Below are 111,610 nucleotides of genomic sequence, written 5' to 3'. Positions count from 1 at the left end.
CGAGCTGGTAGCCCAGGGCAACACGGTCGTGGTGATCGAGCACAATCTCGAGGTCATCAAGACCGCCGACTGGGTGATCGACCTCGGCCCCGAAGGCGGCGACGGCGGCGGCGAGATCGTCGCCTGGGGCCCGCCCGAGGACATCGTCAAGGCGCCGAGGAGTTACACCGGCAAGTTTCTGGCGCCGGTGCTGAAGAAGGCGAACAGCAAGCCGCGGAAGAGCTCAGCGAGCGAGGCGGCGGAGTAGCAGGAGTGCCTCTGTACACATATGTCGCGAGCTACAGAGGGTCGACGTGTGCCGTGCAGGGCAGCTACAGCAACTACAAGGGCTTTGCACCACAGGCGCTTGCGCAGATTCCGGATGGTGCGCTTCCAGGGCTAACCCCAGCCAAACGAAAAGACCTGGCCAAAGCTTGGGGCGAATGGGAGCAGGTGCCGGAATTATCGCGGGTGTGGCGGATCAGCTTTAAGGTGGGCGACCACGAGATGATCGTGTACGCGGTCGAAACTAGATCCTAGCCCGGCTCACGTCCTATGTTCCGCCCAACGAGAATTGTTAGCAAGTAGCCCGGATGAGTTCGTAGGGTGGATTAGCGAAGCGTAATCCACCGATCCCTTTGCGAAATTGCGGCGGGTTACGCCTAGGGCTAACCCGCCCTACGCGCTATCTCAATTCCCACGGCAGGTAGCTATCTGCCAGACGTTTGCCCAGGAATCCCGGACCGTCGCTCGTCTGTCGCCATAAGGCGTATCCGCAGGCGTCTCGATCGATTCAGCGCCCGCCGCAATCGCCCGCCGATAAGTCTCGTCCGCGTTCTCAACGTAGACATAGAGAAAGGCCGGCATTGCCTCGCGGACGCCTCCGCCGTCGCTGATCAGGATGATCGAGTCTCCGATGCGAATTTCCGTTGGTGCTCCGGACCGAACTTCGCCCTCCGCACCGAAGACGTCTGTCAAGAACTCGGCCAAGCCGGCGAGATCGTGCGAGACAATTCGCGGTATAACGGAAGGCCACCCGACGGGCTTGAATTGAGTCATGGGTCTGCTTTTGCCTAGGCCACGACGATGCGTCGTGGATCAGAGCGGTAGCCCGGATGAGCGAAGCGATATCCGGGGGCCTTCTCGTAGTCGTCGACCTCTGTCCCGCATGTCGCTTCGCTCATGCGGGCTACAACAACCGCCACTCACCAGCGCGCTACACCGCCCAATAATTCGGGTGCGTGTAGGCGTGCGAGCGGTCGCCCCAGTCGAATTCGTCGCCGTCGAACTCGGACGGGCCGGTGCGCAGATCGTCCAGCGTCACCTCGGCCTCGAAGGCCTGGCGCGCGGGATCGAATTTCAAGGCAGTCCACCGGACCGGATAATGGTGGTGACTGCTGAGCACGCCGCCGGTCTTGATCACGGCGTAAGCCACCGTTCCGCTCACCTTGTCGAGCATCAGCCGCTCGATCGATCCGAGTTTTGAGCCATCGCGCCCGAACACGCAGACATGCTCGACGCGGTCGCTGGGTACCAAGGTGTGATGCATGGCATCCTCCCTGTGTTTCCTCGTATTTGCCCGACAATATATGCCTGCCGCGCTGGTGAGCCAATGGGTCGCAGCTCGGCGACAGGCCGTGAGGCGGATTGGCCCTATGCGTCCTTCCGAGTCAACGAGTTGCACGAACGCCGGTGACATGCTCCTCGCAACGACGACGAAGGGAGCCCCCGACAAAGGCTATCGTCGCGACCGCGGGCATCTGCACTATTTCGGAATATTAGAAACGTATCACCGATTTGCCCGACGCGTCAAGTCGCTTTTCCGGGTGCCGGCGGCCACCTGCTCCTTTGCATGGGGTTGTTTTCGATATTTTGGGACGCGTAGCTTTGCTCCGTCGCTTCAGTGCACGCACCTTCCGCCTACTCCGTGCGCCTGAGGAACGCCCCGAACGCCCGTGGGCCGTCGCCGACCTTGACCTCGCCGATCACCTTCAGCTCGGCGGCATCGATCACGCTGAGCGTATTGCTCTCCCAGTTCGCGACCACGATGCGCTTGCCGTCGGCCGTTGCCTCGATGCCTTCGGGGTAATCGCCGACCGTGATCCGCTTCACCGGCTGCAAGGTTGCGAGGTCGAACACGCTGACCTTGCCGTCATACTGGTCGGTGACGAAGCCGCGGCCCTGCGCCAGCGCCACCGCATAGGGACGCAGGCCGACATGGGCGCGACCGATCTCGCGCGCGGTCGCGATGTCGATCACGGAGACGTCGTTGGAGCCGACATTGGCAGTGTAGGCGCGCTTGCCTTCGGCATCGATGGTGACGCCGAACGGACGGGTCCCGACCTTCACGATCCCTCTCCGCTCGTGCGCGGAAATGTCTGTTATCGACACGCTGTCGTCGTCGCGATCGGCCGAGAGCAGCAGCCGCCCGTCCGGCGTCACGGCAAGCCCGGACGGCGATGCGCCGACCGCAAGACTTGCGACGACCCGCTGCTCCCTGACATCGATCACCCGCACCGCGGCAGCGTACCAGTCGGCGACATAGACCGTCGCGCCGTCGGGGGCCACCGCGATGCCGAGCGGGCCGCCGCCGACCTCGATCCGGCCGACCACCTTGCGCGCCGACGCGTCGACCACCGTGACCGCCTTGGCATCCGGGCTGGTCACAAAGGCGAAGCGGCCGTCATTGCTGACGGCAACGCCCGCGGGCTTGCCGCCGATCGCGATGGTCGCGACCGGATTCGAGGTCGCGAGATCGACCACCGTCAGATCGTCGCTGAGCTGGTTGGTGACAAACGCCTCCTCGGCGCGCGCGCCATTGAAGCCGGCGAGCAGCGCCAGCAGCGCGATCGCGCGCATGCTCAGGGATCCCGCACAAACGACTCGATCAACGTCATTGCGAGCGAAGCGAAGCAATCCACAGCTCCGCAGAACGGAAGCATGGATTGCTTCGTCGCTGACGCTCCTCGCAATGACGGACCGGTATAGGTTCACGCCCTCTCAGCTTCCGCTCTCGATCTTCTTCTTCAGCGCCGCCAGCCCGCCCCTGTAGAGCTCGCTCACCGCCTTCACCGCGGCCTCGTCGTTCAGCTCCGGCGGCGGATCGTTGTTCGGAAAGCCGCGATAGAACGCGCCGGCCCATTCCAGCTTCGCTTTGCCGCCCGGCGCCGGCGACACCGACAGCGTCGAGGAGTAGTTGGTGACCGGCAGCACCTTCACGTCGACCGCCGTGATCCGGTACGAATAGCTCATCATCTCGGGCTCGTATTTGTAGAGCTCCTCGTCGATGGTAATGCCGGGCGCCAGTGTCAGCCGCCGCGTGGCGCCGATCTCGTTGCCCTTCTCGCCATCGGTCTTGGCGACACCGGCAAGCCAGCTCATGTCCTGGAAATTGCCGATCACCGCCCACACCTTGGCCTGCGGCGCATCGATCTCGATGGATTCGCGCACCTTCTGGCGGGTCGGCCCATGGGCCCAGGCGGCCCCCAATACGGCCAATGCCGCCACCACGACGCCAACCTTCGCGATCGTCGATCTCATCCTTGGTCTCTCCCGATGTCCGTCGGTCATGCGCCGCCTGGCGCATGCCGCAGTTTATGGTTCGAGGTTCTAGACTAGATCGGGGGCCGGCTTCTTGCACCAGAGCGAAGTCGCCGCCGACGGGCTTCCTCGGGAGGCAAGTCAGCCGGGATCGGCGTCAATCCGCGATCGCCGCCTCGACGAACCCCTTCGGGTCGTCGCAGAACTCCCGCATCAGCCGGTAGTGATCGGTCTCCCGCAGCCTGACCGGCTCGAGCCCGTATTTGCTCAGCCGCAGCAGCGTCGCGTCGGGATAGGCCATCAGAACCGGCGCATGCGTCGCCATGATCACCTGGCAGTGGCCGGTGCCGTTCATCCGGTGCAGCAGCTTGAGGAATTCGATCTGCCGTGACGGCGACAGCGCGGATTCCGGCTCGTCGAAAATGAAGATGCCCTGCCGCTGGCAGCGCTCCTCGAAGAAGCGCAGGAAACCCTCACCGTGGGAATGCGACAGGAAGTCCGGCGGCAGCCCGCCGGCGTCCTGCGCTGCCTCGTCCAGATACCTTGCCACCGAGAAGAAGCTCTCGGCGCGGAAGAACCAGCCGTTGGTGATCTTGGGCAGCCAGCTCGCGCGCAGCGCTGACGCCAGCGAGCCGCCCATTTTCTCCAGCGCACGACCATGGTCGACCGGCCGATAGCCCTTGCCGCCGCCGGCATCGTCATAGCCGGCCATCACGGCGATGCCCTCGAGCAGCGTCGACTTGCCGGTGCCGTTCTCGCCGACGATGATGGTGATCGCCTTGTCGAAGCTGAGTTCGAATTCGTCGCGCAGCAGCGGCAGCACGAACGGATATGCGTTGCGATCAGGAATGCGCCCGGGATCGAGCCAGAGGCGCCTCAGATACGGCGCCGGCATGTTGATCGGGCGATGTCGTCGTCTGGCCATTCGTCCTGCTTCCGGCACGCCGCGGCGGCGCCAACCACGATCCCGGATCGAGGCGAACCCGTCAAGAACGCAACGAGAACAAGCGGACTAGGCTGGCGCGCACGTCTGCGCACAATGCTAGGTTCAACTTCCGCGCATACGACGCGGAATCAGCAAGCTTGTTGGGATTCCCGAAATGACAACCTCGCCTCCAGAAGGGTTCAAGCTCCTGCCGAGCCGCCCAGGGTTCATCGACCATAATGGCCCCTACTACTGGCGCGAGACCGGTGACGCCGCGCCTGAATGGGGCTTTCAGAGCGACGACCGGCACGGCAATCCCTACGGCTATATTCATGGCGGGGCGATCCTCGGCTTTCTCGATACCGCCCTTGGCAGCGCCGTGTTCATGGCAACGAAACGCAAATGCGCGACCGTTTCGCTGGACACCCGCTTCGTCGGCGGCGCCGCGCCTGGTCCATGGATCATCGGCCGCACGACCGTGAAAAAGGTGACGCGGACCTTCGCCTTCGTCGATGCTGAAGCCTTCGCCGGCGACAGGCTGCTGGTGACGGCCGCAGCGGTCTTCCGCGTCTTCGATGAATGAGCGGATGCCAAGCCGCAGCTACATGCTGTTCCGCAAGGCGATCCTCACCGAGCAGCAAGTGGTCTGCAGCTATGATGATCGGTCGCGCGAGCTCTGCCCGCATATCATCGGCCACAACAAGAGCGGTGAAGAGGTCGTGCTGGCGTGGCAGTTCGCCGGCGAGAGTTCGGGCAAGCTGCCGCAATGGCGCTGCCTGCGGCTTGCCCAGGTCAGCGCGATCAGCTTGCGCAAGGGCCACTGGCACGAGGGCGCCTCGCACCGCACCGAGCAGACCTGTGTCAGCGCGATCGACCTCGACATCAACATCCATGTCCGCAAGCGCAGATGAACCCGGCGCGTCGCGGTCGCATCAGATAAACTTTCCGGGCTTGGCCATGAACTGATCAATAGCGGTCTTCAGTTTGCCCTCCAGCTCGCTTTGACCGCTCCAGAACAGCGTCGGCACGTCGAACACGTCGAACGGCAGCTTGGTTCCCGCGTAAGCCGTCTGGATGACGGCCTTGCCGCTGGCGCGCGCGAAGCCCAACTCGTAGAAGACATTCGGACGTGCTCCGCTGACCTCGGCGATGACAAAGGCCCGCACGCCGAATGCCGGCAAAGATCGCCGGAACGATACGTTCATTGCTGTCGAGATGGTTGTCGACCTTGACCGCCGAGAAGCCCTTCTCGCGGCAGACCCGGCCGAATGTCGCGTAGGCGTCCGTCAGGTGCGGAACGTTCTCGAACGACATCACGACGAACACTTCGGTCGACAGGATCGCGCGTTCGGCCAGCGTCACCACCTCGGCCGCGTACTGCTCGACTACCTCGTCGTTCTCGTCGGTCATGAAGCGGTTCAAGGCCTGGTAATCCTCGCGCGAAAGGTTCGAGACCCCTCGTCGCTCGAACGACGCCAGTTCGTCGACATGGATGTCCGTCGCCGCGCCGCCGAATGTCGCGACCGCCAGGATCGGCTTGTTCGCGAACCGGCCCCAGCTTGCGGCGTGCTGCGTCCCGTCCCAGCCGCCGATGATGATCATCGCGTCACATTCATGCACCGGCTCGGGAAACGCGAATCCGCGCGGGACCTGGGACCAGTCGCCGAGCTGCGACCGCGTGATCTCGCCGATTCTGTGGATCGGCGTCGTAGTGCGGGTGACCCAGGAATGGATCACCTTGTTCGGATCCAGCCTCCTGGATTGCGCAGCGGCTGAGGCGGCTTGCGCAACGACGAGATCGAGCTGCGTACGGCAACCACCGAGCAGCGCATGGCCTCTCAGGACCGTCTGTCGACCAAGCGCTTCGGCGAAGCGCCTGCGCATCGGCCCTGTCTCATCCTTCTCGTACAGACCGCCCGCCACCAGCAATTTGGCCATGGTCTCTTCCCCAATATGTCTCGCTCAAAAATAAACCCGACCTCGCTCCTGTCGGCGCAATGACGCAACAATAAAGGCGTTTCTCGATCAACTCAATTCTAACGTGCAGAGATTTTCAGAAACAGCTTGAGTACGGGCTCCGGTTCCCGCGAAGCCCAACATGCCGCGAGACTACGGATGTATGTCTCACAGGCGGCGCCACACACTCGCCGTCGTCCCGGCGAAGGCCGGGACCCATAACCACGAATGACTATTGTTGTTCAACGCCGGAACGACGAATCCCTTTCACAACAACTGCTGCGGAGTATAGGTCCCGGCCTTCGCCGGGACGACAGCGGAGGATGCGGCGCGATATCGACTCTGGCGAACGCCGGGACGACGCTCAGAGAGACTGCGAGCCCGCCCCTACGGCCGCTCCGCCTCCTCCAGTACTTCCAGCACCAGCTCCATCGTCATGAGCACCGGATTGTCGCCGCGCACCAGGCGTCCCTCGGCGACGCCGCCGAGATAGTCGACCAGCGCGACGTCGAGACTGGCGCGCACCCGACGATTGGCGTCAGGCGCGATCTGCCCCGCGGTCACCGCGAGCTCGGTCGCGAACGGCACCACGCTGTGGCCATCGCTGAAGACCGCGCCGATGGTCGAGCCGACGCCGCCATGCAGCCGCGCGCGCAGGATGCCGTGCTGGCGACAGAAGTCTTCCAGCGCACAGGCGAAATCCTGGTTCGGCCGCAACCGCAACGCGAAGGCATGACTCGTGGTCTTCGCCCCGCGCGGCGCGCTGGCGACCGGACCGAACAGCTTGAAATTGGTCTCGCTGTCGGGCTCGGCCAGGAACGTCGCGCCGTCGATGCCGAACGCGCTGACCTCGAACGGCTCGGCGACGATGGTCTCGTCCGGCAGCATGTGTCCGCCGTTGAAGCGGCCGTCGGCCTCGGTCCACAACCCGTGGCAGTGGAAGAACGGTGCGCCGTCGCGTTCGCCAAAGGTCAGCGCCGCGAGCTTGAGCCGTGTCACGCCGTCGGGACGGAACGTGTCGCTGTAGAACGCGGCGTTGACGCCGTCTTTCGACAGCGCCGGCATCACATAGGCGAACGGGCCGAGCGCGCCCCCCTTGGCGCTCAGCACGCCGCCGGAAAAACCCTCCGCCGCAAAGCCGCGGCGTACGGCCTCGAGCAAGGGAATGCCGGCCTCCAGCACGAATGCAAAGGCGCGGCCGCGCGCGCCGACCCATTGGATGCGCTCCGCGACCGGAGCGCCAGGCTGGGCGATGCTGCGCATCGCCCTAAGCGCCCGTCGATTTGGCGATCACCTCGAGCAACCCGCGCGCCTCGAGCTCGTCGCGGATCAGCCGCTTCGGCACCTTGCCGTAGCCGGACTTCGGCAGCGCCTCCCAGAAGAAGAAGCGCTTTGGCATCTTGTAGCGCGGCACCTTCGGCGCGAGATAGGCGGCAAGCTCCGCCTCCCCCACCGCCTCGGTGCCCTCACGCGCGACGCAGACGGCGACGCCGACCTCGCCCCAGAAGGGATCGGGCACGCCGAGCACGGCGACCTCGCCGACCGCGGGATGGGTCAGCAGCTTCTCCTCGATCTCGCGCGGATAGATGTTGGAGCCGCCGGAGATGTACATGTCGGAGGCGCGGCCGGTGATATAGACAAAGCCCTCCTCGTCGATGTGGCCGAGATCGCCGGTACGAAACCAGCCGTCGCGGAACGCCTTCGCATTGGCCTCGGGGTTGTCGTAATAGCCGGCGAACACGCCGGGGCCGATCACGCAGATCTCGCCGGTCTCGAGCGGCTTCAGCTCGCTTCCGTCGTCGCCCTGGATCGAGACCTGCATGCCGGTGCGCTCGAAGCCGCAGGTGCCGATCCGGGCGTGCGGTCCGTCCTCGAGATCGTGCAGGCCGGGCGGCAGCACGGTGATGTTGCCGGTAACCTCGCCGAGGCCGAAATACTGCACCAGCACACAGCCGAGCTTGCTCAGCGCCGCCTTCTGGTCCTCGCGATACATCGGCGCGCCGGCATAGATGATGTAGCGCAGCGAGGAATGGTCGTGCTGGTCGGCGGCCGGATGCTCGACCATCATCTTCAGGATGGTCGGCACCGTGAACATGTTGCTGACGCGGTATTTGGCGATCAGGCGGAACGCCTCCGCGATGTCGAACTTCTCCGACGGCAGCAGGATGGTCGGCACGCCGCGCGCGGTCTGCACCAGCTGGTGCACGCCGGCGCCATGCGACAGCGGCGCCACAACCAGCGAGGCGTCCTGTTCGGTGGTGCCCGGCATCAGATCGGCGAGATGGTTGGTGATCACGAAAGCCATCTGGCCGTGCGTCAACACCGCGGCCTTGGAGCGGCCGGTGGTGCCGGAGGTGAAGAAGAACCAGCAGGGATCGTCGTATTCGACCGGCGTGTTCTCGACCGCGGCGCCGGCGTGTTTGGCGATGACGTCACCGAGCGTCGCTTCGCCGAACGTGCCCTCCTCGCCGATGCGCCAGACGAATTCGAGCGCGGGATTGGCGGCCGCCTTGGCGTGCTCGGGGAAATCGGCATGGCAGAGAAACGCCTTGGCGCCGGAAGCTCGGGCGAGATAGGCGACCTCGTCGGGCATCAGGCGGAAATTGGTCGGCACCCAGACCGCGCCGAGCCGGAAGGCCGCGAACATCGACCAGAACATCTCGTCGCAGTTCTTGGAATGCACCAGGATGCGGTCGCCCTTGCCGATCCCGCGCGCGGCGAGCGCCGCCGCCAGCGCCGAGACGTTCTGGTCGATATGGCGCCAGAACCAGGCCTTCTCGTTCCAGATGAAGCCGGGACGATCGCCGTGGCGGCGTGCGTTCTGGGTCAGGATATAGGCGAGGTTCATCACCCGGCGCGACACCCGCGCGATCCCGCCGCGCGGCGCGGTCGCCTCGGTCCCGCTCATTGCCGCCCCGCCGATACGCACAACAGACAGGGCATGGTCAGAACGGTCATCGGGTGTTTCCTCGGTCAGAACCGGGCGTCTTCAAGCGCCGCAAGGGATTGGTGCCACCCGGTTTATCGCCAAGCGGCGCGCCTCGGCAAGGCCCGCCGGGCGCGGCGCGATGATAGCGCGCCGACGGCTGCCGCCCCTGACGCCTGCCGGGACCGCTATTGCGGATGCTTGGCCAGATCCTGCTCGGTCAGGTTCCAATCCTGCCAGAGCTGCAGCGCGCCGATCATGGCGACCAGCCCGCCGAGCAGGATGTGCCAAAGCTGCAGCGCCTGGTCTTCCGAATAGCCGAAGATGTTCGGCGACGCGACCAGCCAGAGGCCGAGCACGATGCTCGCCACCTCCTCCCAGCGATGCAGCGCGACATATTCGAGCTGGGCCAGGCCCAGCACCAGCATGCCGACCACGAAGCTGTTGAGCACCAGGTGGCTGCGCTCGACATCGACGTCGTCGCTGACCTGTATCGGAAACCAGGGCGAGACCATGATCAGCACGCCGAGCAGCATGCCGAGCCAGTCCTCCCAGGGGCGGTGTGTGCCGAAGAAACGATTGTCCGACATGACGAACCTCCTTGCGACAAGGGGCATACGTCAGCGGCCGGCCTCACCACTCGGTACCAGACGACCATTGGGCCGCATCCGGGGGCGTATGTCTGGGAACAAGCCTAATCGAATTGCATCGGCCCGCAAGGCCCGATCGGCGTATGTGCGATGCGGCAGGATCGAGGGCGCCGGCGCCCGGCACCGCGCGTCAGCGCCCCCCGCCGAGCCGCGCCAACGCCTCCTTGGCGGACTTCAGATCGGGCTGCAGTTCGAGTGCCTTGCGGAAATCGGCCGCCGCGCCCTTCTTGTCGCCGAGCCGCAGCTTGGCCTGGCCGCGGTTGTTCCAGGAATAGACGTCGGCGGGATCGTATTGCAGCGCCTTGTCATAATCGGCGAGCCCGCCCTTGTTGTCGCCCTGAAAGAGCCGGATCATGCCGCGGTTGCGCCAGCCACGCGCGTCGGTCGGCGCAATCTTCGCCGCCTCGCCGTAGTCGGCGGCAGCGCGATCGAGCTGCTCGGTGTCGCGATAGACGTTGCCGCGGTTGATGTAGGCGAGCGCGTTGGGCTCGAGCTTGATCTCGGTGGTGTAGTCGGCGATCGCATGCGCCGCGTCGCGCTTGCGGTAATAGACGAAGCCGCGATTGCCATAGGCCGCGGCGAGCTGCGGGTTGTATTTGATGGCGAGGCTGAGATCGGCCAGCGCGCGGTCGAGATCGCCCTTGTTGAGCCAGGCATCGCCGCGATTGTTGTAAGCCAGCGCGAAGGCCGGATCGATGCGGATCGCCTCGTCGTAATCGGCGATCGCATGATCGAGATCGCGCTTGAAGGCGTAAACCCGGCCGCGATTGGTGTAGGCGCAGGCATAGGCGGGATCGAGCTTGATCGCCTCGTTGAGGTCGGCGAGCGCGGCGTCGAGCTCGCGCTTCTCGGTCAGCCCGTGGCCGCGGTTGCAATAGGCGCCGGCCAGCCGCTTGCCGGTTTCGGTCTTGCCGTCGATCACCGTGGTACAGGCGGACACGCGGTCGCCGGGCGCCGTCGTCAGGCCGACGCAGGCCTGCCAGCTCGGATCGTCGCCGGCGGCGGCTCGCGGAGGATTTGGCAGCGTCAACGCGGCGCCGAGCAATGCGGCGGTCAGGCAGGCCAAAATGCGCATCTCGTCAATCCACAAATGTCAATTTGCGGGTTGGTCGCGGCTTTGCACCGGCGGGTTCACGGGCTTAGATCAAGGCCTGTGAATCAACCGGGATTTTGCGATGGCTGCCGTCCGCGACAACAAGGCCGAGAGGCGTTTCGAGCTCGACACCGAGGGCGGTCTGGCCTTTGCGAATTACCGGCAGACGCCCTCGGCCGTCATCATCACCCATACCGAGACACCGCGCGCCCTGCGCGGCCGCGGCATCGCATCGGAGCTGGTCAAGGGCGCGCTGGAGCTGATCCGCGCCGACGGCCACAAGGTGATCGCCGGCTGCAGCTTCGTGGTGGACTACCTCGACAAGCATCCGGAATACGCGGATCTTGCCGGCTAGCGCCGCGTTCGTCAGACGATCTTGATCGACATGTCCGGCAGGCCCTCGAGCTTGCAGAGCAGCACGTCGCCCTTGACGACCGGGCCGACATTCTCCGGCGTTCCGGAATAGATGATGTCGCCGGCCTTGAGCTCGAATGCCTCGGAGAGCTTTGCGATCTGCTCGGCGACGCTCCAGATCATGTTCTTCAGATCCGAGCTCTGCCGCACCGTGCCGTTGACCGCGAGCGAGATCGCGCCCTGCGTGAAATGGCCGGTCTTATCAGCCGGATGGATCGGCCCGAGTACCGCGGCATGGTCAAAGCTCTTGCCGATCTCCCGCGGCTTCTTCTCCGCGGCCATGCCGTTCTGCAGATCGCGCCGCGTCATGTCGAGGCCGAGGGCGTAGCCATAGACGTGATCGAGCGCCTTGTCGGCGGGGATGTTGGCGCCGCCGGACTTCAGCGCGGCGACCAGCTCGACCTCGTGGTGATAGTTCTTGGTCAGCGACGGATAGGGATGATCGGCGACCGTGCCGATCGCGACATTCTGGATCGCATCCGTCGGTTTCTGGAAGAAGAACGGCGGCTCGCGCGTCGGATCGGAGCCGCGCTCGATCGCGTGCGCGGCGTAGTTGCGGCCGATGCAGTAGATGCGGCGGACCTGGAACACCTCGGTGGCGCCGACGATCGGGATCGTCACGGCCGGGACCGCAAACATCGCCTTCGGCGCGGCCTCGGCGTGGGCCGGCACAGATTGCGCAGCGGCGCCGACCAGTGCGAGGGCGCCGGTCGCAAGCATCGTCCGGCGATCGAGATCAGTCATGGGAGTTTTCATGGGCGTTCTCCTTCTTGTCCGCCGATCTATAGATGCTCGCCGGTCCATAAAAAAGGGCCCGCGCTGGCGCGGGCCCTGGTGTGCGGGATGATGATCCCGTCAGTGCTTGATATCCGGGGGCAGCTTGCCGCCGTTGGCCGCGAGCTTCGTCATCACCTGCTTGTGCAGCCAGATGTTCATGCTGGCGGAATCGCTGGTGTCGCCGGTGTAACCGAGCTCCTTGGCGAGCTCCTTGCGCGCCGACAGGCTGGAGTCGATGTCGAGCGCCTTCATCAGGTCGACGATCGAGGTCCGCCACTCGAGCTTCTCGCCCTTCGCGGCAACCGCCTTGTCGAGGATGGGGGCGACGTCAACGGACTGCGCGGGCGCCGCGCCGGCAGGCACCGCGGCAGGAGACGGCGACGCGCTACCGGATCCACCGGCGGGAGCTGCGCTTGTGGCCGTTCCCCCGGCGGGCGCGGCGCTGGCGCTACTGCCGAAGATCGCGCCCATGATTTTTCCGAAAATGCTCATCGTTCGCTCCCAAGAGAGTTGAGATGTGAAGGCCACACGGCAATGCACCGGCTGACCGAGGTCGCAGTTCAAGTGTATCGCTCCCTCAATACCTTGCCAATGCGACATTCACCTAAGCGTGAGTGCTTTTGCCGCGGTTTGGGAGTACCCTCGATTCACAGTTCGCGACACGGCCAGTTCCCTGCTCTGTCTTTCGCGTCTGGCTTGCTCGTGATCGCTTCGAGAGGCGGTACGTTTGTGCCCGCGTGCCGGGCGCAGAATGCGCCCGCCCAGAGGGAGACAACGACCATGGCCAGTCCATACCAAGGCAATGTCACATCGATGACGCAGAGCGGACAAGGCCCCGCATCTGCGCCAGTTATCCGCACCATCGGCCTGTCCGATTTGCATCAAGCGCTGCGTCTCGGCTGGGAAGACTTCAAGGCAGTACCAAGCCACGCCATCATCCTGTGTCTGATCTATCCCGTGCTCGGCATCGTGCTTGCTCGCACCGTGCACGGTTATTCCGTGTTGCCCCTGCTGTTTCCGTTGGCCGCGGGCTTTGCCCTGCTCGGCCCGTTCGCCGCGATCGGCCTCTACGAGATGAGCCGTCGGCGCGAGGACGGCGGTGAGGCATCCGCATGGGACGCCATGCAGGTATTCCGCTCGCCGTCATTCGGCGCGATGCTCGGGGTCGGAACGTTGCTGTTCGCACTGTTCGTGACCTGGATCGCGACCGCGCAGGCGATCTACACCGCGGTGTTCGGCTATCAGACCGCGGCTAACATCCCCGATTTTGCCGAGCGCGTGCTGACCACCCAACAAGGCTGGTGGCTGATCGTGGTCGGTTGCAGCGTCGGCTTTCTATTCGCGCTCGTCGCGCTGTGCATCAGCGTGGTCGCCTTCCCCATGATGCTCGACCGCCAGGCAACCGCCGGCGAAGCCATGGTGACGTCGATGCGCGCCGTCGCACAAAACCCGTTGCCGATGGCGGCCTGGGGTCTGATCGTCGCGGTGTTGCTGCTGCTCGGCACGATCCCGTTCTTCCTCGGGCTTGCCGTCGTGATCCCCCTGCTCGGTCACGCCACCTGGCATCTCTATCGCGAGGTCATCGTCAAGGACCCGAACGCTCGGCCGGTGATTCCCGAGCCCCGCGAGCGCAAGCCCGCCGCCGACTTCCCGGCCAACCTGTTCCCGTGGCGGCGCAACGATCGCGAATAAGCGCCGGTTAACCCGAACTCGTAAACGCCAAAGCAACCGCCGGCCGATTATATTCGGCCGGCGGTTTGTCGTTCCGGATCGTCAAATGGGTGTGAAGTTGGCGTGGCATTTGCAGCACTGCCTGAGATAAACGGCTCGATCACGAGCCATGTTTTGGCCGCTGTTGCCGCGAACATACCCGCCGGGTTTCGCGACCAATCGATGACATCGCAGACTCCGGAGTGAAATTGCCTATGACCTCGCGCTTTTCCTTTCACACGCTCGCCGTCGGGGCGTGGCTGTTGACCTCGACCGCGTCTGCGCTCGCCGCCCAATGCGGCACGGGCACGTTCGAGTCCTGGCTCGACGATTTCAAGAAAGAGGCTGTGACGAAGGGCATTTCGCAGAACGCGATCCAGGCCGGGTTGAGCGGCGTCACGCAGGACAAGGCTATCCTGGCACGCGACCATTCGCAGCAGGTGTTCAGCCAGACCTTCGAGCAGTTCTCGGGTCGCATGGTGCCGCCGCGGCTCAATCGCGGCTCCGACATGATGAAGCGCTACGGCTCGGTGCTGTCGCGAATCGAGGAGGCCTACGGCGTGCCCGGCGAGATCCTGGTCGCGATCTGGGGGCTGGAGACCGATTTCGGCGTCAACACCGGCAAGTTTCCGACCCTGCGCTCGCTGGCGACACTGGCCTATGATTGCCGCCGCTCCGACATGTTCAAGGCCGAGTTGATGGATGCGCTGCGCATCGTCGAGCGTGGTGATCTCGCACCGCAGGAGATGCGCGGCGCCTGGGCCGGCGAGCTCGGCCAGACCCAGTTCATGCCGTCGTCCTACATCAAGTTCGCGGTCGACTTCGACGGCAACGGCAAGCGCGACCTCTTGCACAACGTGCCTGACGTGCTGGCCTCGACGGCGAACTTCCTGAAGAGTTACGGCTGGAAGAAGGGCAAAGGTTGGGAGCCCGGCAGCGAGAATTTCGCGGTCATCCAGCAATGGAACAAGAGCGAGGTGTACGCCAAGACGATCGGCTACTTCGCCACCCAGCTCGCCAAGGCTCCGTAGCGCGGTGGAGTTGCGTAGCGGCGAGAAGCCCGCACGTCGGCTCTGCTTCGATCAGCGCTGCTCCCGCTCCGGGATGAATCAAAAAGGGCCGATTGCCCCAGGCAATCGGCCCTTATGCCATGATCAAATGCTTACTTCGCCATGCTCTCTTCGGCGGCCTTGCTGAGGTGCGCGCCACATGCGCCCCACTTGTTGTTCAGCATCGCGTCCTGGGCGAGCGAGACTTCCTTCTCCGCCGCGAATTTGACCTCATTGTCAGCCATAGCTTCGACGGCAGCTTCCGTCTTGCCGAAATTGGCACCGCTGCAGCCGACGCCCATATGATGGCGATGAGCGGCCTGGGCGGGAGCAGCGACAGCGTAAGCAACGGCAGCCATGCTGGCTGCGGCGATGAATGTTTTAATCATGGGATGATCCATCTCTTGTTCTTGGACAGATCCCTGCGTGATTGCGGAATCTGCAGCGCAATTATTCGCTGTTCCCGGCGCCATTCAGAATGAACTTCGCGCGATACGAATGTGATGAGCGCTGCACGCGGATCGCGCATGCGTTGCATAGTGTTTCGATTACATGTCGGTAAGGAAGCGGTGCCGCATTAGCTTTGCTGCCAACGTTCACTTCAATCGAAATGCACTTCCGATATTCCTCAGCACATTCCGCGCGACACGCCGGGGCGCGACGGAGATCCGCACGCCGCGCGGCGGACCGAGTTACCTCTCGCGTCAATGCGACCGATTGACGCTCCGCCCATTCATGGGCGCTCGCACCAACATATGAACTAATAATCATTCCAATGCGATCTTGTCGCATGCGAATCACGCATGGAACACATCGATGTGATCCGGTGAGCGAGGGCGCGGAAAAACTTGATTGGGCGGTCTTTAATTACCATATATCCAACCTGATCCGGCTTGCCGAAATTCTATCAACCAATTGATTTCAGTAATATTTTTGCGATACTCCGGGTGTCGGCGGAACTTTCATTTGCAGACCTGCTCGCCAAGCGCCAAACGGTTAACCAGAACTTACCGCCGCCATGCGTTTTGGGTCTAGCTGCATCGCACCATTGGAACTACCGCGCCGCACCATATCATCTATATTCACTCCAACGATGAGGCTTTGGAAAAGCTGAATCTGAATTACTAGGAGACTACCATGTTGCTCTCGCTCATCCGCATGATCCAGGCTTTCCGGGATTATCAGCGCAATGTCAGCGAACTGTCCCAGCTCAGCGATCGCGAACTGGCCGATATCGGCCTCGACCGCTCGGACATTCCGCGCGTTGCCGCCGGTACCTACAACGGCTAATCGGCCGCAAGCCATCAGATGACGGATAACGCCCGCTTCCACAGCGGGCGTTCTCGTTTCTGGTGCGGTTTCAGATGCATATGGAATGAAAACGCGCTAACGCTGCGCGATGACACCGCATCAATCCTCTTCCCAACCCGTGCACATCGTGGGCGCGGGGCTCGCCGGCTCGGAAGCCGCCTGGCAGGTTGCCAATTCCGGCGTCCGTGCCGTCCTGCATGAAATGCGCCCGCACCGAATGACCGAGGCGCATCGGACCGAAGGCTGCGCCGAACTGGTCTGCTCGAATTCCTTCCGCTCCGACGATGCCGCCAACAACGCGGTCGGGCTGCTGCACGCAGAGATGCGGCGGCTGGGCTCCCTCATCATGCGCTCGGCCGATGCCAATCAGGTGCCCGCCGGCGGCGCGCTGGCGGTCGACCGCGACGGCTTTTCCGCTGCCGTCACCAAAGCGCTGAACGAACATCCGCTGATCGAGATCAGCCGCGAGGAAGTCGCGGGCCTGCCGCCGGCCGACTGGAGCAACGTGATCGTCGCCACCGGTCCCCTCACCTCGGCGCCGCTCGCCGACGCCATCAGGCAGCTCACCGACGAGAACGCGCTGGCGTTCTTCGATGCGATCGCACCGATCGTGCACAAGGATTCCATCGACATGTCGGTGGCCTGGTTTCAGTCGCGCTACGACAAGGTCGGTCCCGGCGGCACCGGCGCCGATTACATCAACTGCCCGATGACCAAGGAACAATATGACGCCTTCGTCCTGGCGCTGCTCGACGGCGAGAAGGTCGACTTCAAGGATTGGGAGACCAACACGCCCTATTTCGACGGCTGCCTGCCGGTCGAGGTGATGGCCGAGCGCGGTCAGGAGACGCTGCGCCACGGGCCGATGAAGCCGGTGGGATTGACCAATCCGCACAATCCGACGGTCAAGGCATATGCGATCGTCCAGCTGCGGCAGGACAACAAGCTCGGCACGCTCTACAACATCGTCGGTTTCCAGACCAAGCTGAAGCATGGCGCGCAGCAGCGCGTGTTCCGCACCATCCCGGGCCTTGAGAACGCGGAGTTCGCACGCCTCGGCGGCCTGCATCGCAACACCTTCCTCAATTCACCGAAGCTGCTCGATAGCCAGCTGCGCCTGCGCGCGCAGCCGCGGCTGCGTTTCGCCGGCCAGATGACGGGCTGCGAGGGCTACGTCGAGTCGGCCAGCGTCGGGTTGATTGCGGGGCTCTGCGCTGCCGCCGACATGCGCGGCACCGCGCTGACGCCACCACCCGCCACCACTGCGCTCGGCGCGCTGCTCGGCCACATCACCGGTGGTCATATCGAGACGATCGACGCTGGTTCGCGCTCGTTCCAGCCGATGAACGTCAATTTCGGTCTGTTCCCGCCGTTGGCCAGCCCTCCGACCAAGAAGCCGGACGGCTCGCGGCTGCGCGGCAACGAGAAGACCGTCGCCAAGAAACAGGCGATCAGCGCGCGGGCACTCACCGATCTCGACCACTGGATCGCAGAGCACCTGCGCGTTGCGGCAGCGGCCTGACAGTCATGAGCTTGCCGAAAGACGACGACGCCACCCTGTCGGCGCGATGGAGCCAGGGCGTGCTGCTCAAGCGCGACGTGTTCTCGACGGTCGAGCGCGGCCGTTTCCGCGCCGACGACGGCGAGGTCGAGGGCGTGCTGCGCCGGCTCGATCAGGTGCCGTTCTGGTCGTTCGCCGTGGCGTTGCATTTGTTCTCGCGCGAACGCCGCGCGCTGACCCTGGCGCGCGATCTCGACGTCGGCCCCAAGCTGCTGTGGGCAGGCAGGCGCGCGCTGGTCCGTGGCTTCATCGACGGCGCGGCGCTGCATCTGGCGAAGCCGCATGGCGACGTCGCCTATTTCCGCTCCGCCAAGGCCGCGTTGCGCAAGCTGCATCGCGCCGGCATCTGCCATAACGACCTCGCCAAGGAGCAGAACTGGCTGGTCGGCCGCGACGGCCGCGCCTACCTCACCGACTTTCAGCTTGCTGCCTGCTTCAAGACCCGAAGCCGGCTGTTCCGCATCGCGGCCTATGAGGATCTGCGGCATCTGTTGAAGCACAAGCGCAGCTACGCGCCGGAGGCGTTGACGCCGATGGAGCGCAAGGTGCTCGCGAAGAAGTCCGCGGTCGCCAGCGTCTGGCTCAAGACCGGCAAGAAGGTGTATCAGGCAATCACCCGCGGCATCTTCAATTTCACCGACCGAGAGGGCGGCGGCCGGCGGCTGGTCAACGACGCCCCGGTGCTGGTCGATTTGATCCGCAGGAATCCCGACGTGCGCGACACCGCAATCGTCGCCTTTGCCGACCGGCGCGTCGGCGTCGGGCTCTACGCCTTCGTCGAGGCCGACCAGTCCGCGCTGGAAAAGACGCTGCGCAACGAGCTTGCCGCCGCCAATGGCGTCAAGCCGCCCGAACACATCCAGATCGTGCATGCATTGCCGCGCGATGCGGCCGGCAAGCCGCGCACCGAAATCCTGCAGCTCGTCGCCATGAACCAGATCGACCTGATCGAGCCGATGATGCGCAGCGACGCCGATCGCGAGTTCCTCAAGGACATCCTCGAGCAACGCAAGAATCTGCGCGACCGCTTCAATTTCGAAGTTGCCGAGATGGATCGGCCGATGCGCTGAAGCGCGCGCACTCTCGACAAACGCAGCTCGAAGCGCCAATCTTGTGAGGGCTAGCGCGCTCAAGGGACAAGCTTAATGCCACTCACCCGTGGCCGTATCGGGGGATATGATTCCGAACGCCTGGCGTTCGGATTCACCATGATGCACGGCGATCAGGAAATTGAATGTCAGATCAGCGACGCCGCAATGGACGAATTGGCCGGCACGCGCGGAACACCGAGCCTGGCCCGGCAGGCGCAGTTCATTACGCTGCGCGACGCGATCGAGATGATCGCATCCGACATCTTTGACAGCGGCCCGGTGGTCAAAGGCGCGACGATCCGGATCTTCACCAAGCACATCTCGAAAGAACAGAGCTAAAGCGCGATGAGATCGCGTTGAATGGTCATCGCGCTTTAGATTCTTGTTTTAGCATGATCTTTTCGGAAAACCGCTTCGCACTTTTCCGGATCATGCTCTAGCGACCGAACTCTTCGGTGCGGGCAGCTCGCCACAACGTCCAGAGCGTGCGCAGGCGTGAGACCGGCTTCGGCAGGAACGGATCGTAGTCGGCCCTCCTCACCCGGTTCAGCTCGCGCCTGATGTAAGCGAGCGGCAGGAAGATCGGCCTCACGCCGGATGGCACATCCGCAAGCAGCCCGAATGCGGTCTTGAGATGGCCCTGCGCCTCGTCCGCAAGCTGATCGATCGCAGCACGGATGTTCGGCGTCGGCTTGCCGGCAAACACCTCCTCCTTGCTGCTGCCGTGCTGCTGCAGCAGCGGCAGCGGCAGAAACAGCTGCTGCCGCGAGGCGTCGCGGCCCAGCGCCGCGATGACCTGCGCCATGCCTTGGGCGAGGCCGGCATGACGGGCTAGGTGATCGATCGCCTCCGATGGCCGCGCCACCACGCGCGTGGCTTGCGCGAACAGCGCCGATGCCGTGGCGTCGAGGTAGCCCTCGAGCGCGGCCAGCGACGGCATCGGGTCGTTGTAGAGATCGAACTGATGCTCCTCGACCAGGAGCGAGAACGGCGAGACCGGCAGGCGGTGATTGCGGATCGCATACAGCAGCTCTGCCGCGACCGGATTGCCCTCGACGCCGCCGTGTCCGGCTCCGGCCAGCATGTCGGTCCACCATTGCAGCCGCATCTCGCCGGGCAGCGGCTGGCTGACCTGCTCGTGCACCCGCGAGACCTCGATGTTGAAGGCATAGATCGCGAGCAGCGCCCGGCGCTCCGGACCCGGCATGAACAAGGTCGACGCGTAGCGCACGAAGTCATGGGTCCGCACCAGATCGGCGCAGAACGCCGCGCCGTCGGTCGGCGCCTCCGTCGTGCTCATGGCACCGCGATCAGCGCCGCCGCGACGCGACGCCGCTCGCCCAACATGATGTTGTAGGTGCGGATCGCGGGGCCCGTCTGCATCGGGTCGAGCACCACCCGCACCGCACGCAGGGCCTCGCGCAGGCCCTTCGGCGGCACCCAGACCTCGGTGCCGGTGCCGACGATCAGCGTGTCGATCGCATTGGCGGCCGCGAATACCTTTTGCAACGCGTATTCGTCGATCTCCTGCGGCCGGGTCACCGCCCAGGCCCAGATCGCGTCGGGCAGGCACAGCAGCGAGCCGCGGTGCGACATATCGGCAAACGCGAAGCCGCCCTTGCCGTAGGCCTCGATCGGCGCCGACCTCGGAAGATGGGGAGCGTCCGAGGAGTTGCTCATGACCGGCTACTTCTTGGCTGCCGCGTTCGGCTTCTTCTCCGATTCATCGGCGGCGGCGTCGCGCCTCGTGGTGCCGACGCCGAGATAGATCAGGATCGGTGCCGCGATGAAGATCGAGGTATAGGTGCCGACCAGCACCACGCCGAACATCATGACGGCGGTGAAGCTGTGAATCGCCTGGCCACCGAACAGCAGTAGCGCGAGCAGCGCCAGGGTCACCGTGACGTGGGTGATGATCGAGCGCGACAGCGTCGAGTTGATCGATTCATTCAGCAGCTGCGGCATCGGCATCTTCTTGTAGCGCCGCAGCATCTCGCGGATACGGTCGTAGATGACGACGGTGTCGTTGAGCGAGTAGCCGAGAATCGTCAGCAGCGCCGCGATGCTGGTGAGATCGAAGTCGACCTGGGTGATCGACATGAATCCGATCGTCAGCACGATGTCGTGGACGTTGGCGATCATGGCGCCGAGCGCAAACTGCCACTCGAACCGGAACCAGAGATAGATCAGGATGCCGACGATCGCGAGCATCAGGCCGAGCATGCCGTAGGCGAGCAATTCGCCGGAGACGCGCGGTCCCACCACTTCGACGCGGCGGTAGTCGACGGAATCGCCGAGCGCGCCGCGAACCTTCGTCACCGCGTCCTGTTGCGCCTGATCGCCGCCGGGTTGCTCGGCGACGCGGATCAGGACTTCGGCCGGACCTCCGAACTGCTGCAACTGCACCTCGCCGAGACCAAGACCGTTCAAGGTCGTGCGCATCGCGGCAATGTCGGCGGTGCCGGACTTGGCCCGTACCTCCAGCAGTGTACCGCCCTTGAAGTCGATGCCGAAATTCAGGCCGTGGGTGAAGAACAGCGTGATGGCAAGGATCGAGAGCAGCGCCGAGATCGGGAAGCTGATGCGGCGAAAGCGCGTGAAGTCGAAATGCGTGTCGTCGGGGCACGATGCGCAGCGCCGGCATCAGCCCGAGCGCCGCGACCACGGTCAGCACGGCGATCAAGATGCCAAGGCCAATGAGAACGGTATGAGTCACAATAGGCCTCTCAGATCGGCACGGTTTGCGGCCGCTTCCACCGCACCCATGCCGCGACGATAAGGCGCGTCAAGGTAAAGGCGGTGAACACCGTGGTGATGATGCCGATGCCGAGCGTCACGGCAAAGCCGCGCACCGGTCCGGTGCCGATGTAGAACAGCACGGCGGCAGCGATGAAGGTGGTGATGTTGGAGTCGAGGATGGTCGCAAGCGCCCGCTTGAAGCCGGCGTCGATCGCCGAGATCGCGTTGCGGCCGCCGCGCAATTCCTCGCGGATGCGCTCGTAGATCAGCACGTTGGAGTCGACCGCGATGCCGACCGTCAGCACGATGCCGGCGATGCCGGGCAAGGTCAGCGTGGCGTTGAGCAGCGACAGCAGCCCGAAGATCATGGCGACGTTGATGGCCACCGCGATGTTGGCGAACACCCCGAACAGCCGGTAGGTGATCAGCATGAACACGATGACCAGGATCGAGCCGACATAGGCCGCAAGCTCGCCCTTCTCGATCGAGTCCTGGCCGAGGCCGGGACCGACGGTGCGCTCCTCGACCACCGTCAGCGGCGCCGGCAGCGCGCCGGCGCGCATCAGGATCGCCAGATCGTTGGCCGACTGCACCGTGAAGCTGCCCGAGATCTGGCCCTGTCCGCCGGTGATCGGCTCGCGAATCACGGGTGCCGAGATCACCTTGTTGTCGAGCACGATCGCAAACGGCTGGCCGACATTATCGGCGGTCGCCTGAGCGAATTTGCGCGCGCCCGAGGTATTGAACTTGAAGCTGACGATCGCCTCGCCGGTACGCTGGTCAAAGCCGGGCTGGGCATCGGAGAGTTCACTTCCGGAAACCAGCACCTGCTTCTTCACGATGTACGGAACCGGTGGCGGCGATGCGCTCACGAGCCGCTCCGAGTCCGCCGGCACCGTGGCCTGATCGGGCGACGCCGTGGTGTCGACCATGCGGAATTCCATCTTCGCGGTCTTGCCGAGCAGCTCCTTCAGATGCGTCGGGTCCTGGAGGCCCGGCACCTGCACCAGGATCCGGTCGGTGCCCTGACGCTGGATCAAGGGCTCGACGGTGCCGAGCTCGTTGACGCGACGCTCGACGATCTGGATCGACTGCTCGATGGTCTTGCGCATCCGCTCGATCATCGCGGGCTGCGACACGGTCAGGCGGATCAGGCCGCCCCCGGCATCGGTCACGTCGACATCGCGCTGGCCGCTGGGGCCGAGCAAGCCGCTGATCGGCTGCGCGACCTCGCGAAGCTTGGCCAACGCCGCCGGAACGTCGGCCTCCTTCGCGATCCGGACCTCGACGCCATCGTTGCGGACTTGCACTCCCCCGTTGAACAGGATCCGGGCGTCACGCAGCGCCTTCCTTGTGTCGTCGCGAACCTGCTCGAGCTTTTCCTTCTTCACATAATTGGCGTCGACCTCGAGCAGCAGATACGAGCCGCCCTGCAAATCGAGGCCGAGGACGAGACGCCGCTGCGCCCAGGCCGGCCAGGTCTTGACCTGCGCCTCGGGGAAGAAATTGGGCACGGCGCACAGGCAGACCACCAGCGCTGTCAGGATAATCCCCAGCGCTCGCCACCGCGTGAAATACAACATCGAATTGACCTGTCAGATTCGGCAAAGGGCTCCGCGGCAATCAGCTCGCGGACGCCTCGTCCTTGGCATCGCCCTTCGCCGGCTCACCCTTGGTCCGCACGCCCGAAATCATCTGGCGCATCTGCCGCACGCGAACGCCGTCCGAAATCTCGAACTCGATCTGGTCGTCGTCGACCACCTTGGTCACCTTGCCGACGAGGCCGCCGGTGGTCACCACGGTGTCGCCGCGGCGGATGTTCTTCACGAGATCGGCATGATCGCGCACCTTCCGCTGCTGCGGGCGCAGAATCAGGAAGTACATGATGACGAAGATCAGCGCGAATGGCAGCAGCGACATCAACATGCTGTTGGTATCAGTGCCAGCTCCAGCCTGAGCAAACGCAGGAGTAATCAGCATTCGGACGATCCTCGGATAAGACGGGAAAGGACCGGCAGTGCCCTCGGGTTCGGGGCGGTATGGCGGTCCGGACAAATTCGCGCGGACTATAGCGGCCGCGGTCCCAATTGCAACGTTAACGGACCGTCATTTAGGGCGCTTGCGGGACCGCCGCCAGCCCGATAAGGCTGCGCCGTCAGGAACTGGACAAATGCCGAAAAAAGCCAAGAAAACTACCAGTAAAACAGCCCGCAAAACCGCCCCTCAAGCTGCCGCCAAGCGTGCCGCAAACGCCGCGACAAAACGCCCGGTAATGCCGCTCGACGGCGCCACTGCCGAGCGGATCGCGAACGCCCTGGAGACCATTGCGAGCCGCCTTGCGGCCGCCTCCCCGGCCCCCGATCCGGCCGAGTCGTTCGGTGCCGCGGACGCCTTTGTCTGGCATCCGGACGGACGCCTCGCCCCGGTGCCGCGCGTCAGCCGCGTCGAGATCGGCCTGCTCAAGGGCGTCGACCGGATGCGCGATATCCTGATGGAGAATACCGAGCGCTTCGCCAACGGACTGCCGGCCAACAATGCGCTGCTGTGGGGCGCCCGCGGCATGGGCAAGTCGTCGCTGGTCAAGGCGACGCACGCCAGCCTCAATGTCGATCGCAAGCCGGCCGACCGGCTGAAGCTGATCGAGATCCATCGCGAGGACATCGAGAGCCTGCCCGGCCTGATGGAGCTGCTGCGCAGCTCCTCCTTCCGCTTCATCGTGTTCTGCGACGACCTCTCCTTCGACGGCAACGACGCCTCGTACAAATCGCTCAAGGCGGTGCTGGAAGGCGGTATCGAGGGACGCCCCGAGAACGTCATCCTCTATGCGACCTCGAACCGGCGGCATCTCTTGGCGCGCGAGATGATCGAGAACGAGCGCTCGACCGCGATCAATCCGGGCGAAGCGGTCGAGGAGAAGGTGTCGCTGTCGGACCGCTTCGGTCTCTGGCTCGGCTTCCACCGCTGCAGCCAGGACGAGTACCTCGCGATGGTGAAGGGCTATTGCGACCATTTCGGCATCAAGATCGCCGAGGACGAACTCGAGCGCGAGGCGCTCGAATGGTCGACCACCCGCGGATCGCGCTCCGGCCGCGTCGCCTGGCAGTACACGCAGGAACTCGCCGGCCGGCTCGGCGTGCGGTTGAGCGGGGCATAGCGCGAGCCACACGTCCGGCAAGTCGCAGGCCTTCTGAATTCGGTGCGGCATGGGTACACTCGACGCATGCCGGCCGAACCCAGCACGACTGCGAGACGATGTGGCGAGTGCACCGCTTGCTGCGATGGCTGGCTGAAAATCCGGATACGTGGCCACGACGTCTATCCGGGGCAGCCGTGCCCGTTCAGCAGCGCGGGCAAATGCACGATCTACGACGAGCGTCCGGTCGATCCGTGCCGGAAATTCGTTTGCGGCTGGCTTACGCCGACAAGCCCGCTGCCCGACTGGATGCGTCCGGATAGATCCGATGTCATCTTTCTTCCGGCAAGCTTTGTCTGGCGCACAATTCCGGTCGACGTTGCGGTTGCCATCGGCGCTCGTCCGAAGGCCAAGGCGCGCGCGTGGCTGGAAGCCTTCAGCCGCGACGCGCGGCGTCCCTTGCTGCTGCAATCGGACGGGGATTGGCACGCGTTTGGACCGCCGCAATTCCTGAGCGACATGGTCGAGCGTCTCTCAGACGAGCGAGACCCCTGGCAACCGGTCTAGGCCTCGCGGCAGGCGCGAGTTCGCTTCGAATCAGGCAGAAACTGGCATCCATTATTCCAAAACACTCTCCGTTTCTGCACCGCAATATTTTATATCAGCATTACTGTCTTACTTTTGAGATTGAATTTCTGATCAGGCATTCAACCACATGCATGTAAGTCAAATCTTATTCTAAAATCCAAGATGCGACAAATTGATGCAGCGCAATAGTATCATAGTACCATTTAAGTCACATCGGGTGTTTATCCGCCTTAGCTCGTCCGCATCCATGTATCTGGTGTGTGGTATACATTAACGTTCCTCCACTTTGTGACCCTCAGCACACCGCTGAGGAGATCTGACAAAGGGGGGATTAGATGAAGAAGGGACTTCTCGCCGGAACCGCACTCGCGGCAATCGGCCTGGCGCTCACGCAACAGCCGGTGCAGGCAGCAACGCTCGACGACGTGATGGCGCGTTTGGATGCGCTCGAACGAAACAATGCGAAGCTCGCGAAGGAGAATGCACAGCTCCGGGATCGCGTGAACAACATCACAAGCCGCAGCGCCGCGCCCCCTGCGGCAACCACAACGCCAAAGGGCAACCCGGTGCAGCATGCCGGCGTCGCGCCATCCCCGAAGCCACCGGCTCCCGAACATGCCGTCGTCAGCATCGGAGGCGCGCCGCTCTACAGCAAGGCGCCGGGTGGCAACGCCTTCGTCGACAACACCACCGTCACCCTTTACGGCCACGTGGATCTATCCGGCGACGTCTTCAATGCCGGCGTGTTCGATCAGGGCACCAAGTTCGGTGTGGCAAGCAACCTCACCTTTTTCGGCGTCCACGCGCGTCACGATCTCGCACCGTATGGCTTCGCCGGGTGGGCCGCCGTCGCCCAGTTTGAATCTCTCGTCGAGGTCGCCGCGGTTCCGACCGAGCGTGCCGCGCTCGGAACGCGCGACAGCTTCATCGGGATGGCAACGCCGTGGGGCACGATCAAGGCTGGCAAATCGGATACGCCCTACAAGAAAGCCACTTCGAAGTTCGATCCGTTCTCGGCGACGCTCGGCGACTACAACTCGATCATGGGCAATACCGGCGGCGACCTGCGTGCGGAGTTCGATTGGCGTGCGGCCCATGCGCTCTGGTACGAATCGCCGGTCTGGAACGGCTTCCAGACCACGCTGATGATCTCGCCAGGGCAGAACACCGCAAAGGACAACAGCGATTTCGCGCTCGGCGACTTCAACTGCCCCGCCACGTCCGCGCGCGGCAGCGGCAGCGGCTTCCCGCTGACGGCGGCGCCCGAAGGCTGCACCGACGGCTCCTATGGCAATCTGTACAGCGCCTCGCTGACCTACAATCAGGGACCGTTCACGGCGGTCGCCGCCTACGAGATGCATGAGGGCACCAACCGCACCGGCGACGAAGCCGTCACGCCGTTGAGCAACGGCGGCGTGCTGATCGTTCCGCCGGGATCCGTCGGCATCGCCAACGAATGGGCCGCGAAGATCGGCGCCGGGTATCGCCTCGACGACGGCATCGGCAAGCTGCAGCTCTACGGCATCTACGAGGTGATGCGGCGCGAGAACACCGTGGCCGACTTCAACGAGCGGTCGCGCGACGGCTACTTCCTCAGCGCCACCCAGAGCGTCGGCGCCTGGGACGTCAGCGCGTCATGGGCTCATGCCAACGCCTCTCCCGGCTCGCCCGGCACCGGCGTGCTCAACAACTACACCGTCACTCCGGCACCGGGATCGGCCGACTTTGCGCTCAACACGCTGGACAGCAGCGCCGATCAATATGCAGCCGGCGTCAAGTACCACTTCAGCCCGTTTGCGACCTGGTATCTTGTCGGCAGTTACCTGCGCAACGGCCCCGGCGCGCATTACTGCCTCGGCGTGAGCGGTCATGGGTATGGCATATGCGGCCGCGACGCCAACAACAACGTGGTCGCCGGCAACAAGGCGAGCGCCGTGACGACAGGCATGACCTTCGACTTCTAGATCAAACAGAACGGGGGAGGCTTGCGCCTCCCCCGTTGTCTTTGTTGCGAGACTTGGAAGTCCCGGCGCGCAACCTACGCGCCGTTGAGGAACTGGAGCGGATCGACCGGAGACGATCCCTTGCGAATTTCGAAGTGGAGCTGCGGCGAGCCCGCCTCGCCCGACTGGCCCGACTTGGCGATCACCTGGCCGCGCTTGATGGTATCGCCGCGCTTCACCAAAATTTCGCTCGTGTGGGCATAGGCGGTGACGTAGCCGTTGGAATGGCGAACCAGCACGAGATTGCCATAGCCCTTCAGCTCATTGCCCGAATAGGCAACGACGCCGTCTTCGGCCGCCTTCACCGGCGTGCCTTCGGGCACCGCGACGTTGATGCCGTCATTGACCTTGCCGTTGGTCTTCGAGCCGTAGGCGGTGATGACCTTGCCGCGCACCGGCCAGCGGAACGTCGGCAATGCGCCGGTGGCTTCGCTCGACTTGGTGACAACGGGCGCTTCTGCGGCGGCCGCCGGCTGTTCGACGGTCGCGGTCGGCTGAACCAGCCGCGCGCTCTGCTGCGGCAGCGCCGTCGCGACGACCTTCGGGGCCGCCATGGCCGGTGCCGGGGCAACCGCAACCGGTGCGGCAGCAACGCCTTGCGCAACCGGCGCCGGGGCCGCCATCGCAGTCTTGGCGCCCGGCACCACCAGCTTCATGCCGAGGCTCAGCCGGGCCGACTGATCGAGATTGTTGGCGCGGGCAAGCTCAGCCACGGGAATGTGGTGCTGGCGCGCGATGCTGTGCAGCGTGTCGCCGCGATTGACGTAGTGGACGCCGGCAGGCGCAGCTGCCACGGCAACGGGCCGGGTGGCCGGCGCGGCCATCGCCGGTGCTGCGGCGGCGGCCATCGGGCGCGGAATGACCAGCTGCTGGCCGGGCGACAGCGCGCGCGGTCCCTTGTAGCCATTGGCGCGCAGGATCTCGGCGGTCGAGACGTTGTAGCGGCGCGCCAGCAATTCGAGCGTATCGCTGGTGCCGACGATGATGGTGGTGCCGCTGTGTCCGGCGTGCGCAGCAGCGACCGATTGCGGAACGGTGCCGGTGGCCTCGATCTGCGGGCGCGCAGGCGGCGGCGTGTAGGACGAAAGCCCGCGCCCTCCTCCGGAGACGCCCGCGTTGGCGACCGGGTAGGACTGCGGCGCAGCAACCGGCGGCGGCAACGGCTGTGACTGGTACTGTGAATATTGCGGTTGCGTTCGTGGCCGCGCGTATTGCGGCAGCTCGCGCGGCGGCTGTGCCTGCACGGTGCCGGTCGGCTGCGGATCAAACGCAAACGGATTTTGCGAGTAGGAGTTTTGCGAGAAGCGCGACGACATGTCGGCGCTGCAACCGGCAAAAGCCATGGACATCAGCGTCAGCACCGCAACCTGCGGTACGCGACGCGAGCGAAGCAACTCGACAACCCCAGACATGGTTACTCACTCGTACGCAACAAAAGACTGTTTTGAGTAAACACCTCGCGAGTAAATAACCGCTTAACCCTGCGAATAAGGCGTTGGCGCCAAGCGGCAAATCGCCAAACTTACAATTCGCGGGCGATTCCCGGCAGCGCCGGCACAAAGCGAACGTCGACCAATTCCTTGCGGTCGAAGCCGCTCTGCGTCCGCACCACGCGGACCAGGGTCTGGGTACCCTGATGCGGCCCGACCGGGGCGATCAGGATGCCGCCCGGGTCGAGCCGCTCCAGCAGCTTCTCCGGGATTTGCTCCATCGCCGCGGTGACGATGATGCGGTCGAAATCGCCGGCCCCGGCCGGAACGTCGAAGCCGTCGCCGAGCAGCACCTCGATGTTGTAATAGCCCAGCTTTTCGAGGCGCTTGCGGGCACCGTCAGCCAGCGTCCGGTAGCGCTCGATGGTCAGAACCTGCTTGCACAGCCGGGACAGCACGGCCGCCTGATAGCCCGAACCGGTGCCGATCTCGAGCACGCGGTGGTCCTTCTGCAGCTGCAGCTGTTCGGTCATGTAGGCGACGACGAAAGGCTGGCTGATGGTCTGCCCGCAGGCGATCCCAAGCGCACTATCGCGGTAGGCCTCGTTGCGATCGCGCGGATCGACGAACACCTCGCGCGGCACCTCCTCCATGGTGCGCAATACCGCCTGATCGCTCACCCCTCGCCGCCGCAGGGTGAGCTGAAACATCATCTTCTCGGTCGGATCGGGCTTCACGGCCATGTTCATCAGCGTCTCTAGGCGGCAGCGCGGAATCTTGCCCTGGCTTGATGCCATTGAAATCCGAAATACCGCGTTAAGGAAAAATTTCCCGTCACCATTTGTTCCCGGTCAGGAACCAGCAGTCCGATTTCGTGTTGGCGCCAACACGGCAGCTTCCCATATAATCGACAGCGATGCGCGGTTAACGCCCAGGCGCGCGGGGGCTCTGGTTGTACGGTTTGCACCCGGTCGGAGACTGGACGAATCCTGCGCAACAAGTCAGTCAGAACGATCCGGCGACGCAGCGTCGCGTGCTGGAAACCGAGTAATTCCCTAACGTTTTCATTGCGCCTTATAGTGTTATTTGCGAGCCTATCTCAGGGACGGGCAAGGATTCCATCATGACAGCGACACGGCCGGCGGGCTGTTCAGTTTTCCTCGTGGAGGACGAGGTCATGATCCGGATGATGGTCGCCGACATGCTGGAAGAGCTCGGCCATAGCGTCGCGGCCGAGGCCGGCGAGATCGGCGAAGCGGTCAAGCTCGCGCAATCGACCGAATTCGACCTCGCGATCCTGGACGTCAACGTCAACGGCAAGGTGATCACCCCGGTCGCCGAGCTGATCAACGCCCGCAACCGCCCCTTCATCTTCGCGACCGGTTATGGCTCGTCCGGCCTGCCCCCGGAGTATCGCGATCGTCCGGCGCTGCAAAAGCCCTTCCAGCTGGAAACGCTGGCGCAGGTGATCTCCAGCGCGATGCGGAGCGCGCCGGTTTAAATCTCACCCGCATTCGTAGCCCGGATGCAGCGAAGCGCAATCCGGGACCGCTCTCTATGCGCTAAAGATCTCCCCGGATTTCGCTGCGCTTCATCCGGGCTACAGATTCCCCTGCATCACTTCAACGTCGCGGTCAGCGCTTCCGAAAATGCTTCATCGGTGCGGTCGAGCCGCAGCGGCGTCACCGAGACGTAGCGCGCGGCAAGCGCGGCGAGATCGGTGCCTTCGGCCGGCGCATCCATCATCGCCGCGCGCTCGAATCCGATCCAGAAATACGGATTGCCGCGTCCGTCGTGACGGCGATCGATCTTCAGGAAACCCTGATTGCGCTTGCCCTGCCGCGTGATCCGGATGCCCTTGACGTCGTCGGGCATGCAGGACGGGAAGTTGACATTGATGACGGTGTTCCGGGGAACGCCTGCGCCGATCACCTTGCGGATGATGTCGGGTCCGAATTTCAGCGCGGTCTCCCACAGCGGCGCGTTGCGCGTCTCGATCGAGAACTCCTGCGACAACGCAAATGACGGAAAGCCCAGGATGGTGCCTTCCAGCGCGCCGGCGATGGTGCCGGAATAGACCACGTCCTCGGCGACGTTGCGGCCCTTGTTGACGCCGCTCAGCACGAGATCGGGCAGCTTGTCTCCGAGGATGTGTCGCGCACCCATGATGACGCAATCGGTCGGCGTGCCGCGCACCGCGAAGTGGCGTGGGCTGACTTCGCGCAGACGCAGCGGATCGTTGAGCGACAGCGAATGCGAGACGCCGGACTGGTCGAGCTCGGGGGCGACGATCCAGACGTCGTCGGACAATGAGCGTGCGATCTGCTCGACGACCTGCAGGCCGGGGGCGTGGATGCCGTCATCATTGGTGCAGAGAATTCGCATCCGTCAAAGTGCCTCTTGTTCCGATTCGACGCCGGTTTCTTGAGTTGCGGTGTCTTGAGTTGATTGCCGTCTTAACCGGCTAGGGCCGCGGAGGCAAACCCGGCGCGTGCCATCGCGCCGACGTGACGCGCCACGGATGCACGAATCTACCGCTGCCGGCGATCTTGCGGTCGAACACCGGCCAGGCCGGTCGGGCTGACCGCCGGACAACCGTAACAGCTGGCGCCAGCACTGGCGCTTCGAGCTTCTTAGTCGGCACAGCCTGTCCCACTTCGGACGTGAGGGCCTTGGGCTTGAGGGGCTCCGTCTTCGCAGGCTCAGCTTTGGCGGGTTCGACCTTGGCAGCTTCAGGTTTGGGAGCTTCGGCCTTGGGCGATTCAACCTTGGGCGGTTCACCCCTCCGGGATTCGGGCTTGCGCGGCTCGGGAGTGACCGGAGCCGCCTGGAGAAGCTCGGGCCTCGGAGCCTTCGGAAGCTCCGATTTGGGGAGCTCGGATCGGACGGGTTCAACCTTGCGAGGCTCAAGCTTCGGCGCATCAGGCTTGGGCGTCTCGAGTTTGGGCGGTTCGGGCTTGGGCGGCCGCGCGGGCAGCTCTTCGGCCGGCTTTACGACGGGCGCGGCCGCAACCGATTTCGATTTCAGCCTCGCCAGCAGCTCCTCGATCGAGGGCACCGATTCCGCGTCAAGCGGAGCCCGCGGCGCGGCCGACGGTGTGGCCCGGACCGGAGGCGGCGACGACGCGGCGGGCGCGGGCAGATCGGCCGGCGCCAAGTGGCCGAACTTGCCGCGCGCGATCTCCAGCGCCCTGTCGAAGTCCGGCCTGTCGATCCAGGCCTTCGATTGCACCTCGGTCACGCGCGCTTCCCACAAACGCGCCGCCTCGATGTCGTAGTAGCCCATCTGCTTCTGATTGATCAGCTGCAGACCGTGGCCGGTAACGGCCCATTGTCGACCAAGCCAGTGGATGTCACGGTGGAGCGGCATCGCACTGGCCCTCGCCCTACATGCCGTGCTCGATGACTTTGAGACCGCCCATATAGGGCTGCAGCACATCGGGCACCGCGATCGAGCCGTCCTGCTGCTGGTAGGTCTCCATCACAGCGATCAAGGCGCGCCCGACTGCCGTGCCGGAGCCATTCAGCGTATGCACGAAGCGCGGCTTGCCGTCGGGGCCGCGATAGCGCGCGTCCATGCGGCGCGCCTGGAAATCCCCGCACACCGAGCAGCTCGAAATCTCGCGATAGGCACCGCCATCGCCCTGCCCCGGCATCCACACCTCGATGTCGTAGGTCTTCTGCGCGGAGAAGCCCATGTCGCCGGCGCACAGCGTCATCACGCGATAGTGCAAATCGAGTTTCTGCAGCACCTGCTCGGCGCAGGACAGCATGCGCTCGAGCTCATCCTTGCTGGCTTCCGGCGTCGTGATCGACACCAGTTCGACCTTCGTGAACTGGTGCTGGCGGATCATGCCGCGCGTATCGCGTCCCGCAGCTCCGGCTTCGGCGCGGAAGCACGGCGTCAGCGCGGTGAGCCGCATCGGCAGCTCTTTTTCGTCGAGGATGGATTCGCGCGCGAGGTTGGTCAGCGAGACTTCCGCGGTTGGAATCAAACCGAGGCGCTCGCTGCGCAGATCGGCATTCGGCGCCGCGAGCAATTCGCCCTTGATCGCCCAGAACTGATCGTCCTCGAATTTCGGCAACTGGCCGGTGCCGAACATCACGGCGTCGCGCACCAGCAGCGGCGGATTGATCTCGGCATAGCCGTGCTCGCCGGTGTGCAAATCGAGCATGAATTGCCCGATCGCGCGCTCGAGCCGCGCCAGTCCCTTCTTCAGCACCACGAAGCGGGCGCCGGACAATTTCGCCGCCGCCTCGAAATCCATATAGCCGAGCGCGGTGCCGAGATCATCATGCAGCTTCGGCGCAAAGCCGTAGTCGCGTTTCTTGCCGAACACATGGTGCTGGACGTTGCCGTGCTCGTCGGTACCGTCCGGCACCTCGTCGAGCGGCAAGTTCGGAATGGACGACAGCTCTTTCGTCAGCTCGTCGTCAAACGATTTCGCGGCAGCCTCGAGCTCCGGCATCGTGGTCTTGAGCTCGGCGACCTCGGCCATCAGCTTGGCCGCGCGCGCCTCGTCCTTTGCTTTCTTGGCGTCGCCGATCTCCTTCGAGGCCGCATTGCGCCGCGCCTGGGCCTGCTCCGACGCCAGGATCGCCGCACGGCGCTTCTCGTCGATCGCCAGCAGCGACAGCGACAGAGCCCCAAGTCCGCGGCGTTTCAGGCCGGCGTCGAAGGCTGTCGGGTTGTCGCGGATCGCTCTGATGTCGTGCATGGCGGGGAGTCCTAACGTCGCGCTTCAAGATAACGTTGCATGTCAACGTTTGCGGCGTGCCTCAACTAGCACAAGTGTCATCGCCCGCGAAGGCGGGCGATCCAGTATTCCAGAGACGTCAGTGCGTCGCCGAGAAGTCGCGGCGTACCGGATACCCCGCTTTCGCGGGGTATGACGCCCGGATCTGTGACGAAATCACCCTACTCGGCCGGATTTGTCGCCGACGGCGCGCTCGAGGTAGTGGCCTTCTTCTCCACGATCCCGACCGCGATGATGGCGCCCTCGTAGAGCAAGAGCAGCGGGATCGCGAGCGAGGCCTGGCTCAGCACATCGGGCGGCGTCAGCACGGCGGCGATGATGAAGGCGATCACGATGAAGTAGCGCCGCTTCTCCTTCAGCATCTTCGAGGTGACGATGCCGATGCGGCCGAGCAGCGTCAGGATCACCGGCAGCTGGAATGCGATGCCGAAGGCGAAGATCAGCGACATCATCAGCGAGAGATATTCGCCGACCTTGGGCAGCAACTGGATCTGCGCCGTCTCCGTGCCCGCCGACTGCTGCATGCCGAGCGAAAAGCGGGTCAGCATCGGGAAGACCACGAAATAGACCATCATCGCGCCAAGCACGAAGAACACCGGCGTCGCGATCAGATAAGGCAGGAACGCGTTGCGCTCATGCTTGTAGAGCCCGGGCGCCACGAACTTGTAGATCTGCGTCGCGACGATCGGAAACGAGATGAAGCCGGCGCCGAACAGAGCGAGCTTGAGCTGCGTCAGAAAATATTCGAGCAGCGCGGTATAGATGAATTTGGAATTTTCCGGCCCTGCCACCCAGATGAAGGGCCAGACCAGGACGTTGAATATCTGCTTGGCGAAGAAGAAGCAGATGATGAAGGCCACGCCGAAGCCGAGCAGCGCCTTGATCAGCCGCGAGCGCAGCTCGATCAAATGATCCATCAAGGGGGCCTTGCTGGCCTCGATATCTTCGGCGCTCATGACGCCCTCGCGTCCTTGAGCACGTCAGGCTGTGGCGGCGTCTCGTCCTGCGCAGGCGCCGGCTCGGGCTTCACCTCGCTGGTGATCGCGAGCGGCTCGCCGGCGGCAGCGTGCGTCTCGGCCTCGACGAAGGTTTCCGGTGTCGGCGGTGCGGGTGTTGTCGGAGTGACCGGTGCGTCGCTTGACGTCACCGGCGCGTCGATCGCAGAGGCGACCTGCGCGTCGACCGGCTTGTCGATCTGCAGGGCGTCGCTGACGTCCTTGTGCAGCGAGGTCATGATGTTGCCGCTGGTGATGCCGGTTGCGGCTTCCCTGACCTCGTCAAAACTCTTCTTGAGATCGGCCATCTCGGCCTCGCGCATGGCTTCCTGGAACTGGCCCTGGAATTCGGAGGCCATTTTCCTGGCCTTGCCCATCCATTGCCCGACCATGCGCAGCACGCCCGGCAGCTCTTTCGGGCCGATGGCGATCAGCGCGACGACCGCGATGACGACCAGTTCACTCCACCCGATATCGAACATGAATTGTTCCGCCTAAGCGCGCCGCCATCGGCCCCATTGGTCCTAGCAGGATCTGGGGCTGCCGGCGCCTTTTCTCAATCGGCGTCCATAGCGCTTCCGAGCAACGGCGTCACCGTTTCGCGCAAAGAAAAACGTCGAAATATGCGTCAGTACAGGCGCGTTAGACGGCCTTGCTGCCGACATCCTGGCGCGCGGCCGACGGCGCCGCATTGTGATCGAGCGCCTTGGTGGACTCCGGCTTGTCCGCGACCTTGTCGTCGTCCTGCATGCCCTTCTTGAAGGCCTTGATGCCTTGGGCGACGTCACCCATCAGGTCCGAAATCTTGCCGCGTCCGAACAGCAGCAGGACCACTGCGATCACGACGATCCAGTGCCAAATGCTAAGCGAACCCATCCTGCAACCCTCCAGAAATGGCCGGCGGACCGGCCTGAACTTTGCCGGAAGTTAGGCCCGCGGGGTGTCAAAAACAAGGACCTCGGCCGCGGCAAATCGCTGTCGCGGCTACGTAATATTGCTAGGCTTAACCGGGAATATTCCGGGCTATTCGCCCTTCTCCTCGGCGCCGTCGTCATCGCCCGCGTGGTCGATGCGCTCGTCTGGCTCATCAGCGTCAGGTTCGGCCGCGTCCGGTTCGGCCGTGTCCACCTCGGCGGCAACTTCCGCTTCGAGGTCCGTTTCGGCCTCGGCTGTCGTTTCGACCTCGGCCGCCCCAACCTCGGCCGCCTCGACCTCGGCAACCGCTTCGCTGTCGGTCTTCGGTTCCTCGGCTTCCGGCTCGACGGCCGGCGCGAGCAGCAGTTCCAGCGTGTCGCCGGGCTCGAGCGGCTCCTCGTCCTCCCGCAGCGTCGCATCATCCGATGGCGAGGGAACGGAAAAGCCGGTCGGCAGCCGCGAGTCGAGCAGGCCGGTGCCCTTCAGTTCCTCGAGTCCCGGCAGGTCGCCGAGCGCTTCCAGACTGAACTGCGACAGGAAGGCGTCGGTGGTTCCGAAGGTCAACGGACGGCCCGGCGTCTTGCGGCGGCCGCGCGGCCGGATCCAGCCGGTCTCCAGCAGCACGTCGATCGTTCCCTTCGACGTGACCACGCCGCGAATCTCTTCGATCTCGGCACGGGTCACCGGCTGGTGATAGGCGACGATCGACAGCACCTCGATCGCTGCACGCGACAGCTTCCGGGTCTCAGTGCTCTCGCGCGTCATCAGCCACGACAGATCGCCGGCGGTGCGGAACGTCCACTTGTTGGCGACCCGAACCAGGTTGACGCCGCGCGGCGCATATTCCGCCTGCAACTGTGCGAGCGCCACCTTGATATCGACGCCGTCGGGCATCCGCTTTGCCAGCGTTGCCTGATCGATCGGCTCGGCCGATGCGAACAACAGGGCTTCCAGGAGCCGCAATTCCTCAGGACGCGCTACCGGATGATCCATAGGAGAAACCTCCTCCTCGGGCTCGTCTCTGCGCACTTCCGCCAAGCTTGCCATGGGCTTGCTCTCCTTCTTCCACTTACTCAACCGACAGGTCCGGCGCAGCCATTGCGGCCTGCGCTTGACGCTTTCGGAAATAGATCGGCGCGAACGCCTGCTTCTGGTTGATTTCCATCTCGCCCTCGCGAACCAGTTCGAGGGCAGCAGCGAAGCTCGATGCGAACACCGTGGCCTTCTGCTTGGGATCGGCGACGTAGTTCATCAGGTACTCGTCGAGGCAGCTCCAGTCCTCGGCGAGGCCGACCAGCCGCTCCAGCGAGGCGCGCGCTTCCGCCAGCGACCACACCGTCCGCTTCGCCAGATGCACCGAGGTCAGCACGCGTGATGCGCGCTGCGTGGCATAGGCCGACAGCAGGTCGTACAGCGTCGCGGTGAACTTCGGATGCTTGATCTCGGCGATCGATTCCGGATTGCCGCGCGGAAAGATATCGCGCTGGAACTGCGGCCGGTTCATCAGCCGGTTCGCCGCCTCGCGGATCGCTTCCAGACGGCGCAGCCGGTTGGCGAGCGCGGTCGCCATCTCCTCGGCGCTCGGCCCCTCCGCGCTCGGCGGCTCGGGCAGCAAGAGCCGCGATTTCAGGAAGGCAAGCCAGGCCGCCATCACCAGATAGTCGGCCGCGAGTTCGAGGCGGATTTTGCGCGCGGCCTCGATGAACGAAAGATATTGGTCGGCGAGCGCAAGGATCGAAATCTTCGACAGGTCGACCTTCTGCTGCCGCGCCAGCGTCAACAGCAGGTCGAGCGGGCCCTCATAGCCCTCGACGTCGACCACCAGCGCCGGTTCGCCCTCGGCGAGGTCGGCGGGCCGCCCGGTCTCAAACGATAGAATTTCAGCGGTCATGCCGTCCCTACCCGATTCAACAACGCATCCAGTTCAGCCCGTGCCGCCTGCCGGTCGAGCGGTTCAGGCTGCTTCCGCGCGGCGAGCGTCGCCTTGGCTCGCTCAAGCGCCTTGCCGGCCAGTTCCGGCGTCTCCCGCGCGACCTCGCGCATTTCGTCGATATTGCCGTTGCAGTGCAGAACCATGTCGCAACCGGCGTTGACGATGGCGCGGGTCCGCTCGGCAATTGATCCGGCCAGCGCATTCATCGACACGTCATCACTCATCAACAAACCTTGGAACCCGATCAGGCCGCGAATCACCTGTTCGATGATTGTCGCAGAAGTCGTCGCCGGATGGACGGGGTCCAGCGCGCTAAACACAACATGTGCGGTCATCGCCATCGGCAGGTCCGCCAACGGGCGAAACGCGGCAAAATCGGTCCGTTCCAGCTCGTCTCTGGCGGTATCGACCGTCGGAAGCCGGAAATGGCTGTCCGCGGTGGCGCGGCCATGGCCGGGAATGTGCTTGAGAACCGGCAGCACGCCGCCCTGTTCCAGCCCGTCCGTGACCGCTCGCGCGATCGCCGCGACCTTGTCCGGTTCGGTTCCATAGGCCCGATTGCCGATCACCGCATCTGCGCCTGCCACCGGAACGTCAGCCAGGGGCAGGCAATCGACGGCAATTCCGAGGTCGATCAGGTCGGCCGCAATCAGCCGTGAGCTGAGCCGGGCCGCGGTCAGGCCGAGCTTCGGGTCGATGTCGTAGAGCGCGCTGAAGCTCGCGCCGGGCGGATAGACCGGCCAATGCGGCGGTCCGAGCCGCTGCACCCGCCCGCCCTCCTGGTCGATCAGGACCGGAGCATCGGCCATGCTGGCGGCTGACCTGAGTTCCTCAACAAGAGCTGCCACTTGGGCAGGACTCTCAATGTTGCGCTTGAACAGGATGAAGCCCCATGGCCGCTCGGCGCGAATGAATTCGCGTTCAGCGTCATTGAGGATCAGCCCGGATACGCCCGTGATGAATGCGCGGTTCGTCATTCGGCCGATTAGGCCGTATGCAGCTCACGGGTCAAGGAAACGGCCCTTAATTTCTTTGGATGAGGCACTGCGGCCCACCGGCCGACATCAGGCTCCGGCACACTTGGTTCGCCTCTTCCGACGACGCGAACGGGCCGGCAAAGGCGCGGTAGTAGACACCCTTCTCACCGAGATCGACGCGTTTCACCACCAAAGGCTGCGAACCGAGCACGTTGCGATACTTGCCCTGCAGCGTCCGATAGGACGACTGTGCGTCCGCCTCGTTCTTCTGCGACGACACCTGGACCAGATATCCGCCGCCGCCAACGGAGGCGGTCGTGTTAGATGCAACCCGGGTCGGAGGCGCGGCCGTGGCAGCGTCAGCCTGCCCGGGAACCAGCGCCATTGGCGCGTTCACGCTGGCATTGGCTGCGGCCGGGTTACCGCGCGACACCGGGGGCTTCGCAGCGGCCGCAGGTTTGGCCGGCGCGGCGGCCGCGGCCTGCGCGCCATCGGGCGAATCGCCCTTGACGGCGAGCGTGCGAACCCTGCGCGGCTCGTTGTTCGGCAGCGTCCCGTTCGCGCTGATCGGCGCCGGCGCGGGCTGCGCCGTCTGCACGCTGGCGGCCGGCGGCGGATTCGCATTCGCATTCAGCGGCGGAAACACGACGCGCGGTCCGGCGGTCTTCGAATTGACGTCGACCGGGGTCTCTTCGCGCGACACGATCTTCTCGGTGCCGTCACCCGCTGCCATGCGATCCGGCGTCTTGGCCGGCGCATCGGCCTGGGCCGGGATCACCTTGGTCGGCGTGTTGTCGGCCTTGATGATCGGCGGCTCACCGCTGCGGGGCGAGCCGACATAGGTCCGGTAGGCGTACGCGCCACCGACGCCGAACACGCCAAGCGCCAGGACCGCAGCGATCGTTATCAGGCCGCTGCTCCGCCGGCGCGGTTCAGGCTCTTCTTCGTCGGCCTCATACGCATAGGGATCGTCCGGATAGGATGGATCGCGCTGCAGATCCTGTTCGCCGGCTTCCAGCTGGCCGTACAGCGCATCGTCATAGCGCGACGGATCGTGGCCCTGTTCGTCACTCTGATAGGGCGGCTCGTCGTCAAAGGCCTCTGGCTGTCGCGGCGGCTCGACGGGCCGATAGGTTGCGACCGGTTCGGGCGCAGGCGGCTGCGCCTGCTGGGCCGCATAGCGGTGCAACGGATGCACCGGCTTCGGCTGGTAGTCCTGTTCGGGCTCTTCGTACTCGGTGTGCTGCACGGGCGGCGGAGCGACGGTCTCCTGCCGCGCGCGCTGCATCCAGGGCGGCGGGCCCGCGGGCGTCGCATCCTCGTCCTCGGCCTGCGGATCATATTGTTGCGGCCGCACATTGGCGCGCGACTGCAGCGGACGCGGCGCCGGCTTGTTCGCGGCGCCGAATGGATCCGTCTGACCGATCAGCCGGGCCAGTTCGGCGAGCGGATCGCTTTCGGCCTTGGGTGCCGCGTCGGTGGAAAAATGTCGGTCCTGATATCGATCAGCCATCGTGATGATGCATCCCCTTCGGGACAGCGCCAAGATCGCCGGCACAGCCGGTCCGAACGAGTTGGCCCCTGCCAGATGCCCTCACAAATCCCCACTCGTGAGGGCCTAATGCCCCTGCCTACCGCATCTCGGTTGGAGCGTGGACGCCTAGAACAGCTAAGCCCGATGCCAGAACCGAGACGACGCCCTGAACCATTGCCAGTCGCGCCCTCGTGATCTCTGCATCATTATTGATAATGAAGCGTAAATAGGGCAAATCGCGCCCCTTGGTCCACAGCGCATGAAATTCACTGGCCAAATCATATAGATAAAAAGCGATTCGGTGCGGCTCGTGGGCCACCGCGGCAGCTTCGATCATCCGCGGATACAGCGCAAGCTGCTTAAGCAGGTCGAGCTCGGCCGGATCGGTCAGCCGCTCGACCGCGGCGTTCCGCAGATAGGCCAGCCGGGACTCGTCGGTCTCGGGCAGATCGGGAACCGCCTCCTCCCGCGCATTGCGGAAGATCGAATGGCCGCGGGCGTGACCGTACTGGACGTAGAAGACGGCATTGTCCTTTGACTGCTCGATCACCTTGGCGAGATCGAAATCGAGCACCGCGTCGTTCTTGCGGAACAGCATCATGAACCGGACCGCGTCCGAGCCGACCTCGTCGACCACCTCGCGCAGCGTGACGAATTCGCCGGAGCGTTTCGACATCTTCACCGGCTCGCCGTCGCGCAGCAGCTTGACGAGCTGCACGATCTTGACGTCGAGCGTGGCTTTGCCGGCGGTCACCGCCTTCACCGCCGCCTGCATCCGCTTGATGTAGCCACCGTGGTCGGCGCCGAACACGTCAATCAGGTTGGTGAAGCCACGTTCGAACTTGTTGCGGTGGTTGGCGATATCGGACGCGAAATAGGTGTACGAGCCGTCCGACTTGATCAGCGGACGATCGACATCGTCACCATAGGCAGTGGCGCGGAACAGCGACTGCTCACGATCCTCGTAGTCCTCGACCGGCTTGCCCTTCGGCGGCGGCAGGCGGCCCTCGTAGATGTCACCCTTGGCGCGCAGGAAATCGATCGTCTCGGCGACCTTGTTGTTGCCCGATGTAATCAGCGAGCGCTCGGAGAAGAACACGTCGTGGTGGATGTTGAGCGCGGCGAGATCGCCCTTGATCATCTCCATCATCATGGCGATCGCCTTGTCGCGCACGATCGGCAGCCACGCGGCTTCCGTCATGTCGAGCAGCTTCTCGCCGTATTCCTTGGCAAGCGCCGCGCCGACCGGTACGAGGTAGTCGCCGGGATAGAGCCCTTCCGGGATCGCGCCGATGTCCTGACCGAGCGCCTCACGGTAACGCAGGAACGCCGAGCGCGCGAGCACGTCGACCTGGGCGCCGGCGTCGTTGATGTAATATTCGCGGCAGACATCGAAGCCCGCGAATTGCAGCAGGCTGCACAGCGCATCGCCGAACACGGCGCCGCGGCAATGGCCGACATGCATCGGCCCGGTCGGGTTCGCCGAGACGTATTCGACATTGACCTTCTCGGCCTTGCCGATGTCGCTGCGCCCATAGGCTGAGCCGGCGGCCAGCACGGCGCGCAGCGCGTCCGCCCAGACCTGCGGCTTCAAGGTCAGGTTGATGAAGCCGGGCCCGGCGACGTCGACGGACTCGACCAGCGCATCGGCACGCAACCGCTCGGCGATCTTGTCGGCGAGCTCGCGCGGCTTGGCCTTGGCCTCCTTGGCGAGCACCATCGCGGCATTGGTCGCCATGTCGCCGTGGCTGGCATCGCGCGGCGGCTCGACCACGACGCGGGACAGATCGATGCCCGCGGGCCAGTTGTCCTCGGCAGCGACAGCGGCACAGATCGCGTGCACGCGCGCCAGCATGTCGGCAAAAAGGTGTGGTGTCGCAGGGGTGTCGGCCATGGCAGGGCGCTAACGCAAATCCGGGGTCGAGTCAAAAAGCCTTTGATGCTCGATCAGGGCGAAACGGTCGGTCATCCCGGCAATGAAATTGCCGATCCGCCTGTTCCGCGCGCTGCCGGTCTCCTGCACGTTCCCCTCGATCCATTCCGCCGGCAGGTCGCCCGGCGATTGCCGGTAGCGCTCATAGAGATTGCGGACCACCTGCTCCGCCTCCCGCATGACCAGCATCACCCGCGGGTGGCGATACATCCGCCGGAACAGGAACGCCTTGATCGCCGCCTCCTGCTCGGCCACTTCGGGCGGAAACGCGATCAGCGGCGCGTTGTGGTGGCGCACGTCCTGGGCCGATTGCGGCCGTGCGACCGCGAGGCGCCGGGTCGCCTCGTTGAAGACAGCGCTGATGAAATGTGAGATCAGCTCACGCACCAGTTCGGCGCCGCGCCGGACCTCGTCGAGCCCGGGGTAATGGCGGTCGATCTCGGCGATGATCTCTGATGTCAGCGGCATCTCCTTGAGGTCGTCGACCGCAAACAGGCCGGCGCGCAGACCGTCGTCGATATCGTGAGCATCATAGGCGATGTCGTCGGCGAAGGCCGCGATCTGCGCCTCGAGCGAGGCATAGCTCCAGAGCTCGAGATCGTAGGTCTGGTTGTAGTCGGCGATCCCGATCGGGATGCCGCTGTCGAGATAGCGGCCGCTAGGTGCGCCGCTGCGTTCGGTCAGCGGCCCGTTGTGCTTGACTATACCCTCGAGCGATTCCCAGGTCAGGTTCAGCCCGCCGAACTCGGGATAGCGATGCTCCAGCGAGGTGACGACCCGCAACGCCTGCGCATTGTGGTCGAAGCCGCCATCATCCTTGAGGCATTCGTCGAGCGCCCGCTCCCCGGCATGGCCGAACGGCGGATGGCCGAGATCGTGCGCCAGCGCCAGCGTCTCGGTCAGATCCTCGTCAACCCCAAGCTGACGCGCCAGCGCGCGGGCGATCTGGGCGACCTCCAGCGAATGGGTCAGCCTGGTGCGGTAATGATCGCCCTCATGGAAGACGAAGACCTGGGTCTTGTGCTTGAGGCGGCGGAACGCGGTCGAATGGATCACCCGGTCGCAGTCGCGCCGGAACGGGCTGCGGGTCCGGCTCGGCGGCTCCACGACAAGCCGGCCGCGGCTGCGGTCGGGATCGCAGGCATAAGGCGCACGGGGGGCAGCCATTCCGACCGACACGATATTTTAGTCCTTATCCATTTGATTCCATGGTCCGACGCACTTAACTATGACTGACGCGGCCGACCAAATGAATTGGGCATGACGCCGAGCATGATCCGATCAAACCATGCTCAAATAGGGTTTCGGAGACCGATATGACTGCTGCCATCACCGTCAGCGAACGGGCCGCCCGCCGGATCGGACAGATCCTCAGCAAGGAAGGCGACGGCGCCAAGCTGCGCATTTCGGTCGAGGGCGGCGGCTGCTCCGGTTTCCAGTACAAGTTCGACGTTGAGCGCACCCAAGCCGATGACGACCTCGTGATCGAGCGCGACAGCGCCGTGGTGCTGATCGACCCCGCCTCGGTCCCGTTCCTCGCGGGTTCGGAAGTCGACTTCGTCGATGACCTGATCGGCGCCTCGTTCCGCGTCGTCAATCCGAACGCCACCGCGTCCTGCGGCTGCGGCACCAGCTTCTCGATCTAACGCTTCCTTGCCCGACGCGGCTGCTCCACGCGAACCGGTGACCGGTTCGCCGGAAACGCTACGTTATTCGGCCGCGACCACCTGCGGGCGCTCGACGTCGTCGCCCGTCTCCACCTGCGGATCGAGCTTGCGGCGCAGCCTGCGGTCGATGCGGTCAAGGTAGATGTAGATCACGGGCGTGATGAACAGCGTCAGTAGCTGCGACACGCAGAGGCCGCCGACCACCGCGACGCCGAGCGGCTGACGCAGTTCGGCGCCGGCGCCGGCGCCGACCGCGATCGGCAGCGTGCCGAAGATCGCCGCGAACGTCGTCATCATGATCGGGCGGAAACGCAGCAGTGCCGCCTCGCGGATCGCGTGCTCGGCGCTGAGGCCGACGCGGCGGCGCTCGAGCGCGAAGTCGACCATCATGATCGCGTTCTTCTTGACGATGCCGACCAGCATCACGATGCCGATCATCGCAATCACCGACAGCTCCATCCCGAACAGCATCAGCGTCAGGATCGCGCCGATTCCGGCCGACGGCAGGCCCGAGATGATCGTGATCGGATGGATAAAGCTCTCATAGAGAATGCCGAGGATCACGAAGGCCGCGAACACGGCGGCGAGGATCAGCACACCCTGCCCGCGCAGCGAATCCTGGAACACCTGCGCGGTGCCGGAGAACCCGGTCGCAATCGTCGGCGGCAAGTTCGCGTTCTGCTCGAGCTCGGTGATCTTGTCGACCGCGTAGCCGAGCGAATTGCCCGGCGCGAGATTGAACGAGATCGTCACCGCCGGCTGCTGACCCTGGTGGTTGATCTGCAGCGGCCCGACCGTCGGCACCAGCCGCGCCACCGCATCCAGCGGGATGGTCTGGCCGTTCGCGGTCTTCATGTAGAGCTTCGAGAGATCGGACGGATCGACGCGGAACTGCGGCTGCACCTCCAGGATGATCTGGTAGTCGTTCGACGGCATGTAGATGGTGCCGACCTGCCGCGAACCATAAGCATTGTAGAGCTGGTTGCGGACCTGGTCGACGGTGATGCCGTAGACCGCCGCCTTCTCGCGGTCGATGTCGACCGTCATCTGCGGGTTCTTGATGTAGAGATCGGTGGTGACGTCGAGCAGGCCCGGAATCTTCTCGATCTTGTCGCGCATCTCCGGCGCCAGCCGGTACAGCGCCTCGGTATCGCCGCTCTGCATCACATATTGGTACTGGCTCTTGGAGATGCGCCCGCCGATGTTGAGGTTCTGGACGCTCTGGAAGAACGCCTGCATGCCCGGGATCTCGCGCGCCTTCTGGCGCAGCCGTCCGATCACCACGGTGGCGTTGTCGCGCGTCTTCTGCGGCTTCAGCGCGATGAACAAGCGGCCGTAATTGGTGGTCGGATTGGGACCGCCGGAGCCGACCGTGGAATTGATGTAATCGATCGCCGGATCGGTCCGCATCACCTCGACCAGCGCCTGCTGGCGCACCTTCATCGCCTCGAACGAGGTATCGGTCGCAGCTTCCGTCACGCCGATCAGGAAGCCGGTGTCCTCCTGCGGGAAGAAGCCCTTCGGCACGATCATGTAGAGGTAGATGGTGCCGCCGAGCGTCGCGAGCGTCACGACCAGCATCAGGGCTTTCTTGGCCAGCACCCAGTCCAGCGCCCATTCATAGGCGCGCAGCCAGGCCTCGAACATCGCCTCGAACGCGCGCAACACGATGTTCGGACGCTTGGTCGCGTCATGGGCGCGCAGCACGCGGGCGCACAGCATCGGCGTCAGGGTCAGCGACACGAAGCCGGACACGATGATCGCGACCGAGATCGTGACCGCGAATTCGCGGAACACGCGGCCGACGATGCCGCCCATCAGCAGCACCGGGATGAACACCGCGATCAGCGAGAAGGTGATCGAGATGATGGTAAAGCCGATCTCGCGGGCGCCCTTTAGCGCCGCCTCGAACGGCTTCATGCCGTGCTCGATATGGCGGACGATGTTCTCCAGCATCACGATGGCGTCGTCGACCACGAAGCCGACCGAAAGCGTCAGCGCCAGCAGCGTCATGTTGTTGATCGAGTAATCCAGCGCGTACATCGCCGCACAAGTTCCGAACAGCGAGATCGGCACCGCCAGCGCCGGAATGAAGGTCGCCGACGCCGAGCGCAGGAACAGGAAGATCACGAGGATCACCAGCGCGATCGCGATCAGCAGGGTCTCCTCGACGTCGCTGACCGCCTGCCGGATCGAGACCGAACGGTCCATCATGACCTGCATGGTCACCGAGGGCGGGATCGCGGCGCGCAGCGACGGCAATTTCGCCAGCACGGCATCGACGACGGCCACGGTGTTGGCGTCGGGCTGCTTCTGGATTGCGAGCACGATCGCCCGCTCGTCGTTCATCCAGGTCGCGATCTTGTCGTTCTCGACGCTGTCGTAGACCTTGGCGATTTCGTCGAGCCGGACCGGCGAGCCGTTGCGCCAGGCGACGTAGATCTGGCGGTAGTCGGCCGCCTTGTCCATCTGGCCGGAAGCCTGCAGCGCGACGTCCTGCTTGGGGCCGTTCAGCGTGCCGACCGGGGTCGAGGAATTGGCGCGCGACACTGCGGCGCGGATATCCTCCATTGAGACGCCGCGGGCGGCCGCGCCCTCCGGATCGGCCTGAACGCGGATCGCGAATTTCTGCGCGCCGTAGATCAGCACCTGGGCGACGCCCGGCAGCTGCGACAGCGCCTGCCCGATCGTGATGTCGCCATATTCGTTGACCGCCGACAGCGGCAGCGTCGCCGACCCCAGCGAGACGAACAGCACCGGGAAATCGGCCGGGTTCACCTTCCGGAAGCTCGGCGGGATCGTCATCTCGATCGGCAGCCGGCGCTGGGCGATCGTCAATGCCGTCTGCACGTCGAGCGCGGCGGCATCGATGTTGCGGTTGAGGTCGAACTGGATGGTGATGACGCTCGTACCCTGCGAGGAGTTCGAGTTCATCGAGGAGATGCCGGCAATAGTCGAGAGCTGGCGCTCGATGATGCCGGCAACCGAGGCGGCCATGGTGTCCGCGCTGGCGCCCGGCAACGTGGCCGTGACCGCGATGGTCGGGAAGTCCACCTTGGGCAGCGCCGAGACCGGCAGCAGGCGGAAGCCGAACACGCCGAATGCGATGATCGACGCCGTGATCAGCGTCGTCATGACCGGGCGGCGGATGCAGAGCTCGGAGAGCGTCATCGGTCAGGCTCCGGCCTTGCGCGCCCGCAGCTCGACCCGCGATCCCTCCGACAGCAGCAGCTGGCCATCGACGACGATGCTTTCATCGCCCACCAATCCGTCAGAGATCACCGAGCTGCCCTGGAAGGTGCGATCGACCTTGACCGGCCGGACCTTGGCGACGCCGTCCTTGACGACGAAGACGAAATTGCCGTTCTGGCTGCGCTGGACTGCGACCGTCGGCACCACGACCGCGTCCTCGCTGCGGATGATCAGCTTGGTCTGCACGATGGTGCCGGGCCACAGCGTCTCACTCGCATTGTTCATGATGCCGCGCACGGTGACCATGCCGGTGGTCGCATCGACGGTGTTCTCGACCATCGCAACCTTGCCGCCCTCGGAGCGCTGGTGGCCGGGAATGGTCGCGATCACCTTGGGATCGTCCTTCCCCATGGCGTCGCGCAGATCGACCAGCGCACGCTGGGGAATGGCGAAGGTGACATAGACAGGCGCCATCTGGTTGATGACCGCAAGCGGCTGGGTGTCGGCGGGGCGGACGAAGTTGCCGACCTTGACGTTGGCGGCACTGATCCGGCCGGCGAACGGCGCGCGGATCACGGTGTAGCTCTTCTGGACGCGGAGGTTTTCCAGCGCGAACTGGTCGGCCTTGATGGTGCCGATCAGGACGTCGGACTGGGTCTTGGCGTTGTCGAGGTTGACTTGCGTGGTCGCGCCCTTGCCGACCAGCTCGGTGTAGCGGCGGAGGTCGCGCTGCGCGCCCTCGAGCTGGGCCTGGTCGCGGGCCAGGACACCCTCGGCCTGCTCGATCTGGGCATCGATCTGCCGCGCGTCGAGCATGAACAGCAGGTCGCCCTCATTGACCTTGGCGCCGTCCTCGAAATGCACCGAGACGATGGTGGTCTCCAGCCGTGACTTCAGCGCCACGCTGGAGATCGGCGTGACCTGTCCGATCGCGTCGACATCCACCGGCACCGACCTGCGTTCGGCCTTGGCGAGATCCACCGAGACCACGCGCGGCCGCGGCGTCCCCTGCGCGGTGGCGGCACCGCCACCCATCCATGAAGCGCGGGTCATGTAAGCCGCCCCGGCCGCAATGCCGAGAACAGCGACAGTCAGAACCAAATTGCGTTTTTTCATACGTCTTGCACGTGCGCCGCCCGCTTCCCTTCAGGGCCGGGACGCTTCGCAACTCCCCCATCGGCAATTGTTACGCCTTGTTTCTGGAGAGGGTTAGCACAGGCGGATCGCCCATGGTATGCCACCTAAGTAAAATCCTGCGGCTTCAATCCCGGTCATTTGCATGCGCATCGCTACGTGGAACGTCAACTCGGTCCGGCAACGGATCGAACTTCTGGTCGCCTGGCTGAAGGAGTGTTCCCCCGACATCGTCTGCCTGCAGGAGATCAAATGCGTCGACGACGCGTTTCCGCGGCTGGAGGTCGAGGCGCTCGGGTATAATGTCGTCACCCACGGCCAGAAGACCTTCAACGGCGTCGCGCTGCTGTCCAAGCTGCCGTTCGACGAGACCAAATCGGGCCTCGCCGGCGACGACGAGGACGCCCACGCCCGTTTCCTCGAAGGCGTCGTTACGCTGAAGCAGGGCGTGGTGCGGGTCGCGTGCCTCTACCTGCCCAATGGCAACCCTGCCAACACCGACAAATATCCGTACAAGCTCAAATGGATGTCGCGGCTTCTTGAGTACACGCGGCAACGGCTTAAGGCCGAGGAGCCGCTGATCCTGGCCGGCGACTTCAATGTCATTCCGGCGGCCCGCGACGTCTACAACCCGGCTGCCTGGGTCGATGACGCGCTATTCCGGCCGCAGACCCGCGAGGCCTTCCAGTCGCTGCTCGGCCTCGGCCTCACCGATGCGCTGCGCGCGGTTAATGACGAGCCCGGCCAGTACACGTTCTGGGACTACCAGGCCGGCGCCTGGCAGAAGAACTGGGGCCTGCGCATCGACCATCTCCTGATGTCGCCGCAGGCCAGCGACCGGCTGATCGATGTCGGGATCGACAGTTATGTCCGCGCCTGGGAGAAGCCGTCCGACCATGTCCCGGTCTGGGCCGATCTCGATTTCGAGACCGCCTGAGCCCGCCGGCCGCGGGGAATATCAATCCCGGCGGCCTCTAATCGCGACGACCCTGCACCCAGTGCTCGAGCATCTGCAGCGCCATCGCGCGGTCGTCCTCGGACGCCTTGGCGATCGCCCGGTTGTAGCTTTCCTTGATCCAGGCCTCTTCCGGCGTCGCGCTGTCGCGCGCCAGGGTCAGCCACATCAGGCCACGGGCCCGCTGCGGCGGCAGCCGATCGCCGTTGAACAGCATCTGGCCAAGCAGCGCCTGCGCCTGATGCTGGCCCTTCTGGGCGGCAAGTCCTAGCCAGCGCGCGCCATAGCGGAAATCGTCCCGCGAGGCGTCCGGCGTCTTCAGATACAGCCGGGCAAGGTCGTACTGGGCGTCGGCATTGCCGAAATAGGACGCGGCATAGGAGAACATCTCCCGCGCCCGTTCGGTGTCAGCCTTCACCTTGGAATTGGGAATGCCGCTCAGATAGTAGCGGCCGAGCGCCACGAAGGCGTTGGCCACGATCGAGGCCTGCGGCGCCGACGGCGAATCCTCGGCATGCGCGTTGGCGATCCGGCTGAAATACTCAAAGGCGCGCATGTCGTCCTGGATGACGCCGTCGCCCTCGGCGTACATCTTGCCGAGCTTCCACTGCGCCACGGGATGACCGCCCTCGGCCTGGTACTGCAGCGTGCTGAAAGAGGAGGTCGGCGAGGTCGCCGCAGGGGCAACCGGCGTGGCGGCCCGCTTCAGTGCAGCGGCTGAGCCGGGCTGCGGAGCGACCACCGGAAGAACGGTATCCTGGGGGCTGACCGGGGCGCCGTCGAATCCGAATCCGGGGCCTGCCACCGGAATGGCCCCTAACGCAAACGCAAATATCGCACGCTTAAACGTCCGCATAACACTGTTTCTCGTACGCGCCACCCGGATGGGTGACTGCGCCATCCACCGCCGGCCCCACTTGCTCGGCGTACTTCCACAGCGCACCAGATGTATGGTTCGTCGCGCGAGGGGCCCATTTGGTCTTACGATTTGCGAGTTCGGCGTCGCTCAAATTTACGTTAAGGGTGCCGGCAACCGCATCGATCTCGATGATGTCGCCGTCTTGCAACAACCCGATCGGCCCGCCGACGGCCGCTTCAGGTCCAATATGTCCGATGCAGAAGCCACGGGTGGCGCCGGAGAACCGGCCATCGGTGATCAGGGCAATCTTGCCGCCCATCCCCTGCCCGGTCAGCGCCGCCGTGGTCGCCAGCATCTCCCGCATCCCAGGACCGCCCTTCGGTCCCTCGTAGCGGATCACAATCACTTCGCCTTCCTTGTAGGTGCGCTTCTGCACCGCCTCGAAGGCGTCTTCCTCGCGGTCGAAGCACCGGGCCGGACCGGTAAACTTCAGGTTGGACATTCCCGCGACCTTCACGATCGCACCCTCCGGAGCGAGATTACCCTTTAGCCCGACAACGCCACCTGTCACGGTGATCGGATTGTCGGCGGGCCGCACCACATCCTGGTGCGGATTCCATTTCACGCTTTTGAGGTTTTCGGCGATCGTTCGGCCAGTGACGGTCAGGCAATTCCCGTGCAGGTGGCCATTGTCGAGCAGCGTTTTCATCAGCAGCGGAATGCCACCAACCTCGAACATGTCTTTGGCAACATAACGGCCGCCCGGCTTCAAATCCGCGACGTAAGGAGTCTTTTTGAAGATTTCGGCAACGTCGAACAAATTGAACTTGATGCCGCACTCATGGGCGATCGCCGGTAGGTGCAGCGCAGCATTGGTCGAACCACCTGAGGCTGCAACCACGGCCGCAGCATTTTCAAGGGCTTCCCGGGTGACGATGTCGCGGGGCCGGATGTTTTTCTCGATCAGCTCCATCACCTTCTCGCCGGCGGCGGAGCAGAAGGCGTCGCGGATCTCATAAGGCGCCGGGGCCCCGGCCGAGTACGGCAGCGCAAGGCCGATCGCCTCGGAGACGGTCGCCATGGTGTTGGCGGTGAACTGAGCGCCGCAGGCACCGGCCGACGGGCATGCCACCCGCTCGATCTCGTCGAGGTCCTCGTCCGACATGGCGCCGACCGAGTGCTTGCCGACCGCCTCGAACATGTCCTGCACGGTCACCGGCTGCCCGCGGAAGTTGCCGGGCAAAATCGAGCCGCCATAGATGAAGATCGACGGCACGTTGAGCCGGACCATCGCCATCATCATGCCCGGCAGCGACTTGTCGCAGCCGGCGAGCCCGACCAGTGCATCATAGGAGTGACCGCGAACGGTCAGCTCGACCGAATCGGCGATGCACTCGCGCGACGGTAGCGACGAGCGCATGCCGTCATGGCCCATCGCGATGCCGTCGGTCACGGTGATGGTGCAGAACTCGCGCGGCGTGCCGCCGGCGGACGCCACGCCCTTCTTCACCGCCTGCGCCTGGCGCATCAGCGAAATGTTGCAGGGAGCAGCTTCATTCCAACATGAAGCAACGCCGACAAAGGGTTGATGAATCTGGGTTGTCGTCAGCCCCATCGCATAGAGATAGGACCGATGCGGTGCGCGCTGGGGCCCTTCCGTCACGTGACGGCTCGGCAGCCTGCCCTTGATGTTCGTCTTGGCGTCCATCGCGACCCTGTTCCCAGCGCTGTTTCCTCCAACAACGCCGGAACCGATTAAAAGTCCCGTCGTCGCGAGCGCTGGCTATTCAGCTAGGTGAATATCCTTTCATGTCAGGGTGTGGCTAAAAAGCGGCGCGACTACGGACTGGCTGTGTTTAGGGTTAAATGTCGATTCACTGTTGCGACGAAGCAACAATCGTGGCTCCCGGGCAACCATGTATTATCGGTCCTTATGGGAACCTGACACGTATCTGACCAAATAGCCGTCAAGTTGCCGTCTCGCGACGGAACTCGTCCGAGTTGCGGTCTGATTGCCGCCCTCTCCTCAAACGGAGGGCGCAGGGAAAGCCGGGTGCCGATCGCGCGCACACGCCTCTCGCCACCCGTCGTCCCGGCCCCCCGTGCGCAATTGCGCACCTAACGGCTCGTGAAGCGAGAGCCCGAATCCATTCCACCAATAATGCGGCACGATGGATTCCGGGCTCGTGCTTCGCACGCCCTGGAATGACGATGGGGAGACGTCGCTACTCGGCCGCCAATTTCGGCGGCGCAAGAGGCGCCCAGCACTCGACACGATTCCGGCCATGTTCCTTGGCCTGGTAGAGCGCCGCATCGGCGGCCTTCATCAGCGCGTCTATCCCGGGCATGCTGGTGAGGGCCTCGGCAACGCCGATGCTCACCGTCAGTGAAACCGGACGATCATCCGCCCCCAACTTCAATCCTTCCGCCCTCTTGCGAATGCGCTCGGCGACGGTCCGGGCGCGCGACAATGTCGTTTCCGGCAGCAGAACCGCGAACTCCTCGCCTCCGACACGGCCAATAACGTCGGACTTGCGCTTGCCGCGTGTGCAAATCTCGGCGACTGCCTTGATGGCCTCGTCGCCGGCCGCATGACCGAGCCGGTCGTTGATGCTCTTGAAGTAGTCGATATCGACCATCAGGACGGAAACGGAGCGATAGTAGCGCTGGAACCGGCTCCACTCCGCGTCCAGCGTTGTCAGGAAGTGCCTGCGGTTGAACAGTCCGGTGAGCGGATCGGTGGTCGCGAGCACCTCGAGCTGTCGCGCGTTACCGACAAGATCGGTCACGTCGACAAAGGTCAGCATCCGGCCGCCGTTTGCCATCGTTGAGCAATGGATCCTGATATTGCGGCCATCAGGCGTCCGGACGTCGCGCTTGTGATCGCCCGCCTTGATCTCCGCAATCCGCTTCGCCGGAAAGGCTCTGATTTGCTCCGGGGTCGAGCCCGTCGGGACTGCCCGGCGGCTGCGCGTGAGAAGCGTGACGTATGCCGGATGCCGCGCAACCTCCTCCTCGCTCACCTCCCAGAATTCCCGCATTCTCCGGTTGAGGAAAATCACATTGAGATCGCGATCAAGCAGGACGACGCCGTCCTCCACGTTCTCGAGCGCGCCGGTCAGCACCTTCAACTTGTCCGATGCGCGCACGATGTCGGTCACCGGCGTGTAGCTCACCATCCGGCCGCCGTCGGGCAGCGGCGTGCACTGACACCGAACCACATCGCCGTTGCTGCGCCTGAGATCGATCGGATTTGCATCCCCGGCGCTCACGAGGCGGACGCGTTCGGCAACATAGGCTTGAAGCTGCTCAGCCGGCAGCTCATAGGCCATGGTCTTGCAGCCGTGATGCATCAGATCGGTGAAGCTGGGATTGCGGTCGGCAACCGCGTCCGGAAGCTGCCACATGTTCCGGAACGCGCGGTTGATGAACAGGGCTTTCAGCTCCGCATCCAAAAGCAGGATGCCGACCGGGATCTGATCGAGCGCTGCGCGCAGCGCCAGCATGTGCCCGCGCAGAATGTCGCCGCTGCGCCGTTCCGGAATGGCTGATGGCGCAGCAGCGGCAGGCACGGCAGCGGCAGGCGCGGGTGCCGGAGGATTCGCCTGCTGCGCCTCAAACACCAGGCCGAGCTGGCGGTCCGATTGCCACAGCCGTTTGCATGGCCTCACCTGATTGGTGCCGACAATCAACAGTTGGATCTGGTCGGGAATCCCAACGACGCTTTCGAGTTCCACGGTCGCTCCCGTATCGGTGAGCTGCCGGACCGTGCAATCGAAGGCCGACCGACCGAAATTGAAGACGATCTTTCCGGCCAAAAACGTTCGGCCGCGGGAAGCTGACACCTGTCCGGACATGGCGAGACGCACCTGGAGCAATTGCGAGCACCCTCACCTCAGCATGTTTGAGTCACCAAGCCATGAACGCTTTCGAGGGGTTTTGACCCAGAGCGGATGACGAAGGCTGTGTGCGCCGCAAAACGGGTTCCAACTTGCGGTTCCTGGAACCCGTGCGGTGGAGAACTACGATCCGCTCAGCCGCTTCCGTTTCGCGTTCAGCGCCGAAGCGACGCGGCTGACCGGCGGACGGCCGAGCAAACCGGCGACCTCGTTCGTCGCAGCCAGCAGCTTCTCCATATCGACACCGGTTCTAACGCCCATGCCTTCGAGCATGTAGACGACATCCTCGGTCGCGACGTTGCCGGTGGCGCCGGGCGCGTAGGGGCAGCCGCCGAGGCCGCCGGCGGCGGCATCGATGACGCGCACGCCCTCCTCCATGCCGGCATAGAGATTGGCGAGCGCCTGGCCGTAGGTGTCGTGGAAGTGCATGGCGAGGTTGCCGACCGGAAGCTCGGCGCCGACCGCCCGCAGCATCTCCTTGGCCTTCACCGGCGTGCCGACACCGATGGTGTCGCCGAGCGAGATCTCGTAGCAGCCGAGGTCCCACAGCGTCACGGCGAGATCGGCGACCGCCTTCGGCTTGATCTCGCCGTCGAACGGACAGCCGAGCACGCAGGAGATATAGCCGCGCACCTTGACCCCATCGGCCCTGGCGCGCGCCAACACCGGCTTGAAGCGCTCGATCGATTCCGCGATCGAGCAATTGATATTGGCGCGCGAGAAGCCTTCGGAGGCCGCAGCGAACACCGAGACCACCTGGGCGCCCGCCGCGCGCGCGGCGTCATAGCCCTTCTCGTTCGGCACCAGCACGTGGAATTCGGCGTCCTTGACCTCGTCCTTGATGTGGCTGACGCCGCGCAGCACCTGGTCGGAGCTTGCCATCTGCGGGATCGCCTTCGGCGACACGAAGGCGCCGACCTCGACGGTTTTAAGCCCCGCCGCCACCAGTGCCTCGACGAAGGCGATGCGCGCCTCGACGCTGACCGGCGTTTTCTCGTTTTGCAGGCCGTCGCGCGGCCCCATCTCGACGATGTGGATCTGATCGCTCATGACGCAGCCGCGGGCTCGACTTCGGCAAGCTCAACGCCCTCGCCGACGATGTCACCGACCTTGCATTTGAGCTTCTTCAACACGCCGGCATAGGGCGCGCGCAGGGTCTGCTCCATCTTCATCACTTCCAGCGTCAGGATCGGCGCGCCCTTCTCCAGCGTCGCGCCCTCTTCGGCCAGCAGCGCGACCACGGTTCCCGGCAGGGGCGCCACGATCTTGTCCTCACCGACCTGCTCCTCGCTCTCGCCGCCGAACGGATCGACCCAGTGCAGGTCGAAACGGCCGTTGCGGGTGCGCAAGTAAACCTCGTGGCCCTCGATGACCGAGGCGACGCGCGACTTGAGGCCGTCGAGCGTCAGGTCGAAGCCATCCTCGCGGGGGGACGAGATGGCAAAGGCAAGCTCGCGCCCACCGATCGACAGCGTCGACGGTCCGTTGCCATAGTGCAGCGTGATGGTGTGGGCGGGCTCGTGGCCCTGCCGGAATGAAAACAGCCGCTGGCGGCGGCCGACCGGCATCCAGCCGAAGGCCTGCCAGGGCGAGTTCGCCTCGCGCCGCGCCGCCTTCTGCTCATCGTTGACGATCGCGGCCACCGCCGCGCAGAGCTCGAACTCACCGGCGGCGCCGGTGCCTGATGTCAGGTTCTTCAGCTCGCGCTCGATGAAGCCGGTATCGATCGCATTGGCCCTGGTGTCAGGATGCGTCACCAGCGCCGACAGGAACGGGATGTTGGTAACGATGCCGCGGACGTCGGTCTCTTGCAGCCCGCGATTGAGCTTCTCGATCGCGCCCTCGCGCGTCGGCGCCCAGGCGATCACCTTGGCGAGCATCGCGTCGTAATACGGCGAGACGTTGTCGCCGCTGCGGTAGCCGGCATCGATGCGCAGGCCGTCGCCTTCCGGCGGCGTCCGCCAGGTCTTGATGCGGCCGACCGAAGGCATGAAGTTCTTCTGCGGGTTTTCTGCGTAGACGCGGGCCTCGATGGCGTGCCCGTTCAGCCTGATCTCGTCCTGCTTCAGCGGCAGGGCCTCGCCGAACGCAACGCGCAGCTGCCAATCGACGAGATCGACGCCGGTGATCAGCTCGGTGACGGGATGTTCGACTTGCAGACGCGTGTTCATCTCGATGAAGAACACGTCCTTGCCGTCGGAGACGAACTCGATGGTGCCGGCGCCGACATAGCTGACCGCACCGGCCGCCTTGCGGGCGGCCTCGCAGACCGTCTCGCGCTGCGCGGCGTTCAGCGTCGGCGACGGCGCCTCCTCGATCACCTTCTGGTGGCGGCGCTGCAGCGTGCATTCGCGTTCCCACAGCGAGAGCAGATTGTCGTGGCTGTCGCCGATGATCTGCACCTCGATATGGCGCGGGTTCTGCACGTACTTCTCGATCAGCATGCGGTCGTCGCCGAACGCCGCCTTGGCCTCGCGCTTGGCGCTGGTGATCGCGGCCGACAGCTCGCCCGCCGAATTGACCACGCGCATCCCGCGACCTCCGCCGCCGGCCGACGCTTTCACCAGCACCGGGAAGCCGATCCGGTTGGCGGCCTCCGCCAGGATCGCCTCGTCCTGCGCCTCGCCGTGATAGCCCGGCACCAGCGGCACGCCGGCCTTCTCCATCAGCGCCTTCGAGCCGGATTTCGAGCCCATCGCGGTCATCATCGCCGCGGTCGGACCGACGAACACCAGGCCGGCATCGAGACAGGCCTGCGCGAACTCGGCATTTTCGGACAGGAAGCCGTAGCCGGGATGCACCGCCTCGGCGCCGGTCTGTTTTGCAGCCGCGATCACGCGCTCGATGTTGAGATAGCTGTCGCGCGCCCGCGCGGGCCCGAGCAGCACCGCCTCGTCGGCGAGTGCGACATGCATCGCGTCGCGGTCGGCCTCGGAGTAGACCGCGACGGTGCGCAACCCCATCGCACGCGCCGAGCGGATGACGCGGCAGGCGATCTCGCCGCGGTTGGCGATCAGAAGCGTGCGGAAGCGCCGGTAGAGTTTTGAGCGGTCCATGGTCAGATCCTGGTTCACATCCTGAACAGGCCGAACTTCGTCGGCTCGATCGGCGCATTGGCGGCGGCCGACAGGCCGAGCCCGAGCACCAGGCGGGTATCTGCGGGATCGATCACGCCGTCGTCCCAGAGCCGCGCCGTCGCGTAATAGGGATTGCCCTGCTTCTCGTATTGCGCGCGGATCGGCTCGCGGAACTTGTCTTCCTCTTCCGCCGACCAGCTCTCGCCCTTGGCCTCGATGCCGTCGCGCCGCACCTGGCTCAGCACCATCGAGGCCTGCTCGCCGCCCATCACGGAGATGCGGGCGTTCGGCCACAGCCAGAGGAAGCGCGGGCTGTAGGCGCGGCCGCACATGCCGTAATTGCCGGCGCCGTAGGAGCCGCCGATCACGACGGTGAATTTCGGCACGCCGGCGGTCGCAACCGCCGTCACCAGCTTGGCGCCGTCGCGCGCGATGCCGCCCGCCTCGTACTTCTTGCCGACCATGAAGCCGGTGATGTTCTGCAGGAACACCAGGGGAATGCCGCGCTGGCAGCACAGCTCGATGAAATGCGCGCCCTTCAGCGAGCTCTCGCTGAACAGAATGCCGTTGTTGGCGATGATGCCGACCGGATAGCCCCAGATATGGGCGAAGCCGCAGATCAGCGTGGTGCCGTAGAGCTTCTTGAACTCGTCGAATTCGGAGCCGTCGACGATCCGCGCGATGATGTCGTGCACGTCGAACGGCTTGCGGCCGTCGGCGGAGACCACGCCGTAGATCTCCTCGGCCGGAAACAGCGGCTCCTGCGGCGTTTTCATGTTGAGCGGCGCCTTCGCCGGCTGCTTCAGCGTGCCGACGATGCGGCGCGCGATCCCGATCGCATGGGCGTCGTTCTGCGCGTAGTGATCGGTCACGCCCGACTGCCGGGAGTGGACGTCGGCGCCGCCGAGCTCTTCGGCGGTGACGACTTCGCCGGTCGCAGCCTTCACCAGCGGCGGGCCGCCGAGGAAGATCGTGCCTTGATTGCGCACGATGATGCTCTCGTCGGACATCGCCGGCACATAGGCGCCGCCCGCCGTGCAGGAGCCCATCACGATGGCGATCTGCGGGATGCCCTGCGACGACATCTGCGCCTGATTGTAGAAGATGCGGCCGAAATGCCGCTCGTCGGGAAAGATCTCGTCCTGCAGCGGCAGGAAGGCGCCGCCGGAATCCACCATGTAGACGCAGGGCAGATTGTTCTGCCGCGCGATATCCTGGGCGCGCAGATGCTTCTTCACCGTCAGCGGGTAATAGGTGCCGCCCTTGATGGTGGCGTCGTTGGCGACGATGATGCATTCGCGCCCCGCGATGCGTCCGACGCCGGTGATAACGCTCGCCGAATGCACGTCGCCGCCGTAGAGCCCGTTGGCGGCGAGCGGCGACAGTTCGAGGAATGCTGTGCCGGGGTCGACCAGGAGATCGACGCGATCGCGCGCCAGCATCTTGCCGCGCGAAGTGTGCCGCTTGCGCGAGGTCTCACCCCCGCCGCCGGCAACCTGCTTGAGCTTGTCGCGGAGTTCCGCGACCAGGCTGCGCATCACATCGGCGTTGCGGGCGAATTCAGAGGATGTGGGATCAATCGTCGAATGAAGCGGCATCGCTGTTGCACGTTTCGTTGGAGGACACGTTAGGACGACGAACGGAGGCCCTACGTCACCTCGCCCCGCTTGCGGGGAGAGATCGGATCGCATCGAAGATGCGATCCGGGTGAGGGGGAGCCTCCGCGAACACATCTGTCACCACTAACGCGGTGACAGCCCCTCACCCCAACCCTCTCCCCGCAAGAGCGGGGCGAGGGAGAAGAATCTAGGCCGTCTTCGCGAACAGCTCGCGGCCGATCAGCATACGGCGGATCTCGCTGGTGCCGGCGCCGATCTCGTAGAGCTTGGCATCGCGCAGCAGCCGGCCGGTCGGATAGTCGTTGATGTAGCCGTTGCCGCCGAGCAGCTGGATCGCATCCAGCGCGCATTGGGTGGCCTTCTCGGCGGCATAGAGGATGGCGCCGGCGGCGTCCTCGCGGGTGGTCTCGCCGCGGTCGCAGGCCTTCGCCACCGCGTAGACATAGGCGCGCGAGGCGTTCATCGTGGTGTACATGTCGGCGATCTTGCCCTGCACCAGCTGGAACGAGCCGATCGGCTCGCCGAACTGCTTGCGCTCGTGGACGTAGGGCAGCACGACGTCCATGCAGGCCTGCATGATGCCGATCGGTCCCGCCGCCAGCACGGCGCGCTCATAGTCGAGACCAGACATCAAGACGTTGACGCCGCGCCCGACCTCGGAGAGCACGTTCTCTTCCGGCACCTCGCAATCCTCGAACACCAGCTCGCAGGTGTCCGAGCCGCGCATGCCGAGCTTGTCGAGCTTCTGCGCGGTGGAGAATCCCTTCATGCCCTTTTCGATGATGAAGGCGGTGATGCCGCGCGGGCCGGCATTCGCATCGGTCCTGGCATAGACCACCAGCGTCTCGGCGTGCGGACCGTTGGTGATCCACATCTTGTTGCCGTTGAGCACGAAGCGGTCGCCCTTCTTCTCGGCGCGGGTCTTCATCGAGACCACGTCGGAGCCGGCGGAGGGCTCCGACATCGCCAGCGACCCGACATGCTCGCCGGAGATCAGCTTGGGCAGATATTTGCGCTTCTGCGCCTCGTTGCCGTTGCGGCGGATCTGGTTGACGCAGAGGTTGGAATGCGCGCCGTAAGCCAGCCCGATCGAAGCCGACGCACGCGAGATCTCCTCGACCGCGATGCAGTGCTCGAGATAGCCGAGGCCCGATCCGCCGTACTCCTCCTCGACCGTGATGCCGTGCAGGCCGAGCGCGCCGATTTTCGGCCAGAGGTCGCGCGGAAAGGTGTTGGAGCGATCGATCTCGGCGGCGCGCGGCGCGATCTCGTTGGTGGAGAAATCATACACCGTCTCGCGGATCGCATCCGCGGTCTCGCCAAGGTCGAAATTGAAGATTGCCGCCCGGTTCGAGGCCATGATCCCTCCCATGAGATTCATCTTGCAATTAAACGATCATACGTTTTTTTCTTGGCTTCGCAAGCGACTGTGCTATGGTTTGCGTATGAAATCCGCAGTTCATTGAATTTACTGGGATTTCATGCGATATACATACGGTCGTTTGCTTGTTTCCGGCACTCCCTGACAAGCCAACATCCCTCCGAGGCCCCGATGGCACGCACGATCGGCTCACATGGCCCCACGACGCTGGAGGCGATCCGCAAGGCCGGCGTGCGCCTGATCTTCGAGCGCGGCTACGAGGCGATGAGCCTGCGCCAACTCGCCGCCGAGGTCGGCATCCAGGCCGGCTCACTCTACAACCATATCTCAACCAAGCAGGACCTGCTGTTCGATCTGGTGCAGGAGCATATCAACGATTTGCTGCGCGAGCTCGATCTCGCGCTGGAGGGCAAGGCCGATCCGGTCGAGAAGCTGCGCGCCTTCGTCGCCTTCCACGTCAGCTATCACATGACCCGCAAGCGCGAGGTCTTCATCGCCAATTCCGAACTGCGCAGCCTCGAGGCCAAGAACTACGACGTCGTGGTGGCGTTGCGCGGCGCCTATGAGCAGCGGCTGGCGCAGATCCTCACCGACGGGGTCTCGGACGGCGTGTTCGAGGTCGGCGATATCCAGGTCGCGACCTTCGCCATCATCGCGCTGCTGACCGGTCTTTGCACCTGGTACCGCCCCGGCGGCCGGCTGACCCGCGACGCCATCATCGCGGCGCATGAGAAGCTGGTGCTGTCGGGCGTCGCACCGCAGGCCGCGCTCGGTCGGGTCGGCAGCGGCAGCAAGAGCCCGCGGACTGCGGTAGCGGGCTCGTGACTGTGACAGAGCGCCCACAGCTCGATGACATCGATCTGCGCATCCTGTCGGAGTTGCAGCGGGACGGCCGGATCAGGATCAACGAGCTCGCCGAGCGCGTCGGCATCACAGCGCCGCCCTGCCTGCGCCGGGTCCGCGCCTTGCGCAGCCGCGGCGTGGTGCAGGCGATCCGCGCCACGCTCGACGAACGGCTGTTGGGCTATGAAGTGACGACCTTCGTCCTGATCCAGCTCGACAGCCAGAACCTGGTTGCGATCGAGGCGTTCGAGGCGGCGGTCGCGGCCGTGCCGCGCTTCCTGCAATGCTGGCGGATCTCGGGCGATGCCGATTTCATGCTGAGATGCGTCGCGCCCAGCGTCGACGACATGCGTCAGCAGCTGCTGCAGTTCGCCGGCCTGCCCAACGTGCGTAAAATCCGAAGCTTTCCGGTGCTCGGCGTCTCCAAGGATGCGCCGCTGCCGATCCCGGGCGCCCTCGCCGCGCCAAGCCCTGCGAGCTGACCCGGCGCCCCTTCCGCCAGACTCGTCATGCCCGGCCTCGTGCCGGGCATCCACGTCTTTTCTTCATTCAGGCAGCAAAGACGTGGATGGCCGGGACAAGCCCGGCCATGACGAAATTGAACTCGTTTTGAAGCGGTATGGCCTAATGCGTCCACGGCTCCCAGCGGCGGAATGCAAAATTGTCGGCATAGGCGATCTGGCGGTGCGCCGAATCCTTCGGCTCGATCACCTGGTAGGCGATGCCCTTGCGCTCGCAATAGGCGACCGCCTCCTCCTTGGTCTCGAACTGCAGCGTGAGCTGCTGCTTCATGTCAGTGGACGAGGTCCAGCCCATCAAGGGCTCCACGGTGCGCGGCTGCTCCGGCTCGTAGTCCAGTTGCCACTCTTTGGTCTTGGCACGTCCCGATTGCATCGCGTTTTTGGCGGGCTTAAAAATGCGTGCGGTCATGGATGGTCGGCCCCGTGGGATGTGCGATATGGAAGCGATTTGAAGGAAACCGCCGGGATAGTATAGAGACACCGTTCAACGATCTGATCGGTGATTCCTCGATCTCGGAGGGAGCCTTCGCCGGACCGGTATAGTCATTCTACCGCGCTGTGACAATCTGGCCTCGGGGGGCTTCGGTTTGGAGCCTCTTGGGCCCGCGGCGCGGCCTTCTCGACAGCATCATCTCGAGGAAGCGGCGCCCCATGGAAATCCACGCTCACCTGCCCGACAAAGGACGTGACCTCCGGCTCGACCTGTTCCGTGGGATCGCGAACTGGGCGATCTATCTCGATCACATCCCCGACAATATCGTGAACTGGATCACGACCCGGAATTACGGCTTCAGCGATGCCGCGGACCTGTTCGTCTTCATCTCCGGCTACACCGCATCCTTCGTCTATGCCCGCATGATGCTTGAGCGCGGCTTCATCGTCGGCGCCACAAGGCTGACCAAGCGGGTCTGGCAGCTCTATGTCGCCCACATCATCCTGTTCGTGATCTACATCGCCTCGATCAGCTATCTGGCGCTGCGCTTCGGCGATTCCGAGATCATCAACGAGTTCAATGTCGCGGGCCTCGTCGACAACGCCACCGAGACGCTGCGCCAGGGCCTGTTCCTGAAGTTCAAGCCGGTCAATCTCGATGTGCTGCCGCTCTACATCGTGCTGATGGGGCTGTTCCCGCCGGTGCTATGGTTCATGCTGCGGCAGCCGAACTGGACCATGCTGGCGTCGCTCGCGCTGTGGCTGGTGTCGCGGCACATGGGCTGGAACCTGCCCGCCTACCCGGCCGGGACCTGGTACTTCAATCCGTTCGCCTGGCAGGTGCTGTTCGTATTCGGCTCGTGGTGCGCGATGGGCGGCGCGCGCGCGAACATGCACATCATCAACTCGCGCTACACGCTGTGGTTCTGCGTCGCCTATCTGATCTTCGCCCTGATCATGACGATGGCCGGCCGCTTCCCGGACCTCGGCGCGATGTTCCCGGACTGGCTGTTTTCGACCTTCAACCCGAACGACAAGACCAACCTCGCGCCGTATCGCTTCCTGCACTTCGTGGTGATCACGGTGCTGGTGATCCGCTTCGTCCCGAAGGACTGGTCGGCGCTGGAGTGGAAGGTGTTCGATCCCCTGATCGTCTGCGGCCAGCAGTCGCTCGCGGTGTTCTGCGTCGGCGTGTTCCTGTCCTTTGTCGGACATTTCGAGCTCTCGATGAGCTCGGGCTCGCTGTTCGCGCAGATCTTCGTCAGCATCTCCGGCATCGCGATCATGACGATCGTGGCCTATTACATCTCGTGGTCGAAGCGGCAGGACAAGCCGATCAAGCCGCCGGCGCAGAAACCGGCGGCGCCGGCAAAGGCTGGGTGACAAAGTGCGTCATTTGCCCGGCCGCCGCCCTTTGCCACCCGGCTGGCCGCTTCGCCACCTGCCCTTTGAAGTGAACCCATCCCAGGTGGTGGTCCAGCGATACTCGGCCGCCGGCGCCTTCGCGATGCTATCGGAGCTGCGCGCTCCCTCCAGGGCAAACGTGGCGCCCTGCGGGTCAAGGCAGCGAACGATCCAACTACCGTTCGGCAGCTCCAGCGGCCCCTCGTAGACCCGTCCGCCACCGGCCCTGACTCGCACGATGGCTGCGTCGACGTCGTCGACGTTGAAATAGTAAAGCCAGAACGCGATCGGTTCGAGCGGACGCTTGTTGAAGATTCCACCGATGGTCTGCCCACCAGCAGAGAACAGTTGGTAGGACTCGGCGCCGCCGACGTCGCTGTCGGCCTGTCGCCAGCCAAAGACCTCGCTGTAGAAACCAAAGGCCTTCCGCCAATCGGCAGCCAGCAGTTCATGCCAGCCGACCCGCCCAGGGGCATCGAGGCCTTCAACCGCGGGCCGAGCGATCCTTGATCCGCTAAGCAATCCGAACGTCGCCCGCTGCGGGTCGGCGACGATCGAGATACGGCCGATATTGGTGCCGGTCGGTGGCACGTAGACCGCGCCACCACGTTCTAGCATTCGGCGAACGGCAAGATCCATGTCGTCAACACCGACATAACCAATCCATCGCGGGGTTGCGCCCTGGCGTATGCCCTCTTCCGGCAACTCCATCAGACCGCTTCGGGTAAGCTCGCCCGACATGAACAATTTGTAAGAAATCCCGGGTGTAGACGCATCCTTCGTCACCCAGCCGAGGACGCTGCCGTAAAAGGCACTCGCTCCTCCCAAGTCCGTGGTCAACAGCTCATACCAGGCGAAGCTCGCACCATCATCAGCCATGCCGATCCCTCGCTTCGGCGTCGGGACAACCGCAGTGCAGCATGCAAATTCCCTCATCGTCAACGATCGCGCCTGAGCGACAGGGCCGGCCAATAATCGCGTTCATCAAGATGAACCCGAGAACGAAGATGAACGACAGCACTTGATGCACGCTAGCGCCTCGCGAGAGTGTGCGCGCAGCGCGTCTTGCATGCAGCTGCGACAATTTGTACAACTGCGCGAGAGTTGAAATCGACAACACGTCAAGAATGGAGGATGCGAGCATGCCGCGAGTGAAGCAAGCCCCCAAGAGCAAGCGTGTGACCAGCAAGCGTATGACCAAGGCCGCTGTGCCCGCTTTGGGGGCAGCCGGATTGACTTTCTCGCTGGTGGGGGGTGCGTCCGCCTCCGCCGTTCCGGCAGCAGACGCGCCGCAGATTCAGAAGTACGGACCGACGCAAGCCATCACACTCGGCGAAGAAGAAATCGCCGACGTCAGCCTGGCGACGTTCCACCTGTTCGACAAGGAAGACATCGGAGCCGGCGTCCAGGTGGCGTGGCGCGGATGCGGCGGCTGCCGAGGTTGCCGTGGCTGTCGCGGTTGTCGTGGCTGCCGCGCCTGCCGCTGCGGTGGCTGCGCTGGTTGCGGTGGCGGCTGCTGCCTGTCGTGGGGCGCCTGCCGCGTCTGCTAGTCGAAACAGCATCGCGTTGACACACATCGATCGTCATGGCCGGGTCCGACACACGTCGACCCGGCCAAATTTGTATTGTGTCCGTATCGTTGCGCGGCTCGCTTCGGGCAACGGCGCGGAGGTGTCGAAGCCGGCGCCTTGCCCGCTTCAATGATCGACCCACAAGCTGCACAGGAACGATTCTTTGCCAGGCAAATCCACCCAGCGCGCCAACAACGACGTTCTGCAGTTCGCACCGAATTTCACGGCCTACGTGCTGCCTCCGGATGTTGTCTGCCTCTATTCCGAAGATCGAAAGTTCTTTCTCCATGGCGAGCTCTATTGCACGCTGGCGTCGGCAATCGGTGCAAATGGATGCAGCGTCGCCAAGCTCACGGACAAGCTCGGGCTAAAGTTTCCGTCCGACAAGATCAATGAAGCCATCAAGCGACTGCTCGACCGCCGCTATGTGATCGCGAAATCGCCAGGTCCCGGCACCGCCGCGGCGGGACTTTGGGCAAGCCTGGGCCTTTCTGACGCGATAGCCGAACAAAACCTTCACAACTGCCGCGTTCGACTTGAGACGATCGACGTCAAGGGCGCGGCCGAATTGAGCAAGGCACTGCAGAAGCTGGGCGTCCGCATCGTCAAGACATCGCCCGACCTTACGGTTACGTTGGTGAACGACTATCTCGATCGGCGGCTCGCGGAACGCAACCTGCAGCGCGTGTCCAACGGATCAGCCTGGTTGCTGGTGCAGCCCTCCGGGATATTTCCCCTGATCGGCCCCATGTTCAGCCCGGGCGAGACCGCGTGCTGGACCTGCCTGTACGACCGGATGATCCGCAACCGCGAGGTCAAGGGCTTCCTTGATCGCGGCGCGGCGCGGCGGGTCGCGGTCTCTGCGCTCGCACAGCACACCGTTGGACAGAGCGCCATCCACTTTGCGGCGATTGAAGTCGCCAAGGCGATCGCGAGCGGCTTCCGCACCGATCTGCGCAATCACATCGTCAGTCTCGACCTGCTGGGCTCGACCATTGCAAAGCACTACGTGGCAGCCCGCCCGCAATGCCCAACCTGCGGCAACAAGAAACTGCAAAACCCGCGGCGGTCACCACAACCGGTCGAATTGGGCCCCGGCGCCAAGCTGGTCATGACCAGTGGCGGCTATCGCACCGTCTCGTCCCGCACCACGGTGGCGCGGTTCAAGAAGCATGTCAGCCCCCTCACCGGTGTGGTGACGCGGCTGGAGCGGATCGAAGTCGATCTGCCGATGAACACCAATTTCTATGCCCAACATAACTTCTCCGCGCCGGCGCAGAACGTGGATCAGCTTCGCGCCGGGCTGAGCGGCGGCAGTTTCGGCAAGGGCAGCACGGCCGAACAAGGCGAGGCCAGCGCGCTGATGGAAGCAATCGAGCGATACTCGGGAATTTTCCAGGGTGATGAGATCCGGGCCCGAAAACGCTTCGCCGACTTCCCCCCTGGCGACGCAATCCGTCCCAACGACATCCTGCTCTTCAGCGACGAGCAGTACCGCGGCAGCGCCGTGCCGAATCCCAACGACTCACACCACACCCAGCCCGCCCCCGAGCCGTTTGATCCGTCCGCGAAAATCGAATGGTCACCCGTCTGGTCGTTGCGCGACAAGCGGTTCAGGCAGATTCCGACCAGCCTGCTGTATTTCTTCTATCAGGGTCCGGCGGCCTTCGCCGCTGATTCCAACGGCTGCGCTGCCGGCAATACCCGCGAGGAAGCCATCGTGCAGGGCTTCCTCGAATTGATGGAGCGCGACGCCTATGCGATCTGGTGGTACAACCGGTCGCAACGCGCTGCGGTCGATCTGAACCAGTTCGACGATTCCTACGTCCGCGATCTGAAGACCCAACTCGAGGAAGCGGGCCGGCGGCTCTGGGTGCTGGATATCACCAGCGATCTCGGCGTCCCGACCTACGTCGCGATCGTGCATTGGATGCAGAACGGTCAGGAAAACATCGAGTTTGGCTCGGGCGCTCACTTCGATCCGCGTATCGCGTTGCTGCGGTCGTTGACCGAGTTGAATCAGTTCCTCTCCATCGGTCTGATGGGTGGTGGCAGCGGCGAGAAGCCGAGCCTCGATGGCGTCAATCCGCTGCGGCTCGACGAATATCCGTTCCTGATTCCAAGTGCCAATCCCGTCATCCCGCCGGCCGCCGCGACAGACGTGCCGCTCGACAACACCCGTGCACAGGTGGATGCCTGCGTTGATATCGCGGCCCGCGCGGGTCTCGACTTCCTGGTTCTCGACCAGACGCGACCGGACGTCGAGGTTCCGGTGGTCCGGGTCATCGTTCCCGGGATGCGCCATTTCTATCGCCGCTTCGCGCCGGGGCGGCTCTATGATGTGCCCGTCAAGCTCGGATTGCGCGATCGGCCATCGCTGGAAAGCGAGTTGACGCCATTTCTCCCGCACACTTGAGGTGATACCGGCGTGCGCGCGCCCAGCAAAATGTACGAGAAAAAGAAATCGTCACGCACCACGCCGCCGGTTGTCTTCGTTCGGCTCAACCCGCTCGTCGCGCTCGAAGCGCAACCTGACGGGAGTATGGCGGCCCATGTCGAAGGCTATTCGGAGCCTCTGGGAACGTTCAGCGCAGCCGCAGCGGAACGCGCCCTCGAACTGCAGGCAGGCCTGCCACTCCCTCGCTCTGAAGGCAATGCGGTCGAGCGAGAGATCGAACGCCTGATGCGGCAACTGGCACGCCGCGGCCTGCTGGAATATCGCCTGGCGCATACGGGCGACGCCAATGATCTCGTCACGATCGAGCCGCAGACCCCTGATTACTGGCCGCGAACGCCAAAGCTCGGCGATGCGGCAACAGTCGTGCTGTCACGCTTCGCCTATCTTCGGCGGCGCGGCACCGAGATGATTCTGGAATCACCGCGGGCCGGCGCACTGTTGAGGATCCATGATGCGCGGATTGCGGCCCTTCTGACCATCCTTGCCACTCCTCAGAAGATCAGCCGCATCCGGCGTCTGGATGGCTATCCGGGCCCTGCATTACTTGCGCTGCTGCTGGACTGCCAAATCCTGATCGAGGTCGACGCGGCACAACGCGATACGCTGCGAAAGGCGGAAGGCGATGACGGCCTCGTGCTCTGGGATTTTCACGACTTGCTGTTCCATGCCCGCAGCACAGAAGGCCGACAGGCTAATCCGCTGGGTGGCCTCTATCCGCACACCGGCCTGATTGCGCCGCTCCCCGCGATCCGACCTGCCTGGCCCGGTAAGCGCATCAAGCTGCCGGAATCCGACCGCATCGCCTCGCCGCTGGAACAACTGCTGCATGACAGGCATTCGACTCGCGATTTCGACAATCACAAACCTATCACGTTGGCTGAACTTTCGACGTTCCTGAACAGCGTCGCGCGGGTCCGGGCGAAATGGAGCGGGCAGCTGGAGTTTGCCGATGATGGTCCCGATATCGAATATACCAGCAGGCCGTATCCGGCAGCGGGCAGCGCCTACGAGCTTGAGCTCTATCTGGCCGTCGCGAATTGCGACGGCCTGACGCCAGGTTTCTATCACTACGACGCCGATGCGCATGCGTTGGCGGCCATCGACGTTCGCCCACAACAATTCGAGGCCATGTTGCAAAGCGCGGGATTTGCCATGGACGCGCCGTCTCCACCGCAGATCCTGATCACGATCGCCGCGCGATTTGGCCGAATCTCTTGGAAGTACAGCGCCATCGCCTATGCGCTCATCCTGAAGGATGTCGGCGTTCTGACCCAAACGCTGTACCTGGTGGCGACGGATTTGGGCCTCGGCGGCTGTGCGATCGGCACCACCAATATCGATCTGTTCGCGAAGATGACCGGGCTCGACATTCACATCGAGGGACCAGTCGGCCAGTTCGGGCTGGGGCGCGGCATGGAACCGCCCCCTGCCGGATAGTCCTCGATCCGCCGCGACAAGCTTGCCTGGAGGACCGTGATCAGCCGCCGCGGCTGCCGTCCTGGGTGGTCGAGGAGACGATGGTGGCGACGTCGCCGAACGTCGTCATCACGGGCGTGACGACCTTGTGCATCGCGGTCTTCGACACCAGCGTGTCGTGCAGCACGAGGTTGTCGATCCCGGTGGTAAGGAAGCAGCTCACCGCATCCTGCGGCGTCTCGATGATCGGCTCGCCCTTGACGTTGAACGAGGTGTTGATCAGCACCGGCACACCGGTCAGCGCCTCGAACTCCTTCAGCAGGCGATAGAGCACCGGGTTGGTTTCCTCCCGCACGCTCTGCACCCGCGCCGAGCCATCGACATGCACGATCGCCGGGATCTTTTCGCGCCATTCGGGGCGCACCGGCTTGGCGATCAGCATGTAGGGCGAGTCCTCCTCGCCCTCGAAGATCTCCGTCATCCGCTCGGCCAGCACGATCGGCGCGAACGGGCGGAAGGCCTGACGGTGCTTGACGCGGCTGTTGAGGATGTCCTTCATCTCGGCCTTGCGCGGATCGGCAATCAGGCTGCGGTTGCCGAGCGCGCGCGGACCGAATTCTGAGCGCCCCTGAAACCAGCCGATCACGCGCTGGCCGGCGAGCAGCTTTGCGGTGTCGCGGCAGATATTGTCGCTGCGCTTGGCGTCGATCTGGATGCGCACCAGGAAGCTTTGCAGCGCGGCCGCGACCTCGGCCTCGCTGTAGCGCCGGCCGACATAAGCATGCTCCATCACGAAGGCGCGGCGCTGCTTCAGAATCTCGAGCCAGCCGTAATAAGCGCAGCCGATGGCAATGCCGTCGTCGCCGGCGGCGGGCTGGATCCAGACGTTCTCGAAGCCGGCCTCGCGCGCGATGCGCCCGTTGGCTACGCAGTTCAGTGCGACGCCGCCCGCGATGCAGAGGTTCTTCGCACCGGTGGTCTCGCGTAGCCAGCGCGCCCGCGCCAGCAGCACGTTCTCGGTGTCGTCCTGCACCCGCCAGGCGATGTCCTCCCAGTGCCGCATCGTCGGGCTCTTGTCCCAGCTGCCGCTGTCGAGCACGAAGGGTTGCTGGTTCTCGGCGCCCCAGAACGGCACGTGCAGCCTGCCGTCCTTCATCTCGAGCAAATGGCCGACCTGCTCGTGGCGGCCATAGGGCGCAAGCCCCATCAGTTCGCCGCACTTGTTCCAGTCGCCGAACACATAGGTCGAGACCCGGCTGTACAGCGCGCCGAGACCCGGCATGTTGTAGAACTCGTCCGACAAGAGACCGCGCGCCGGCTCCATAAAGACCTTCTTCAGGCATTCGAGCTTTGTATCGTCGAACCTGTAGTAACTCTCGGACTCGCGGGCAAGCGGCGACGCCCCATCCTGCGGATAGGTTTCCATCGCGTCGGCCTGATAGTTGCCGACGCCGTCGACGATCATCACGACGCCGTCCTTGAACGGCGACACCGCGAACGCGCTATAGGCATGCGCGAGGTGATGCGAGATCGACACCATCTTGTCGGACTTCGCGCGAAACAGCGGATGCTTGATCGCCTCGTTGCGCTCGGCGACCGGCAGGAAGCCCGGCATGTCCTGGTGGAGCATCCGCTCCTCCATCTCGGGCACCGGCAGGATGTAGCTGTTGCGCACCACGAGATCGACGTCGTCGAGCGTGATGCCCTCGGCGGACAGGCAGTAGTCGATGACCTCCTTGTAGAAGCCGGAGGCGTGCTTCTCGCGGGTGATGCGCTCCTTGGAGATCGCATAGGCGATCGCGCCGTCACGGAGCAGGCAGGCGCTCACGTCATGGTCGTAGACGTTGAGACCTAGGACGTAGGTGTGTTGTTTCGGCATGGGCACTCTTCGGGGAGGATTCTGAAACGCTCAGAGAACATGATCGTGTCGACTTCAAGTTCTCGACGGCATTTTCCGCGGCTCGCAAATCTCTGCTTCTGCGATGCACAAATCACATCGGCGCAATGCAAGATGAACAGAATGAACGGCGGATGAACGACAAGATGAGTGTAGCAACCACATCATCCTTTGCAGGCGGGAACGTAACTTGACCTTACCTGTTGGTCTCAATAGAGTCGTTAAAGCTCGCAAGAACCTTAGTGAAAATATTGTCTTAGCATGCTCGAACCGGATGCCGGTGTCGCGCGTCCAAGCGAGACAGCCAGCATCAGTTCAGATGTTTGGAAGTGACTGGAGATCTTCGGAATGACTAAACGCTACAATATCCTGACTCGTTGCCTCGCAGCAGTCGCTTTGTTGTTCGTCTATGTCGCAAGCACCTCTGCCATCCTGGTCGGCGCCACCACGTCGTCTGCGCAGGCACAATGGCGCGGACGTGGCTATGGGTATCGCGGCGGCTGGGGTCGCGGAGGCGGATGGGGTTATGGTCGTGGATATGGTTATGGCCGCGGCTATGGCTACTACGGCGGTTATGCCGGTCCCCGTTGCTGGTGGACCCCGCGTGGTGTTCGCGTTTGCCGGTGGTAACAACCGCCCGGCCGACACAAGCAATATTGAAGACATCAATCAGGTGCGCCGGTCCCGGCGCACCTGATTTTCCTTTTGCGGCTTGGTTGTCCTGCTCGGACTTGATTCACCCGCTGTGGCCTGGCTCATCTCCGGCACGCAAGAAAGAGCCCCGGGAGACGCCGGGGCTCTAGTCACGGGAGAGAACGCTTCAGAAATCGGGACGCGAGGACGAGCCGCCGGCCCGATCACCCAATGCATCTACGACGTGTATGAGAGCAGATTCGGCTGCCTCAGGCTGTAGCCGTGCCGCAACAACCTGCCGTAATGCACAGCATGTCCACAGGTTCCCGAACTGGGCGAAACCGCCCGAAGGCGCCTAATCGTCGAGGATCGCAACCGCCCTCGTCCATCCCGCCGACGCGCGCTCGATCTTCACCGGGAAACACGACACCATGAACCCGGTCGACGGCAGTTGCTCGAGATTGTGCAGCTTCTCGATGTGGCAGTAGCCGATGTGCCGCCCGGCCTTGTGGCCTTCCCAGATCAGGCTGGCGTCCCTGGTCTCGGCATATCTCTTCGCGGTGAAGACGAACGGCGCATCCCAGCTCCAGCCGTCGATGCCGGTCAGCCGCACGCCTCGCTCGAGCAGATACATCGTCGCCTCATAGCCCATGCCACAGCCCGAATTGACGTAATCGGCCTGGCCATACTTCGCGCCGGCGCTGGTGTTGACGACGACGATCTCAAGCGGCGACAGCGTGTGGCCGATCCGCTTCAGCTCGGCTTCGACATCGCCTGCGGTCGCGACGTAGCCGTCAGGCAGATGCCGGAAATCGAGCTTCACACCCGGCTGAAGGCACCATTCCAGCGGCACCTCGTCGATGGTCCACGAGCGTTCGCCGCGGTTCATGGTCGGATGGAAGTGCCAGGGCGCATCGAGATGCGTGCCGTTGTGCGTGGAGAGCGAGACCTGCTCGACGGCCCAGCCCTGCCCGTCAGGCAGATCCGCAGCCTTCAGCCCATCGAAGAACTGCAGCATGCGCGGCAGCCCTTGCTGGTGGTCGATATACTGGATGGTCGGGTGATTGCCCGGCGGATCGGCCGGAACGTCGTTCTGCAAGGGAACCGAGATATCGATCAGTCTGCGCGCCATGGTGCTTCCTCGCGGATTGGTCCTGTCAGGCCGAACCAACCTGCCAGTCCGCGCGCACCATCGGCAAGCCACATCCGCTCGAGATCAGGCACGGTCTGCTCCGGTTGCGACAGCGGCAAGGCGCCGCAACGTTGAACCTATTTCACGCGCGGACGACCCATGGGCACTGGGGATTTCAGGGCCCAGTATTCGGCGACGCCGTCTGGACGACCCATATTCCGTCCAGGCGGCGTTGTTGCGTCAGGCAAGACATCCCAGCCGAAACTTGGTACCCCTGCCAGAACGCTGGTCACGCACAGAGAGCCACAGAAACAATCCGTGTCCTCATGTCGGGCGGATTGCTGGTGGTGTTGCCACGGCGATACAGAGATACCCTTACAACGATGCTAACCCACCTGCATCTGAATCAAGACGGGGTTGCGTCGTGTCGGGATTTGATCACTGGAACGGTGCAAATAGAACTTACGCGTCCGCCGAAACGCCACATCTGCGCGATGAGCAGCAGCAGTTTGACCGCTATCACAAATTCGACGACGCCATCTTGCGACCGTCGGAGAGTGGCTCAAGAACCGTGATCCTGGATCGCTACAACCCGCCGACTCGTTGATCTGGTCAGCGCCCGGGCGGCTGAAGTTGCGAGGAGCGGAGCGCGGGGCTTCGGCAGCAGATCAACAAAGATCGCATCGTTTTGAGCGACCATCACGCCAGCGAATGCTTCTAATCCAGTCGGCATTCGCTTCGTCGGTCGCAGCCGCTCAACAAGATCGGCGAGTTCGGTGGCCGGATCGGTAAGTTCGACGGACTTGTCCAAAGCGCCGCCCTCTTCCGTCCTTCCATGCTCTTCCCAGACGCTAAATCTGGGACGTAAAAAGCCTCGAAAAACCTATCAAGTCCTTGAATTAAATGGTCGGGGCAGCTGGATTCGAACCAACGACCTGCAGTACCCAAAACTGCCGCGCTACCAGGCTGCGCTATACCCCGATATTTCCGAGAAGCCCCGTGGATACACGCTTCAGCCAGCGCCAGCAAGGCGGCGGTGTGGGACTTCCAGTTGAGAAATCAGCCACGGTTTCCGTCCAGAAACCGCAAGGGAACGGCGAGCTAGTGACCCCCGAACAGCGGGTGGCCGACCCGGTCGCCGGGCTGGATGCCGTATTTCTGCGCGGTGCCGGCAATCACCTCGAGGACGCCCTTGGCGAGCCCCCGCGACGGAATGATCTTGGTCGACATCGGCTCGGTGTTCTCGGCGATCCGCAGGATGCGGCCGTCGGCGCGGATGAAGATCATGTCGAGCGAGATGTAGGTGTTCTTCATCCACATCGACACTTCCTGCTCCGGCGTGAAGTCGAACAGCATGCCTTTGCCGTCCGCGAGCTCCTTCCGGTACATCAGGCCGGTCTCCTTCTCCTGCTCGGTGGTCGCCATTTCGACGGAGAAGACGTGCACGCCTGACTTGGTGACGATCTCGAGCGGCTGGACGCTGGCGGCCTGCGCGGCCGGGGCCAGCAGCGCGCCGAACATCATGATGAGGGAGGCCAACAGCCACGGGCGAAGCCGCCCAACCATGCGATCGAAATCCATCGACAAATACTCACACCGGGGAAGATTTTCCGGCGGACCCTAACCCGATGATTGCGGCAAATGCCAGAGCCCTGGCGGCTCGCCGGCGGCTCACGTTTCCGTCAGGGAGTCCAGCGCGGGGCTCAGTGCGACGACAGCGCCGACGGACCGGTCTCCGGGTGGATCTCGGCGGCCATCATGCCCTTGGAGCCGGGCCCGAACCGTACCAGCACGTACTGGCCCGGGCGCAGCTCGGTCATGCCGAAGCGGCGCAGCGTCTCCATGTGCACGAAGATGTCGGGCGTGCCTTCCCCGCAAGTCACGAAGCCGAAGCCGCGCAGCCGGTTGAACCACTTGACCTGCGCACGCTCGAGCCCGCTGGTCGCGGTCACGGTGACATGGGTTCGCGGCGGCAGCATCTGCGCCGGATGGATCGCGGTCGACTCGTCCATCGAGACGATGCGGAAGGCCTGGTAACCCTTCGCGCGCTGCACGCACTCGACGACGAGCCGCGCGCCCTCATAGGCGGTCTGGTGGCCGTCGCGCCGCAGCACCGTCACGTGGAGCAGGATGTCGGGCCAGCCATTGTCGGGGACGATGAAGCCGTAGCCTTTCGAGGCGTCGAACCATTTGATGACGCCGGAGACTTCGACGAGGTTGGCCGCGGCGTCGCCGAGACCGGAGAAGGCATCGATCGCCGGATCGCGCGGCGCGCTGCCGTACTCGCCTTGCGCAGTCCTGCTTTGCCCAACTCCGCCTATCGGCGGTCCGCCGAGCTTCTTGGACTCAAATCCGTCCGACCCCATGACCCCGGACCCCACACATCAAATGCAGAGCGCCGACGTTGCGGCGCACCCTGTACACGCTGCTCTCCATGACCAACTCACTTGGACAACTCATCTGGACGCTGCGCGAATCTCTCAACCAAAAGATAACACTCCCGCTTGCCGGGCATAGCTAAAAAACGATTCTTGCGGGAACTATGAACAGGCTTGCACAGCCGCGAATCAATCAGGCGTCAATTGCCTACGAATGGACCAAGCGTGTCGCCGATGTCGTGCCGGATCACCAGGTCGGCGATGTCGTCCTGATCGGTCGGCTCGTTGTTGATGATCACGAGCCGCGCGCCGCTCTCCTTCGCCATCATCGGAAAGCCCGCGGCGGGCCATACCACCAGCGATGAGCCGATCGCCAGGAACAGGTCGCAGTGCCTTGCGAGTTCCGCCGCGCGATGCATCGCATCCTCGGGCATCGACTGCCCGAACGAGATCGTCGCGGTCTTCACCGGATCGCCGCACTCCGCGCAGTCGGGCGCACCACCGGTCTTGTCGAAGTGCAGCTTCACCCACGCGAGGTCGTAGTCCTTGCCGCAACCGATGCAGCGGGCGTAGGTGGTGTTGCCGTGCAGTTCGATGACGTCATCGGCCTTGAAGCCCGACGCCTGATGCAGATTGTCGATGTTTTGGGTGATGATGCCGGGAACCTTGCCTGCCCGGTAGAGCGACGCGAGCGCGCGATGCCCGCGCCCCGGCTTGGCGGCCGCAAATGTCGGTTCCATCGCGAAGCGCCGGCGCCATGACTCGTCGCGCGCCTCCTGACTGGCCACGAACTCGTCGAACGGGATCGGCCGGTTGCGCGTCCACAGCCCGCCTGGCGAGCGGAAGTCGGGAATGCCGCACTCGGTGGAGATACCCGCCCCGGTGAAGGGCACGATCGACGATGCCTCGGCAATCATGTTGCCGAGCCGCTCGACGCCGCTGCGCAGATCTTTTGCAATCACTGGGAATGATCCGGTTGGCCGGCCGCGACTATAGCATGGTCGGCGCGACTGCGAGCTCAACCATCACGCGAGCGATCGGCGGTGAGGCCGCGGCGATCGGGTTGCGTTGGCGACCTGCTCCGCCGGCGCGTCAGCCTCGTCGCTCTTCCGCTGCCTCTTCCGCTGCCTTGGCTTCATCACAATCCTGCAAAGTCTGCTCCGCATTGACGCCCAATTCACTGATGCCAATGCGCGGCGGGGATAGGACCACGACGAAGAGGATGGGCAATGGCCGATCAGAAAGACAGTGCTGCGCGCGAGCGCGAAGAGATCGTCGCACGCGTTGCCAGCTTCCGCGCGACGCAGCAGAAGTTCGAGCGCGATCGCCAGGAATATTACGACAACACGCTCGGCAATGTCTGGAGTGGATTGCAGCGCAAGAGCGCTTGATGTCGCGCCGACCGCGTGCGCTCACCGGACGATCGATGCGAATGCAATTCCGCGCGATCGCACCATGACGCGCAATTGAGAAAGCCCGGAGCGGTGTGCTCCGGGCTCGTCGCCGTTACCAATAATGGCGATAGTAGTGGTGCCGATAATACGGACCGCGATAATAGGCGTATCCGTCGTCGTAGTAGCCGTAGCGCGGGCCATAATAACCGTAGCCGGGCCCGTAATAGCGTGGGCCGTAATACGCGCCGGCCGCACCCGCGGCGAGTGCGCCGGCGGCCAGACCGAACGCCAGGCCAGGGCCGATACCGCGCGCTTGCGCCGGCGCGCTGACCATCGTTGCGCCCACCGTCGCTACGGTCGCCAAAACTGCCAATGTCCTCTTCATGGACAACCTCCTCACGTGGTGATGTGCACCAACGCGGGCGCAAAAGGATGGTTGCAGCAAAACGCCCCTTCGGGTTCCGCAGCCATGCGATAGCGCAAAGCTACCATCGGTTAGCGCTGGAACAAAAACACAACCTCAATGATTAGCTTTGCCGTGAGCGAGGTTGGCATCGATGCCGGCGTGGATGGAACTGCTGCTGAATGTGATGGGCTTTGCCGGCTTTATCGGCATCGCGATGTATCACAAGCATCCGAACGGGAAGCTGCCGGACTGAGCGCCGGGGCGCGGCTTGGCTTGCCGATTCTGGTTTGATTTCCGCTCTAGTTTGATTTCCGCGCCTCTCCCGCCGTGCGAACCAGCCGGTCCGCCTTCACGAGCACCTTGCCATTCTCCGGCTGCGGCCGAAGCCAGAAGCTGATCGCGACAAAGGCGGAACAGAACAGCAAGCCCACCACCATCACGCGCCGGTGGGTCGGTCTGTCAGCGCTATGGAACGATGGCATCATGGCTGTCACCTGCAACAATCCCTACCGCAATCATAGGTGGTGACAACGCAATACTGCCCTTAACCTAACCAGGTAGGGTTAGCGGTGGCTCGGTAAGGCGGCGCTGGAAGGCCTCAGGCCGACATCCACAACGCTATCCCGCGTTTGTCCGCAGCAAATTCACAGCCGCGACAGGTCGATTTGCCAAACAGAATGCGAAGCTTGCTGCGCACTCGTCCACAGCCTTGCCGCAATCAGGCGTCGGCCAGCCTTTTCAGGGTTGCCTGGAAGCTCAGGCTGCGGGTTCCAACCAGCACGGTTCCGAACACTTCGGCCTGGTCACCGCTGAAGGTGCCGGAAAATCCGCTCGTCACCTCCTGGCCGGCGAACAGCGGCCGGGTGAACGGATCGGAAAACGGGGAATGCTGGTTGGTCCTGAGATGCCCCTTCCAGGTGCCCTCGCCGGCCGTGTAGGCCCCGATCGACCAGAAATGCGGCCCGCCACCGATCAGCAGACCATCGCGCAGGATCAGGACGCCGCTGTCGCGGCCCCGCACGCCGTCCATCATATGGATATGGATCGAATAGAGCCCGTTCCTCATCGATCGCGCCGTCCGGTCCCAAAGGCCCGCAGTATGGCGCCAAGCAGGCTGGCAGGCGAGCGGGCCAATACCGCCCGGCCGCCGATTCGAACCGAAAGCGCTGATCCAGGCGCTTACAAATCGTTAAGAAAGCCCTGACAGGGTTCGACAGCCGGAGGGAGAGAGCCATGCTCGTTTACCCCGTACCTGTCGAAGTGACGCAAGCCAGAGTGCAGCTCGTCGTCGATCAAACGGCGAAGGAGCAGCCGCGCATCATCAGCGAGGATGTGCTCGACGTCTTCGCCGCCAAGAACAAGGCCGACCGCGACGCCGTCGAGACCATTCTCGACATCAAGGTGTGAGATCGCAACCGGCCAACGACGTTTGCATTGCACACGCGGCGGCGCGCGCCGCCGCATGTCGCGCGGGATCCGGGGACGCATCGCCAGGCCGGCCCTGAAGGCCACCGCAAATCCCCCCTCGCCGGGCTTTTCCTTTGAACCTTTTACGCAGCGCCAAGACAAAACTGCGCTGGGGATTTCAGGGCCCAGCGTCTGGCGCAGCGCTGTGGGACGAGGATATTCCGTCTACGCGGCGCTGTTGCATTTTATAAATTCAACCTTAAGTTTGGTCCCCAACAGTTGACGGCTCACGCCCTGAGAGATCCCCAGTCCGTCAACTGGGAAAGCCCCGCATCCAGCCTGCGGGGCTTTCTATTTTCGGGATGCTGGAACCTGCCGCCGCAAGCTCCGTTAGATGGCTGGTTGCCGGCACGATCTCCCCAAGGCCCGCCGGCATCAGACCTCGCGAGCCACTCGCGGGGTTTTGCTTTTTTAGAGGAGGTCCAACCTCGCGCGTCCTTGATTGGCAGTGATGGGCATTCGATGAGATAGAGGGCCGTGCCTCCAAGGCTCGACCACGAAAGCCCCGTTCCAGAATTTTCCTGGGCGGGGCTTTCCCGTATCGCGCGCTGCATGAGCGTGTCGCAGGTCGCTCAGTGCGAAGGCTCGCGAAAGCTTGAGAACGCAGCCGCCCGGAGCGGTCGCAAAAGTCGTGCAGGCCCCTGCCCCGCGCCCCGTTTTGCTGCTATTTCTTGGCGTGTCTCGCCCGAGCCAAAACAAAATCTCTGAATTCCCAGGAGGACAAGAAAATGCGCTATCTGCACACCATGCTGCGCGTCCGCAATCTCGATGTCGCGATGAAATTCTATCAGGACGCGCTGGGGCTGAAGGAAGTGCGCCGCATCGACAATGACAAGGGCCGCTTCACGCTGGTGTTTCTCTGCGCGGAGGAAGACCTCCATCTGCTCAAGTCGCTGCCGCAAAGCCGCGGCGCGCCGCTGGTCGAATTGACCTACAATTGGGACGAGGAGAAATACGGCGAGGACCGCCATTTCGGCCATCTCGCCTACGAGGTCGACGACATCTACGCGACCTGCGAGAAGCTGATGAAGATGGGCGTCACCATCAATCGTCCGCCGCGCGACGGCAACATGGCGTTCGTGCGTTCGCCCGACCTGCACTCGATCGAGATCCTGCAGAAGGGCGATCCGAAGGCGCCGGCCGAACCTTGGGCCTCGATGCCGAACACCGGGCATTGGTAAACGCCGCGCCGGCGCACACGTTCCTATCCGCGTTTCTCCATCGGTGAAGCGCGGAGCAATCGCGAGGAACATGACGCAGCAGTTGACGTTGCCTCCTCACACGAATGCGAGGAGGCGAGGAGATGGGAAAAGGACTTTTGCTTTGGCTGTTGGGTGTGCCGATCCCGGTGATCATCGTGCTGTGGTTGCTGTTCGGTCACTGACTGCGCTTTGACTGATATCGACGAGGCTCTGCCGCATCGCGCCAGAGCCTCTTTTTTGCGCTCGGTACAATTCACCCCGCGCTTTTCCCTGACGGTTCGGCTAAGAACGCGCGCAAAGCGCAACAGCGGAAAGAAAACGCGTGATGGACAGCAAGCCGCAACTGACGATCTGGGGCCGGGCCAATTCGGTCAATGTGCAAAAGGTGCTCTGGTGTCTGGCCGAGCTCGACCTGCCCTATCAGCGCATCGATGCCGGCATGCAGTTCGGCAAGAACGATCAGGCGGATTATCTCGCGATGAATCCGAATGGCCGCGTCCCGACGCTGGTCGACGGCGACTATGTGCTGTGGGAATCCAATTCGGTGATGCGCTATCTCTGTATGGCCTACGGCCAGAGCTCGCCGGTCTATCCGCAGCCGCCGAAGGCGCGCGCGGCCGTTGACCGCTGGCTCGACTGGACGCTGTCGACGCTGCAACCGGTCGAGCGCCCGCTGTTCTGGGGACTGGTGCGCACGGCGCCGGATAAGCGCGACATGGTGCAGATTCAGAAGGACGCCGATGCCGCGGGCGTGGTGTGGCGCGTCGTCGAGGCGCAGCTTGCAAGCCGCCGCTACGTCGAGGGCGATCAGTTCACGATCGCCGACATCGCGCTCGGCGCCTTTGCGCGGCGCTGGTTCGGTGTCGAGGACGTCACGAAGCCGAAGCTGCCCCATCTCGAGCGCTGGTTCGGCGAGATCGCGCAGCGGACGGCCTTCGTGCGCATCGTCGCGCCGCCGATGTCGTGAGCGGCAAGCCGCTCAGCGTCCGCTGGACACCCCCGCACCGACACTGATGGCGCCGCCGAGCCTCACGCAGGTGTCGGAGCCCTCGACCTTGACGAAGCCCGGTCCGTACGAGGAGCAGGGATTGCTCCGCGTCGCGGATTTCGACGGCAGGGTCCTGCCGGCATCGGGAGGCGTCTGGAAATTGCGGCGGTCGCCGGCTTGCGCGAACGCAGCGGCGGGAAGCAGGACGGCGATGACGGCGAAGCAGGTCTTGCGCATCCGGCCTTTTATCGCGCGCGGCCGGATCAAGCTAGCGCACGAATCTCACGCCGAACGTCTTGCCCACGCGCCAGACCACTTCGCAGGCGCGCCCGGTGCGGGCGTCGCGCGAAAACGCCAGCCGCAGCTTGGCCGGCAGCGTGTTGTTGTCCTGCACGGTGATTTTTGCGCCCGACGAGGACATGTCCTCGACCACGCACGGCCGTGCGGCGAATCCGCCGTCGAACGTGATCCAGCCGGATCGGCGCAGCGATTTGCGCGTTTCGCGCTTCTTGGATCCTAAAACCATCACATCATCCCCGGCCCAGCCGTATCGCCGCTGGCTTTACAAAGGGTTGCGAAAAACCGGCGGATTGCAGCGATTGTGCCGTTGTTCACAGTGAGCCGAACCGCACGACAAGGCGTTCGCCTGCGCGACAATTCGTTGAGTCTGCTGGATTTCCGGTTTGGCGCCGATGGCGCTCCCTAGCGGAATCGAACCGCTCTCTCCACCGTGAAAGGGTGGCGTCCTAACCGATAGACGAAGGGAGCAAAACTCCCGGCAAATCAATACGTTAGACGTGAGATGTGCCGTACTGGCCGCTACCGGCGAACGGCCGCGACGGGCGAACGTATAGTGGCGATTGGCCGGACGGGCAAGCGTTCAGAACGCTTTTCCCGGACTGCCGCCCAGGCCACCGGCGGGAGATCACCTGCACGACAATCCGGCCTCGATCGAGGTCCAGAAGCCGCAATGCGACGGCACATGCGCATGGGCCCGCGAACCGCCCCCATGAATCAGGATGGCGGCGGCAAGCGCGACGACGATGGCGGGAACAATGAGTTTTCGGAACGACATGGGCCTGCGCATCGAACGACTTCGTGGCCTAACTAAGGCCTGCAGGCCGGATCGATGTCTGGCGACAGCGCGCTAGTGATTGGTCACGCTCGCGACGTCCTGACGATTGGTCGGCTGCGCCGCGGCCGCCGCCACCGGCGTCTGCTTGATGCAGGTGCTGCAGATCACGAGCTTGCGCGCCAGCCGGTCGTCGGCATCCGCTTCCGACAGTTGCGTCTCCGCCACCGCCGGCGACACATTTCGCGCATGCCGTCGCGGCTGCGGCTGATTGGGATCCTGCCCGGCGCCGTCCCAGGCCAGCGGACCGGTTCCCGGCGGCGGGGTCGTCATGCTGTATTGCTGCGAATACTGCGCGCAAGCGCCGAGCGCGATCGGAAGAAGAACCACAGCGGCCTTGCGGGCCCAGTTCCGGAATGCAGACATGATCACACCCACACGCTATTCGTACCGCAACATTCGTACTGCGACCTAAGAGCAGAACCGCTAAGAAATCGTTTGCCCTGATTGTTCCGTCGCATCCAACCGCGACGGCATCAAGACGGGATTGCGGCGCCAAGACGTAGATCAAGACGTAAATCGAGACGCAAACCAAAGACGCTCATCCGGAGTCCAACCATGCCAGGCATCAACGGTCGCTTCGACGGCAAGCGCGTGCTCGCCGATCTCAATGCACTGCGCGCGATCGGCGCCTACAAGACCGGCGTGCACAAGCCGACATTCTCGGAGCCGCATCTGCGCTCGCTGGACTGGCTTGCGGCGCACCTGCCCGATGCCGACCTCACCGCGACGATCGACGGCATCGGCAATGTGTTCGGCACCAGTGCGAAGGCGGGACCGAAGCTGCTCGCGGGCTCGCATCTCGAAAGCCAGAACCATGCGGGCTGGCTCGATGGGCCGCTCGGCGTGGTCTATGCGCTGGAAGCCGCGCGCGTCGTCAACCGCGATCCCGGCATCAACGGCGCGGTCGAGGTTGCCGCATGGTGCGACGAGGAAGGACATTTCGGCAGCTTCCTCGGCAGCCGGTCGTTTGCCGGCGCCGTGACCGAAGCCGACATCGATGCGGCGCGCGACCGCTCCAGCGATCGCACCATGCGACAGGCCTTGCGCGATGCGGGCTTCGCCGGCCGCCCGCGCCTCACCGCCGAACCTCGCCGCCATATCGGTTATCTCGAGGCGCATATCGAGCAAGGCGACACGCTGGAAGCTAGCCGGCTCAAGATCGGCGTCGTCACTTCCATCGTCGGCATCTGGCAATATCGCATCACGTTCACCGGCGAGCAGAACCATGCCGGCACCACGCGGATGGCGGTGCGCAAGGATGCCGGCCTGGCGCTGGCGCGGTTCTGCGTCGCGATCGACGACAGCTTCCCTGCCCTGTGCGGACCGCGCACGGTCTGGACCACCGGCCGCATCACGCTGGACCCGGGCGCGCCGAGCATCATCCCAGGCCACGCCGACATGCTGTTCCAGATCCGCGACGACAATCCCGAGGTGATCGCACGGCTCGAGGCGCACCTGCATCGCCTGGCGGAAGACGCCACCGCGCAGGGCCGCTGCGGCGTGAAGGTCGAACGGATCCGCACCGGCGTGCCCGCGATGATGACGCCTGCGTTCCAGGATGCGATCGAGGCCGCGAGCGCCGCCTGCGCCGGCGGCAAGTCAATCCGGATGCCGAGCGGCGCCGGCCACGACGCCCAGGTCCTCGCCACCATCATGCCGGCCGCGATGCTGTTCGTGCCGTCGATCGGCGGCATCAGCCATCACTGGAGCGAGAACACCGACGACGCCGATATCGTCACGGGCGCCGAGGTGTTCGTCGAAACCTGCCGGCGCCTGCTGACGCAATGATCGGTTCAGCTGGCTCAAGCCCGAGCCACCACAAATAGGAACATCGCATCTGCGCACGGGTTGGGATCGCGAAATCAACCTTTGCGATGGAGAAAGTCGATGCCGGAGAAAGACCTCAGCGCCCTGTTCCTCGACACGTTGAAGGACATCTACTACGCCGAGAAGCAGATCTATAAGGCGCTGCCAAAGATGGCCAAGGCAGCGTCATCGGATAAATTGCGCGCAGCCTTCGAGAAGCATCACGAGGAGACCGAAGGCCAGATCGACCGGCTCGAGAAGATCTTCGAGCTGTTGGGAAAGCCGGCGCGCGGCAGGAAATGCGACGCGATCGAGGGGATCATCGACGAGGGTAAGGAGATCATGGACGAATACGCCGACACGCCGGCGCTCGATCCTGGCCTGCTTGCCGCGGCGCAGGCGGTCGAGCATTACGAAATCTCCCGCTATGGCACGCTCAAGGCATGGGCCAGCAAGCTGAGCATGAACGACGCGGTCAAGCTTCTCGATCAGACCCTGGCTGAGGAGAAGAAAACCGACGACGCGCTGACCAAACTGGCCGTCGCAGCCATCAACGCTGAAGCAGCCTGAGATGTGCCTCGGCCCGCGCGGCGATTGTTCCCATTGCAGGAACATATTGCCGCGCGGGCCGTTGATCATCGTCATCGCCCCGCACGCGGCATCTATCGGTGACGAGAACGCCATCACGCGCTCCCGCCCTCCCCAACAAGATGGAGCAGCGTGCCATGCAGCGTCGCCGGTTCAAGCAGACCGATTCTCTCGAAATTCGCCTTGGTGATCAGGCTGAGCGTCTTCGGAAGGAAGCACAAGGCACCTATCCGGGCGTTGAGCGCGAGCGGTTGATCCGAAGAGCTCGCCAAGCGGAAACCGCGGCACAGACGGCGGATTGGTTACGGCCTTCCGGGACTCCGGCTCAGAAGTAGCTGTTCGCAGAGACGGCGGACGCCCGACCTTCAGCCCCGGCAATGAGCCGACGAACCAATTCGTCAACGTCCTGCGACGCTCCCGCCGTTCCGAATTGCCCAACAGCGTGAACACTGTTTTCAATCCAGAACACCGACGACGCCGATATTGTCACCGGCGCCGAGGTGTTCGTCGAAACCTGCCGGCGCCTGCTGGCAGGTTAGCCACCTTGCGAACGCCGCCCCGCGGCATTGTCGCCATCAGGTCGGGCCGCCCCGATTCCAGATCTCAGCGGAGCCAACGCGTGCGGGTTCTGCGCGGTCCCTCTCCGCGCGGTAAAGAACACATACAACAAGCAGACGTCGATCAGGATCGTCCCGGCCATGACGCTGTAGGCCCACGGGCTGTCCATCAGCTTCACTTCGATCAACACGCGCGACAGTCCGAATCCCACGACCCACGCATCAAAGCTCATGCAGATCCGGCGAAACGTCTCGGCGTCCAGCCGCCGGATCAGCCAGGCACCGAACGGTATGCCGACGACCACGCAGGGAACGAGCACGAACAACATGCTCCGGCTCTCTTCGATGAACAGACCGAGCTTGTAGTACGCGATCGCGGTCAAGCCGGACTCTGTCACTCGAACCAGTGCGAGACCGGCCCGAAACTCGTCTTTGACAAGGCCCTGATTGTTGAAAAGGATTGCCAGCGGCGGTCCCGAGATGGTCGTGACCGAGTACAGGACCCCGAGCGCCGTTCCAAAGGGCAAACCGACCAGCCATTTCGACTGGATCGGCTTCCGCCAACCGGCCGCCTGCAGCAGGATAAGCGGCAGAATGATCGAATAGGTGGCGAACTTGGTCCAGCCGGGTTGCAGTGACGTCAGGGCAAAGGCTCCGACTGCGATGCCCGGCAGCATACCGATGAGAATGGGCAGCACGCGCCGCCACACGGCCGGAACGCCGCTCAGATTGATGCACAGAACATACAGGTTGACGAAGACTTCGACGATGACGACCGCGGGATTGAGAACGCGGTTGGTGTAGAAGACAAGCGCGACCGGCACGGTGAGCGAGGAAAACCCGTAACCCAGCGCACCGTTTACAAACGCCGCAAACAGGGCGATCACGGCAAGAACGATCACAGCAGAATCAATCGAAGACATCTTTAGCTTTTACCGGATCAGTCGCTTTGCCCGCGACATTATAGCCCACGGAAAGGGACGCGGTGCCGAAACTTACCGCCGCCACGTCGCGCCATGGCCGCGCACCGTGAAGTTCGCCCGATCTGCGGATCGATCTCGCCACGCCGTGAGCCACCTTGCCGATGCGCGCCCCAATCTCACTCCGATACGCCATCGCCGCGCGGCTCGCGACATCAAGGCAAACTGGCTGGACTGACAGATCGTCACCCGATCACAGTTCGGGTACTGAGGACGCCGCATGGGGGGCGTTTGGCTGCCAGGAACTGCCCGGCAGCCGGTCGTCGCCCTCTGCTTTGAGCCGATCAAGGCCCGCGCCGCGCTTTCGCCGGCTACCGTGGCATATTGGACACGAGAAGCGTGTCAGCCGAGCCGATTTCCCCAATTGCCCGATTTGCAATCCGCTGAACTTGCTGCCATTTCTTCGGTACGCATCGCTTTGGTGCCATAAGAGGGGCCGTCCGGCTCATGTTGTTGCTTGAGTCGCTTCCGACTGTGATCGGCGCCGCCGCCATCGCACCCGCACTGCTGGTGCTGTGGCTGGTGATTGCCGCCGACGAACGCCCCGGACCGCCGGTGCAGGTTTGGCTCGCCTTCGTGCTCGGCGCGGCCAGCATCTCGCTGCTCGGCCTGGCGCGCGTTCCCTTCAACGCGCTGCTCGCCATCCCCGACAATCCCTGGGCGACCCAGGCGGTCCGCGCGGCGTTCGGCGTCGCGGCGCCGGAGGAGATCGTCAAGGTTCTCGTCATCGTCGCCATCTCGACCCGCCGCCGCGCCTTCGCCGATCCGATGGACACGGTGGTCTATGGTGCGGCCGCGGGCCTCGGATTTGCGGCCTACGAGAACCTCGCCTATCTCGTCCAGCACAAGGACATGTGGCGGGCGCTCGCGGCGTTGCGCAGCGTGCTCACGGTGCCGTTTCACGGCGCGCTCGGCATCATCGCCGGCGCCTACCTTGCGATCGCGCGCTCCGGCGGCGCGCTCGGCGCCTATCGCGGCCACCGCGACTGGGCGCGCATCACCAATTGGGCGCTGGTGCTGGTCGCGCCGGTCGCGCTGCACGCGGCGTTCGATTTTCCGCTGCTCGCGCTCCAGCGCATTCCCGACCTTAGTTCGACCTCGCGGCTCCTGCTCGGTTCGGCCAGCGTGCTGATCGGCTTCTCCTCGATCGGTTTTGCAATCCGCCTGGTGCGCCGCCTCGGCAGGCATCATGCGCCGCGCACCGACGTTGCGCGCGAGCGGCTGAGCCAGCTGCGGCGAATGTGGGCACTGCTACTGGTCGGCGGCGGCACCGGCTTTGCCGGGGTCTCCTTCCTGCTCACCTCGCTGCATCACTGGTACGTCAATCCCGAGCGCAATGCCTCGTTCATCCTGGTCCCGATCGGCTTCACCTCGATCCTGATCGGACTGGCGCTGCTGATCGCGACCACCACGGTCTATTTCCTCGGCCGCAACCGGATGCGGACCGTCGCGGAGGGCTTTCCGTCCGCGCCGGGCCAGGGCTAGGATACGCCGCACGCTCGTAGACCTCGTGCTCGCAGACTTTACCGTTGCAGACTTTTCGGTTGCAGATTTGGAGAGCCGCGATGACCCTGTCCAACGATCTCGACAAACTGCGATCGGAGATGAAGGCCGCGGTCAAGCAACACTGGAAGGCGTTCCTGTTCGAAGGCATCCTGCTCGTCATCCTCGGCATCGCGGCGATGATCGTGCCGACATACGCGAGCCTCGCCGTCACCATCTTCCTCGGCTGGATGTTCCTGATCTCAGGCATCGGCGGACTGATCGTGACCTTCTGGGCGCGCAACATGCCGGGCTTCTGGTGGTCGCTGATCTCGGCTGCGCTCGCCGTGCTGGCCGGCATGGTGCTGCTGGCCCGTCCGATGCAGGGCGTGCTGACGCTGACCATCGTGATCGGCGCCTATTTCGTCGCCGAGGGCGTCGCCACCATCATGTATGCGCTGGAGCACCGCCGCGAATTGTCGGGACGCTGGTCCTGGCTCCTGATCGCCGGCCTGATGGATATCGTGATCGCCTTCTTCATCATCGCGGGCCTGCCGGAGTCGGCGGGCTGGGCGATCGGCCTCCTGGTCGGCCTCAATCTGATGTTCGGCGGGGCGACCCTGATAGGTATGGCGTTGGCCGCGCGCAACACCTGACGGCCAACCGGCTCCCCTCGCGGATTTGGGGGGTGACAGGCCGATATCCGTCGGGTATAGAGCCCGCCATGATCACCGTCGCCACCAGCTATTTTTGGTACTTTAGCTACGACAGCTCGCTGGCGGCAGGAGGATCGCGCTCAATCTGAAGAATTGCAGCAAACGTCCAAAACAAGCCGCCAGACCTGGCGGCTTTTTTGTTTGCCGGCAGGTCCCGAACTCCAAAGGAGCCAGCCGTGTTGAGTACGACAGACGATCTTCGCATCAAGGAATTGAAAGAGCTGAGTACGCCCGAAGAGGTGATGCGGGAAGTTCCGCGCACCCTGACGGCGACCCGCGTCGTGATGGGCGCCCGCAACGCCATCCACGCGATCCTCAATGGCACCGATGACCGCCTGCTGGTCGTCGTCGGCCCCTGCTCCATCCACGATCCCGCGGCGGCCGTCGATTACGCCGAGCGTCTCGCCAGCCTGCGCGAACAGCTCGCCGACCGCCTCGAGATCGTGATGCGGGTCTATTTCGAGAAGCCGCGCACCACCGTCGGCTGGAAGGGGCTGATCAACGATCCCGATCTCGATGGCAGCTTCGACATCAACAAGGGCCTGCGTCTTGCACGCAACGTGCTGTCGGCCGTGAACAATCTCGGCCTGCCCGCCGGCACCGAATTCCTCGACATGACGACGCCGCAATACATCGCCGATCTGGTCTCGTGGGCCGCGATCGGCGCGCGCACCACCGAGAGCCAGATCCATCGCGAGCTGGCGTCCGGCCTGTCCTGCCCGGTCGGCTTCAAGAACAGCACCGACGGTGGCGTGCGGATCGCGGCGGATGCGGTGAAGTCGGCCTCGCACCCGCATCATTTCATGGCGGTCACCAAAGGCGGCCGTTCGGCGATCGCCGCGACCAGCGGCAACGAGGATTGCCATGTCATCCTGCGCGGCGGCCGGGCGCCGAACTATGATGCAGCGAGCGTCGATGCGGCCGCCGCCGAGCTCGGCCACGCCGGTGTCGCGCCGCGGCTGATGATCGACACCAGCCACGCCAACAGCAGCAAGAAGCCGGAGAATCAGCCGCTGGTTGCCGCTGACATCGCCCAGCAGGTCGCAAGCGGCGAACAGCGCATCATCGGCGTGACGATCGAGAGCAACCTTGTCGCGGGACGCCAGGACGTCGTGCCGGGCAAGCCGCTGACCTACGGCCAGAGCATCACGGACGGCTGCATCGACCTGGTGACGACGGCTGACGTGCTGAAGCAGCTCGCCGATGCCGTCGACGCCAGGCGCAGCGGGCGGCGTGACGGCTTGCAGGAGCGTTCGGCCTGAGACGGTCGAACGGATTGAGCGTTGCCGGCGGGGCGGATATCGCGCTCCGCCGGTCTCTTCCGTAGCTTAGCAGCCGCGGCAGATGCTCTTGATCTTCTTGTCGAGCGCAGCGTCTTCCTTGTTCGCCGTGCTGTTCGGATCGCTGATATTCTTCTCGTTGCCAACGTCGCCGCGGCGTGGCTGACGATGTCCGACCGGCGCCTCCGGCAGCGGCGCGTTCTTCTGCATGGAGGACGATCCGCCCTGTTGCTGCGCCCATGCCTGGGACGTTCCAACCTGGGGCGCTCCAACCATCATCAGAGCCATCAACAAAACAGTCTTCCGCATCTCGCGTCTCCGCTTCTCAACCCTATTGCGCCCGTTCCGGCACCTCGACCGTAGCACAGTTGCGTCGCCCCTGCGCTGCGCAATCCTGAACCTTCCGTATATCGGCCATCGTGCCAAGGAGCCAGATTCCCGCCGCGACCAGCACCACAAAGAAACCGAACATCACAGCATTTTCGACGCCGCGGCGGCCCTCGTCCTCGGGCGGCTCCTGCCGTCCGTCCCCGGCCCCGCGCATCGCAGCCTTACGGTTGCGGCGGGTAAAGATGAACGTCACCGCAATAATCGACGATACGGTACCGCCGTTCCGGCGGATCTTCATGTTCGCGGGAAGCTGACTGCGACAAATAGGTCGGGCCGATCGGCGCCTTGCCGTAGCCGCCGGGAATGTCGAGCACATAATCCGGCTGGCACAGTCCGGAGACGCGCCCGCGCAACGCCCGCATCAATTCCTGCCCGGCTTCGATGGTGGTGCGCAAATGCGCGGTGCCGGGTGCAAGGTCGCCGTGGTGCAGATAATAGGGCTTGATCCGGCACTCGACGAAGGCGCGCATCAGCGCCGCGAGCGTCGCGGCATCGTCATTGACGCCGCGCAGCAAGACGGTCTGGCTGACCAATGGGATGCCGGCGTCGGCAAGGCGCGCGCACGCGGCGCGGGCATTGGCGCCCAGCTCGCGCGGATGGTTGGCGTGGATTGCGATCCAGGTCGTCGCCCCCTCAACCCGCAGCGCCGCGACCATGTCGGAATTGATGCGTTCGGGATCGGCGATGGGAACGCGGCTGTGAAGGCGGATGATCTTCACATGATCGATAGCAGCGAGATCGGCCATGATCTCGGACAGCCTGCGCGACGACAGCATCAAGGGATCGCCGCCGGTCAGGATGACTTCCCAGACCTCTTGATGGGTACGGATGTACTCCAGTGCCCCGCGGTAGGCGTCGTCGGACAAGGCCGAGGCCTTGCCCGGCCCGACCATTTCGCGCCGGAAACAGAACCGGCAATAGACCGCGCAGACATGGACGAGCTTGAACAACACCCGGTCCGGATAGCGATGCACGATCCCGGCGACCGGCGAATGCGCATCGTCGCCGATCGGATCGGCGTTCTCGCCCGGCTGCTCCACGAGCTCGTCAGCGCTTGGGATGAACTGCCGCGCAATCGGGTCGGCGGAATCGGCCGGATCGATCAGCGCCGCGAGCTCCGGCGTCACCGCGACCGCGTAGCGCGCAGCCACCTGTTCGAGCTCTGCAAGGGCTGCGACCGGCACGAGGCCGGCATCGGCCAGCTCGCGCGGCTGGCGCAGCGTTGCCGCCAGTTTCGGATCGATGCTGTTCATGGCTCTCCTGCAGGCGGCGTCCAGACCACCTGGTCAATTCGTGGCGCGCCGCTCGCCAGCATCACCAGCCGGTCGAAGCCGAGCGCGACGCCGCTCGCCTCGGGCATCTGGCCAACGGCGGCAAGGAAATCGTCGTCGAGCGGATAGCGCTCGCCGTAACGGCGGGCCTTCTCGTCCATGGCTGCGGTGAAACGATGGCGCTGCTCGGCCGCGTCGGTCAACTCGCCAAAGCCGTTGGCGAGCTCGACCCCGCAGGCATAGACCTCGAAACGCTCGGCGACGCGTGGCTCGCCCGCCTTGGTGCGCGCCAGCGCCGCCTCGGGCGACGGGTATTCGAACAGCACCGTCAGGCGGCCCTGTCCGAGATTGGGCTCGACATGCTCAACCAGCACCTTGCTGAAGATGTCCGACCAGGTGTCGTCGTCCGCGATCCGCACCCGCTCGCGCGCGGCTGCCGCCAGCGCCTCGCGATTGCCCACGCCGCCCGAGATCGTCGCCAGGAGGTCGATGCCGGCGAAGCGCTCGAAACCTGCGGCAACCGTCATCAGCTCCGGCTCGGCAAAGGGGTCGGCCATCCTGCCACGGAATGAAAACCGCCCGATCCCGGTCGCCTGCGCCGCATGGGCGATGACGACGATCGTGTCGGCCATGATGGCGTCGTAACCGGCATTGGCGCGGTACCATTCCAGCATGGTGAATTCGGGCAAATGCAGGTCGCCGCGCTCGCGATCGCGGAACACCCGCGCGAACTCGTAGATCTTGGGCTCACCGGCCGCGAGCAGCTTCTTGCAGGCGAACTCGGGCGACGTACGCAGATAGCGCGACGCAGCTGAGCCATCGGCTTGCCTGAGCTCGGTACGGGGGGCGTGCAGATGGGTCTCGTTGCCAGGCGAGATCTGCAGGATGGCGGTCTCGACCTCGGCAAAGCCCTGCTCCTCGAACCAGGCCCGGAGCGCCCGCGCGATCGCGGTCCGCGCCCGCAGGAATGGCCTGCGATCGGCGTAGCGTGACGGCGTCCACCAGGGCGAGGGCTGGTCATGGGCTGTCATCGGCCGACCGCCCCAGCCGTTGCGGATTCAACATCAACAAGCCACCGCCCCGATTTAAGAGCCGGGCGCAAATCCTTGATTCCATACAAATACATCGTCGACACGGCCTTGGTCGCAGCGGAACGCGGCGGAGCGCGTCCTTTCTTGTCGAAAGATGCCGGCAATGTCCATGCGTCGCCACGGCTGAACCTGAACACCGGCTCGCGCGTCCCATCGCCAGTTCCGTGGAAACAGGATGCCGCCGTGGCCGGCTGGTTGCTGCCTCTACGACCTGAAAACGGGGACATTCTCGGTTCCCGCAAGCCTTGCCGATCATAACGAGAAGGCCCGAAAAATCCCCGGCAAGGACCCTCGCTGGCGGCCCCCCGAGGGCTGTTGCCGGCGGTTGCCAAACTGCCGAATTCGGCCGCAAAAGACTGGCATCTCAGGGACAAATCAGTATGTTGCAGCCCGAAATCGCCGCCACGGCCGAGGGGCTGCCGGTCCGGTTTGCGCCCCCGCTTCTCAAATTCAGGAAAACACCTTTGAAAGTCATCGCCAGTTCCATCCGCAAGGGCAACATCATCGAGCAGGATGGCAAGCTCTATGTGGTCCTCTCCGCCGAAAACATTCATCCCGGCAAGGGCACCCCCGTCAGCCAGATCGAAATGCGCCGCATCGGCGACGGCGTGAAGGTGTCGGAGCGCTACAAGACCACCGACCAGGTCGAGAAGGCCACCGTCGAGGACCACAATTACAACTACCTCTATGAGGACGCCGACGGCTTCCACTTCATGAACAACGACAACTACGACCAAGTCCAGGTCTCCAAGGAGATCGTCGGCTCGTCTGCGCCGTATTTGCAGGAGAACATGACCGTGAAGCTGTCGATGCACGACGGCAATCCAGTCGCGATCCAACTGCCGCAGCGCGTGACGCTCGAAGTGGTGGAAACCGAGCCCGTGACCAAGGGCCAGACCGCCTCGTCGTCGTACAAGCCGGCGATGCTGTCGAACGGCATCCGCACCGGCGTGCCGCCGCACGTTTCCACCGGCACGCGCATCGTCGTGATGACCGAGGACGGCTCCTACGTCGAACGCGCCAAGGACTGAGCAAGGATTGAGCAGGGATTGAGCGGCGAAGTGCGGTGACAGTCGCAATGAATCATCATCGCACATCAGGTTGCTGTTTAACCTCAAACTTTCCGGAAAACTGCTACACACTTTTCCGGAACTTGCTCTAATCTCTTGCGATCAGACATGAACCGGGGAGTGCAGTGAACAGGAAGGTCGTCAGCTTCATCAGTTGCTGGCTGGCAGCCCTGCTCTTGCCTCCTCCCGGCGCTCATGCCGACGAATTCCGCACACCTTCGATCTCGGCCATGCGGGTCGAATGGCGCTCGGTGGTCGACCAGCTCCGGCAAGAGATCACCACCCGCCCGGCTATTGCCTCCAGCTTCACGTTCGCCGGACAGCGCCGCGTTCCCGCCACCGATCCGCGCGCGACGCCCGCGCTGGTGCAGCTGAACGCAGTGACGTCGCCGCTCTTCCCCGGCATTGCGCAGAGCCCGATCCCGGTGCTGCTGCCTTTCGACCCCGCAAGCTATCTCGACGCACGACAGAACGGCGCACCGGACAGCCTGCCGGTCGCACGCTACCAGGCCGACTTCCGCGCGGCCGATGTGTTCCATGCCGGCGCGTCCGGCTATGACGCGGTGTTCTCGCTCGACCCGGGCGCCGGCGACGGCATGCCGCCGCGGACCTTTGCAAAACCGGTCGAAGTGCAGATCTCGGGCTCGATCCTGGTCTACGACCTCGCCGACCGGCTCGGCGGCAAGGGCGAGCCGGTCAAGACGCTGGCCGCGCAGTTTCCGGACCTGCGCCGCTTCATCCGCGAAGGCTATGTGCGCTACGCCTTCACCCGCTTCGGGATTCCCTATGTCGTCTCGATCCAGTGCCTCGACAGCGCGCCGCGGCCGAAGCGGCTCGCCTGCCGCGAGGCCTATCCGGTGGCCGAGCGCTTCCTGAAGGCATTGCGCATCGCCGGCGGCCAGCCGTCGCGGCCGCGCAGCGACATCGCCTCCGACATCGCCGAGCGGCCGATCGCTCAATCGGCGGACTTCACCTACCGCCCGAGCGGCGACATCGTTCCGGGCAGCGGCGGCCGCAGGCAGCAGGGCGGCCACGCCGATTTCACGGTCTATTCGCAGATCCGCTTTCCGCTGCAGAAGGTGCCGGCCTTCGCGCACTCGCAATCCTTCGCCCGGCGCAAGGCGGGTGCGACGGTCGACGAATATCCCTGGCAGGATAATTTCTGCGAGGCGCGCAGCTTCGAAGTCGGCCAATGCGCCAGCGGCTACGGCCATCAGGGTCAGGATATCAGGCCCGGCGCGTGTCCGGCCGACAGCAAGGACGGTTGCGACCCCAGGCAGCAGGCAGTCGTCGCGGTGCGCGACAGTATCGTGATCCGCTCGGCGCAGCAGCAGGCCGCGACATTGCAGGTCAACACCCGCACCGAGCATGTTCGTTTCCGCTACATGCACATGAACCCGTCCGTGATGGACGCCGACGGCCTGCTCAACGGACACCGCCTCAGCGAGGGCGAGAAGATCGGCGTGGTCTCGAACTATCTCGACCATCCCAACGGCACGTCACGGCATCTGCATTTCGACGTGCAGGTGTTCACGCGCGACGGCTGGCTCTGGGTCAATCCCTACACCACGCTGGTGTCGGCCTATGAGCGGCTGATCCGCGGCCGCGGCCGCGAGATCGGACCGGAGCCCGGACCTGCGGCCGCCGTGGCCCATGCCCTGCCCGACGACGTCGTGCATCGCATCGACACCCAGGAAGGCGGCGGCAATTAGCGCGAGTGAACTGGAGACCGCGGTTCGCGGGCGACGCCAAAATATCGAAAACAACCCCATGCAAAGTAGCCGGCGGCTGCCGTCATCAGACACGACAACTTGACACGTCGGGCAAATCAGCGGCATTATTCGATTATTCCGAAATCGCGCAAGCGCCACTTGCCCCCAGAGCCGTGGCGCTCCGCGCCACCTCGGTCGCGTCATTGCGCGGATTGGGAAGCTGCACCGTGTTGCGATAGGCCGCCTACTTCTTCCAGGGCGTATCGCCGCGTGCCGCGGCGTCTGCGAAGATGCCCTGCTCGTAGTCGATGAAGGCGCGCACCATTGCGCGATAGGCGGCTTCCGCAACCTTGGGCGACAGCCCGTCCGCTTCCGCAAGCGCCATCGCCTTCTTCACCACCGCCTCGGCGCGCTCGGGCGCTTCGACCTGCGCGGGGTTGGCCTTGAAGCGGGCGGCTTCATGGACGTAGCGGCCGCGCTCGGCCATCAGGCGCACGATCTCGCGGTCGAGCCGGTCGATGTTGCTGCGCACCTCGCCAAGCGTCTCGCAGCAGGCGCCGTTGTCGACGGTGGGACTGCCCCACAACGCCGGCGCGTTGGTCGCGGGCTCCTCGGCCCACGCCACCGCAGGGATCAGAAGCGTCAACAGAACCACCGGCAATCGCATCGAACGCCTCCCAGTCAGCGAGCACGACGGGCGATTGTTAAGCCGATTTTGCGCGCCGATGGAAGCCGTGATGGCGATGGGGCGACCGCGAATTCCATCGCGAACCGCATCGATCCGATCAGCCGATCTCCATTCCGGCCAACACTTCACTAACCTTCTTCTGGGCGTCCGGGGGCAACGGCAGGATCGGACGCGGAGGCTCGGCCGCGCAGATCCCTCTGAGATTGGCGATCGCGTAGGCGACCCGCAGGCTGGAGAATGTCTTGAACAGCTGCCAGACCGGTTGCAGCCGCGCGTCAAGCTGCCGCGCCCTGGCGGCATCGCCACTTGCGACGGCACGGACGATGTCGACGCAGACCTTGGGGAAAATTCCTGCGAGAACGCTGTACCAGGTCTCGCCGCCGGCCAGCAGCGCCTCCGTGCAATTCCAGTCGGCACTGTAACCGAGCGAAAATCCGCTCGGCACAACGGCGCGCAATTCGGCGATATGGCCCGGCACCGCGGCAGCGTCCAGCGCGGGACTCTTCACCGCCAGGATTCCCGCAACGTGACTCAAGCGGCCGATCAGAGCCGGCGTGAATCGAAAATGCGTCGTGCCCGGATTGTCGTAGATGCAGATCGGCAATCCGCTTTCGCGCGCCACTGTTTGAAAATGCTCGAAAACCTCATCGTCGGTCAGCGGCGTATAGGAAACCGGCGCCAGCAGGCCTGCCGCCGCGCCGGCATCGCGTGCATCCTGCGCCAGTTTCACCGCATCATCGGTGCGCAGCGCGCCGACACCGACCAGGATCGGCGTCTTGCCACCTGCCAGGGCGGCCGCCGCCTGCACGGCACGCCGTCGCTCATCGCGGCTGAAATACGGATATGAGCCGGTGCTTCCGAGCAGCCCGATCGAATCCACCTTCGCCGCGATCAGGGGCTCCAGCAATGCGCGAAGCGCTCCCGCATCGACCTGCCCATCTCGATTCGAGGGCGTGATCGGGAAGGCGGAAAGCCCCTTGAGATTGACCATCGGTTGCTCCTGTTCGTTGACCGCCGCGCGAGCGGCGCGATCGCATTGCGGTCGTCACCGCCGCGCCATCAATCACCGCGCCCAATTCCGCTTGCAAGGTCCAGTTTGCTGCGGACTTCACAGCAAACTGGTCCAGTGCTCGACGGCGCGTGCGATCTGCGGAATTGGGCCGGCATCGATCGGAGTTGCCGGCGGCTATTCCAGCATCGTGGTCAGCTGCGCGCCCTCGTCCGCGACGAACACCGCGATCAGTTCCGCCGGCTCCGTGGTGCTCGCATTGGCCGAGACCATGTGGGTCGAGCCCGGCGGCTCGAAGAAGGACTGGCCGACCTTGAAGGTCTCGACCGGCCCACCGCCGAGCTGGGAACGGATCTCGCCCTTGGTGATGTAGGCCGTCACCGAGCCGGAATGGCGGTGCGGCGGCGTGAAGCCGCCGGGACCATAGAACACGCGCACGACGGTGACGCGCTTGCCCGCCACGTTCGGCAACGCATGCGAGGTGATGACCTCGACCTTGTCGAGCGGCGATGCCGCATTGGCACTCGCGCAGAGCGGCGCGATCACCGCGGAGATCGCGTCCATCGGGGTCGGCAGCGCCTTGCCGATCACGAAGGCCGAGGCCAGTCCCGCGATCACGGCCAGCAAGACCGGCCACGGCGGCCGCGCACATGAGAGAGATGGTGTCATCGCCATCGAAGTCATCGGTTGTCCTCCCCTGTCAATTGCCGTTCGTTCCGTCTCACGAAGCCGCCGCGGCCGCCCGCTGCTTGCGCGGCGGCGGCGTCCAGCGATAGGCGGCGCCGAACCGGTTCCAGACATTGATCGAGGCGATCGCCGAGGTCAGGTAGGTCAGCTCCTTTTCGGAGAATTCAGCGGTGGCCTCCGCATAGACCTCGTCGCTGACGCCGTTCGGCAGGGTCGTCAGCGCCTCGGTCCAGGCCAGCGCCGCGCGCTCGCGGGCCGAGAACTGCCGCACCTCGCGCCACACCACGACGAGGTTCAGCTTGTCTGTGGGCACGCCGAGGCTCTCGCCTTGCAGGATGTGATACTGCACGCAGAAGGCGCAGCCGTTGATCTGCGAGGCGCGCAGCTTGACCAGTTCGAGCAGCTGCTTGTCGAGACCGGCCTTCGCCGCGAACTGGCCGAGGTCACGCACGACGGCGAAGACATCGGGGGCGAGCTTCTCGAAGTCGGTGTATTCCTTGCGGGCATGTGACATTGGCTTGGCCTCATGTTATCAGTGTACTGACATATTATCAGAGCTCTGATATTGAGCAAGACGCAGACATTCGCGAAGGCAACATGGCGGGAATGCAGAAACGAGGGAAATCCGGCGCAGCCGGGCGGCGCCCGGCGGGGAAAGCGGCGGCGGGCAAGGCAGCGATCGGGGCAGGATCGGCCGCAGACGCCCTGCCCGCCTCTGCCGTCCCGCCGCCCGGCGAAGGCAAGCGCGGCGAGCAGGGCTACCTCGCCTACCTGCTGCGCCAGGCGAATGCGGCCTCGCGGCTATCGATGGAGCGCGAGCTGGCTGGCCTCGGCGTCACCTCTCCCCAATTCGTCGTGCTGACGATGCTGAAAGCCTATCCGGGGCTCTCGGGCGCCGATCTGGCCCGGGTGGCATTCCTGACGCCGCAGACCGTCAGCGTGATCATCCGCAACCTCGAGCGGGACGGCGCGATCCGCAAGACGCCGCACCCGGTCCACGGCCGGGTGCTGCAATGGACGCTGACCAGCCATGGAACCGCGCTCCTGGAGAAATGCCGCCACATCGCCCAGGCCCAGGAGCGCCGGCTCGCCGTCAGCCTCGACGCCAGATCGGAGCAGATCGTCCGGCAATGGCTGTCAAAAATCGCCACAGATTTGCAGGATAGCTAGAGCATGCCCCGGAAAAGCGGGAACCGGTTTTTCCGACAAAGGGCATGCTCAAATATTGCTCCTGCGGCGGCGTGGCTTTTGGCTCACCCGATCGGCGCCGCTACACTGGCCCGATGAAACAGCCTGATTCTTTGAATTCCCCTGCCCGCCGCGCCGTCCTGAAGGCGGCGCTCGCGGCAGGCGTGACGCTCGCCAATCCATTCGGCGCGCTGGCGGCCGCGCCTCCCGGCTTCGACCAATGGCGCGACAATTTTCGCGCCCGCGCACTGGCAAAAGGCATTTCCGAGGCGACTTGGAATCGCTGCATGGCGCAGGTCGAGCCCGACATGAGCGTGTTCAAGCAGATGCGCAACCAGCCTGAATTCCACGAGCAGATCTGGCAGTACATCAACCGCCGCGTCTCGGACTGGCGCGTCATCCACGGCCGCGAGGCACTGAAGAAGAACGAGGCGCTGTTCGCCCGGATCGAGCGCGACTTCGGCGTCGAGCGCGGCACGCTGCTCGCGCTGTGGGGCGTTGAATCAGCCTATGGCGATCCGCTGGTGCAGCAGAACCACATGACGCCGGTGTTTCCCTCGCTTGCCGCACTCGCCTGGAACGAGCCGCGCCGCAAGGCCTATTGGGAGACCGAACTGATCAACGCGATGAAGATCGTGCAGCGTGGCTGGAGCACGCCGCAGGAGATGAACGGCTCCTGGGCCGGCGCGATGGGCCATTCGCAGTGGATGCCGGAAGTCTGGCTCAATGTCGGATTCGACTATGACGGCGACGGCAAGGTCTCGCCGTTCGGCCGCCCCGACGACGCGCTCGGCTCGACCGCGAAATATCTCGTCAATCGCGGCAAGTGGCACCGCGGCCAGCACTGGGGCTACGAGGTTCGTGCACAGAGCGGCGGCACCAGCGGCAGCCGCACCTACGCAGCCTGGGCCAGCGCTGGCGTCGTCAGAGCCGACGGCCAGCCGTTCCCGCAGCCGAACGCATCGGCGCAGCTCTGGATCCCGGTCGCCGGCGGCCCGGCCTTCCTGCTCGGCCCGAACTTCAATTCGGTGAAGAGCTACAATCCCTCGATGAACTACGCGCTGGCGATCTGCCATCTCGGCGATCGCTGTCTCGGCGGGCCGCCTTTCATCCAGCCGTTCCCGGGCTCGGAGCGCGCGCTGACGCTCGCCGAGGTGCAGGAGATGCAGACGCGGCTGACCAAGGCCGGCTTCGACACCGGCGGCACCGACGGCCGCGTCGGCAATGACACCATGCAGGCGATCAAGGATTTCCAGACCAAGACCGGCCTGTTGCCCGCCGACGGGTACGGCGGGCTCAAGGTGCTGGCGCGGTTGCGGCAAGGTGGCTAGCCGCTCGTGGTCATAGCTGCGTAGCCCGGGTGAGCGAAGCGATACCCGGGGTAGTTCTTCCCGCATATCGCTCCGCTCATGCGGGCTACGACAGCTTACTGCTAACGGGTCGCGGGTTGCCGCTGGAATGACAAGTCCCGTTCACAACATCGGCCGCGGAGTGTGGGTCCTTGCTTTCGCAGGGACGACGACGGTTGGGATGCAAATGCGCCGCTCAACTCCTCGCAATGACGGAGACTATTTCGGTTGCCGCACCACGCCGCCGGCGTTCATTCCGCCGTCGATCACGAGCTCGGTGCCGGTCACGTAACGCGACGCATCGGAGGCGAGATAGAGCACGCCTTGCGCGATCTCGATCGCCTGGCCGGCGCGGCCGAGCGGCGTGGCGAACCTTGCACGCTCCTCCGGATCGATCGGCGCGTTCTGGCCCGCGCCCGTCGCGCCGGTCGGAATCTTGCCCCAGATCGGCGTGTCGATGATGCCGGGATGCACGGAGTTGACGCGGATGCCGTCGTTCACCTGCGCGCATTCCATCGCGATCGACTTGGCGAACAGCCGCACGGCGCCCTTGGTCGCGCTGTAGCCGGAGAGCGTCGCCGCACCGCGCAGGCCGGCCAGCGACGACATCATGATGATCGAGCCGCCGCCATGCTTGCGCATCAGCGGCAGCGAATGCTTCACCGACAGGAATACGCCATCGAGATTGATGGCGGTCTGCCGGCGCCAGTCCGCGAGCGACATCTCGACAATCGACGGCGCCCCGATGCCGATGCCGGCGTTGGAGACCATGATATCCAGGCGGCCATAGCGCTTGCCGATGTCAGCGATGACCTCGATCCAGCGCTCCTCGCTGGTGACATCCTGCGGCAGGAAGACGACCTCACGACCAGCCTTCTTGAGCCGCGCCGCGAGCTCGGGCCCCCTCAACTCGTCGATGTCGGTCGCAACAACCGTCGCGCCTTCCTGCGCGAACAATTCGACGATGGCCTCGCCGATACCCGACGCGCCGCCGGTCACCAGCGCGACCTTGCCTTCAACCTGTCCTGCCATGTCCACTCCCAACGTTTCTTATTTGATCACCGCCGGGCCCTGATCCGGTGCCGCGACGTCGAGCACACGGAATTGCACACGTTCGGTGCCTTGCCAACGGTCGACTGCAAGAGAGCCTGCCACGTGCAATTGCTGGCCGCGATTTTGCGTCAAGGCGCTGCCGAGCTTCTGTCCGACCGAGCGGAACGCGATACCGTTGACGATGGAACCGTCGCCGGACTTGAAGCGCAGCCGCAAATGCGCCTGCCCGACCTCGTCGGCATAGACCAGCTGATGCAACGGCAGCGCGATCACCGGCTCGGGATTGGCGGCACCGAACGGACCTGCGCGATTGAGCGTCGCGGCGAATTCCGGCGTCACCGCGCGGGCGGTGACGGCGCCATCGATGAACAGCTCGTTCTCGTGACGCGAGTTGGCGACGTCGGCCGCCAGCGCGCTCTCCATGTAGGCGCGGAATTCGGCGAGCTTCTCCTTGCGCAACGTGACGCCGGCCGCCATCGCGTGCCCGCCGCCTTTCATCAACAGACCGTCGTGCACCGCCTGCCGCACGGCCTTGCCGATATCGACGCCGCCGATCGAGCGGCCCGATCCGGTGCCGATGCCGCCCGGCTCGAGCGCGATCGCAAAGGCCGGACGCGCGAACTTCTCCTTCAGCCGCGCCGCGACCAGCCCGACCACGCCGGGATGCCAGCCTTCCGCCGCGGTGACGATCACCGCGCCCTTGTCCTCGAGCCCGAGCGAGGCCAGCGCTTCGGCTTCGGCCTGCGCCTCGGCCGCCTGCTCGATCACCCGCCGCTCGGCATTGAGGCGATCGAGCTCGGCCGCGATCCGCGCGGCCTCCGAGACATCGCCTTCGAGCAGCAGCCGCACGCCGAGATCGGCGCGCCCGATGCGGCCGCCGGCATTGATGCGCGGGCCAAGCATGAAGCCGAGATGCCAGGCCTCCGGCGGGCCATTGAGCCGCGCCACATCCATCAGCGCGGTGTGGCCGACATGGTCGCGGCGGCGCATCGCGATCAGGCCCTTGGCGACAAAGGCCCGGTTAAGCCCAATGAGCGGCGCGACGTCGGCAACGGTGCCGAGCGCGACGTGATGCAGCACGCTGAGCAGATCGGGCTCCGGCATCTCACGGGTCCAGAAGCCGCGCCGGCGCAGCTCGCGGTTCACGGCGACCAATGTGACGAACACCAGGCCGACGGCCGCGAGGTGGCCGAGGCCCGAGAGATCGTCGGGCCGGTTCGGATTCACCAGCGCGTCGACCTCGGGCAACTCATCGCCGGTCTGGTGATGATCGATCACCACGACCGACATGCCGAGCTTCTTGGCTTCCGCCAGCGGCTCGATGCTGGTGGTGCCGCAATCGACCGTGACGAGCAGCGTCGCGCCCTTGGCCGCCAGGGCGCGGACGGCGTCGACGTTCGGACCGTAGCCTTCGAAGATGCGGTCGGGAATGTGGATCAGCGGATCCAGCCCGCAATGGCGCAGATGCCAGGTCAGCAGCGCCGCCGAGGTCGCGCCGTCGACGTCGTAGTCGCCGAAGATCGCGACCTTCTCGCCGCCCACCGCGGCATCCGCGATCCGCTTGGCCGCATGCTCCATCTCGGTGACGGTGTGCGGGTCCGGCATCAGCTTGCGGATGGTCGGGTCGAGGAAGTCGGTAACCTCGTCGATCGCGACGCCGCGGCCGGCCAGCACGCGCGCCAGCATTTCCGGCAGATTGTGCCGCTGCACGATCGCGAGCGCCCGCGCCGCCCCGCGCGCGTCCAGCCGGTCGCGCCAGAGCTTTCCGGTCAGCGACCGCCTCACGCCAAGGAACGCCTGTGGCGCCTCGACGGGCAGTGCGGATGCGTGGAGCGTCATGATCCCTTCTGGAGCCAGAGCGTTTTCGAGCGAAGTGGGCAGCGGTTCGCGTGACGGAAACGCGTCAAAACAAACCTAGGGCTTCGGCTCTGATCCAATCAGAACCGAGGCTTCGGGCAGGAATCGTAGCGCTTCAATGAATAGCAGACCAGTTCTAGCAGCCCATCCGGGTGGCGATTTCCCCGAAATCCTTGGCCACGATGTCCCATTCTCCGGTGGCCTCGAAATCGACTTTCTGCAACGGACCGTATTCGGTCGGCCGCGCGACGAACGCCGTCTTCAGGCCGTGTTTTTGCGCGTGCTTGAGATCGTAATTGTGCGCGGCAACCATCATCACCTGCTCCGGCGGCAGGCAGAGCAGCTTTGCCGCGCCGAGATAGGTTTCCGGATCCGGCTTGTAGTGCTCGAACAGCTCGGCCGACATCACGAGGTCCCAGGGCAGACCAGCGAACTTCGCCATGTTGGTGAGCAGCGCGACGTTGCCGTTCGACAGCGGCGAGATGATGTATTTGCTCTTCAGCCGCGTCAGCCCGGCGACGCTGTCGGGCCACCCGTGCAGGCGATGCCAGCCCAGCGTCAAATAGTGCAGGTCGGCCTCGGTGAGGCCCTTGATGTCGAATTGCGCGACCAGCTTCTCCAGCGAGCGGCGGTGCAGGACGTCGAGGATGACATAGCCGTTCTGCGGGTTCTTGCGCACCTCGTCCATCGAGGCCGCATAGACCGCGCGCCAGCCGTCAACCAGCGCCGTCCAGTCGGCCTTGATGCCGCGCGCCTCGCCCCATTTGGTGAAATCGTTGATCAGGCTGCTGCGCCAGTCGACCACGGTTCCGAACACGTCGAACACCAGTGCCTTGACGCCGGAAAGATCGGACATGGGTGCCTCCCCTTGTTGTTCTTGTTGCGTCATTCCGGGGGCGCGTGTGAGCGCGAACCCGGAATCTCGAGCTCCCCCGACGCACAACTGCGCATCTAAGGTTCGATGCTGCGCATCGCCCCGGAACGACAGCCGTCATCAATCCAGGTGGAACTTCTCCAGCTGGCGGTGCTCGGCCTTGATGTAGCGCACGGTGCCGGTGACCGAGCGCATCACCACGGTCTCGGTCTCGATCACGTCCTTCTTGAACTTCACGCCTGAGAGCAGCGAGCCGGTGGTGACACCGGTGGCGGCGAACAGGCAGTCGCCCCTCGCCAAATCCTCGATGCCGTAGATCATCTTCGGATCGGTGACGCCCATCTTGTGCGCGCGCGCGCGCTTCTCCTCGGTGTCGAGGATCAGGCGGCACTGCATCTGGCCGCCGATGCAGCGCAGCGCGACTGCTGCCAGCACGCCCTCGGGCGCGCCGCCGGTGCCGATATACATGTCGACGCCGGTCTCATCGGGCTTGGCGCAGTGAATGACGCCGGCGACGTCACCGTCGGTGATCAGCTGCACGGCGGCGCCGGTCGAGCGCACGCCGTTGATGATGTCGGCATGGCGCGGACGGTCGAGCACCAGCACGTTGATGGCGCTGGGATCGACGCCCTTGGCCTTGGCGAGCCGGCGGACGTTGTCGGCCGGCGGCGCGTCGAGCTCGATCACGTTCTTGGCGTAGCCCGGGCCGATCGCGATTTTCTGCATGTAGACGTCGGGCGCGTGCAGCAGCGTTCCGCCGTCGGCCATCGCCATGGTGGCGATCGAGCCCGGCATGTTCTTGGCGCACAGCGTGGTGCCCTCGAGCGGGTCGACCGCAATGTCGACTTTCGGGCCGGCATTGAGGCCGACCTTCTCGCCGATGAACAGCATCGGCGCCTCGTCGCGCTCGCCCTCGCCGATCACGATGGTGCCCTCGATCGGCAGCTTGTTGAGCTCGCGCCGCATCGCGTCGACCGCGGCCTTGTCGGCGGCCTTCTCCTGGCCGTGGCCGCGCAGCCGCGCGGCCGACACCGCCGCGCGCTCCGTCACGCGCACGATTTCGAGCGTCAGGATGCGCTCGAGCAGCATCTGCGGCGGAACGGAAATATGGGTCGACATCGGCGTACTCCTTAAAGCCTCGGGGACAGGCCAGCCTGCCCGCATCAATCGTCTCACGCCCGACCCGTTCAGGTCATGCGTTAGTTTTTCTCGATCCGGATCACCTGCGGCCGGCCGCTGATGACCTTATCGCGCTGCACTGCGGCCAGCGCGCGATGCACCGCATCCTCGCTGGTCGCGTAGGTAATCAGAATGACCGGGACCGGTGAAGGTTTTTTGGCCGCACCGTTCACATCGACGCCATCCGGATGCCGTTGCACGATGGACTCCAGAGATATCTTCTGTTCCGCGAGCCGGGTGGCGATTGTTGCAGCAGTGCCTGCAAGATCGCGCGCCATCAGGCGGATATAGTAGCCACCCTCATGGCGTTCCATCGGCGCCTTGGTGGTGTCGCGCAACCGCTCCACCGGACGCCCGAACGGCTTGGCACGAATGCCGCGGGCGACGTCGGCGATGTCGGCGACCACGGCCGAGGCGGTCGCGCCGCCGCCGGCGCCGGGGCCGACCAGCGTGATCGGAGGAATCCCCTCGCCGTCGATCGCCACCGCGTTGGTGACGCCCATCACCTGCGCGATCGAGGATGATTTCGGCACCATGGTCGGATGCACGCGCTGCTCAATGCCCTTTGCCGTGCGCACGGCAACGCCGAGCAGCTTGACGCGGTAGCCGAGTTCCGCGGCGGCCTTGAGGTCTTCCGGCGTGATCGAGGAAATGCCTTCGACGTAGACCGCGCTTTCGGCGACCTTGGTTCCGAAAGCGAGGCTCGCCAGGATCGCAAGCTTCTGCGCGGTGTCGTGACCATCGACGTCGAATGACGGGTTGGCTTCGGCATAGCCGAGACGCTGGGCGTCCTTCAGGCATTCTTCGAACGACAAACCCTCCTGCTCCATCCGGGTCAGGATGTAATTGCAGGTGCCGTTGAGGATGCCGTAGACGCGGTTGATGCTGGTGCCGGCGAGGCCCTCGCGCAGCGTCTTGATGACCGGGATCGCCGCGCCGACCGCGGCCTCGAAATTCAGCGCACCGCCGTGCTTTTCGGCGGCGGCGGCAAGCCGCAGTCCGTGCTTGGCGATCAGCGCCTTGTTGGCGGTCACGACCGACTTGCCGGCCTTCAGCGCGGTCTCGATCGCGGAAAGCGCGGGATCGCCGGCGCCGCCCATCAGTTCGACGAAGCAGTCGATATTGGGATCTTCGGCCAGCGCCTGCGGGCTCTTCGCCCAGGCGATGCCGCGTAGGTCGAGGCCCCGCTTCTTGGCTTTCGAGCGCGCGGTGACGGCGACGACGCGGATGCCGCGGCCGCTGCGCTCGGCCAGCGCCCGTCCTTGCGTTTCGATGAGGCGGACGACATCGGCACCGACGGTGCCGAGCCCCGCTATGCCCACGTTCAGGGGTGCGACCATGGATTTAAGGGACCTGGAGATTGAGCAACCTGGAAGGATTAGCGCCGGTTGGCGAGAGGAACGACGTTGTGCAACGTTTCGATGCCGCTTTCAAGGAAGCGGCGTACGCCGCGCGCGGCCTGCCGGATGCGCTGCTCGTTCTCCACCATCGCGATACGGACATAGCCTTCGCCATGCTCGCCGAACGCAACGCCCGGCGACACCACGACGCCGGATTTCTCCACCATCAGGGTTGCGAACTGCATGCTGCCGACCGCCTCGAACGCCTTGGGCAGCGGCGCCCAGGCGAACATCGAGGCCTGCGGCGGCGGAATGTCCCAGCCGGCGCGGCCAAATGACTCAACCAGCGCGTCGCGGCGCTTGCGGTAAGTGTCGCGCATCTCGCGGATGCAGTCGTCGGGGCCGTTCAGCGCGGCGGTCGCCGCCACCTGGACCGGCGTGAAGGCGCCATAATCGAGATAGGATTTGACCCGCGCCAGTGCCGCGATGATGCGCTCATTGCCGACCGCAAAGCCCATGCGCCAGCCGGCCATCGAGAATGTCTTCGACATCGAGGTGAATTCGACGGTGACGTCGAGCGCACCGGGCACCTGCAGCACCGACGGCGGCGGATTGTTCTCGTCGAAATAGACTTCCGCGTAGGCCAGATCGGACAGGATGAAGATGTCGTGCTTCTTCGCGAACGCGACCAGATCCTTGTAGAAGTCGAGGTCCGCGACATAGGCGGTCGGGTTCGACGGATAGCAGACGATCAGCGCGATCGGCTTCGGAATCGAATGCTGGATCGCCCGCTCGACCGCCTCGAAGAACTGCGGCGTCGGCTCCGACGGCACCGAACGGATCACGCCGCCCGCCATCAGGAAACCGAACGCATGGATCGGGTAGCTCGGGTTCGGGCACAGCACGACATCGCCGGGCGCGGTGATCGCCTGCGCAACGTTGGCAAACCCCTCCTTCGAGCCGAGCGTCGCAACCACCTGGGTATCGGGGTTCAGCTTGACGCCGAAGCGGCGCCCATAATAGGCGGCCTGGGCCTTGCGCAGGCCGTTGATGCCACGGGAGGCCGAGTAGCGGTCGGTCCGCGGCTTGCCCAGCGTCTCCTTGAGCTTCTCGATGACGTGGGGCGGGGTCGGCAGATCCGGGTTCCCCATGCCCATGTCGATGATGTCGGCCCCGGCATTGCGCGCGGCCGCCTTGGCCTGGTTGACCTTTTCAAAGACGTAAGGCGGCAGACGGCGAATGCGGTAAAAATCTTCCATGGGACCCTTGCTCCGACAACCGCGATGCCAGAATCGTCCCCCTTGGCTGACTTGCGGAAGCCGGCTCGGCCTCTTACAGAAATCGCACTGAATCAATGATTTAGAGCGAATTCAGGCGCACGGTCTGGGGACAGCGGCCGGATCTGCGGTTGAATTGGGTTTCTTTTAGCACGGACGCCGGACGGCGCCAGCGCTGATCGGCCAATCTCGCGCGCTCACTTTCCGCTTTGGGCTGCCGTCGCGGCCTGAGCCTGGGCCTGGCGATCACGCGCGGCAACCAGCTCCTGCTCGATCTTGGCCTGATCCGCCGGCTTGATCGTCGGATCGGCGCGGTCGGGCGGAAGGTCGTGCACCGGGAGATAGCCGTTGGCGTCCTTTTGCCGCGCCGGCGCATCGGCCGGCATGGCCATATCGGCGATCGTGCTCGAGCAACCGCTCAGCGCCAGCATCGACGCGAGCAGCGCTGCGGCCGCGAGCCCCCTGTTCATTCGATCGATCGGCATGCGCCGAATTGTCCCCAACAAGCTAGCGCGCACGTCGCACATTGCCGACACGGGTCGCACTGGTACGAGCCTTGCAGCGTCCCTGCTGCATTAATCCTGGCTTTAGCCGTTTCAAACCATTGTCGCCCGAAACGCTTAAAGCGTGAACACCAAATGCGACCCCTGAGGCTTCAATATGACGGAACAAAGATTTTTTTATCGCACCGCAACAGAGCGAAACATCGGCTTTTGACCGATTTTCGCTACCGCACCGCGCGATGACGCCCCCCAAACGACGCGATATTGTCCCTCAGATGAGCAACGTCAGTACCGACACCCAAGCCACCCCGAAATTCAACGCCGAAGCCTTCGCCATGAACATCGCGCGGGCGATGGAGAGCAGCGGCCAGGCGCTGGCAGCCTATCTCAAGCCGCGCCAGACCGGGGAAGTCCGCGACAAGCCGCCGAACGAGCTCGGTGAGGTCATCAAGACCTTCAGCGTGATCGCCGAATACTGGCTGGCCGACAAGGAGCGCGCCTCGTCGCTGCAAATGCAGCTCGGCAAGGATTACCTCGATCTCTGGGGATCGGCCGTGCGCCGCATGGCCGGCGAAGCCGATGCCAGGCCGGCGATCACGCCGGCCCCGCGCGACAAGCGCTTCCAGGATCCGGAGTGGAAGTCGAATCAGTTCTTCGACTTCATCCTGCAGCTTTATCTGCTGACCGCGAAATGGGCGCAGCAGCTGGTCCACGACGCCGACGGAATCGATCCGCACACCCGCAAGAAGGCCGAATTCTACGTCCAGCAGATCACCAACGCGCTGGCGCCGTCGAATTTCGTGCTCACCAATCCGGAAGTGCTGCGCGCCACGGTCGAGACCAATGGCGACAATCTGGTCCGCGGCATGAAGATGCTGGCCGAGGATATCGAGGCCGGCCACGGCACGCTGCGGATCCGCCAGTCCGATTCGAGCAATCTCGAGGTCGGCGTCAACATGGCGACGACGCCGGGCAAGGTGATCTACCAGAACGAGCTGATGCAGCTGATCCAGTATTCGCCGGCGACGGAGAACGTGCTGCGCACGCCGCTCCTGATCGTGCCGCCATGGATCAACAAGTTCTATATCCTCGATCTGCGCCCTGAGAAATCCTACGTCAAATGGTGCGTCGACCAGGGCATCACGGTGTTCGTGATCTCCTGGGTCAATCCGGACAAGGAGCTCGGCAAGAAGACCTGGGCCGATTACATGGCCGAAGGCCCGCTCACGGCGATGGACGTGATCGAGAAGGTCACCGGCGAGATGAAGGTGCACACCGCCGGCTATTGCGTCGGCGGCACCATGCTCGCCTCGACGCTCGCCTATCTCGCCGAGAAGCGCCGCCAGCGCGTGACGTCGGCGACGTTCTTTGCCGCGCAGGTCGACTTCACTCACGCCGGCGACCTTCTGGTGTTCGTCGACGAAGACCAGATCTCGGCGCTGGAACGCGACATGCAGGAATCCGGCGTGCTCGAGGGCAGCAAGATGGCGATGGCCTTCAACATGCTGCGCTCGAACGACCTGATCTGGTCGTATGTCGTGAACAATTATCTGAAGGGCCAGCCGCCCTCCTCGTTCGACCTGCTGCACTGGAATTCGGACGCGACGCGGATGCCCTCGTCGAACCACTCCTACTATCTGCGCAACTGCTATTTGGAGAACCGGCTGTCGACCGGCACGATGGTGCTCGACAACACGCTGCTCGATCTGTCGAAGGTGAAGGTGCCGGTCTACAACCTCGCCGCACGCGAGGATCACATCGCGCCGGCGGAATCGGTGCTCTACGGTTCGCAGTTCTTCGGCGGCCCGGTGAGATACGTGCTGGCCGGCTCCGGCCATATCGCCGGCGTGGTCAATCCGCCGGCCTCGAAGAAGTACCAGTACTGGACCAACGACAACATCAAGGACATGAAGCTCGCCGACTGGCTGAAAGGCGCCGAGGAGCACAAGGGTTCGTGGTGGCCCGACTGGCGCGGCTGGCTGGAAAGCCATGACCCGGAGACGGTGCCGGCGCGCATTGTGGGCTCGAACGGGGTGTCGGCGCTCGAGGACGCTCCGGGCAGCTATGTCCGCGTCCGCGCGTAGCGCCAAGTCTTCGCGTAGCGCAAAGTCTTCGCGTAGCGCAAAGTCTTCGCGTAGCGCCAGGTCTTCCGCTCAGCTATAAACAGACGGTCCCGACGGTCGGGAATCGAATTCACGTGAGGGGGAGACGATGACGCGCGAACTGTTCTGGCTGTCGCTGACGGTGATCCTGACCGGGCTGCTGTGGGTTCCCTACATCATCAACCGCTGCCAGGTGCGCGGCCTCTCCGGCGCCATGGGCAATCCGTCGCGCAACGACAAGCCGCACGCCGAATGGGCCAACCGGCTGATGTTCGCCCATGATAACGCGGTCGAGAACCTCGTGATCTTCGCGCCGCTGGTCTTGATCCTCAACGCGGCCGACTATTCCACCAAATGGACCGTGCTGGCCTGCGCCGTCTATTTCTGGGCCCGCGTCGCGCATCTGATCGTCTACACGCTCGGCCTGCCGGTGTTCCGCACCCTGGCCTTCACGGTCGGCTTCATCGCCCAGGCCGTGCTGGCGATCGCGATCTTCAAGATCGTCTGAGCAACACACTCGCGCCGGCGGCGGTGACGGCCGCGCCGGCGCTATTCCCCGCTCTTGCGCACCACGATATGCAGCATCGTCGCGGGTGCCTCGTCGAAACTCTTGATCTCGCTGGTGTCGGACGAGACTTGGGTCCACGCCCCTGATGCGGCGTAGGTCGCCGCCAGCCAGTCGGCGGCGGGATAATTGTAGTAGCGGCCGATGCTGTCGCGGCCATCGCCATGGCCGATCTTGTAGCTCGCGTAGAAGATGCCGCCGGGTTTCAGCGCGCGATGGATGCGACTGAGGATGCCGGCCAATTCGTCGCGCGGCACGTGCAGCAGGCAGGCGCTGGCCCAGACGCCGTCATAGGCCTCCAGGTCCTCGAGTTCATCGAACAGCATCGCCTCGACGGGATGGTTGATGCGCCGCGCCGCGACGTCAGCCATCTCGGGGGACCCGTCGGTCGCGCGCAGCACGAAGCCTTCGGCAAGCATGACCGCGGCATGATTGCCAGCGCCGCAGCCGAGTTCGAGGATCGCGCCGCCCGGCGGCAGCAGCTTGAGGAAACCTGTCAGCCGGGTGGACGGTGCTTTCGCCCACCCGGCATAGGCTTCAGCATTGCGCCGGTAGAATTGCAGCGTGGCGTCGTCCACGACGCGCACCTCGCCGTCAGGTGTCAGCCAGCCCGAGCATCAGCCGCATGTTCTGCACCGCGGCACCCGAGGCGCCCTTGCCCAGATTGTCGAGCCGGGCGACCAGCACGGCCTGGCGGTGCTTGTCGCTGGCGAACACATAGAGCTCGAGCTGGTTGGTCTCATTGAGTGCCTCCGGCTCGATCCGCCCGCCCTTGGCGGCCTCGTTCTGCAGCGGCATCGCCGCGACGTGTTTGCTGCCGGCATACCACTTCGCCAGAACAGCCTGCAGGTCGGCACCAGTCGGCTTGCCCGGCAACGTGTCGAGCTGCAGCGGCACCGAGACCAGCATGCCCTGCCGGTAGTTGCCGACCGACGGGATGAAGATCGGCCGCCGCGTCAGATGCGAGTAAAGCTGCATCTCCGGCACGTGCTTGTGCTCGAAGCCGAGGCCATAGAGCTCGAAGGCCGGCGCCGAGCCGTCCTCGAAGCTCGCGATCATCGACTTGCCGCCGCCCGAATAGCCGCTCACCGCATTGATCGTGACGGGATAATCCGCAGGCAGCAGGCCGGCATCGACGATCGGCCGCAGCAGTGCGATCGCACCGGTCGGATAGCAGCCCGGATTGGAGACCTTCGGCGCGTTGCGGATCTTGTCGGCCTGGTCGGGCGCGAGCTCCGCGAAGCCGTAGGCCCAGTCGGGCGCGACGCGATAGGCGGTCGACGCATCGAGCACCTTCGGCGCCGAATTGCCCATCGTGTCGATCAGCGCGACCGTCTCCTTGGCGGCCTCGTCAGGCAGGCAGAGGATCACGAGATCCACCTCCTCCATCAGCGCACGCTTGGCGCCTGCATCCTTCCGCTTGTCGTCGGCGATGTGCTTCACCGCGACGTCGCCGATCGCGTGCAGCCGCTCCTGGATACCGAGGCCGGTGGTGCCGGACGCCCCGTCGACGAACACGGTTGCCTTGGTCGCACCGCTCTTGGTTTTCGGCTGGTTGGTATCGGTGACGGTCATGACATGCTCCTTTCGAGCTCGTTCGTTTCGTTTGCTAACACGTCTGGCCGCACCTGCGCTGCCAATCCGGGGCTGTTATCCCTAGATTGAGCGCATCCTCGTCCACGACAACAACCCCCCGCTCACGGAAACAGCGCGATCTGCTCCAGCCCGGTGGTTTCGGGCAAGCCGAACATCAGGTTCATATTCTGGATCGCCTGTCCGGCCGACCCCTTCACAAGATTATCGAGCGTCGAGAGCACGATGGCGCGGTTCTTGATCCGGTCGGCGACGACGCCGATCTGAACGTAATTCGAACCGCGCACGTTCTGCGTCTGTGGTAGCACGCCCTTCTTCGTCACATATACGAACGGCTCGTTGGCGTAGGCCTTTTCCAGCTCGGCGCGCAAATCGTCGGGCGTAGCCCCGTTGAGCTTGACATAAGATGTGCAGAACTCACCCC

113 protein-coding genes, 2 tRNA genes and 1 pseudogene (2 of these 116 cut by a window edge) are annotated in these 111,610 nt (G+C 64.3%); 39 read left to right on the top strand and 77 right to left on the bottom strand.

Annotated elements, in window-relative coordinates:
• Together uvrA and ACVIGB_RS07595 are read left to right on the top strand one after the other, a co-directional pair.
• Window positions 1-247 carry the 3' end of an excinuclease ABC subunit UvrA gene (uvrA, locus tag ACVIGB_RS07600; RefSeq protein ID WP_092114062.1) on the top strand. The gene continues 2,729 nt to the left of window position 1, outside the view, so 247 of the gene's 2,976 nt are visible here — the last part of the coding sequence; its start codon lies off the left edge, out of view; it ends in the stop codon at window positions 245-247.
• A gap of 53 nt (window positions 248-300) precedes the next feature.
• Window positions 301-519, top strand: coding sequence for a hypothetical protein (locus tag ACVIGB_RS07595; protein WP_456723183.1), 219 nt, complete (start codon window positions 301-303; stop codon window positions 517-519).
• Window positions 520-669: 150 nt separating this feature from the next.
• On the opposite strand, the gene ACVIGB_RS07590 is transcribed toward ACVIGB_RS07595, so the two are convergent.
• The 5 genes from ACVIGB_RS07590 to ACVIGB_RS07570 all read right to left on the bottom strand — a co-directional run bounded on the left by ACVIGB_RS07590 (window position 670) and on the right by ACVIGB_RS07570 (window position 4,444).
• Window positions 670-1,038, bottom strand: a complete 369-nt coding sequence (locus tag ACVIGB_RS07590; RefSeq protein ID WP_456723184.1) for a VOC family protein — start codon at window positions 1,036-1,038, stop codon at window positions 670-672.
• Between the two features lie 157 nt (window positions 1,039-1,195).
• The gene (locus tag ACVIGB_RS07585) at window positions 1,196-1,528 is read right to left on the bottom strand and encodes a PRC-barrel domain-containing protein (RefSeq protein WP_092114058.1); all 333 of its coding nucleotides are present in this window, start codon (window positions 1,526-1,528) and stop codon (window positions 1,196-1,198) included.
• A 371-nt stretch (window positions 1,529-1,899) separates the two neighbouring features.
• Complete coding sequence (locus ACVIGB_RS07580; protein WP_456723185.1) at window positions 1,900-2,838, bottom strand: YVTN family beta-propeller repeat protein; 939 nt, start codon at window positions 2,836-2,838, stop codon at window positions 1,900-1,902.
• A 141-nt stretch (window positions 2,839-2,979) separates the two neighbouring features.
• On the bottom strand, window positions 2,980-3,519 hold the full coding sequence (locus ACVIGB_RS07575; RefSeq protein ID WP_456723186.1) for an SRPBCC family protein: 540 nt from the start codon (window positions 3,517-3,519) through the stop codon (window positions 2,980-2,982).
• A gap of 157 nt (window positions 3,520-3,676) precedes the next feature.
• Window positions 3,677-4,444 (bottom strand): AAA family ATPase, encoded by a 768-nt coding sequence (locus ACVIGB_RS07570; RefSeq protein ID WP_456723187.1) that lies wholly within the window; start codon window positions 4,442-4,444, stop codon window positions 3,677-3,679.
• Between the two features lie 175 nt (window positions 4,445-4,619).
• Here ACVIGB_RS07570 and ACVIGB_RS07565 point away from each other — a divergent pair, with 175 nt between their 5' ends.
• A complete protein-coding gene (locus ACVIGB_RS07565; RefSeq protein ID WP_207839703.1) occupies window positions 4,620-5,027 on the top strand; it encodes a PaaI family thioesterase in 408 nt (135 codons plus the stop codon).
• A gap of 4 nt (window positions 5,028-5,031) precedes the next feature.
• Window positions 5,032-5,355, top strand: a complete 324-nt coding sequence (locus tag ACVIGB_RS07560; RefSeq protein WP_456723188.1) for a hypothetical protein — start codon at window positions 5,032-5,034, stop codon at window positions 5,353-5,355.
• A 55-nt stretch (window positions 5,356-5,410) separates the two neighbouring features.
• On the opposite strand, the gene ACVIGB_RS07555 is transcribed toward ACVIGB_RS07560, so the two are convergent.
• From ACVIGB_RS07555 to ACVIGB_RS07535, 5 genes are all read right to left on the bottom strand, one after another.
• A complete protein-coding gene (locus tag ACVIGB_RS07555; protein WP_456749124.1) occupies window positions 5,411-6,382 on the bottom strand; it encodes a hypothetical protein in 972 nt (323 codons plus the stop codon).
• 405 nt (window positions 6,383-6,787) lie between these two features.
• Complete coding sequence (locus ACVIGB_RS07550) at window positions 6,788-7,663, bottom strand: PCC domain-containing protein (RefSeq protein WP_456723189.1); 876 nt, start codon at window positions 7,661-7,663, stop codon at window positions 6,788-6,790.
• A gap of 4 nt (window positions 7,664-7,667) precedes the next feature.
• The gene (locus ACVIGB_RS07545; RefSeq protein WP_456723190.1) at window positions 7,668-9,308 is read right to left on the bottom strand and encodes an acyl-CoA synthetase; all 1,641 of its coding nucleotides are present in this window, start codon (window positions 9,306-9,308) and stop codon (window positions 7,668-7,670) included.
• A 206-nt stretch (window positions 9,309-9,514) separates the two neighbouring features.
• A complete protein-coding gene (locus ACVIGB_RS07540) occupies window positions 9,515-9,916 on the bottom strand; it encodes an SPW repeat protein (protein ID WP_456723191.1) in 402 nt (133 codons plus the stop codon).
• Between the two features lie 190 nt (window positions 9,917-10,106).
• Window positions 10,107-11,051: a tetratricopeptide repeat protein gene (locus ACVIGB_RS07535; protein ID WP_456723192.1), complete on the bottom strand. Its 945-nt coding sequence runs from the start codon at window positions 11,049-11,051 to the stop codon at window positions 10,107-10,109.
• A gap of 100 nt (window positions 11,052-11,151) precedes the next feature.
• Between ACVIGB_RS07535 and ACVIGB_RS07530 the strand changes: the two genes are divergently transcribed.
• Window positions 11,152-11,424, top strand: coding sequence for a GNAT family N-acetyltransferase (locus ACVIGB_RS07530; protein WP_456723193.1), 273 nt, complete (start codon window positions 11,152-11,154; stop codon window positions 11,422-11,424).
• A gap of 11 nt (window positions 11,425-11,435) precedes the next feature.
• Here the strand turns inward: ACVIGB_RS07530 and ACVIGB_RS07525 are convergent, their stop codons facing one another.
• On the bottom strand, window positions 11,436-12,227 hold the full coding sequence (locus ACVIGB_RS07525) for a fumarylacetoacetate hydrolase family protein (protein WP_456725222.1): 792 nt from the start codon (window positions 12,225-12,227) through the stop codon (window positions 11,436-11,438).
• A gap of 111 nt (window positions 12,228-12,338) precedes the next feature.
• Window positions 12,339-12,752, bottom strand: coding sequence for a DUF3597 domain-containing protein (locus ACVIGB_RS07520; RefSeq protein WP_229169283.1), 414 nt, complete (start codon window positions 12,750-12,752; stop codon window positions 12,339-12,341).
• Window positions 12,753-13,040: 288 nt separating this feature from the next.
• Between ACVIGB_RS07520 and ACVIGB_RS07515 the strand changes: the two genes are divergently transcribed.
• Both ACVIGB_RS07515 and ACVIGB_RS07510 read left to right on the top strand, forming a co-directional pair.
• Window positions 13,041-13,952, top strand: a complete 912-nt coding sequence (locus ACVIGB_RS07515) for a DUF2189 domain-containing protein (protein ID WP_456723194.1) — start codon at window positions 13,041-13,043, stop codon at window positions 13,950-13,952.
• A gap of 233 nt (window positions 13,953-14,185) precedes the next feature.
• Window positions 14,186-15,001: a lytic murein transglycosylase gene (locus tag ACVIGB_RS07510; RefSeq protein ID WP_092114030.1), complete on the top strand. Its 816-nt coding sequence runs from the start codon at window positions 14,186-14,188 to the stop codon at window positions 14,999-15,001.
• A 131-nt stretch (window positions 15,002-15,132) separates the two neighbouring features.
• On the opposite strand, the gene ACVIGB_RS07505 is transcribed toward ACVIGB_RS07510, so the two are convergent.
• Window positions 15,133-15,420 (bottom strand): hypothetical protein, encoded by a 288-nt coding sequence (locus ACVIGB_RS07505; RefSeq protein WP_092114028.1) that lies wholly within the window; start codon window positions 15,418-15,420, stop codon window positions 15,133-15,135.
• Window positions 15,421-16,156: 736 nt separating this feature from the next.
• On the opposite strand from ACVIGB_RS07505, the gene ACVIGB_RS07500 reads away from it, so the two are divergent.
• From ACVIGB_RS07500 to ACVIGB_RS07485, 4 genes are all read left to right on the top strand, one after another.
• Window positions 16,157-16,309 (top strand): DUF1127 domain-containing protein, encoded by a 153-nt coding sequence (locus ACVIGB_RS07500; RefSeq protein ID WP_016846063.1) that lies wholly within the window; start codon window positions 16,157-16,159, stop codon window positions 16,307-16,309.
• Between the two features lie 109 nt (window positions 16,310-16,418).
• Entirely contained in the window at window positions 16,419-17,852 is a 1,434-nt protein-coding gene (trmFO, locus tag ACVIGB_RS07495) for a methylenetetrahydrofolate--tRNA-(uracil(54)-C(5))-methyltransferase (FADH(2)-oxidizing) TrmFO (RefSeq protein WP_456723195.1), read from the top strand.
• A gap of 5 nt (window positions 17,853-17,857) precedes the next feature.
• Window positions 17,858-18,961 carry a serine/threonine protein kinase gene (locus ACVIGB_RS07490; RefSeq protein WP_456723196.1) on the top strand — a complete coding sequence of 368 codons (1,104 nt, stop codon included), beginning with the start codon at window positions 17,858-17,860 and terminating at the stop codon, window positions 18,959-18,961.
• Window positions 18,962-19,036: 75 nt separating this feature from the next.
• Window positions 19,037-19,321 (top strand): DUF1488 family protein, encoded by a 285-nt coding sequence (locus ACVIGB_RS07485; protein WP_092114019.1) that lies wholly within the window; start codon window positions 19,037-19,039, stop codon window positions 19,319-19,321.
• 97 nt (window positions 19,322-19,418) lie between these two features.
• Here ACVIGB_RS07485 and ACVIGB_RS07480 read toward each other — a convergent pair whose 3' ends face one another.
• From ACVIGB_RS07480 to yajC, 5 genes and pseudogenes are all read right to left on the bottom strand, one after another.
• Window positions 19,419-20,282: a phytoene/squalene synthase family protein gene (locus tag ACVIGB_RS07480; protein WP_456723197.1), complete on the bottom strand. Its 864-nt coding sequence runs from the start codon at window positions 20,280-20,282 to the stop codon at window positions 19,419-19,421.
• Window positions 20,279-20,662, bottom strand: a complete 384-nt coding sequence (locus tag ACVIGB_RS07475) for an Mth938-like domain-containing protein (protein WP_092114014.1) — start codon at window positions 20,660-20,662, stop codon at window positions 20,279-20,281. Before ACVIGB_RS07475 ends, ACVIGB_RS07480 begins: the two co-directional genes overlap by 4 nt.
• Before the next feature lie 6 nt (window positions 20,663-20,668).
• A pseudogene (secF, locus tag ACVIGB_RS07470) lies at window positions 20,669-21,698 on the bottom strand (protein translocase subunit SecF).
• A gap of 10 nt (window positions 21,699-21,708) precedes the next feature.
• Complete coding sequence (gene secD / locus ACVIGB_RS07465) at window positions 21,709-23,304, bottom strand: protein translocase subunit SecD (RefSeq protein ID WP_456723198.1); 1,596 nt, start codon at window positions 23,302-23,304, stop codon at window positions 21,709-21,711.
• Between the two features lie 40 nt (window positions 23,305-23,344).
• Entirely contained in the window at window positions 23,345-23,701 is a 357-nt protein-coding gene (gene yajC, locus ACVIGB_RS07460) for a preprotein translocase subunit YajC (protein WP_212319607.1), read from the bottom strand.
• Between the two features lie 190 nt (window positions 23,702-23,891).
• On the opposite strand from yajC, the gene ACVIGB_RS07455 reads away from it, so the two are divergent.
• From ACVIGB_RS07455 to ACVIGB_RS07445, 3 genes are all read left to right on the top strand, one after another.
• Complete coding sequence (locus ACVIGB_RS07455; RefSeq protein ID WP_456723199.1) at window positions 23,892-24,875, top strand: ATP-binding protein; 984 nt, start codon at window positions 23,892-23,894, stop codon at window positions 24,873-24,875.
• A gap of 66 nt (window positions 24,876-24,941) precedes the next feature.
• Window positions 24,942-25,421: a hypothetical protein gene (locus tag ACVIGB_RS07450; RefSeq protein ID WP_456723200.1), complete on the top strand. Its 480-nt coding sequence runs from the start codon at window positions 24,942-24,944 to the stop codon at window positions 25,419-25,421.
• Between the two features lie 356 nt (window positions 25,422-25,777).
• Window positions 25,778-27,406 carry a porin gene (locus tag ACVIGB_RS07445; RefSeq protein ID WP_092114000.1) on the top strand — a complete coding sequence of 543 codons (1,629 nt, stop codon included), beginning with the start codon at window positions 25,778-25,780 and terminating at the stop codon, window positions 27,404-27,406.
• Between the two features lie 74 nt (window positions 27,407-27,480).
• On the opposite strand, the gene ACVIGB_RS07440 is transcribed toward ACVIGB_RS07445, so the two are convergent.
• Entirely contained in the window at window positions 27,481-28,857 is a 1,377-nt protein-coding gene (locus ACVIGB_RS07440; RefSeq protein WP_456723201.1) for a peptidoglycan DD-metalloendopeptidase family protein, read from the bottom strand.
• A gap of 110 nt (window positions 28,858-28,967) precedes the next feature.
• Window positions 28,968-29,624 carry a protein-L-isoaspartate(D-aspartate) O-methyltransferase gene (locus ACVIGB_RS07435; RefSeq protein ID WP_456723202.1) on the bottom strand — a complete coding sequence of 219 codons (657 nt, stop codon included), beginning with the start codon at window positions 29,622-29,624 and terminating at the stop codon, window positions 28,968-28,970.
• 374 nt (window positions 29,625-29,998) lie between these two features.
• Between ACVIGB_RS07435 and ACVIGB_RS07430 the strand changes: the two genes are divergently transcribed.
• The gene (locus tag ACVIGB_RS07430; RefSeq protein ID WP_083991871.1) at window positions 29,999-30,376 is read left to right on the top strand and encodes a response regulator; all 378 of its coding nucleotides are present in this window, start codon (window positions 29,999-30,001) and stop codon (window positions 30,374-30,376) included.
• A gap of 116 nt (window positions 30,377-30,492) precedes the next feature.
• Here ACVIGB_RS07430 and surE read toward each other — a convergent pair whose 3' ends face one another.
• The 12 genes from surE to ACVIGB_RS07370 form a co-directional block, all read right to left on the bottom strand.
• The gene (surE, locus tag ACVIGB_RS07425; protein ID WP_092113995.1) at window positions 30,493-31,260 is read right to left on the bottom strand and encodes a 5'/3'-nucleotidase SurE; all 768 of its coding nucleotides are present in this window, start codon (window positions 31,258-31,260) and stop codon (window positions 30,493-30,495) included.
• A gap of 79 nt (window positions 31,261-31,339) precedes the next feature.
• The gene (locus ACVIGB_RS07420; protein ID WP_456723203.1) at window positions 31,340-32,161 is read right to left on the bottom strand and encodes a hypothetical protein; all 822 of its coding nucleotides are present in this window, start codon (window positions 32,159-32,161) and stop codon (window positions 31,340-31,342) included.
• A 100-nt stretch (window positions 32,162-32,261) separates the two neighbouring features.
• On the bottom strand, window positions 32,262-33,593 hold the full coding sequence (serS, locus tag ACVIGB_RS07415) for a serine--tRNA ligase (RefSeq protein ID WP_456723204.1): 1,332 nt from the start codon (window positions 33,591-33,593) through the stop codon (window positions 32,262-32,264).
• Window positions 33,594-33,793: 200 nt separating this feature from the next.
• Window positions 33,794-34,588 carry a twin-arginine translocase subunit TatC gene (tatC, locus tag ACVIGB_RS07410; RefSeq protein WP_092113989.1) on the bottom strand — a complete coding sequence of 265 codons (795 nt, stop codon included), beginning with the start codon at window positions 34,586-34,588 and terminating at the stop codon, window positions 33,794-33,796.
• Window positions 34,585-35,109 carry a Sec-independent protein translocase protein TatB gene (gene tatB, locus ACVIGB_RS07405; RefSeq protein ID WP_456723205.1) on the bottom strand — a complete coding sequence of 175 codons (525 nt, stop codon included), beginning with the start codon at window positions 35,107-35,109 and terminating at the stop codon, window positions 34,585-34,587. The genes tatC and tatB overlap by 4 nt, the downstream gene beginning before the upstream one ends.
• Before the next feature lie 160 nt (window positions 35,110-35,269).
• On the bottom strand, window positions 35,270-35,503 hold the full coding sequence (locus tag ACVIGB_RS07400) for a twin-arginine translocase TatA/TatE family subunit (protein WP_456723206.1): 234 nt from the start codon (window positions 35,501-35,503) through the stop codon (window positions 35,270-35,272).
• A 147-nt stretch (window positions 35,504-35,650) separates the two neighbouring features.
• Window positions 35,651-36,535: an SMC-Scp complex subunit ScpB gene (gene scpB / locus ACVIGB_RS07395; RefSeq protein ID WP_456749123.1), complete on the bottom strand. Its 885-nt coding sequence runs from the start codon at window positions 36,533-36,535 to the stop codon at window positions 35,651-35,653.
• Between the two features lie 76 nt (window positions 36,536-36,611).
• On the bottom strand, window positions 36,612-37,433 hold the full coding sequence (locus ACVIGB_RS07390; protein WP_092113984.1) for a segregation and condensation protein A: 822 nt from the start codon (window positions 37,431-37,433) through the stop codon (window positions 36,612-36,614).
• On the bottom strand, window positions 37,430-38,452 hold the full coding sequence (gene nagZ, locus ACVIGB_RS07385; protein ID WP_456723208.1) for a beta-N-acetylhexosaminidase: 1,023 nt from the start codon (window positions 38,450-38,452) through the stop codon (window positions 37,430-37,432). Before nagZ ends, ACVIGB_RS07390 begins: the two co-directional genes overlap by 4 nt.
• Window positions 38,453-38,498: 46 nt before the next feature.
• Complete coding sequence (locus tag ACVIGB_RS07380; RefSeq protein ID WP_456723209.1) at window positions 38,499-39,965, bottom strand: SPOR domain-containing protein; 1,467 nt, start codon at window positions 39,963-39,965, stop codon at window positions 38,499-38,501.
• A 118-nt stretch (window positions 39,966-40,083) separates the two neighbouring features.
• Window positions 40,084-41,880, bottom strand: a complete 1,797-nt coding sequence (gene argS / locus ACVIGB_RS07375) for an arginine--tRNA ligase (protein WP_456723210.1) — start codon at window positions 41,878-41,880, stop codon at window positions 40,084-40,086.
• 9 nt (window positions 41,881-41,889) lie between these two features.
• Window positions 41,890-43,098 carry a deoxyguanosinetriphosphate triphosphohydrolase gene (locus ACVIGB_RS07370; RefSeq protein WP_456723211.1) on the bottom strand — a complete coding sequence of 403 codons (1,209 nt, stop codon included), beginning with the start codon at window positions 43,096-43,098 and terminating at the stop codon, window positions 41,890-41,892.
• Window positions 43,099-43,235: 137 nt separating this feature from the next.
• Here ACVIGB_RS07370 and erpA point away from each other — a divergent pair, with 137 nt between their 5' ends.
• The gene (gene erpA / locus ACVIGB_RS07365) at window positions 43,236-43,565 is read left to right on the top strand and encodes an iron-sulfur cluster insertion protein ErpA (protein WP_021081206.1); all 330 of its coding nucleotides are present in this window, start codon (window positions 43,236-43,238) and stop codon (window positions 43,563-43,565) included.
• Between the two features lie 63 nt (window positions 43,566-43,628).
• Here the strand turns inward: erpA and ACVIGB_RS07360 are convergent, their stop codons facing one another.
• Window positions 43,629-46,757: an efflux RND transporter permease subunit gene (locus ACVIGB_RS07360; RefSeq protein ID WP_456723212.1), complete on the bottom strand. Its 3,129-nt coding sequence runs from the start codon at window positions 46,755-46,757 to the stop codon at window positions 43,629-43,631.
• A gap of 3 nt (window positions 46,758-46,760) precedes the next feature.
• The gene (locus ACVIGB_RS07355) at window positions 46,761-47,894 is read right to left on the bottom strand and encodes an efflux RND transporter periplasmic adaptor subunit (protein WP_456723213.1); all 1,134 of its coding nucleotides are present in this window, start codon (window positions 47,892-47,894) and stop codon (window positions 46,761-46,763) included.
• A gap of 163 nt (window positions 47,895-48,057) precedes the next feature.
• On the opposite strand from ACVIGB_RS07355, the gene xth reads away from it, so the two are divergent.
• The gene (xth, locus tag ACVIGB_RS07350) at window positions 48,058-48,849 is read left to right on the top strand and encodes an exodeoxyribonuclease III (protein ID WP_456723214.1); all 792 of its coding nucleotides are present in this window, start codon (window positions 48,058-48,060) and stop codon (window positions 48,847-48,849) included.
• Window positions 48,850-48,886: 37 nt separating this feature from the next.
• Here xth and ACVIGB_RS07345 read toward each other — a convergent pair whose 3' ends face one another.
• The 7 genes from ACVIGB_RS07345 to ACVIGB_RS07315 form a co-directional block, all read right to left on the bottom strand.
• Window positions 48,887-49,723 (bottom strand): tetratricopeptide repeat protein, encoded by an 837-nt coding sequence (locus tag ACVIGB_RS07345; RefSeq protein WP_171947562.1) that lies wholly within the window; start codon window positions 49,721-49,723, stop codon window positions 48,887-48,889.
• Window positions 49,710-51,434: a dihydroxy-acid dehydratase gene (gene ilvD, locus ACVIGB_RS07340; RefSeq protein WP_173643437.1), complete on the bottom strand. Its 1,725-nt coding sequence runs from the start codon at window positions 51,432-51,434 to the stop codon at window positions 49,710-49,712. Before ilvD ends, ACVIGB_RS07345 begins: the two co-directional genes overlap by 14 nt.
• A gap of 517 nt (window positions 51,435-51,951) precedes the next feature.
• Window positions 51,952-53,463, bottom strand: coding sequence for a diguanylate cyclase (locus ACVIGB_RS07335; RefSeq protein ID WP_456723215.1), 1,512 nt, complete (start codon window positions 53,461-53,463; stop codon window positions 51,952-51,954).
• A gap of 285 nt (window positions 53,464-53,748) precedes the next feature.
• Entirely contained in the window at window positions 53,749-54,675 is a 927-nt protein-coding gene (locus ACVIGB_RS07330) for a hydroxymethylglutaryl-CoA lyase (RefSeq protein WP_456723216.1), read from the bottom strand.
• A complete protein-coding gene (locus ACVIGB_RS07325) occupies window positions 54,672-56,681 on the bottom strand; it encodes an acetyl/propionyl/methylcrotonyl-CoA carboxylase subunit alpha (RefSeq protein ID WP_456723217.1) in 2,010 nt (669 codons plus the stop codon). The genes ACVIGB_RS07330 and ACVIGB_RS07325 overlap by 4 nt, the downstream gene beginning before the upstream one ends.
• A 14-nt stretch (window positions 56,682-56,695) precedes the next feature.
• Window positions 56,696-58,300 carry a carboxyl transferase domain-containing protein gene (locus tag ACVIGB_RS07320; protein WP_456723218.1) on the bottom strand — a complete coding sequence of 535 codons (1,605 nt, stop codon included), beginning with the start codon at window positions 58,298-58,300 and terminating at the stop codon, window positions 56,696-56,698.
• A gap of 208 nt (window positions 58,301-58,508) precedes the next feature.
• Entirely contained in the window at window positions 58,509-59,681 is a 1,173-nt protein-coding gene (locus tag ACVIGB_RS07315; protein ID WP_092113954.1) for an isovaleryl-CoA dehydrogenase, read from the bottom strand.
• Window positions 59,682-59,873: 192 nt separating this feature from the next.
• Between ACVIGB_RS07315 and ACVIGB_RS07310 the strand changes: the two genes are divergently transcribed.
• Both ACVIGB_RS07310 and ACVIGB_RS07305 read left to right on the top strand, forming a co-directional pair.
• On the top strand, window positions 59,874-60,527 hold the full coding sequence (locus ACVIGB_RS07310) for a TetR/AcrR family transcriptional regulator (RefSeq protein WP_456723219.1): 654 nt from the start codon (window positions 59,874-59,876) through the stop codon (window positions 60,525-60,527).
• A gap of 2 nt (window positions 60,528-60,529) precedes the next feature.
• On the top strand, window positions 60,530-61,027 hold the full coding sequence (locus tag ACVIGB_RS07305) for an Lrp/AsnC family transcriptional regulator (protein ID WP_456725223.1): 498 nt from the start codon (window positions 60,530-60,532) through the stop codon (window positions 61,025-61,027).
• 142 nt (window positions 61,028-61,169) lie between these two features.
• Here the strand turns inward: ACVIGB_RS07305 and ACVIGB_RS07300 are convergent, their stop codons facing one another.
• Complete coding sequence (locus tag ACVIGB_RS07300) at window positions 61,170-61,475, bottom strand: ETC complex I subunit (protein WP_092113947.1); 306 nt, start codon at window positions 61,473-61,475, stop codon at window positions 61,170-61,172.
• A gap of 242 nt (window positions 61,476-61,717) precedes the next feature.
• Between ACVIGB_RS07300 and ACVIGB_RS07295 the strand changes: the two genes are divergently transcribed.
• Window positions 61,718-62,881, top strand: a complete 1,164-nt coding sequence (locus ACVIGB_RS07295) for an OpgC domain-containing protein (protein ID WP_456723220.1) — start codon at window positions 61,718-61,720, stop codon at window positions 62,879-62,881.
• 9 nt (window positions 62,882-62,890) lie between these two features.
• On the opposite strand, the gene ACVIGB_RS07290 is transcribed toward ACVIGB_RS07295, so the two are convergent.
• Window positions 62,891-63,781, bottom strand: a complete 891-nt coding sequence (locus ACVIGB_RS07290) for a VOC family protein (RefSeq protein ID WP_456723221.1) — start codon at window positions 63,779-63,781, stop codon at window positions 62,891-62,893.
• A gap of 299 nt (window positions 63,782-64,080) precedes the next feature.
• Here ACVIGB_RS07290 and ACVIGB_RS07285 point away from each other — a divergent pair, with 299 nt between their 5' ends.
• From ACVIGB_RS07285 to ACVIGB_RS07275, 3 genes are all read left to right on the top strand, one after another.
• Window positions 64,081-64,452 (top strand): hypothetical protein, encoded by a 372-nt coding sequence (locus ACVIGB_RS07285; protein WP_456723222.1) that lies wholly within the window; start codon window positions 64,081-64,083, stop codon window positions 64,450-64,452.
• A 184-nt stretch (window positions 64,453-64,636) separates the two neighbouring features.
• On the top strand, window positions 64,637-66,889 hold the full coding sequence (locus tag ACVIGB_RS07280) for a TOMM precursor leader peptide-binding protein (protein WP_456723223.1): 2,253 nt from the start codon (window positions 64,637-64,639) through the stop codon (window positions 66,887-66,889).
• 30 nt (window positions 66,890-66,919) lie between these two features.
• Window positions 66,920-68,368 (top strand): SagB/ThcOx family dehydrogenase, encoded by a 1,449-nt coding sequence (locus ACVIGB_RS07275; RefSeq protein ID WP_456723224.1) that lies wholly within the window; start codon window positions 66,920-66,922, stop codon window positions 68,366-68,368.
• Between the two features lie 40 nt (window positions 68,369-68,408).
• Here ACVIGB_RS07275 and ACVIGB_RS07270 read toward each other — a convergent pair whose 3' ends face one another.
• A complete protein-coding gene (locus tag ACVIGB_RS07270; RefSeq protein WP_456723225.1) occupies window positions 68,409-70,226 on the bottom strand; it encodes a carbamoyltransferase family protein in 1,818 nt (605 codons plus the stop codon).
• A gap of 366 nt (window positions 70,227-70,592) precedes the next feature.
• On the opposite strand from ACVIGB_RS07270, the gene ACVIGB_RS07265 reads away from it, so the two are divergent.
• A complete protein-coding gene (locus tag ACVIGB_RS07265; RefSeq protein WP_092113934.1) occupies window positions 70,593-70,874 on the top strand; it encodes a hypothetical protein in 282 nt (93 codons plus the stop codon).
• A 358-nt stretch (window positions 70,875-71,232) separates the two neighbouring features.
• Here ACVIGB_RS07265 and ACVIGB_RS07260 read toward each other — a convergent pair whose 3' ends face one another.
• From ACVIGB_RS07260 to ACVIGB_RS07235, 6 genes are all read right to left on the bottom strand, one after another.
• The gene (locus ACVIGB_RS07260) at window positions 71,233-72,009 is read right to left on the bottom strand and encodes a cyclase family protein (RefSeq protein ID WP_456723226.1); all 777 of its coding nucleotides are present in this window, start codon (window positions 72,007-72,009) and stop codon (window positions 71,233-71,235) included.
• A gap of 562 nt (window positions 72,010-72,571) precedes the next feature.
• Window positions 72,572-72,820 (bottom strand): hypothetical protein, encoded by a 249-nt coding sequence (locus tag ACVIGB_RS07255; RefSeq protein WP_456723227.1) that lies wholly within the window; start codon window positions 72,818-72,820, stop codon window positions 72,572-72,574.
• A 93-nt stretch (window positions 72,821-72,913) separates the two neighbouring features.
• Window positions 72,914-72,990, bottom strand: a tRNA-Pro gene (locus ACVIGB_RS07250).
• Between the two features lie 120 nt (window positions 72,991-73,110).
• Entirely contained in the window at window positions 73,111-73,590 is a 480-nt protein-coding gene (locus ACVIGB_RS07245; protein WP_456723228.1) for a DUF192 domain-containing protein, read from the bottom strand.
• A gap of 122 nt (window positions 73,591-73,712) precedes the next feature.
• On the bottom strand, window positions 73,713-74,375 hold the full coding sequence (locus ACVIGB_RS07240) for a cold-shock protein (RefSeq protein ID WP_456723229.1): 663 nt from the start codon (window positions 74,373-74,375) through the stop codon (window positions 73,713-73,715).
• 212 nt (window positions 74,376-74,587) lie between these two features.
• On the bottom strand, window positions 74,588-75,349 hold the full coding sequence (locus ACVIGB_RS07235; RefSeq protein ID WP_456723230.1) for an SIR2 family NAD-dependent protein deacylase: 762 nt from the start codon (window positions 75,347-75,349) through the stop codon (window positions 74,588-74,590).
• A 267-nt stretch (window positions 75,350-75,616) separates the two neighbouring features.
• Between ACVIGB_RS07235 and ACVIGB_RS07230 the strand changes: the two genes are divergently transcribed.
• Window positions 75,617-75,778 carry a hypothetical protein gene (locus ACVIGB_RS07230; protein WP_171947559.1) on the top strand — a complete coding sequence of 54 codons (162 nt, stop codon included), beginning with the start codon at window positions 75,617-75,619 and terminating at the stop codon, window positions 75,776-75,778.
• A gap of 115 nt (window positions 75,779-75,893) precedes the next feature.
• Here the strand turns inward: ACVIGB_RS07230 and ACVIGB_RS07225 are convergent, their stop codons facing one another.
• The 3 genes from ACVIGB_RS07225 to ACVIGB_RS07215 form a co-directional block, all read right to left on the bottom strand.
• Window positions 75,894-76,166 carry a hypothetical protein gene (locus ACVIGB_RS07225; protein WP_092113925.1) on the bottom strand — a complete coding sequence of 91 codons (273 nt, stop codon included), beginning with the start codon at window positions 76,164-76,166 and terminating at the stop codon, window positions 75,894-75,896.
• A 320-nt stretch (window positions 76,167-76,486) separates the two neighbouring features.
• Window positions 76,487-76,681: a hypothetical protein gene (locus ACVIGB_RS07220; protein ID WP_456725224.1), complete on the bottom strand. Its 195-nt coding sequence runs from the start codon at window positions 76,679-76,681 to the stop codon at window positions 76,487-76,489.
• 224 nt (window positions 76,682-76,905) lie between these two features.
• Window positions 76,906-77,253, bottom strand: coding sequence for a GrlR family regulatory protein (locus ACVIGB_RS07215; RefSeq protein ID WP_212317336.1), 348 nt, complete (start codon window positions 77,251-77,253; stop codon window positions 76,906-76,908).
• A 167-nt stretch (window positions 77,254-77,420) separates the two neighbouring features.
• Here ACVIGB_RS07215 and ACVIGB_RS07210 point away from each other — a divergent pair, with 167 nt between their 5' ends.
• The 3 genes from ACVIGB_RS07210 to ACVIGB_RS07200 all read left to right on the top strand — a co-directional run bounded on the left by ACVIGB_RS07210 (window position 77,421) and on the right by ACVIGB_RS07200 (window position 79,823).
• Window positions 77,421-77,594, top strand: a complete 174-nt coding sequence (locus ACVIGB_RS07210) for a hypothetical protein (RefSeq protein WP_171947558.1) — start codon at window positions 77,421-77,423, stop codon at window positions 77,592-77,594.
• A 788-nt stretch (window positions 77,595-78,382) separates the two neighbouring features.
• A complete protein-coding gene (locus ACVIGB_RS07205) occupies window positions 78,383-78,835 on the top strand; it encodes a VOC family protein (protein ID WP_097672220.1) in 453 nt (150 codons plus the stop codon).
• Window positions 78,836-79,181: 346 nt separating this feature from the next.
• Complete coding sequence (locus ACVIGB_RS07200) at window positions 79,182-79,823, top strand: glutathione S-transferase family protein (protein WP_456723231.1); 642 nt, start codon at window positions 79,182-79,184, stop codon at window positions 79,821-79,823.
• A 12-nt stretch (window positions 79,824-79,835) separates the two neighbouring features.
• Here ACVIGB_RS07200 and ACVIGB_RS07195 read toward each other — a convergent pair whose 3' ends face one another.
• The 5 genes from ACVIGB_RS07195 to ACVIGB_RS07175 form a co-directional block, all read right to left on the bottom strand.
• Window positions 79,836-80,081, bottom strand: coding sequence for a hypothetical protein (locus tag ACVIGB_RS07195; RefSeq protein ID WP_143046569.1), 246 nt, complete (start codon window positions 80,079-80,081; stop codon window positions 79,836-79,838).
• Between the two features lie 31 nt (window positions 80,082-80,112).
• The gene (locus ACVIGB_RS07190; RefSeq protein ID WP_092113915.1) at window positions 80,113-80,370 is read right to left on the bottom strand and encodes a PilZ domain-containing protein; all 258 of its coding nucleotides are present in this window, start codon (window positions 80,368-80,370) and stop codon (window positions 80,113-80,115) included.
• Window positions 80,371-80,537: 167 nt separating this feature from the next.
• A tRNA-Glu gene (locus tag ACVIGB_RS07185) sits at window positions 80,538-80,612 on the bottom strand.
• Window positions 80,613-80,769: 157 nt separating this feature from the next.
• Entirely contained in the window at window positions 80,770-80,931 is a 162-nt protein-coding gene (locus tag ACVIGB_RS07180) for a hypothetical protein (RefSeq protein WP_456749122.1), read from the bottom strand.
• A gap of 60 nt (window positions 80,932-80,991) precedes the next feature.
• A complete protein-coding gene (locus tag ACVIGB_RS07175; RefSeq protein ID WP_456723233.1) occupies window positions 80,992-81,342 on the bottom strand; it encodes a hypothetical protein in 351 nt (116 codons plus the stop codon).
• Between the two features lie 192 nt (window positions 81,343-81,534).
• Here ACVIGB_RS07175 and ACVIGB_RS07170 point away from each other — a divergent pair, with 192 nt between their 5' ends.
• Window positions 81,535-82,767, top strand: a complete 1,233-nt coding sequence (locus tag ACVIGB_RS07170) for a hydantoinase/carbamoylase family amidase (protein WP_456723234.1) — start codon at window positions 81,535-81,537, stop codon at window positions 82,765-82,767.
• A gap of 99 nt (window positions 82,768-82,866) precedes the next feature.
• Window positions 82,867-83,355 carry a YciE/YciF ferroxidase family protein gene (locus tag ACVIGB_RS07165; protein WP_456723235.1) on the top strand — a complete coding sequence of 163 codons (489 nt, stop codon included), beginning with the start codon at window positions 82,867-82,869 and terminating at the stop codon, window positions 83,353-83,355.
• 553 nt (window positions 83,356-83,908) lie between these two features.
• Here ACVIGB_RS07165 and ACVIGB_RS07160 read toward each other — a convergent pair.
• Window positions 83,909-84,853, bottom strand: coding sequence for a sulfite exporter TauE/SafE family protein (locus tag ACVIGB_RS07160; protein WP_456723236.1), 945 nt, complete (start codon window positions 84,851-84,853; stop codon window positions 83,909-83,911).
• 504 nt (window positions 84,854-85,357) lie between these two features.
• On the opposite strand from ACVIGB_RS07160, the gene ACVIGB_RS07155 reads away from it, so the two are divergent.
• The 3 genes from ACVIGB_RS07155 (at window position 85,358) to ACVIGB_RS07145 (ending at window position 88,370) form a co-directional block, all read left to right on the top strand.
• A complete protein-coding gene (locus tag ACVIGB_RS07155) occupies window positions 85,358-86,395 on the top strand; it encodes a PrsW family glutamic-type intramembrane protease (RefSeq protein WP_456749121.1) in 1,038 nt (345 codons plus the stop codon).
• Between the two features lie 80 nt (window positions 86,396-86,475).
• The gene (locus tag ACVIGB_RS07150; RefSeq protein WP_456723237.1) at window positions 86,476-87,048 is read left to right on the top strand and encodes an HdeD family acid-resistance protein; all 573 of its coding nucleotides are present in this window, start codon (window positions 86,476-86,478) and stop codon (window positions 87,046-87,048) included.
• A gap of 236 nt (window positions 87,049-87,284) precedes the next feature.
• Complete coding sequence (locus ACVIGB_RS07145) at window positions 87,285-88,370, top strand: 3-deoxy-7-phosphoheptulonate synthase (protein WP_456723238.1); 1,086 nt, start codon at window positions 87,285-87,287, stop codon at window positions 88,368-88,370.
• A 66-nt stretch (window positions 88,371-88,436) separates the two neighbouring features.
• Here the strand turns inward: ACVIGB_RS07145 and ACVIGB_RS07140 are convergent, their stop codons facing one another.
• From ACVIGB_RS07140 to epmA, 4 genes are read right to left on the bottom strand one after another with little or no spacing between them, the layout of a single operon-like run.
• Window positions 88,437-88,697 (bottom strand): hypothetical protein, encoded by a 261-nt coding sequence (locus ACVIGB_RS07140; protein ID WP_092113899.1) that lies wholly within the window; start codon window positions 88,695-88,697, stop codon window positions 88,437-88,439.
• 22 nt (window positions 88,698-88,719) lie between these two features.
• On the bottom strand, window positions 88,720-88,971 hold the full coding sequence (locus ACVIGB_RS07135; protein WP_456723239.1) for a hypothetical protein: 252 nt from the start codon (window positions 88,969-88,971) through the stop codon (window positions 88,720-88,722).
• Window positions 88,940-90,031 (bottom strand): lysine-2,3-aminomutase-like protein, encoded by a 1,092-nt coding sequence (locus ACVIGB_RS07130; RefSeq protein WP_456723240.1) that lies wholly within the window; start codon window positions 90,029-90,031, stop codon window positions 88,940-88,942. The genes ACVIGB_RS07135 and ACVIGB_RS07130 overlap by 32 nt, the downstream gene beginning before the upstream one ends.
• Window positions 90,028-91,080 carry an EF-P lysine aminoacylase EpmA gene (epmA, locus tag ACVIGB_RS07125; protein ID WP_456723241.1) on the bottom strand — a complete coding sequence of 351 codons (1,053 nt, stop codon included), beginning with the start codon at window positions 91,078-91,080 and terminating at the stop codon, window positions 90,028-90,030. The genes ACVIGB_RS07130 and epmA overlap by 4 nt, the downstream gene beginning before the upstream one ends.
• Window positions 91,081-91,604: 524 nt before the next feature.
• Here epmA and efp point away from each other — a divergent pair.
• On the top strand, window positions 91,605-92,171 hold the full coding sequence (efp, locus tag ACVIGB_RS07120; protein ID WP_092125602.1) for an elongation factor P: 567 nt from the start codon (window positions 91,605-91,607) through the stop codon (window positions 92,169-92,171).
• Window positions 92,172-92,335: 164 nt separating this feature from the next.
• The gene (locus ACVIGB_RS07115) at window positions 92,336-93,922 is read left to right on the top strand and encodes a M23 family peptidase (protein WP_456723242.1); all 1,587 of its coding nucleotides are present in this window, start codon (window positions 92,336-92,338) and stop codon (window positions 93,920-93,922) included.
• Window positions 93,923-94,166: 244 nt separating this feature from the next.
• On the opposite strand, the gene ACVIGB_RS07110 is transcribed toward ACVIGB_RS07115, so the two are convergent.
• The 4 genes from ACVIGB_RS07110 to ACVIGB_RS07095 form a co-directional block, all read right to left on the bottom strand.
• Complete coding sequence (locus tag ACVIGB_RS07110; protein ID WP_092113888.1) at window positions 94,167-94,589, bottom strand: chorismate mutase; 423 nt, start codon at window positions 94,587-94,589, stop codon at window positions 94,167-94,169.
• Window positions 94,590-94,707: 118 nt separating this feature from the next.
• Window positions 94,708-95,601 (bottom strand): dihydrodipicolinate synthase family protein, encoded by an 894-nt coding sequence (locus ACVIGB_RS07105; protein ID WP_092113885.1) that lies wholly within the window; start codon window positions 95,599-95,601, stop codon window positions 94,708-94,710.
• A 195-nt stretch (window positions 95,602-95,796) separates the two neighbouring features.
• Window positions 95,797-96,303, bottom strand: a complete 507-nt coding sequence (locus ACVIGB_RS07100; protein ID WP_456723243.1) for a cupin domain-containing protein — start codon at window positions 96,301-96,303, stop codon at window positions 95,797-95,799.
• Window positions 96,304-96,340: 37 nt separating this feature from the next.
• Complete coding sequence (locus tag ACVIGB_RS07095) at window positions 96,341-96,820, bottom strand: carboxymuconolactone decarboxylase family protein (RefSeq protein ID WP_456723244.1); 480 nt, start codon at window positions 96,818-96,820, stop codon at window positions 96,341-96,343.
• An 83-nt stretch (window positions 96,821-96,903) separates the two neighbouring features.
• Between ACVIGB_RS07095 and ACVIGB_RS07090 the strand changes: the two genes are divergently transcribed.
• Window positions 96,904-97,476 (top strand): MarR family winged helix-turn-helix transcriptional regulator, encoded by a 573-nt coding sequence (locus tag ACVIGB_RS07090; protein ID WP_456723245.1) that lies wholly within the window; start codon window positions 96,904-96,906, stop codon window positions 97,474-97,476.
• Window positions 97,477-97,589: 113 nt separating this feature from the next.
• Window positions 97,590-98,825 (top strand): lytic murein transglycosylase, encoded by a 1,236-nt coding sequence (locus ACVIGB_RS07085; RefSeq protein ID WP_456723246.1) that lies wholly within the window; start codon window positions 97,590-97,592, stop codon window positions 98,823-98,825.
• Window positions 98,826-99,062: 237 nt separating this feature from the next.
• Here the strand turns inward: ACVIGB_RS07085 and ACVIGB_RS07080 are convergent, their stop codons facing one another.
• The 7 genes from ACVIGB_RS07080 to ACVIGB_RS07050 form a co-directional block, all read right to left on the bottom strand.
• Complete coding sequence (locus ACVIGB_RS07080) at window positions 99,063-99,875, bottom strand: SDR family NAD(P)-dependent oxidoreductase (RefSeq protein WP_456723247.1); 813 nt, start codon at window positions 99,873-99,875, stop codon at window positions 99,063-99,065.
• A gap of 18 nt (window positions 99,876-99,893) precedes the next feature.
• Window positions 99,894-101,735 carry a single-stranded-DNA-specific exonuclease RecJ gene (gene recJ, locus ACVIGB_RS07075; RefSeq protein WP_456723248.1) on the bottom strand — a complete coding sequence of 614 codons (1,842 nt, stop codon included), beginning with the start codon at window positions 101,733-101,735 and terminating at the stop codon, window positions 99,894-99,896.
• A 154-nt stretch (window positions 101,736-101,889) separates the two neighbouring features.
• Window positions 101,890-102,609: a haloacid dehalogenase type II gene (locus tag ACVIGB_RS07070; RefSeq protein WP_456723249.1), complete on the bottom strand. Its 720-nt coding sequence runs from the start codon at window positions 102,607-102,609 to the stop codon at window positions 101,890-101,892.
• Window positions 102,610-102,747: 138 nt separating this feature from the next.
• Complete coding sequence (gene glpX / locus ACVIGB_RS07065) at window positions 102,748-103,746, bottom strand: class II fructose-bisphosphatase (RefSeq protein ID WP_173643387.1); 999 nt, start codon at window positions 103,744-103,746, stop codon at window positions 102,748-102,750.
• Between the two features lie 80 nt (window positions 103,747-103,826).
• Window positions 103,827-105,146 carry a homoserine dehydrogenase gene (locus ACVIGB_RS07060; protein ID WP_092113859.1) on the bottom strand — a complete coding sequence of 440 codons (1,320 nt, stop codon included), beginning with the start codon at window positions 105,144-105,146 and terminating at the stop codon, window positions 103,827-103,829.
• A gap of 38 nt (window positions 105,147-105,184) precedes the next feature.
• Window positions 105,185-106,405: an LL-diaminopimelate aminotransferase gene (locus ACVIGB_RS07055; protein WP_092113857.1), complete on the bottom strand. Its 1,221-nt coding sequence runs from the start codon at window positions 106,403-106,405 to the stop codon at window positions 105,185-105,187.
• A gap of 215 nt (window positions 106,406-106,620) precedes the next feature.
• Window positions 106,621-106,908 (bottom strand): hypothetical protein, encoded by a 288-nt coding sequence (locus tag ACVIGB_RS07050; protein ID WP_092113855.1) that lies wholly within the window; start codon window positions 106,906-106,908, stop codon window positions 106,621-106,623.
• A 293-nt stretch (window positions 106,909-107,201) separates the two neighbouring features.
• Here ACVIGB_RS07050 and ACVIGB_RS07045 point away from each other — a divergent pair, with 293 nt between their 5' ends.
• Window positions 107,202-109,010: a PHA/PHB synthase family protein gene (locus ACVIGB_RS07045; protein WP_456723250.1), complete on the top strand. Its 1,809-nt coding sequence runs from the start codon at window positions 107,202-107,204 to the stop codon at window positions 109,008-109,010.
• Between the two features lie 127 nt (window positions 109,011-109,137).
• Window positions 109,138-109,536, top strand: a complete 399-nt coding sequence (locus ACVIGB_RS07040) for an MAPEG family protein (protein WP_456723251.1) — start codon at window positions 109,138-109,140, stop codon at window positions 109,534-109,536.
• Between the two features lie 41 nt (window positions 109,537-109,577).
• Here the strand turns inward: ACVIGB_RS07040 and ACVIGB_RS07035 are convergent, their stop codons facing one another.
• The 3 genes from ACVIGB_RS07035 to argC (ACVIGB_RS07025) all read right to left on the bottom strand — a co-directional run.
• A complete protein-coding gene (locus tag ACVIGB_RS07035) occupies window positions 109,578-110,171 on the bottom strand; it encodes a class I SAM-dependent methyltransferase (RefSeq protein WP_456723252.1) in 594 nt (197 codons plus the stop codon).
• Window positions 110,172-110,187: 16 nt separating this feature from the next.
• On the bottom strand, window positions 110,188-111,168 hold the full coding sequence (gene argC, locus ACVIGB_RS07030) for an N-acetyl-gamma-glutamyl-phosphate reductase (RefSeq protein ID WP_456723253.1): 981 nt from the start codon (window positions 111,166-111,168) through the stop codon (window positions 110,188-110,190).
• Between the two features lie 122 nt (window positions 111,169-111,290).
• A protein-coding gene (gene argC / locus ACVIGB_RS07025) for an N-acetyl-gamma-glutamyl-phosphate reductase (protein WP_456723254.1) crosses the window boundary here: on the bottom strand, window positions 111,291-111,610 show its final stretch. 727 nt of this gene lie beyond the right edge of the window; 320 of the gene's 1,047 nt are visible here — the last part of the coding sequence; its start codon lies off the right edge, out of view — the gene reads right to left on this strand; its stop codon occupies window positions 111,291-111,293.

The sequence above is a fragment of the Bradyrhizobium sp. USDA 4341 genome, from assembly GCF_054063755.1.
This window is presented reverse-complemented; position numbering and strand designations above follow the sequence as displayed.

Coding starts and splice junctions, on each gene's coding strand:
- ACVIGB_RS07310 (WP_456723219.1), top strand. CDS start 59,874: ATGGCACGCACGATCGGCTCACATGGCCCCACGACGCTGGAGGCGATC.
- ACVIGB_RS07275 (WP_456723224.1), top strand. CDS start 66,920: ATGTACGAGAAAAAGAAATCGTCACGCACCACGCCGCCGGTTGTCTTC.
- ACVIGB_RS07355 (WP_456723213.1), bottom strand. CDS start 47,894: ATGAAAAAACGCAATTTGGTTCTGACTGTCGCTGTTCTCGGCATTGCG.
- ACVIGB_RS07195 (WP_143046569.1), bottom strand. CDS start 80,081: ATGCGCAAGACCTGCTTCGCCGTCATCGCCGTCCTGCTTCCCGCCGCT.
- ACVIGB_RS07570 (WP_456723187.1), bottom strand. CDS start 4,444: ATGGCCAGACGACGACATCGCCCGATCAACATGCCGGCGCCGTATCTG.
- ACVIGB_RS07525 (WP_456725222.1), bottom strand. CDS start 12,227: ATGACTGATCTCGATCGCCGGACGATGCTTGCGACCGGCGCCCTCGCA.
- ACVIGB_RS07455 (WP_456723199.1), top strand. CDS start 23,892: ATGCCGAAAAAAGCCAAGAAAACTACCAGTAAAACAGCCCGCAAAACC.
- ACVIGB_RS07515 (WP_456723194.1), top strand. CDS start 13,041: ATGGCCAGTCCATACCAAGGCAATGTCACATCGATGACGCAGAGCGGA.
- ACVIGB_RS07560 (WP_456723188.1), top strand. CDS start 5,032: ATGCCAAGCCGCAGCTACATGCTGTTCCGCAAGGCGATCCTCACCGAG.
- ACVIGB_RS07165 (WP_456723235.1), top strand. CDS start 82,867: ATGCCGGAGAAAGACCTCAGCGCCCTGTTCCTCGACACGTTGAAGGAC.
- surE (WP_092113995.1), bottom strand. CDS start 31,260: ATGCGAATTCTCTGCACCAATGATGACGGCATCCACGCCCCCGGCCTG.
- ACVIGB_RS07300 (WP_092113947.1), bottom strand. CDS start 61,475: ATGACCGCACGCATTTTTAAGCCCGCCAAAAACGCGATGCAATCGGGA.
- ACVIGB_RS07510 (WP_092114030.1), top strand. CDS start 14,186: ATGACCTCGCGCTTTTCCTTTCACACGCTCGCCGTCGGGGCGTGGCTG.
- ACVIGB_RS07105 (WP_092113885.1), bottom strand. CDS start 95,601: ATGGTCAATCTCAAGGGGCTTTCCGCCTTCCCGATCACGCCCTCGAAT.
- ACVIGB_RS07100 (WP_456723243.1), bottom strand. CDS start 96,303: ATGACTTCGATGGCGATGACACCATCTCTCTCATGTGCGCGGCCGCCG.
- ACVIGB_RS07490 (WP_456723196.1), top strand. CDS start 17,858: ATGAGCTTGCCGAAAGACGACGACGCCACCCTGTCGGCGCGATGGAGC.
- ACVIGB_RS07500 (WP_016846063.1), top strand. CDS start 16,157: ATGTTGCTCTCGCTCATCCGCATGATCCAGGCTTTCCGGGATTATCAG.
- ACVIGB_RS07445 (WP_092114000.1), top strand. CDS start 25,778: ATGAAGAAGGGACTTCTCGCCGGAACCGCACTCGCGGCAATCGGCCTG.
- ACVIGB_RS07480 (WP_456723197.1), bottom strand. CDS start 20,282: ATGAGCACGACGGAGGCGCCGACCGACGGCGCGGCGTTCTGCGCCGAT.
- ACVIGB_RS07345 (WP_171947562.1), bottom strand. CDS start 49,723: ATGCGGACGTTTAAGCGTGCGATATTTGCGTTTGCGTTAGGGGCCATT.
- ACVIGB_RS07360 (WP_456723212.1), bottom strand. CDS start 46,757: ATGACGCTCTCCGAGCTCTGCATCCGCCGCCCGGTCATGACGACGCTG.
- ACVIGB_RS07155 (WP_456749121.1), top strand. CDS start 85,358: ATGTTGTTGCTTGAGTCGCTTCCGACTGTGATCGGCGCCGCCGCCATC.
- ACVIGB_RS07265 (WP_092113934.1), top strand. CDS start 70,593: ATGACTAAACGCTACAATATCCTGACTCGTTGCCTCGCAGCAGTCGCT.
- ACVIGB_RS07070 (WP_456723249.1), bottom strand. CDS start 102,609: ATGTCCGATCTTTCCGGCGTCAAGGCACTGGTGTTCGACGTGTTCGGA.
- ACVIGB_RS07170 (WP_456723234.1), top strand. CDS start 81,535: ATGCCAGGCATCAACGGTCGCTTCGACGGCAAGCGCGTGCTCGCCGAT.
- ACVIGB_RS07505 (WP_092114028.1), bottom strand. CDS start 15,420: ATGGATCATCCCATGATTAAAACATTCATCGCCGCAGCCAGCATGGCT.
- ACVIGB_RS07205 (WP_097672220.1), top strand. CDS start 78,383: ATGCGCTATCTGCACACCATGCTGCGCGTCCGCAATCTCGATGTCGCG.
- ACVIGB_RS07110 (WP_092113888.1), bottom strand. CDS start 94,589: ATGCGATTGCCGGTGGTTCTGTTGACGCTTCTGATCCCTGCGGTGGCG.
- ACVIGB_RS07090 (WP_456723245.1), top strand. CDS start 96,904: ATGGCGGGAATGCAGAAACGAGGGAAATCCGGCGCAGCCGGGCGGCGC.
- xth (WP_456723214.1), top strand. CDS start 48,058: ATGCGCATCGCTACGTGGAACGTCAACTCGGTCCGGCAACGGATCGAA.
- serS (WP_456723204.1), bottom strand. CDS start 33,593: ATGCACGACATCAGAGCGATCCGCGACAACCCGACAGCCTTCGACGCC.
- ACVIGB_RS07565 (WP_207839703.1), top strand. CDS start 4,620: ATGACAACCTCGCCTCCAGAAGGGTTCAAGCTCCTGCCGAGCCGCCCA.
- ACVIGB_RS07575 (WP_456723186.1), bottom strand. CDS start 3,519: ATGAGATCGACGATCGCGAAGGTTGGCGTCGTGGTGGCGGCATTGGCC.
- ACVIGB_RS07190 (WP_092113915.1), bottom strand. CDS start 80,370: ATGGTTTTAGGATCCAAGAAGCGCGAAACGCGCAAATCGCTGCGCCGA.
- ACVIGB_RS07520 (WP_229169283.1), bottom strand. CDS start 12,752: ATGAGCATTTTCGGAAAAATCATGGGCGCGATCTTCGGCAGTAGCGCC.
- ACVIGB_RS07535 (WP_456723192.1), bottom strand. CDS start 11,051: ATGCGCATTTTGGCCTGCCTGACCGCCGCATTGCTCGGCGCCGCGTTG.
- trmFO (WP_456723195.1), top strand. CDS start 16,419: ATGACACCGCATCAATCCTCTTCCCAACCCGTGCACATCGTGGGCGCG.
- ACVIGB_RS07130 (WP_456723240.1), bottom strand. CDS start 90,031: ATGAACAGCATCGATCCGAAACTGGCGGCAACGCTGCGCCAGCCGCGC.
- ACVIGB_RS07390 (WP_092113984.1), bottom strand. CDS start 37,433: ATGACCGCTGAAATTCTATCGTTTGAGACCGGGCGGCCCGCCGACCTC.
- ACVIGB_RS07095 (WP_456723244.1), bottom strand. CDS start 96,820: ATGTCACATGCCCGCAAGGAATACACCGACTTCGAGAAGCTCGCCCCC.
- ACVIGB_RS07325 (WP_456723217.1), bottom strand. CDS start 56,681: ATGGACCGCTCAAAACTCTACCGGCGCTTCCGCACGCTTCTGATCGCC.
- nagZ (WP_456723208.1), bottom strand. CDS start 38,452: ATGACGAACCGCGCATTCATCACGGGCGTATCCGGGCTGATCCTCAAT.
- glpX (WP_173643387.1), bottom strand. CDS start 103,746: ATGTCGACCCATATTTCCGTTCCGCCGCAGATGCTGCTCGAGCGCATC.
- ACVIGB_RS07320 (WP_456723218.1), bottom strand. CDS start 58,300: ATGCCGCTTCATTCGACGATTGATCCCACATCCTCTGAATTCGCCCGC.
- ACVIGB_RS07175 (WP_456723233.1), bottom strand. CDS start 81,342: ATGTCTGCATTCCGGAACTGGGCCCGCAAGGCCGCTGTGGTTCTTCTT.
- ACVIGB_RS07580 (WP_456723185.1), bottom strand. CDS start 2,838: ATGCGCGCGATCGCGCTGCTGGCGCTGCTCGCCGGCTTCAATGGCGCG.
- ACVIGB_RS07450 (WP_456723200.1), top strand. CDS start 24,942: ATGCCGGCCGAACCCAGCACGACTGCGAGACGATGTGGCGAGTGCACC.
- ACVIGB_RS07050 (WP_092113855.1), bottom strand. CDS start 106,908: ATGCCGATCGATCGAATGAACAGGGGGCTCGCGGCCGCAGCGCTGCTC.
- ACVIGB_RS07295 (WP_456723220.1), top strand. CDS start 61,718: ATGGAAATCCACGCTCACCTGCCCGACAAAGGACGTGACCTCCGGCTC.
- ACVIGB_RS07290 (WP_456723221.1), bottom strand. CDS start 63,781: ATGGCTGATGATGGTGCGAGCTTCGCCTGGTATGAGCTGTTGACCACG.
- ACVIGB_RS07225 (WP_092113925.1), bottom strand. CDS start 76,166: ATGAAGAGGACATTGGCAGTTTTGGCGACCGTAGCGACGGTGGGCGCA.
- ACVIGB_RS07400 (WP_456723206.1), bottom strand. CDS start 35,503: ATGGGTTCGCTTAGCATTTGGCACTGGATCGTCGTGATCGCAGTGGTC.
- secD (WP_456723198.1), bottom strand. CDS start 23,304: ATGTTGTATTTCACGCGGTGGCGAGCGCTGGGGATTATCCTGACAGCG.
- ACVIGB_RS07555 (WP_456749124.1), bottom strand. CDS start 6,382: ATGGCCAAATTGCTGGTGGCGGGCGGTCTGTACGAGAAGGATGAGACA.
- ACVIGB_RS07210 (WP_171947558.1), top strand. CDS start 77,421: ATGCTCGTTTACCCCGTACCTGTCGAAGTGACGCAAGCCAGAGTGCAG.
- ACVIGB_RS07585 (WP_092114058.1), bottom strand. CDS start 1,528: ATGCATCACACCTTGGTACCCAGCGACCGCGTCGAGCATGTCTGCGTG.
- argS (WP_456723210.1), bottom strand. CDS start 41,880: ATGGCCGACACCCCTGCGACACCACACCTTTTTGCCGACATGCTGGCG.
- ACVIGB_RS07245 (WP_456723228.1), bottom strand. CDS start 73,590: ATGGATTTCGATCGCATGGTTGGGCGGCTTCGCCCGTGGCTGTTGGCC.
- ACVIGB_RS07080 (WP_456723247.1), bottom strand. CDS start 99,875: ATGGCAGGACAGGTTGAAGGCAAGGTCGCGCTGGTGACCGGCGGCGCG.
- ACVIGB_RS07040 (WP_456723251.1), top strand. CDS start 109,138: ATGACGCGCGAACTGTTCTGGCTGTCGCTGACGGTGATCCTGACCGGG.
- ACVIGB_RS07060 (WP_092113859.1), bottom strand. CDS start 105,146: ATGGTCGCACCCCTGAACGTGGGCATAGCGGGGCTCGGCACCGTCGGT.
- ACVIGB_RS07180 (WP_456749122.1), bottom strand. CDS start 80,931: ATGCGCAGGCCCATGTCGTTCCGAAAACTCATTGTTCCCGCCATCGTC.
- erpA (WP_021081206.1), top strand. CDS start 43,236: ATGACTGCTGCCATCACCGTCAGCGAACGGGCCGCCCGCCGGATCGGA.
- ACVIGB_RS07085 (WP_456723246.1), top strand. CDS start 97,590: ATGAAACAGCCTGATTCTTTGAATTCCCCTGCCCGCCGCGCCGTCCTG.
- ACVIGB_RS07485 (WP_092114019.1), top strand. CDS start 19,037: ATGCCACTCACCCGTGGCCGTATCGGGGGATATGATTCCGAACGCCTG.
- ACVIGB_RS07140 (WP_092113899.1), bottom strand. CDS start 88,697: ATGCGGAAGACTGTTTTGTTGATGGCTCTGATGATGGTTGGAGCGCCC.
- recJ (WP_456723248.1), bottom strand. CDS start 101,735: ATGACGCTCCACGCATCCGCACTGCCCGTCGAGGCGCCACAGGCGTTC.
- ACVIGB_RS07200 (WP_456723231.1), top strand. CDS start 79,182: ATGGACAGCAAGCCGCAACTGACGATCTGGGGCCGGGCCAATTCGGTC.
- ACVIGB_RS07215 (WP_212317336.1), bottom strand. CDS start 77,253: ATGAGGAACGGGCTCTATTCGATCCATATCCATATGATGGACGGCGTG.
- ACVIGB_RS07475 (WP_092114014.1), bottom strand. CDS start 20,662: ATGAGCAACTCCTCGGACGCTCCCCATCTTCCGAGGTCGGCGCCGATC.
- tatC (WP_092113989.1), bottom strand. CDS start 34,588: ATGAGCGCCGAAGATATCGAGGCCAGCAAGGCCCCCTTGATGGATCAT.
- ACVIGB_RS07240 (WP_456723229.1), bottom strand. CDS start 74,375: ATGGGGTCGGACGGATTTGAGTCCAAGAAGCTCGGCGGACCGCCGATA.
- ACVIGB_RS07260 (WP_456723226.1), bottom strand. CDS start 72,009: ATGGCGCGCAGACTGATCGATATCTCGGTTCCCTTGCAGAACGACGTT.
- ACVIGB_RS07230 (WP_171947559.1), top strand. CDS start 75,617: ATGGCCGATCAGAAAGACAGTGCTGCGCGCGAGCGCGAAGAGATCGTC.
- ACVIGB_RS07540 (WP_456723191.1), bottom strand. CDS start 9,916: ATGTCGGACAATCGTTTCTTCGGCACACACCGCCCCTGGGAGGACTGG.
- ACVIGB_RS07160 (WP_456723236.1), bottom strand. CDS start 84,853: ATGTCTTCGATTGATTCTGCTGTGATCGTTCTTGCCGTGATCGCCCTG.
- ACVIGB_RS07550 (WP_456723189.1), bottom strand. CDS start 7,663: ATGCGCAGCATCGCCCAGCCTGGCGCTCCGGTCGCGGAGCGCATCCAA.
- yajC (WP_212319607.1), bottom strand. CDS start 23,701: ATGCTGATTACTCCTGCGTTTGCTCAGGCTGGAGCTGGCACTGATACC.
- ACVIGB_RS07315 (WP_092113954.1), bottom strand. CDS start 59,681: ATGGCCTCGAACCGGGCGGCAATCTTCAATTTCGACCTTGGCGAGACC.
- ACVIGB_RS07045 (WP_456723250.1), top strand. CDS start 107,202: ATGAGCAACGTCAGTACCGACACCCAAGCCACCCCGAAATTCAACGCC.
- ilvD (WP_173643437.1), bottom strand. CDS start 51,434: ATGGACGCCAAGACGAACATCAAGGGCAGGCTGCCGAGCCGTCACGTG.
- scpB (WP_456749123.1), bottom strand. CDS start 36,535: ATGGATCATCCGGTAGCGCGTCCTGAGGAATTGCGGCTCCTGGAAGCC.
- ACVIGB_RS07530 (WP_456723193.1), top strand. CDS start 11,152: ATGGCTGCCGTCCGCGACAACAAGGCCGAGAGGCGTTTCGAGCTCGAC.
- ACVIGB_RS07590 (WP_456723184.1), bottom strand. CDS start 1,038: ATGACTCAATTCAAGCCCGTCGGGTGGCCTTCCGTTATACCGCGAATT.
- ACVIGB_RS07380 (WP_456723209.1), bottom strand. CDS start 39,965: ATGGCTGATCGATATCAGGACCGACATTTTTCCACCGACGCGGCACCC.
- ACVIGB_RS07435 (WP_456723202.1), bottom strand. CDS start 29,624: ATGAACATGGCCGTGAAGCCCGATCCGACCGAGAAGATGATGTTTCAG.
- ACVIGB_RS07430 (WP_083991871.1), top strand. CDS start 29,999: ATGACAGCGACACGGCCGGCGGGCTGTTCAGTTTTCCTCGTGGAGGAC.
- ACVIGB_RS07270 (WP_456723225.1), bottom strand. CDS start 70,226: ATGCCGAAACAACACACCTACGTCCTAGGTCTCAACGTCTACGACCAT.
- ACVIGB_RS07545 (WP_456723190.1), bottom strand. CDS start 9,308: ATGAGCGGGACCGAGGCGACCGCGCCGCGCGGCGGGATCGCGCGGGTG.
- argC (WP_456723253.1), bottom strand. CDS start 111,168: ATGACCGTCACCGATACCAACCAGCCGAAAACCAAGAGCGGTGCGACC.
- ACVIGB_RS07055 (WP_092113857.1), bottom strand. CDS start 106,405: ATGGAAGATTTTTACCGCATTCGCCGTCTGCCGCCTTACGTCTTTGAA.
- tatB (WP_456723205.1), bottom strand. CDS start 35,109: ATGTTCGATATCGGGTGGAGTGAACTGGTCGTCATCGCGGTCGTCGCG.
- ACVIGB_RS07330 (WP_456723216.1), bottom strand. CDS start 54,675: ATGAGCGATCAGATCCACATCGTCGAGATGGGGCCGCGCGACGGCCTG.
- ACVIGB_RS07420 (WP_456723203.1), bottom strand. CDS start 32,161: ATGGGCTACTACGACATCGAGGCGGCGCGTTTGTGGGAAGCGCGCGTG.
- epmA (WP_456723241.1), bottom strand. CDS start 91,080: ATGACAGCCCATGACCAGCCCTCGCCCTGGTGGACGCCGTCACGCTAC.
- ACVIGB_RS07150 (WP_456723237.1), top strand. CDS start 86,476: ATGACCCTGTCCAACGATCTCGACAAACTGCGATCGGAGATGAAGGCC.
- ACVIGB_RS07440 (WP_456723201.1), bottom strand. CDS start 28,857: ATGTCTGGGGTTGTCGAGTTGCTTCGCTCGCGTCGCGTACCGCAGGTT.